We start from the raw sequence: 112037 nt of genomic DNA on the forward strand, positions 1-112037 counted from the left end.
ACGGAGCTTCGACATGGCGATTCTCACCGAAACCAAAGAGGGGCCGTTGGTCCTCAGCGTCGAGCAGGTCGAGGAGATCGGCCGCGAACTCGACGCCCTGCGCGCTCGCGTCACCGCCGATCTGGGCGATCGCGACCGCGAATACATCTACAAGATCATCAAGACCCAGCGCGGGCTGGAGATCGCCGGGCGCGGTCTGCTCTACCTGGGTTTCCTGCCGCCGTTCTGGCTGGCCGGCGTGGCCGCGCTGAGCGTGTCGAAAATCCTCGACAATATGGAGATCGGCCACAACGTCATGCACGGCCAGTGGGACTGGATGCGCGAGCCGACGCTGAATTCCCGTGCGTTCGAATGGGATACGGTCTGCCCGGGCGACCAGTGGCGGCACTCGCACAACTACATGCACCACACCTACACCAATATCCTCGATATGGACCGCGACATCGGTTACGGCATCCTGCGGGTGGACGAGGCGCAGAAGTGGAACATCCTGCGGCTGGGCAACCCGGCGTACGCCTTCATGCTCATGATGGCGTTCGAATGGGGCGTGATGGGCCACGACCTCGAGGTCGAGAACATCGTGCGCGGCAAGCGCAGCTGGTCCGATATCAAGGCGCTGGTCACCGGGCAGTGGAAGAAGGCGTCCAAGCAGGTCCTCAAGGATTACGTGGTGTTCCCGGCGCTGACCGGGCCGCTGTTCCTGTCGACGCTGGCCGCCAACTTCACGGCCAATATCGTCCGCAATATCTGGACGTTCTCCATCATCTTCTGCGGGCACTTCCCGACCGGCGTACAGACGTTCACCCAAGAGGAGACGGAGAACGAGACGCAGGGCGAGTGGTACGTGCGCCAGATGCTGGGCTCGGCCAATATCACCGGTAGCCAGCTGTTCCACATCATGTCCGGGAACCTCTCGCACCAGATCGAGCACCACCTGTTCCCCGACCTGCCGGCCAACCGCTACCCGGAGATCGCGCCCGAGGTCGAGGCGCTGTGCAAGAAGCACGGCCTGCCCTACAACACCGGCCGTTTCTCGAAGCAGATCGGCTCGGTCTGGGGCAAGCTGTTCAAGCTCGCGCTGCCGCCCGCACTCGTGAGGAATTCGCCCGCACCAGCTGTTATCGTGATGCGTCGGGGGATGGCTACCGAAGTGGGCGTGTAAATGATCGGAAAATTCGAAAGCAACAAGGATCTGATCCAGGAACTGACGTCGTCGGGCGCGAAGCACGTCGGCAATATCGCGAACATCATCACCGGCACCGTCGCCGAGGTGACGCGCGAGATCGGCGACTGGATCACCGACGCCATCGAGATGCGCGAGGCCGCGGCCGCCGCGGCGCAGGACGCCAGGGCGCAGCGCGCCGCGGATACCGGCGACGACGATCTCGATGACGACTTGGAAGCCCCTGTGGCACAGGACTTCTCGGCCCCGCGGGCGCGGCCCGCGGAGCCGGGCGAGGTCATCGACGCCGAAGTCGTCGACCCGCGCAAGTTCTGACTACCAGACCGGCAGGCGCCGGCGGTGCTGAGCCACCTCGGTGATCAGATCCTTGTAGCCGTCGGCGAGTTCGGCGAGCCGGTACCACTGCAGGTGGGCTTCACTGTCCACGCTGCGGTGCGGCTTGTCCTCGCTGACGCGATGGGGACGGGTGGGTCGTCGTGACCGCCCGTCCCCGGTGTTTTTCGGCGGGCGTGTCCCGGCCCCGGGCGTGGCGCCCAAAGCCTGTTGCGCCGCAACCCATTTCGCGGCCATTCGATCGATGACCGCCCCGAGCGTCTCGGTATGCAATGAGGCCCCCGCGCGATGCGGGATGTTCACCGCCACCCAATCGTCGATGCGCGCCACCAACTCGCCTCGCCGTTCGTCGATGTCCTCTACGAGTTGGCTGCAGGTCGCCACGCGGGTGGGCGTGGCGCCGGCGGCGTGCGCGGCCTGCAGGGCATTGGCCCTGCGTTCGTGGCATTGCACCAGTTCGTGGGCGGCTTCGAGCACGTCGCGGTCGCGACGGTCGGCGGTTACGGGTTCCCGGAAGGCGCGCAGCAGCGTCGATGGCGAGGGAAGTTCGGCCCCGAAACCAGCTCCGGTGTAGTCGGTTGCCATGTATTCCCACCCTTTGGCTGTGCTGAAGTGGATGCGCCAGGGCCGAGGGGGTTTCGGGGAGGGGCTCCCCTCGGCTCCGGCGCAGTACCGCATTCCGGAACGCACAGCCCACCAACCAAACGACACGGTGAAGAAACCGGGAAATCCGCGACGATGCGATGGGGAAGACTGTCCGATAATGCGGGACATATTCAGGAAAGCGCGATAGTCGAACGGGCGCAACCATCCGGCGCGTGATCGGCGAACCTGCCTGAAAATCGTTATACAGCATTACGACTCGGTCACACGGGTGCTGCGTTTGGTGGCGGATCGACACCTCTGACCGGGGCGGATGGGGCTGGTGGGACTCGGCGCCGGGATGGAGACCGCCGGGTCTACGCGCCAGTAAGTTACTGAGGCTTATGAATAGCTATCCATCCGGCGTGCCGGACGCGCGACGCGCCGTAGTCCGTTAGCCTCGATATTCGTGCCAGCCTATGCGTCATCACCCGAGCTGCGTTTCGGTTTCATGTTCGCACTGGAAGACCCGGAGCGAATCGCCGAAGTCGTGCGCAATCTGATCGTTCGCCGGACGGTGTCGGTATTCCGTCTGGCGCATCTGTCCGACGACAACGGACCGCCCGAACGCTACGTCGTGAACTGGGCGGCGCTGCCGCAGATCGCCGTCACCACCGCCGCGCCGGATCCCGACGAATTGCGTTCCAGCGGAACGATGCTGGTCAACGCGTTCCTGGGAGAAGACGGTGAGGTGAGTCTGTACTCGGCGGACGGGCCTGCGCCGCACTAGCTTCCGCTGGTGTGTCGCAGCACACACCGCCTCTTAGTTACCTCTCAGCTACTGGCAAGGGCTCCTTAAGGCTCCCTCGGCAGGGTGGGTCCAGTCGCCAACCGGAGATCCCGGCGGGCGGCGAAACCAACAGAGAGGTTGAAAAATGATTCCGGTCATCATCAATACTGGTAGCGCTGCCCTCGACGGCCTGTTCAGCACCGGTTCGGCGGCGCTGAGCGGCATTCTCAACACCTTGTGGACCGGCTCGTTCGGTCGTTAATCGCATTCTTGCGAAGGGTTTTCGGGCGAACCGCCCCGGGTGGGATTCCATCCGGGGCGGTTTTTCGTGCCCGAACCGGTCGCGCCCGGATCGGCTGCGGAGATCCGGGCTCAGCCGGCCAGCGCGGGGGCGCGGCGGGCGCGCAGGATCTGCTCCAGCAGCGCCACCAGCACCCGCTTGACCGATTCCCGGTCGCGGGCATCGCAATTCATCAGGTGCACGGTGGGCGCCAGGTCCAGCGCCTCGCGCACCTCGTCCAGTTCGAAGTCGCGGGCGGTGGCGAAGCGATTGACCGCCACCACGAACGGCGTGCGCCGCTGCTCGAAGAAGTCCAGCACCGGATAGCAGTCCTCGACCCGTTCGGTGTCGACCATGATGACCCCGCCCAGCGCGCCGTCGAGCAGGTCGTCCCAGAGGAATTCGAAGCGTTCCTGGCCGGGGGTGCCGAAGAGGTAGAGCACCAGGCTGGAATCGAGGGTGATGCGGCCGAAGTCCAGCGCCACCGTGGTGGTGGTCTTGCCGGTCGCCAGGCCGGGATCGTCGACGCCCATCGAGACGGTGGTCATGGCGGCTTCGGTGGCCAGCGGCTCGATTTCGGAGATGGCGCCGATGAGAGTGGTTTTGCCGACGCCGAATCCGCCACTGATCACGATCTTGACCGAGGAGGCCAGCGGCGCCGGCGCGGTATCTTCAGAGGGCCCGAACAAGGTCTCTAATCCTTTCCAGAGCGGCGACCGACAGTTGGTTCGGCTCGTTCACCGCGGCATGGCCCGCCGAGACCAGGTCGCTGACCAGCACCCGCGCCACGCCGACCGGAACCCGCAGGGCGGCACCGATTTCGGCGATGGAGTGCGGGCGCTGGCACAGGCGCACCACCCGCTCCAGTTCGAAGTGCAGGGGCGCGGACAGGGCGGCCGGGGTGGCGCGCACCAGGGTTTCCAGGCGCAGGCCGTCCACCAGGGGGGTGGTACGGCCGGAGGTCATCATGAACGGGCGGACCACCTGCTCGTCCACTTCGTCTGCGGCGGAGTGCTTCTCGTCGCGCACCGCGTCGCCGCGCACCACCGGGAAGGCGCCGGTCCAGCCGGTGGTGTGGTGCGGCGCGATCATGCGCGGATCCGGTAACCGGTGCGAATCGTTCATCGGGCCAGCGACTCTCGTAATTCGGTGATCAACGCCGGGGTGAGCAGCGCTCCGGCGCGATCGGCCAGCACCGCCATCTGGTAGCCGACCAGTCCGACATCGGCGTCGCTGTCGGCGATGACGCCGATACAGCTGCCGTTGGCCATGGCCGACACCAGCAGGAAGCCGCGCCCCATTTCGATCATGATGAGTCGCAGGCCGTCGAAAGCGTAACTGCGCGAAGCGCTTCGGCCCAGGCTGGTCAGGCCCGACACGATGGCCGCGAGCCGGTCGGCCCCCGTCCGGTCCAGCCCGTCGGACATGGCCATGAGCAGCCCGTCGGAGGACACCGCGACGGTGTCGCGCACGCCGGAGGTGGTGCGCACGAAGTCGGCCAGCAGCCAGTTGAAGGTGTGCGGGTCGGTGTCGGTGTAGTGGGTGGTCACCTGCGGTCCTCCTGTGGAATCGATCCGGGTACTGGCGGCACGTCCCGCTCACCGCGCTGATGCCCGGCCCGGAACCCGGCCAGCATGCCGCGCACCGCCTCCGGAGAGCGTTCGGCGATCGGCGCGACGGGCCGGGCGCCCGTTTCGGGCTGGGCGCCACCCGGAGTGGCGCCCGAATTCTCGCGAGTCTTGCGCTCCCGCTTGACGAGACCGTTTCGCGTGCGTTGCACGCCCGGAACGGATTTCGCAACACCGTTCGCCACGCCGTTGGTGACCGCCCGGATTTCCGCGTCACCGGGTACCCGGCGCGCGCCGCGAGCCGCATCGCCGCCTGCCGCGTCGCTCGGTGGAAACGGGTCGTGCCCGACCCGAGAGTCATCGGCCCACAGCGGGTTTCCGGTGGCACCCGGATGCGCGCGCCGTTCGGCCGCGCCGTTCGGGCCGCCGGGCGACCTGCCCCCGTCCGCACCGCCCGAGCGGATCACCCGGGGCTGCTGCCCGGTGCCCGGATGGTCGAAAGCGGACACCCGTGCGCGGCCAGAGGAACCCGGCTCGGTCGACTGGGCATCACCGGCCGGGCCGGACGACGGCACGCGGCCGTTCGTGGCGACGGTTCGATCCGTGGGACCGCGGCGTCCGTCGGGATCGTCGCCGACCGGATCGGGCAGGGCGACGAGCTTGATCGGGTTGTCGCTCACCGGGATCGGGTAGGAGCCGGTGACGTAGTCGGGGCGGGTGGCGGTGGCGGGTTCGACGAGTGCGCCGTTGGTGATGCCGGCCGGAGTCTGGTCGGCGGAGACGGCGGTGTCGAAGGGGTCGCCCAGGGCGAAGGGGTCGGCGGGGCCGGGAGCGACGGGCGCCGAGCGGTGGCGGCCGGTGGGGTCGGGAGCGGTGAGCGCGTCCTGGACCGGCGGGGCGGCAGCGTGTTTGGCGTCCACCGGGAAGGAAGGCGCGGGGGCGTTGGGATCGGCCAGCAGGTCTGCGGGGAGGGTCATGCGGGCGACCACGCCGCTGGTGGGGGAGACGGTGAGTTCCACTTCGATACCCAGGCGGCGGGCGAGGCGGCCGACCACGAAGTGACCGAGGAAGCGGGTGGGGGCGACCAGGAAGTCGGCTTCGCCGCGCAGGCGGGCATTGGCGGTGGCGAGCTGGTCCGGCGGCATGCCGACGCCGTGATCGACGACGGCGATCATGTAGCGGGGACCGATGCGGCGGCCGTAGATCTCGACCTCGAGGTCCGGCGGGGAGAAGGACAGGCCGTTCTCGATGAGTTCGGCCAGCATGTGGGCGAGTTCGCTGACCGAGGCGCCGGCGATGGAGATCTCGTCCACCCGGCGCAGCACCACCCGGCGATAGTCGTCGACCTCGGACAGGCCGGCCCGGATCACGTCGGTGAGCGGGATCGGTTTGGCCCAGCGGCGCGGCGCGGATTCGCCGACCAGCACCAGCAGGCTTTCGGCATTGCGGCGCATGCGGGTGGCCAGGTGGTCGAGCTCGAACAGGTTGGACAGCGCGTTGGGGTCGAGTTCCTCGCGTTCGAAGTCGCTGATCAAGCCGAGCTGGCGGCGCACCAGGTTCTGATTGCGGCGCGCCAGGTTGGCCATCGACTCGGTGGTGTTGCGGCGCAGGCGCGCCTGTGCCGAGGCCAGTTCGTAGGCGGTGGTCTGCACCCGGTCCAGCGCGTGCGCCACCGAGACGATCTCCTCGCCCGCGCTCTCGGCCGCGCGCACGGGTTCCGGTGCGGGCGGCTCGGTTCCGGAATCGGCGTGCCAGGCGGCGATGAGCTGCGGCAGCCGCTCTTCGGCGACCGCGTCGGCCTCCTCGGCGAGCGCGGCCAGTGGCCGCACGATGGCACGCACGGTCGCCACCACCAGCCCCACCTGCGCGGCCACCGCGAACAACGCGGCCAGCACGTACAGCGTCAGCACCATGGCCGCGTCGCCGCGCAGTTCGGCGGCGCGGTCGCGGATCTGGCTGCCCACCGACTGCTTCACGCCGCGTTCGGCATCGATGACGGAGGACATCTGCTTCCACCAGGCGCGCGGATCGACCGGTTCCAGCAGCGGCCCGCGCACCGAACCGATGGCCACCGCCTCCGATTCCGCCGCCCGCACCGAATCATCGCTGCGCATGGCCGAATACAGCTGGGACCGCTGCCCCGGCGTGGCATCGCGCTCGAAAGCGCTGATCGCCGCCTGTTTCCCGGCCCGGATGTCCAGGAACTGCACGTATTCGCCGCCGCCGAACTCGCCCGCCGCGAAGACGCCGTTGAGGAAGCCGCGTTCCTGCGCGGTGAACTCCTTGACCTCACCGAGCGCGTACAGCGTCTGCAGGCCGCGCCAGAGCGAATCGTCGTCGGCCTGCTGCGCGCCCGGCCGCGCCTGGTTCAGCGCCAGAATCGCATTGGTGTAGAACGAGAACGAGGTGCTGCGGTCGCTGCGCCGCGCGTCCACGTCGGCGCGGTTGGCGCTCACCCCGGACAGCCGCGACAGCGCCGTCCGCACCTGATCGGACCCGGGCGCTTCCTCGGCGAGCGCCCGATTGAGCTGCTGCAGTGCGGCGTCCACGGCGGCGCGCTGCGCGGTCACGCTGTCGCGCAGCGAATTGTCGCCGCCGAGCAGGCCGTTGGTGAGACCGCGCTCGCGCTGCACCTCGTGCACCAGATCCTGCGCCGCCAGCGCCAGGTCGACCGAATGCGCGGTGGCGCCGGTATCGCGATACTTCTGCACCTCGCCGGCGATGATCAGCCCGAGCAGGGCCAGCACCAATGTCACCGACACGATCAGAATTCGCCGCAACCGCGAGCGAATGGTGCGCGGCCGGACGAATTCGGTTGCCGGAGTGAGCCTTCTGTTACCTCGCGGCAACGATTTGGCCGGACGCAGACCCACACTCACTCCTGAAAATCGGCCGCCGCGTGCCCGGCTGCACGGGCGTGCGGAGAATCATCAGCAACGTCGCACAGCCGGCCGGGTGCCGCAATTCGAGCGATGGCACTGTGGTGCGCGGAACTCCGGGCCGTATGCGCTATGACAAATCTGCTCATAAATGTGTGAGATGCAGATGTGGTCTCCGCATCGTGGGGGAAACAATGGAGTGAACAACGGCTCACGCCGCTCGCGCGGGCGGCCGTGAAGTGACTTATTCGCGAACTTCGTTCGATTTCACCGCGGTTCATTCCGCCCGGTGGAATACCGGCCCGGCCGCCTCGTAGATCCGCCGCACCACATCCTCGATATCGGGTTCCTCGATGGACAGGTCGCGCACCTCCGCCCGGGCCGATACCGCGGCGAGCAATTGCGCGGCGGTGGTGATCTCGGTGTCGAAGGCCAGCCGCTGCCGCATGCCCGCGCCCTCGCTGCCGAGCAGTTTGGATCCGGGCAGATCGGTGAGATCCGGGGTGGGCTCGGCCAGGTCGACGGTGAGCACCCGGTGCGCGCCGACGGTGGCGGCCAGCCCTGCCAGCGAACCGTCGTAGGCGAGGCGCCCGTGATCGACCACCAGCACCCGCTCGCACAGCCGCTCGATATCGCCCATATCGTGCGTGGTGAGCAGCAGGGTGGTGCCGCGTTCGGCGCGCTCGTACCGCAGGAACTCGCGTAATCGCTGCTTGGACAACACATCCAGCCCGATGGTGGGTTCGTCCAGAATCACCAGTTCCGGCGAATGCAGCAGCGCCGCCGCCACTTCCGCGCGCATACGCTGCCCCAGCGACAGCTGCCGCACGGGCGTATCGAGGGTGCCGCTCATTTCCAGCTGCTCCACCAGCTCCCCGGTGCGGGTACGGGCGGCGGCCGGTTCGAGGCGGTGGATGGCGGCCAGGATCGAAAACGATTCGCGCAGCGGCAGATCCCACCACAGTTGCGAGCGCTGCCCGAACACCACGCCGATCCGCCCGGCCAGTTCGCGCCGCTGCCGCACCGGGTCCAAGCCGCAGGTGCGCAGCCGGCCGGTGGTCGGCACCAGGATCCCGGTGATCATCTTGATGGTGGTGGACTTGCCGGCGCCGTTCGCACCGATGTACCCCACCGCCGCCCCGCGCTCCACCCGGAAGCTCATGGCGTCCACCGCGATGATCTCCTCGCGTCGCCGCCGCCAGCGCCCGCTCTTGCGGTGCAGTACGAAAGTCCTTGTCAGCTCTTCGATCTCGATGATCGGTACGCTCACCCGCCGCCTCCTTGATAGTGCCTGGTGCCCAGCCGCCACATGCACAGCGCGACCGCCCACACCCACACCGCCGCGAGCGGCGCGGCCCAGGCCAGCCCGGCCGGCAGTCCGGGCGGTCCGGGCAGCCCGAGCAGGGCGATGGCGGGCAGGTAGGAGGTGAAGGCCACCGGAATGAGAAAGCCGAACACGAGTTTCATCGGGCCGGGAAAGACCGAGGCCGGCTGCATGGACGCGTAGGAGCCGCCGTAGGTGAAGGAATTGGTCAGTTCCGATCCGTCGATGAGGAAGAACTGCACCCCGGCGGCGGTGACGAAAAGCCCGGCGAAGATGGCGATTCCGGACAGCAGGGTGAGTCCGAAGAGCACGAGATGCGCGGGCGTCCAATCGATGTCGTTGCGGGCCACGCCGAATCCGAGCACGGTGGCGGCCACCGCGATGCGCGCGATCCGGCGCAGCGCCAGATCGCTGGTCATCAGTTGCAGCAGCAGCGGTTGCGGCCGCAGGTAGAAGGCGTCCAGACGACCTTCGCGAATATAGGTGGGCAGCGTGTCGGCGTGCCCGACGAGCATGTCGGCGATCGCGAAACTGGTATTGCTGAGGCCGAAAAGCAGGAGCATGCCGTGCAATTCGAGGCCGCCGAGCTGGGGCACGTTATCGAAGATCACCCACATTTCGCCGAATTCCACCAGCCCGATGAGAAAGGCGCTGAAGACGTCGGCGGCGAAGGACACCGGATAGGCGCGCTGGGCGCGCAGCCGGGAGCCGATGACCGCGCGGTAGGGCGCGAACGCGGAGGGGCGGGCGTCAGCCACCCTGCACCTCCAGTTTGCGGCGGCCGGCACGCAGCAGCAATTGACCGGCGGTGACCAGCACGACCATCCAGCAGCACTGCACGGCAAGCAGTTCCACGGCCGCCCGGCCGGTCGTGCGACCGGACAGCACATCGATGGGCCATTGCAGCATGGACGGGAACGGGGTGGCGTTGGCCAGCGTGCGCAACCAGTCCGGGAACAGGTGCACCGGCGCGAACAGCCCGGCCAGGAAGGTGCCGAGGATCATGTGCAGCGCGCGCAGGCCGCGCGTCTCGACCAGCCAGAAACCGCCCAGGCAGACGGTGAACATGGACAGGTAGGACAGCGCCATGGCCAGTGCCATGCTGATCGCGCCCAGCACGTAGGGGCCGGGCGTGGCGGGGAAGGCGAGGCCGAAGGTGAGTGCGCCGAGCGCGACGCTGGGCAGTGCGCGCGGGATGAGGGTGGCCCCCGCACGGCCGAGATAGTCCGCGAGCCCGGCCATCTGGATGTCGATGGGCCGCAGGAAGTCGATGGCGACGTCGCCGGTGCGGATGCGTTCCACGATATCGGGCACCACCCAGAAGGCGATGGCGCCGAGTAATCCTTGTGAGAGCCAGATGTAGGCCCCGATGGTGCCGCTGTCGTAACCGCCGAAGCCGTTGCCGGTGTGTACCGCCGCGGTCAGCACGGCGGCGCGCACGCAGCCGAAGACCAGGTTGGTGACCAGCCCGGCGAACATGGCCAACCGGTATGTCGATTGCCGGCGGAAGCCCGCCTTGACCAGCTGCCAGTAGACCCCCACCGCACTGCGCACAAGAGATTGACATTACGGGTGCGGCTCGTTCGCGGCAATCGGTAAGCTCGGATTCGCCGAAAACGGTCCGCGCTCCGGTCTGCCAGTGATAGAAACGTCAGCGTTTCACTTGCTGACCGCTAGGACCACCGATGACCATCGCAGAGACGACCGTTTTCGAGACGCTCGAATCCAATGTGCGTGGCTACTGCCGTTCCTGGCCCACCATCTTCGACACCGCCCGCGGCGCGTGGCTCACCAATGAGCACGGCAAGGATTACCTCGACTTCTTCGCGGGCGCGGGGGCGCTCAACTACGGCCACAACAATCCGGTGCTCAAGCGCGCGCTCATCGATTACATCGCGAGCGACGGCATCACACACGGGCTCGACATGTCCACCGTCGCCAAAGCCCGACTGCTGGAAACCATCCGCGAGGTGCTGCTGGCGCCGCGCGGCTTCGACTACAAGGTGCAGTTCCCGGGTCCGACCGGAGCCAATGCAGTGGAGGCGGCACTCAAGCTGGCGCGCAAGGTGACCGGGCGCACCACCATCCTGAACTTCACCAATGCCTTCCACGGCATGACCCTCGGCGCGCTGTCGGTCACCGGCAATGCCGCCAAGCGCGCGGGCGCGGGCGTGCCGCTGGTGCACGCCACCCCGATGCCCTACGACGGCTATCACGCCGCGGGCGACGATCTGTCCTGGATGCGCGCGGCCCTGGACGATTCGTCCTCCGGTGTGGACAAGCCCGCCGCGGTCATCGTGGAGACCGTGCAGGGTGAGGGCGGGGTCAATGTGGCGCGGGCCGAATGGCTGCGGCAGCTCGCCGAAATGTGTTCCACGCGTGGCATCCTGCTCATCGTCGACGACGTTCAGATGGGTTGCGGGCGCACCGGACCGTTCTTCTCCTTCGAGGTCGCCGGCATCACCCCCGATATCGTGGTGCTGTCCAAATCCATCGGCGGCTACGGTCTTCCGATGGCCCTGGTGCTCATGCGCCCGGAACTGGACCAGTGGGCCCCGGGCGAGCACAATGGCACCTTCCGCGGCAACAACGCCGCCTTCGTGACCGCCGAAGCGGCGCTGCGGCACTACTGGTCCGACGGCGAACTGGAAGCCGCCACCCTGGTCAAGGGCGAACGCATCCGCGCTCATCTGACCGCCCTCACCGAAACCTTCGACGGTCTCAGTGTGCGCGGCCGCGGCCTGGTGAACGGCCTGGTCTTCGCCGACGCCTCGCAGGCCGCCAAGGTCTGCCGGGTGGCCTTCGACAACGGCCTGCTGGTCGAAACCGCCGGCACCCGGGACGAAGTCGTGAAACTGATGCCGCCGCTGACCATCCGTGAGGACGAGATCACGCACGGCCTGGGCGTGCTCACCCAGGCCGTGGAGACCGTGCGCGAAAACTACTGAGTCGCAACCAGACTCGGCGTTCGCGCCCACAGACGTCGGCCGCCGCCCACACCGGTGGCCGACCGGAGCCGGGTTCCCAGCTGCGGAGGGAACCCGGCTCCACTTATCTATCCGAACCTGTTGTGGAACCAGGCCAGCAGCTGTGCGTCGCCGACCGGGGCCTTGGTGGGATCGTCGGCGCTGGAACCGCACACCTGGATCTCCATCCGCGCCTCGGTCCGCACCGCCATCAGGCAGGAGATCGAGACGGGCGCCTTGGCATTGCTGTTGTCGGTGTAGGTGAAGCAGAAATACCGGCCGACGGTGCTGCTGCCCTTCTTCCACTCGCTGTCGGATCCGCTACCGCCGCAGGCGCGTCCGGCCGATCGGCTCAGATCGGCCTGATAGTTGCTGGTGGCCGTGGCGGCGTCCGAATAACCGAACAGCGACGCGGTCGGCGTGCCACGCGGACCGCTGCACCGCACCGCCGAACCCTGGAATCCGATGCCGGGTTCGAAGTGGCGGCAGACGCTGGTCGTGAAACCGCCGCCGGATCGCGTGATCATGTCCCGTTCGGTGGCGGTGAAGGCGTCCGGATCCGCGCTGTTGCCACCGATCTGCGCGACGCCGTACTTCGCCCAGAAATCGCGGTCGGCGGTATTGCCGGGCCCGGCCCAGAAGTACATCGCCATGACCAGCTTCTCCTCATTGGTGATGATCAGACTGGGCTGCGGCGCATCGGGATACACCGTGGTGTCGGAATAGCAGCTCTGCCGGCCGACCTCCTTGCCGCCGATCAGCGACGGCCCATCCTTGCCCGCCGCCTCGCCCGGGCAGTTCGTGCCCTTCAGGGAATCGACGGTCTGGTCGTAGTAGTTGTGCAGCGCGGTAGCGGATTTGAACCGGATGAACTGGGCGAGCGGGGTGTCCACCGCGCCGTTCGGCGCGCAGGAGAAGCCCGCCACGGTGGTCGAATCGGGGTCGAGGTGAGCGCAATTGGCGCGCTTGTAGCCGATGTTGTTGATCATCGACAGCAGTTCGATATCCGCGCCGCGCAGCGCGGTCGCATCGGCCACCGCGTTACCGGAGCCGGTGCCCTGCCAGAACGCCCAGCCCGCGAATCCGGTCGAGGCCGCGAGCAGGGCGATCACGCCGAGCAGCGCGGCGAGCCGGCGGCGACTCCGGCGCGGGGGAGCCGGCGGCGCGGTCGCGGGCGGTTCCAGGCGTTCGGTCGCACCGGTCGGCCACGGACCCGAATGGTGGTTCCGCACACCCGGATTCGATTGCCCGCCCAGAGCCGCCCGCGCGGCCGCCGCCAGTTCTCCCGCGCTCTGATATCGATCGTGCGGATTCTTGGCCAGGCCGCGCGCGACGACGGCATCGAACGCCTCGGGCACGCCGGGCCGCAGACCGCTGGGCCGCGGCACCGGATCGAACAGGTGGGCGCGCATCAGCTGCACATTGCTGTCGCCGTGGAACGGCGGTGCGCCGGTGAGACATTGGAACAGCACACAGGTCAGCGCGTACACATCGGCGGCGGGGCTGAAGTCGCGGGCGCTGAATCGTTCGGGCGCCATATAGCGGAAGGATCCGACCGCGGTGCCGTCGCTGGTCAGCTGATCGTCCGTACTCGACTGCGCGAGACCGAAATCCACCAGGTAGGCGAAGCCGTCGCGGGCGATGAGGATGTTGTCCGGCTTCACATCCCGATGCAGCAGGCCCTCGGCGTGCGCGGCGTCCAGGGCGGATGCCAGCTGCTCGACCAGACCTACCGCGCGATCCGGGGCGGCGGGCCCGGCGCGTTCGAGGAGCGCGCGCAAGTCCTCGCCCTCGACCAGCCGCATATCGATGTACAGGTGGCCGTCGATCTCCCCGTAGTCGTGGATGGGGATCACGTGCGCTTCCCGAAGTCGCGCCGCCGCATGCGATTCCCGCTGGAAGCGCTGCCGGTACACCGGATCGTGGGCCAGGCGTTCGGGCAGCACCTTGAGCGCGACCACGCGATCCTTGACGGTGTCGTAGGCGCGGTACACCTCACCCATGCCGCCGCGGCCGATCAATCGGTCCAGGCGATACGGGCCGAATCGGGCGCCGACGGTGATGGATCGAGGCTGACTGGTCATGGAATCCCTGCTTTCCACCTGGCCGCGTGAAGGTTTTGGAACCACGCGCACAGTCCGCCTCGCTGCCGTCGGCCCCATCGTCGGAGATATCGAGCGGCGCGCTCGGGGTGTAAACGAGACAGGATTATTGGAAGTTGGTCCGGAACCAGGCCAGTAGCTCGGCGTCGGTCTTGGGACCCGCTTCGGGATAGTCGTGCTGGTGCGCGCAGATGACGTAGACCAGGCGCTGGTCGGTATGCATCGCGTGCAGGCACGGGCGCGCGCCGTTCTCGAAGGCGTTGTTGTTCGCGCAGAAGAGGCGGCCCAGGGCGGTGCCCGACTTACGCCATTCGGTGTCCTTCGCGGAACTGCCGTCACAGGCGTGGCCGGGCAGCTGGCTCAGATTGCTGTCGTAGAAGAGGCCGGCGGAACGGGCGGATTCGACGCCGAAGACAGCCACCAAGGACGGTCCGCCGGCGGGTGCCCCGCAGGCGACGAGCGCGTTGACCAGCGGACTCACCACGGCTTCGGTGTGTGCGCAGGTCGAGCGCGTGTACTTGCCGGTGCGGGCGAGCAGGTCGATGTCGGCCGGTTCGAAACTGTCCGGATCGTGGCGTTCGTCGGCGGCGACGAACTGCGCGTAGTTGTACTTGGCCACGTAGTCGCGCAGTGCCGTGTTCGCGGGTTTGGCGTAGGTGTAGACGGCCATGGTGAGCAGTGACTCGTCGGTGACCGCCAGCGCCGGTTGCGGGGCATCGGGATGCAGGCTGCGGTCGACGAAGCAGGCTTGGCGTCCGACGACCTTGCCTTTCACCGTGAGTGGGCCGTCCTTGCCCGCGGGCTGGTCCGGGCAGGCCGTGGCCTGCATCGTGCCCAGCACCGCGGTCGCGTAGACACTCTGCAGCGCCTCGATGCTGCGGAAGCGCCAGAACTGCCCGAGCGGCGCGTTGGTCGCGGCGTGGGCGGAACACCAGAACATCGACACGACCGTCGCGGGCGGTTGGGTGTGGTAGCACCGCGAGCGCCGATACGAGTATTCGGAAACCATGGGCAGCAGTTCGAGATCGGCGACGCTGAGTGCCGAGTCGTCGGCCAGCGCTGTGCCCGGCGCCGACTGCTGCCATTTCGCCCAGCCCGCGAATCCGGCGGAGGCGATCACCAGCAGTAGCACCGTCAGCAGCGTGGCGGCGCGCCGGGCGCGGCGGGCGAATCGTGGCTTGGAGGCCGGAACCGGTTTGTTCGCAACGGGTTCGGTCCTGCCGCCGAGCGCCGCCCGGGCCGCCGTCGCCAAGTCCCCGGCGCTCGCGTAGCGGTCACGCGGCTCCTTCGCGAGGCCGCGTTCGAGCACCGCGTCGAAAGCCGGTGGGACGCCGGGGCGGACGCCGCTGGCGTGCGGGATGGGGTCGAACAGGTGAGCCCGCATCAGATGCACGTTGGTGTCGCCCGGATACGGCCGGCTGCCGGTGAGGCATTCGAACAGCACACAGGCCAGGGCATAGACATCGGCGGCCGGGGTGTAATCGTGGGAACTGAACCGTTCGGGGGCCATATAGCGGAACGAGCCGACGGCGGCCCCGTCGGTGGTGAGCGAGGTGTCGGTGGCGGATTGGGCGATGCCGAAATCGACCAGGTAGGTGAACCCGTCCCGGGTCAGCAGGATATTGTCCGGCTTCACATCCCGGTGCATGAGACCGTCGGCGTGCGCGGCGTCCAGGGCGGCGGCCAGTTGCTCGATCAGCGTGACCGCGCGTTCGGGGGTCAGCGGCCCGACGCGCTCCAGCTGATCGCGCAGATTGTCGCCCTCGACCAATCGCATGTCGATGTAGAGGCGGCCGTCGATCTCCCCGTAGTCGTGAATGGGGATGACGTGCACCTGCCGCAGCCGCGCGGCCGCATGCGACTCGCGTTGAAAACGCTGCCGGTACAACGGATCCTGCGCCAGGCGCTCGGGCAGCACCTTGATCGCGACGACGCGGTCCTTGACGGTGTCGTAGGCCTGATAGACCTCGCCCATCCCGCCGCGCCCGATCAGCCGATCGAGGCGGTACGGGCCGAATTGCGAACCGACCGTGAGGGTTCGGCGCTGCTCGTTCATGTCGTGCTGCCTTTACCCGAGGCTTCGCTGGAACCAGTCGTCCAGTTCCCGCTCCGATTTGGGACCCAGATGCGGGTCCGCCGCTTGCAGGGTGCAGAAGATGCCCATCGTCCGGTACTCGTCGGGCAGGCTGATCAGGCACGGCCGTGCGGTCACCGGGTCCTGATAGCAGAAATAGCGTCCGACCTGATGGCCCTGCTGCCGCCAGATCCCGTCGGCGCGGTCGGCCCCGCCGCCGCACGGGTGACCGGTGAAATCAGCGAGGTTCTTCTGATACAGCTTGGTCGCCGCATTGCGGTCCCCGAACCCCAGGAACACCGGCTTCGGTGAGCCGTTGGCGGTGGCGCAGTAGATGGCCGCGTTCGCGCCGAACCCCACCGGTAGTCGCCCACGCAAGCAATTGGCCGGCCGCCAGTCCTTACCGAGATTGCCGAACAGCTCCCGGTCGGCCGCGGTGAAGTCGTCCGGATCGCGGGCCTCGTCGGCGCGGCGGTACTGCCAATAGTCCTGCCGCGCTTCCCAATCCCGCAGCGGCTGTTCGGAGATGTCGTTCCAATAGAAGATGGCCATGGCGGGGATCTCGACATTGGTGATCGCGAACGCCGGGCGGGGGCCGGGCCCCATCTTCTCGTTGAAATAGCAGGTGCGGCGGCCGATCTCGACGCCATTGCGCATCGACGGGGCGTCCAGGCCGGGCGGATCACCCGGGCAGGCACTGGCTTTCGTCAATCCGAGCAGCGCTTCGTAGTATTCGCGCATCTTGTCGGCGGTGTGGAAGCGCCAGAAACGCGCGGCGGGATTGGCGGCGTCGTAGTTCGCCGCGCAGGAGGTGATCGCCACCGAATCCGCGTCGGTGGCCTCGTGCACGCAGTTCGAGCGCTTGAAGCCGGGCCGCTCCACATAGGCCAGCAGGTCGATGTCATTGCGCTGCACCACATCCGGCAGCGGCAGCGCGTGCCCGGCGGCATCGGGGCGGGTGCTCGCCCAGCCGGCGAAGAGCACGGCGGTGAGCAGCAGGCCGCCCGCGCCGAGCAGGACCGCGATCCGTCGTCGTCCGGTCATCCTGTGCACCCCCTCGAACCCCGCTAGCCGAACGCCTTCTTGAAGTAGGCGAGTAGCTCGTCCTCGGTCGCCGGACCGTGCTCGGGGTGATCGGCGGGCATGGTGCACAGGTGGGCCAGCAGCCGCAGCCCGTCGTGCAGCGCGATCAGGCAGGTGGCCGGCGGGGTGGAGGTGGTGTCGGTGTAGCAGAAGAAGCGGCCGATGGGCCCGGACTTCTTGCGCCACACGTCATCCGGGCCCGTCCCGCCGCAGGCGTGGCCCGGGAACTGGGCCAGGTCGGCCTGGTAGAGCGAGTCGGCGGCGGCGCGGTCGGGGAAGCCGAACCAGGTTTTGACCGGGCGGCCGAGTTCGGTTCCGCAGGTGACGACGGCATTGGCCGGACCGGCGGGGACGTCGGAGTGGCGGCAGTTGCGCGTGCTGTAGTCGTCGCCCGCGTGCTCGAGCACATAGCGGTCCGCATCGGTGAACACGTCCGGGTCCTGCGCGGCCTCCGGGGTCCGGAACTGTCCCTGATCGTTCTTGGCGCGATAGTCGCGCAGCGCCTTCTGATCCTTGTCCCAGAAGTAGACGGCCATGGCCGACACCGTTTCATTGGTGAAGACCAGGCTGGGCTCCGGATTGTTCGGCGAGACGGCCGTATTGTCGAAACACGTGCGCCGCCCCACCACCTTGCCGTCCACCGACGACGGCGCGTCCACGCCCGCCGGATCGCCCGGGCAGGCGGCGGGATGCAGCCCGGCCAGTACCGCGATCTTGTACGACTCCTGCATGGCGGCCACCGAGCTGTAGCGCAGGAAACGGGCCCGCGGCGCGGACGAGGCCGCGTTCGCGGTACAGCTGAAGATGGCGACGGTGTCGGCGTCGGACTGTTCGTGCCAGCAGTTCCACCGCTTGTAACCGGTGCCGCTGGTGAGCGCCAGCAAATCGATATCGGCCCCGCGCAAAGCCGTGCCGTCGCCGCTCGCCACCCCGGTTTTGGTCTGCTGCGACCAGCCCCAGCCCGCGAAACCGACTGCCGCGCACACCAATACGATCACCCCCAGCATCGCGGTCAACCGGCGCGGCCGCCCGCGCCCCGGCCCCGGGGACCCGCCCGGGCCGTTCGGGGCGGATGATCCCGCGCCGTCCGGAACAGATAATGACGAGTCCGGTTCCCGTTGCCCAGCGTGCGGTCCGGCTGACGGACCGTTTCCGGCGGGGACCTGCCGGACCCGCGCGGTGGGTGCGGTGAGCGCGGCCGGCGCCACCGGCCCGGTGAGGACCGTGGCCGCGCTCGCCGCGGTGGGGACGTCGAGCAGGGAATCCGGCGGGGCCGCGGCGGGGTCCGGTTGTACGGAAGTGGTTGCGGCCGGGGCGGATTCGACGGCGAGCGGACGCGCGCCGGAGCCGTCGGTGGCGTGCCCGGTCCAGGTGCCGGGGCCGGGCGGGGCGCCGGTGAGGGCGGCGCGGGCGGCGGCGGCCAGTTCGCCGGCGCTCGGGTAGCGCTGCTCGGGGACCTTCGCCATACCGCGCGCGATCACCGGGTCGAAGGAGGCCGGGACGGTGGAGCGCACCAGGCTGGGGCGGGGGACCGGATCGAACAGGTGCGCCTTCATGATCTGCGCGTCGGTCTCGCCGGAGAACGGGCGGGTGCCGGTGAGGCATTCGAAGAGCACGCAGGCCAGCGCGTACACATCGGCTGCGGGGGTGAGGTCGCGGACGGTGAACCGTTCGGGGGCCATGTAGCGGAAGGAGCCGACGGCATTGCCGGTGCTGGTCAGGCTGACATCGGTGCTGGACTGGGCGATACCGAAGTCCACCAGGTAGGCGAAGCCGCCCTTGGTCAGCAGGATATTGTCCGGCTTCACATCGCGATGCAGCAGTCCGTCCGCATGCGCCGCGTCCAGCGCCGCCGCCACCTGCTCGATCAACGTCACGGTCCGTTCCGGCGATCCGGGCCCGGAATGATGCAGCAGCTCGCGCAGGCTCTCCCCGTCCACCAGCCGCATGTCGATATACAGCCGCCCCTCGATCTCCCCGTAATCGTGAATGGGGATGACATGCGCTTCCCGCAGCCGGGCGGCGGTCCGGGATTCCCGCTGGAACCGCTTGCGATACACCGGATCCTGCGCCAGGCGCTCCGGCAGCACCTTGATGGCCACGACCCGGTCCTTCACCGTGTCGTAAGCCTCGTACACCTCGCCCATGCCCCCGCGCCCGATCAGCCGCTCCAGCCGGTACGGCCCGAACCGCGATCCGACGGTGAGCGGGTGTTGCGGACTGGTCATGGTCGTCCTCGGCTCCTCGTCGCGGATCCATTGTGGCAGTCCAGGGATCCGGCGCAGCAAGAATCACACGGATTACAACCGGTGACCACCGGGTTTCCCGGCGGCAACATCGGATGAGGCGGTCGATGGGCTCTCGTACCGCCCTGGTCCCCGTCCCCCATGCCCGAGGTGCTGCCGTGTCTTCGATTGCCGTGCAGGCCAGGCCCATTGCGGCCGGGCCGCGCGTACCCCGCCTGCCCCGGCTCTCCGCCGGCTGGCTCCGGCTGATCAGCCCATTGATCCTGGTTGCCGTGTGGCAGCTGGCCGCCGCGACCGGACTGCTGTCCGAACGGCTGCTGGCCTCCCCGGTCACCGTGGTGCGGACCGCCGTGGAGCTGATCCAGGACGGCACCCTCGCCGACGCGCTGAGCGTGTCCTTGCAGCGCGCGCTGATCGGTTTCGTGATCGGTGCGGTGGTGGGCGTCGGCCTGGCGCTGGCCGCCGGGCTGAGCCGGGTGGGGGAGTACATCGTCGACCCGCCCATGCAGATGCTGCGGACGCTCCCGTTCTACGGTCTGATCCCGCTGTTCATCCTGTGGTTCGGCATCGGCGAGCTGCCCAAGATCGTGCTGGTCGCCTTCGGCGTCGCGATTCCGCTGTATCTGAACACCTTCGCCGGCATCCGCGGCGTGGACGGCAAACTGGCCGAACTCGCGCAGGTACAGCAGCTGGGACGGGTCGCACTGATCCGGCACATCGTGCTGCCGGGCGCGCTGCCGCAGACCCTGGTCGGCCTGCGGCAGTCCCTCGGCGTGGCCTGGCTGGCGCTGATCGTCGCCGAACAGGTGAACGCCGATGCGGGCCTGGGCTTCCTGATCAACGACGCCCGCGAATTCCTGCGCACCGACGTGATCGTGGTCGGCCTGCTCGTGTACAGCGTGCTGGGCCTGCTCACCGACGCCCTGGTCCGCCTGATCGAGAGGAGGGCGCTGGGATGGCGACGCGAGTTCGTGAGCTGACCAAGGATTTCGGCGACCGCCGGGTACTGCACGGCATCGACCTGGACATCCGCGACGGCGAGTTCGTGGCGCTGCTCGGGCGCAGCGGTTCCGGGAAGTCCACGCTGCTGCGGGCGCTGGCCGGATTGGACGGTGAGACCGGCGGCGAGCTGTCCGTCGCCGGGGAAGTGGCGGTCGCCTTCCAGGAGCCGCGGCTGGTGCCCTGGAAACGGGTGCGGGACAACATCACCCTGGGCCTGCGGCACGAAAACCCCAAGGACGCCGGCCGCGCCGCGCTGGCCGAGGTCGGGCTGAGCGAACGCGCCGACGCCTGGCCGCTCACCCTGTCCGGCGGTGAAGCGCAACGCGCCTCGCTGGCCCGGGCGCTGGTGCGGGAACCCGATCTGCTGCTGCTCGACGAGCCCTTCAGCGCGCTGGATGCCTTGACCCGCATCACCATTCACGCGCTGGTGCTGGAGCTGTGGGACAAGCACCGGCCCGGCGTACTGCTGGTCACCCACGATGTGGACGAGGCGCTGCTGCTCGCCGACCGGGCGCTGGTACTGGCCGACGGGCGCATCGCCCGCGAGCTGCCCATCGAACTGCCGCGCCCGCGCCGCCGCGAGGATCCCGAATTCCTGGCCCTGCGTACCACGCTGCTCACCGAACTCGGTGTGCCGCAAGATATCCCAGAAGGACACCGATGATCACCAGACGTCTGTTCGCCGCACTCGCGGTCACCGCGGCCCTCGTCACCGCGGCCTGCGGGACCGGCGATGACAACAGCAAGGGCGTGAACGCGGACGGCACGGTGGACCTGTCGCAGGTGACGGTGCGGGTCGGCGATCAGAAAGCCATTGCGCTGCAAGCCCTGCTGGAGGTTTCCGGCGAGGGCAAGAACCTGCCCTACAAGCTGGAATGGTCGCAGTTCACGGCCGGGCCGCCGATGCTGGAGGCGATCAATGCCGGCTCGGTGGATCTGGGCGGCGTGGGCAATGCGCCGCCGGTGTTCGCGGCGGCCGCCAAATCGCAGATCAAGATCGTCGCGTCGTATCGGGTCGGTTTGCAGGGGCAGGGCGTCGTGGTGCCCAAGGACTCCGCCATCAAGGATCCGAAAGACCTGCGCGGCAAGAAGATCGCCGTCACCAAGGGCAGCTCCGCGCACTACCACCTGCTGAGCGTGCTCACCAAGAACGGCCTGAGCTTCGCCGATATCCAGCCGCAGTACCTGCAGCCCGCCGATGCGCTGGCCGCGCTGTCCACCGGCCGGGTCGACGCCTGGGCGGTGTGGGATCCGTACGTCTCGCAGGCCGAGCACGACGGCAACCGGGTCGTCGTCAACGGCGAGGGCTACGTGTCCGGCGACAACTTCTACGTGGCCGGGACCAAGACGCTGGAGAACAAGGCCACCGCGGCCGCGGTCCGCGACCTGCTGACCCGCATCCAGCGCGCGCACTCCTGGATCAAGGCCAATCCGGAAGCCTGGGCGAAGGAATCCGCCGCCATCACCGGCATTCCCTACGACGTGACCCTGACCGCGGTGCAACGCGCGCAGTACCAGCATCATTCGCTCGACGACGCCACCATCGCGGGCGAGCAGCAGGTGGCCGACGCCTTCGCCGCCGCCGAGCTGATCCCGCGCAAGGTCGACATCAAGGAATTCGTCGACACCCGCTACAACGACCGCTTCAACTCCTGAGGACGATTCGAATGAGCCTGTCGTTTCATTGGTTCCTGCCCACCTCCGGTGACTCCCGCGGCCTGGTGGTCGGCGGGCACGGAACGCCCATGTCCGGGGATCGCCCGGCCTCGCTGCACTATCTGAACCAGATCGCGGCCGCCGCCGAGACCAACGGTTTCGAAGCCGTGCTCACCCCCACCGGCACCTGGTGCGAGGACGCCTGGCTCACCACGGCCATGCTGGTCGAGACCACCGAGACGCTGAAGTTCCTGGTGGCGCTGCGGCCCGGGCTGCTGAGCCCGACCCTCGCCGCGCAGATGGCGGGCACCTTCCAGCGGCATTCCAAGGGACGCTTGCTGATCAATGTGGTGACCGGCGGCGAACCGGCCGACCAGGCCGCCTACGGCGACTTCGAGGACAAGGAGACCCGGTACGCGCGCACCGGTGAATTCCTGCACGTGGTGAAGTCGCTGTGGAACTCGCGCGAGCCGATCTCCTTCGCGGGCGACCACATTCGCGTCGAGAACGCGCTGCTGAGCAATCACCCGGACCCGGTCCCGCCGGTGTTCTTCGGCGGCTCCTCCGGTCCCGCCGGCCCGGTCGCGGCCCGCTACGCCGACGCCTACCTCACCTGGGGCGAACCGGTGCTCGCGGTGAGCCGGAAACTGGACTGGATTCGCGGGCTGGCCGTCGATAACGGCCGGAAGCTGCAGTACGGCTTGCGGATTCACGTGATCTCCCGCGATACCTCGGAAGAGGCGTGGGCGGTCGCCGACAAACTCCTCGCCGGCATCGACCCCGCCGATATCGAACGGGTGCAGGCCAGCCTCGCGCGCAGCGAATCCGAGGGCCAGCGCCGCATGCGCGAACTGCACAACGGCGACACCTCGCGCCTGGAGATCGCCCCCAACCTGTGGGCGGGCGTGGGCCTGGTGCGCGGCGGCGCGGGCACCGCGCTGGTGGGCTCGCACGAGGAAGTGGCCGAACGGCTCATCGAGTACTCGAAGGTCGGCATCAGCCAGTTCGTGCTCTCGGGCTACCCGCACCTCGAGGAGGCGTACTGGTTCGGCGAAGGCGTACTGCCGATCCTGGAACGCAAGGGCTTGTGGAAGCATCCCTCGCGCCGCGCCGAACCGGCCGCGACGATCCCGTTCGCGGGCGTCTCCAGCAGCTGACCGGTTTGCCCTGAGCAGGGTCATACCCTGTTCAGGGCATAACCGCCGCCGCCCCCGCGGTGATAGCAATGATTCAACCCCGATCCGGGGTGTTTTCGAATCATGCTGGGGGAAGCGTGAATACAAGCATCCGGCCGCCCATGCTCTCGGGCGGCCTGCCGCTGCTCGGGCACCTGCGCGAACTCGCCGCGCATCCGGAAGCGCTGGTGTGGCGCGGGCACCGTGAACAGGGCCTGGTGTACCGGATCAAACCGGGACCCGCCGAGGCCGTCGTCGCGCTGGGAAACGCCAACTGCGAGTTGTTCTTTCACGACAGGAATCTCTCCACCGAGGCGGCGTACCCGTTCTTCCGGACCATGTTCGCGCCCGATTTCTTCAGCCTGGCCGACGATGCCGCCTACCGGGAGCAGAAGAACATCATCCTGCCGCGATTCAGCGGGCGGCAGCACGAGGGCTATGCCGCGGTCATGACCGGCGAGACCGCGAAGTTCGCCGAACGGCTCGGTGCTACCGGGGAATTCGAGCTGGCCGAGGAGTTCGGGCGGCTCGTCATGAACATCGCGGCGCGGGCCTTCCTGGGCGACCGCTTCGCCACCGAGATCGGCGGCGACTTCTTCGGGCGCTTCCGCTGGTTCTCCAAGCAGATGACCTTCGCGCCGCGCTTCGTGCCGACCGCCGGGCGGATCCTCGGAGCACGGGCGGGCAGGAGCCTGAAGGCGGACCTCACCGAGATGCTGGTCGTCCGCCGCCGGACCCCGCTCCCCGAGCCCGATTTTCTGCAAACTCTGGCCGGCGCAACCTATTCCGATGGCACACCGGTCCCGGACGACGTGCTGGTGAACCTGGTGCTGCTCCTGGTGTGGGCGGGGCACGAATCCACCACCGGGCATCTGTCGTGGGCATTGCTCGATCTGCTGCGGCATCCGGAGGTGCTGGCGCGGGCCCGGGTCGAAGCCGATGCGGTGCTGGGCGCGGGGCCGATCGATCTCGACGGCGTGTCCCGGTTGCGGGTGATCGACGCGTGCGTGCACGAGACCGAACGCCGGTATCCCATCGCGCCGGTGCTGATCCGCAATGCGGTCGCCGATATGGAGATCGGCGGGTACGCGGTTCCGGCGGGCACCCAGGTGTTCACTTCGCCGGCGGTGAATCACCGGCTGCCGGAGGAACATTCCGATCCCGACGGCTACCGGCCCGATCGCTATCTCGGTGCCGACGCCAAACAGGAACGCGCGAAGCTGATGGGTTTCGGCGGCGGGCTGCACAAATGCCTGGGCACCCGGTTCGCCAAACTGGAGATGACGATCATTCTGGCCGAACTGCTGCGGCGCTACGACCTGGAGCTCACCACCGGCACGCCGCGACCGGATCTGCGGGCGAAATCGCGGTGGCCCGCCGCGCCCTGCACCATCGCCTACCGGGTGCGCCGACCGGCTTCGGTATAAGCCGAAAGTGTTAGGCAGCCGTGTGCTCGAGGTGGATGGCCGCGAGCGCGTGGAACGGCAGAGTCGAGTCCGATGAAGGTGGCGCATCCGGCGGCACCGGCGAGGACGAGGCGGATTCCATGATTCAGGCGCGTGGGCTCGGTAAGCGGTACGGCGACGTGCCGGCGGTCGACAATCTTTCCTTCGATGTCGCGCCGGGGGTGGTGACCGGGTTCCTCGGGCCCAACGGCGCGGGCAAATCGACCACCATGCGGCTCATGCTCGGGCTGGATCACGGCAGCGGGCGGACCACCTTCGACGGGCGGCCCTACGCCGAACTCGCCGATCCGGCCCGCACGGTCGGGGTGATGCTGGACGCGCGGGCCGTGCACCCCAAGCGCACGGCGCGCGGGCACCTGCGCATGGTGGCGGCCGGCGCGGGCATCGAGCGGCGCCGGGTGGAGGAGGTGCTGGAGCAGGTCGGGTTGAGCAGCGCCGGCGATCAGCGGGCGGGCGGTTTCAGCCTCGGCATGCAACAGCGGCTCGGCCTGGCGGTGGCGCTGCTCGGCGATCCGGCCACCCTGATCCTGGACGAACCCGCCAACGGACTCGATCCGGAAGGCGTGCGCTGGTTGCGAGATCTGCTGAAACAGCTTGCCCGGCAAGGCCGTACCGTCTTCGTCTCCTCGCATCTGCTCAACGAGATGGCGCACCTGGCGGATGCGCTGGTGGTCATCGGCGGCGGGCGGCTGCTGGCGGCGGAATCGGTGCGGCAGTTCGTGGACCGCAATTCCGCGGCGCGGGTGATCGCCCGGTCCGACCGGCCCGAGGTGCTCGCGGACCTGCTGCGGCGCAACGGTTTCCGCGCGCACGTCCAGCAGGATCGGGCGGTCGTGGTGGACGGGGACGATCGGCAGGCCGTCGCCGCGCTGGCCATGAACGCGGGCGTGCTGGTCACCGAGCTGACCCAGGTCCAGACCAGCCTCGAGGACGCCTTCTTCCACGCCACCGCCGATGCCGCGCGCTTCCGCGGGCACGTCGCCGCCTGACCACAGACAAGGAAAACACTCATGTACAACGCGATTCGCTACGAACTGATCCGGCTCGCCTCCATTCGATCCACCTGGGTACTGCTGGCGGGCGGGCTCGGCCTGCAGGCGCTCATCGCCGTCGTGTCCGCGAGCCGGACCGCCGCCACCCCCGACGAGCAGTTCACCGCCTCGGTCTCCGGACTGGCGCTGATGATGGTGATGCTGTTCGCCACCGCCGTCGCCGTCAATGCCTTCGGACACGAATACCGCTACGGCACCATCACCACCACCATGCTCACCCTGCGCCGCCCGAGCCGGGTGCTGGCGGCCAAGGCGTTGACCACCGGTGCGGTCGCGGCGCTGTACGGCGTCGCGGCGGCCGGTATCGCCGTCGTCGCGCAGGGCGCACGGTCCACGCTGCCCACCGAAACCGCGCATATCGCACAGGCTTTCGCGGCGCTGCCGGTATACATGTGCCTGGCCGCGCTGGCCGGACTGGGCGTCGCCGCCATCACCCGCAATGCGACTTTCGCCATGGTGGCCGCCATCGGCCTGCCGACGGTGCTGGAATCCGCGGGCGTGCTGGCCGGGCTGAGCCCGAAGCTCATGCCCTTCCTGTCGGCGGGTCAGCTGGCGCTGCCGGGGGCCGGGAACCCCGTGCTGCTCGCGCTGCCGCTGCTGACCCTGGTCGCGGGACTGCTGGGATTGAGCGGCGCGCTGCTGGCCCGGCGCGACGTGTGATCGAGGTATCCCGTCATTAGCTGATGGCTCGCCCGGGCTTTGCCCGCGTGCCGTGAAGTGTGAGGAATTCGCAGTGACTAGGGTTGCCGGAGTGGGCAGGCGGCGATGGATCGGAGTGCTGATCCGCGACGTGCTGCCCGCTCTGCTGTTCGGGTTCGTCGGGCTGCACGATGTGCAGACCTCCGCCATCGGCCTGCTGCCCGCCGCGGCCGGACCGCCGGTCGCCTGGGTGGTCGGCGCGGCCCTGCTGTTCCGGCGCTATCTGCCCCTGCCCGTGCTCGCCGCCACCGTGCTCGGCGAAATGCTGGTCGGCACCACCTTCCCGCTGCTGCTGGCGATCTTCACCGTCGCCGATCGCTACGGCAACCGCCGCCAGACCTGGTGGTCGGCGCTGTGCGTCCTGATCGCCGGCGTGGTGCCCTGGGGTTTGCAGAACATCTGGCCCGAGTTCTTCAATCGCGGCATCATCGTCACCCTGACGATCGCCGTCCCCCTGTTGCTGGGCCTGTGGACCAACCAGCGCGCCGCCACCCTGGCCGCCCTGCGCGAACGCGCCGAACAGGCCGAACGCGAACGCGACCTGCGCACCAGCGCCGCCGTCGAATCCGAACGCCGCCGCATAGCCCGCGAACTGCACGACATCGTCGCCCACCGCATCTCCCAGATCACCGTCCTGGCCGGCGCCCTCGAAGTCTCCGCCGAAGGCAAACCCGCCGACATCGCCGCCACCATCCGCACCACCGGCGTCACCGCCCTCACCGAAATGCGAGAACTCCTCGGCGTCCTCCGCGATACCCCCGCCGAACCGGCAAACGACACCGAGGTTTCCGGCCCTGTGGTGCGCGATACCGACGGCTCGGCCACCGCCGCACCGGCCGGGCCGAGACGGCTCGCATCCACCCTGCGGCAGTTCCTGGGCCGGAATCTCACCGTCGGAGGGCGACCCCGGCCGCTGGCCGATCTCGACGGCGGTGCGCTGGAAACTGCCGCACCGGAACAGAACTCGGGCAGCCGAGCCGACGCCGTCCCGGAGCCGGGCAGCCGGTCCACTGACGACGGCCTGGGGACGGGCGCAAGTGAAATGTCCGCGTCGTTCGGCAAGCCGTCGCAGGTGATCGGCCAGGCGCGATCGAAGAGCGATGAGCGGGTTCCGCTGCGGCCCGCGCCGACGCTGGCCGCGGTCGCTGAACTGGTGGCCGACGCGGTCGAGGCGGGGCAGCGGATCGAAATGTCCGCGCCCGCAGCGCTGCCGGAGGTGCCGGGTGCGGTCGGCCGGGCGGTGTATCGGTTGATTCAGGAGGCGCTGACCAATGCGGCCAAGCATGCGGCGGGGTCGGTGGTGCGGGTGGAACTCACGGACCGGACGGACGGCTCGCTCGCCGTCGACGTCCGGAACGGGCCCGGTGATCGCACCGCCATCGCCGCGCACGGATCCGGTTTCGGCCTGGTCGGGATGCGGGAGCGGGTCGAACTCGCCGGGGGGACCATGCATTCCGGTGCGCTGCCCGACGGTGGCTTCGCCGTGCACGCCACATTTCCGGCCGGGGCGGGCGATGCATGAGCGGATCTCGGAGCGTTGCCGGAAACCGGGCGGTGGTCCGCATCTCGCAGGCTGCCAGGCGGCGGACGGGCGAGCGGCCGATGACCGGGCAGATCTCGATGCGCTGTCCGATACCGGAGCTGCGGGGCCGCTCGCGTCGGAGGCCGGGTGGCGGTGGGGCGAGCGTGGGTGAGTGGCCGGTGGAAAGCAATGGTGTGGAGGAGGTTTCGTGATCCGGGTGGTGTTGCTCGATGACGAGGAGTTGGTGCGGACCGGGATCGCCATGATTCTGGAGGCCGGGGGCGGGATCGAGGTGGTGGCGCAGGATGCCGACGGGCGGGGGATCGTGGAGTTGGTGCAGAAGTATCGGCCGGATGTGGTGGTGACCGATATTCGGATGCCGCAGGTGGACGGGCTGGAGGTGACGCGGCGGGTGCGGGCGCTGGCGGAGCCGCCGGCGGTGGTGGTGCTGACCACGTTCGGGCTCGACGAATACGTCTATGCCGCATTGGAAGCGGGGGCTGCGGGGTTCCTGTTGAAGGACACGCCGCCGCGGGAGCTGGCGCGCGGGGTGGAGATCGTGGCGAGCGGGGAGGCGATCCTCGCGCCGTCGATCACCAAGCGGATGCTGACGGCATTCGCGCAGGGCGCCGGTGCGCAGCAGCCGGAAGCGCTGGGGCGGCTGGAACAGCTCACCGAGCGGGAGCGGGAGGTCGCGCTCGCGGTGGCGACCGGCGCGGGGAACGCCGAGATCGCCCGGACCCTGTTCATGAGCGAATCGACCGTCAAGGTCCACATCAGCCGGATCATCGCCAAACTCGGACTGGAGAACCGGACCCAGATCGCGATCCTGGTCCACCGCGCCGGACTGGCCTGAACCCGATTCGCTGAGTGTTCACCGAATGGACTCGGAGCCGTCTCCGGCCGCTCCTAGGGTGCGGCCATGGGTTCCGAACTACGAGCGCGCGTCACGACCGTCGACGAATTGCTGGACCTGCTGGCCGACTGCGAAGACGTCTGGGACATGCCCGACCGCAGCGGTGATCCGGTGGACATCCTCGACCACGACCGCCAATGCGCCGAACTGCTGCGCCACGACTTCCCCGACGACGAGGAACTCCAGGTGGCCGGGCTGGTGCACGATATCGGCCACCTGCTGGTGCCGGGCGACGACGCCGGGCACGGGCGGCACGGCGCGGAAGCGGTGCGCGGCCTGCTCGGTGACCGCGTCGCCCGCCTGACCGAACTGCACGTGACCGCGAAACGTTATCTGGCCGCCACGGATTCGGCGCACGCCGCCGCCCTCTCGCCGTCCAGTCAGCGCACCCTCGTCGCCCAGGGCGGTCCCATGACCCCCGACGAGGTCGCCGCCTTCGAAGCCGACCCCGACTTCCGCGCCGCCATCGAACTGCGCCGCGCCGACGACGCGGGCAAGGTCGTCGGCCTTACGGTGCACCCCCTCACCTGGTGGCGGCCGGTCATCGAACGCGTCGCCGCACGCTGAGGCATAGAATCACCCTATGCCTCTATCTCCGCGGGTTCCTGATCTGGCGGCCCTGGATCTGCTGCTGTCGGTGATCGAGCTCGGGAGTCTGGGCCGGGCGGCCAAGGAGCACGGCATCAGTCAGCCCTCGGCCAGCTCGCGGATCAGGTACCTGGAGCAGCTGGTCGGCATGCCGGTGCTGGAGCGCACCACGCTCGGCTCACGGCCCACCCCGGCGGGCGCGCTGATCGCGGAATGGGCCCGCGAGGTGGTCGATGCCGCGACCCGGCTGGACGTCGGTATCGATACGCTGCGGGCGCAACGCGATTCGCAATTGCGGGTGGCCGCCAGCCAGACCGTGGCCGAGTACCTGTTCCCGAAATGGCTGGTGGCGCTGCGGGTCCGGATGCCCGACACCGCCGTCGCGCTGGAATCGGGCAATTCCGCCGAGGTGGCGCGGGCGGTGCTGGAGGGCCGCGCCGGCATCGGTTTCGTGGAGAGCCCGCAGATCCCGCGCGAACTGGAAAGCCATGTGGTGGAACGCGACAGCCTGGTCGTGGTGGTCGCGCCCGGGCATCCCTGGGCCCGGCACGGCAAGATCACCGTGGAGGAACTGGCCGAGACGCCCCTCATCTATCGCGAGCGCGGCTCCGGCACCCGGACCTCCTTCGAGCGCGCCATGACCCGCGCCCTGCCCGGCTGGGAGCCGACGGTGGTACTGGAACTGTCCTCCACCACCGCCATCAAGACCGCCGTCGCGGACGGGCTGGCCCCGGCCGTGCTCAGCTCGCTGGCCGTGGCGGGCGAACTGGCCGCCGCCACCCTGGTCTCGCCCGATGTGGTCGGCCTCGACCTGGACCGGGAACTGCGCGCCGTCTGGCAGCGCGGTCAGCGCCCGGTGGGTCCGGCCCGCGACCTGTACACCATCGCCCGCCGTCCGGCCTGAGCCCGGCAAGACTGTCCGAGACACCCATTGACACGGTGAGCGGCATCATCAAGGCCCGGCAGATCACCACCGTCACCACCGTGCTGAAACCGCGCGGCCCGGCCCCCCCATTCCGCTTACGGCGCGGCCGTTCTCGGCGGCCAGGCCACCCTGGACGGTATTCGCGCGGCCTAGAACTTCGCGCCGTTCGGCAAGAACGTCCCGGGCATCCCGATGTACCTGTACCACGCGCAGAACGACGAGTTCATTCCGAACACCGGCACCGATCGGGTCGTGGAAGATTATTGCCGGGATCCGAACGCCCGCATCACCTATACCCGGGAATTGCTGGCCGAGCACCTTTCCGGCATTGTCGGCTGGCTTCCGGACGGCTACCAATTCCTCTTCGACCGGATGAACGGGGTGCCGGTGGCGAAGGGGTGCGCGATCACCAGTCCCTTTAGTACGCTGACCGATGGTGACTTCGCCGCCCTGCTGGGCGTGAAATGGCCGCTGATCGCCACGCTGCTGACCGGTTATCCGCTCGGTGCCCGGGTGATACGGATGGGGCTGCTGTTTCGTTATGCAACTCGAAGGCTCAACTGCGCCAACGCCTCCCGCGTAAGCGTCCCAGGGGTTATGGTTTCGTTATGGTGCGAACCGCCGTTGCCGCCGCGGATGCGGACGAGCCCGAGCGTGGGCCGTCCGTTCGGCGGCCTCAGCTAGAGGTTGTTCCCGGGGGGCCCGAAATCGAAGAGCCGCAGCCCCATTCGTTCGGCGCGAACCCGCTCAGCGGGGCCGATATCGATCTGCTGCCGGCCGGCGCCCGGCACCGGATCGCCGCGTTCATCCATCTCCAGCTGGCAACACTGGAGGAAATGCCCGAGCCGGAGTTGCCCGCCTTCCCCGACCATCTGGACTAGCCCGCCGGGCTTGTGCACATAGTCGGCGAAAGTGCCCGTTTCCTGGCATTTTGCCGGATGGACGGGTCGCCGCGCCGCCTGGCAGGGTGCTTGCATGTCAGCCGCCCGCGCTTCGGCAGTGCTCCTCGTTCTCTTCGCCTGCGCCGCATCCCCGGCCGGACTCGCCACGGCGGAACCGGATTCGGCGACCTGGTATGTCAGCGCCGCCGCCCCCGTAGGCGGGACCGGGAGCGCCGAGTCTCCCTTCGATTCCCTCGCTCGCGCCGAATCGGCTTCGCGGGACGGGGACACCATCGTGGTGGTGCCGGTGGCGGTGGACGTGCCCGCGCTGGACGGAGGTATCACGCTCAAGCCGCGGCAGAAGCTGGTCGGGGACGGTCCGGCGGTGGTGGGGGCCGCCGGTAATGCGGCGCTGCCGCGGATCGCGAACTCCACCGGAGCCCGGGATGGGGACGCGGTGCGGCTGGCGCCCGGCGCGGAAGTGCGCAATCTGGTCATATCGGGTGCGCGGCGGGGTGGGATCTACGGATCTGATGCCGCGAATGTCGTGATTGCCGGAAATGATGTGAGCGGTACCAATACTCAGTGTTCCGACGGGTTCATGATCGGGCCGTTCACGCTGCCGGCCAGCCTGCCGCTGGGTACGGCGGTGCCGGCCTTGCCCGAATTCATCACCCTGAACAATGGGTGGGCGGCCATCATGACCGACTTCTCCGCCGCTGCCGGGAACGTGCGCATCGAGGGGAATGCCGTGCACGACACCGCGTGCGGTGACGGCATCGATGTGCGGGCGCACGGCACCAGCCGGGTGACAGCGGCCTTGACCGGGAATTCGGTGCGCACCATCAACCTCGGCCTGATCAAGCTGTCCGTACTGGCGGTGGGGCTGCAAGCCGCCGACTCCGCCCAGCTCACCGCCGAGCTGACCGGGAATTCGCAGACCGAGATCGCCTCGCCCGCCAGCTCGCTGCTGAACAAGGTGGCCGACAGCGAGGGGCTGTTCCTCAATGCGCTCGGGCAGGCGACCATGGATGTGACTGTGACCCGCAATGAATTTCACGGCGGGTACGGCAATTTCTCGGCCAACGGTCTGGAATATGTCACCACCAACGGCAGCCCGAACAGCCGGGTCAAGGTCTCCGACAGCACATTCGACACCGTCGCCGGTGACATCATCGAGAACTACAACCTGACCACCGGTGGGGCGCGGCAGGCGCTCACTTTGGAACGCGTCCGCGCCCATCACTCCGAATTCCCCGGCGCACTCCTCAATTCCGTGGTGCCCGCGAATCTCGGCACCTGCCTGGTCACCACCAATTTCGGCCGCACCGCGAAAACCGCGCTCACCGTGACCGATTCCGACCTGGGCGATTGCAGCGCCGACGCCGTCGGCCTCATCGCCTACACCCCGTCCGGTTCCGGCCCGGCCACCGCGGAACTCACCTTCGACATTCGCGACACCACGATTTCCGGCGCCGCCGCTCACGGGCTCAACATCATCAATGTCGGCGACACCGCCCGCCTCACCGGCAGCGTGGCCCGGACCGCCATCGCCGCCACCACCGGCCCGCTCATCCGCACCGCCAGCTCCGGCGGGCAAATAGCCGCCGCCATGCTCGATTTCAAAGACATCACCCTGGACGGCGCAACCCAGCCCTGCCTTCCGGCAACCCACCCGAAACTGGATACGGCCGGTATCGCCACCCACTGCAACCCCTGAATCGGGAAGCAGGTTCGAGGTGCTTCGATCGGGTACCGACGTCCGCCACCCTGTGGCAGGCGTCCGGCCTAGGTCTGGCGTAGCGGGTCGTACTCCGCGGCTTCCAGGCCGAAGGTCCAGGCGACGCCTTCCTTGGCGGTGTTCGTGGTCGGCGGGACGCGTAGCCAGTAGGTATTGAAGGTGCCGTCGGGTTCGGCGGTGGAGTTGACGACCTCGACCATGACGACGTCTTCGTCACCGGGAAGCGGTATCCGCCAGAGGATTCCGGTCTCGTCGCGATGGACCGGTTCGGCATTGGATTCGGACAGGTATCGGTCGTAGCCGAAGTGTTCCAGCATGACGCGGCGCAGCTCGGCATTGTCCTCGGCGCGAATGCGTTCCGGGCTGAGGGATTCCAGCTCCGCCAGGAAGTCGGTGGGCACCGGCATTCCGTGCCAGGCGAGTAGCGCGAACCCGTCGGCGTACTGCAGCGCCGGGCCGGTCACCCCGTGCAGGCGGCCCGCCTCGTCACGCAGCAGCAGCTCCGGGCGTTCGCAGAACACCACCGCGTTCTCGAAGGGCCACCACCAGTGCGCGTTTCGCGCCACTCCCGCCAGACCGGCGAGTGCGGCACTCTCGTCGAACACCGCCAGCCAGGCCGCGTCGTGCTGCCCGAGCACCGCGTCCAGCAGCACCCCGCGCACCTCGCTCGCGGTGGCGACGTAGTCCTTGCGTGCGTCGTGGTCGATCTCCAGCTCGATATCGGCCTCGGCCAGCACATCCGGATCCGGACCCACCAGCTGCTCCACCACCGCCCCGCGAATCCGGTCCGTCAGCGCCCGCGTCGTATCCCACAGCTGCGCCCCGGTCGAATTCCACCGCTCGGCCCACCCCGCCGCCCCCAATTCCGCGTACACCCGCTGCCTTTCGGCAGCCCACACCCGAGTCCGCACCGCATCCCGAACCGACCGCCCCGGCTCATCCAGCTCCCGCACGGCCGCCACCGCCGCCAAAGGCGACTCGACCCAGACATATCGCGTGGGAGCCGCCAGCCCCGCCGCCGCATATGCCAGACGCCCCGCGGCCTCCGCCGCCGCCCGATCCGCCGGTCCGGTGGCAGCCGCGACCGCGCGCCACTCTTCGGTAGTGCTCATGGAAATCCCGTCCGTGACAGATGAATTCGAAAGGAAGGTACCGGCCGTCGCACCGACGGGCCAGCCGGCTCCGGACCGTCTACGACGCGGCCCCGGTCCGCCCGGGTGACCTGACCCGGGCCGGCCCGGTTAACCGGCCAGGTTTCATCCAGCGACCCAGTCTGGCCTGTCGGCCGATTCGACCCTGGCGGCCCGGACGGTCGTGGTGGTCGATCCGGCGGTGCGACAGTTGATTCGGCTCATTGCATGGACCACCGGTCCTGGTGCGGCCGTCGGTTCCCGCGGAAGCCGATGGGGATTTGCACCGCGCTCCATCCTCACCGCTCGCAGCGCTCCGACGGATTGTGCGGGAGCCGGTCAGTCGGCGACGATGCGGACCGCGCCGGGGAGGTATTCGCGTTGGCGGACTACGCGGTACCAGCCTTTGGGGAGGACGATGGGGGCGTGCTCCTCGTGGACCAGGCGGCCGCCTTCGGGTAGTTCGACGAGGGCGGTAGCGGAAGTGCCGGAGCGGATGAGGCGGCCGGGGGCGGCGAGGGCGTGGGCGTGGCCGGTGACCTCGCCGAGGGCGAGCACCATGCGGCCGCGGGCGTCACGCGCCTCGCCGCGGGCCTGCACCGCCGCGGCGGGCACGGATTCGGCCGGGATGGGCACGATCAAGACATCGCCCTGTCGGTACATCGGACATTCCTCCTCGCCGTCGCCCCGTGCGCCGGCTCGATATCGAAAGTACCGCTGGGGTATGACAATTCACGCCGACGAGCACCGGTCACCGTGCTTCCCGCGCGGCTGACGTCATCTGTGGCGGCGAGGCCGGCCGGGACGCGAATCCGGTCGCTCGGCCCGGCGGTCCGGCGGGTGCCCGTGGCGGCCTGCCACTCCCTCGGTCCGCCGCCCACTCGGCGTTCGCACCCGCGCGGCGGGGTTGTCGGCGGGGCTTGGTAGAAACGAGCCCGGCACAACAGATCGCCCACAGTCTTGGTGTACGGAGCCCGCGATATGACAATTTCCGACCATCTGCAGGATTTCCACGGCCTGCCCGTCTTCGAGTTCCCCGACGCCGCACCGAAAGCCGGGCTACCGGCGGCCGGGCAGGTGGCGTGGCGGGTGAGCATCGCGCCGTGGGATGCCAAGGAGACCTGGCCGGAAGCCTTCGCGCGGTTCGCCGACACCGTCGACACCGCGGCGGTGCGGGCACTGGTGGTCGGGTCGTACGGGGAGTCCGACACCACCTCCGCGGACGTGATCGAGGCGCTGGTGGCGGCGAAGCACAAACTGCCCGCCCTGCGCGCGATCTTCCTGGGGGACATCACCTACGAGGAGAACGAGATCTCCTGGATCCACCAGTCGGAGGTGAAACCGCTGCTGGACGCCTTCCCGAAACTCACCGAGTTTGGTGTGCGCGGCGGCGCGGATCTGGGCTTCTCGCGCCTCACCCACCCCGCGCTACGGAAGCTGACCGTCCAAACCGGCGGCCTGGGCGCGGAGGTGGTGCGCGGTATCGGCGCGAGCGAACTGCCCGCCCTCGAACACCTGGACCTGTGGCTCGGCGTCTCCTGGTACGGCGGCGACACCAGCATCGCCGACCTGGAACCCCTGCTCAGCGGCGCCCGACTACCGCGCCTGCGCCATCTCGCCCTGCGCAACAGCGAGATTCAGGACGAGATCGCCGCCGCCATCGCCAGCGCCCCCGTGGTAGCGGGCCTGACCTCCCTCGACCTGTCCATGGGCACCCTCGGCAACGCCGGCGCGGAAGCCCTGCTGTCCGGCCAGCCCCTCACCCACCTCACCTCCCTGGACCTGCACCACCACTTCATCGGCGCCGCCATGCAACAGCGCCTACGCGACGCCCTGGAACCCAGCGGCGTGATCGTCGACCTCTCGGACGCCGAAACCGAAGAGGACGAAGACGATCCCGCCGATCGCCGCTACACCGCCGTCTCGGAGTGAACGAAAGACACCCGGCCCCAATCGCATCCGATCTGCCGGACCCGGTCGACGGCCCGGTTCCATCGAGCTGTGCCGAGTCGGGCGATCGCCGGTCACCCGGGTCGGGTCGACCGCTGTCGTCAGTGGGCGGCCGGGAGCCGAGGATGGCGATCGTGGGGATTCCGGAGAACCGGCGCGTGACGCTGTTCCAGGCAGCCCTGGGGCGAGTCGGCTTACCGGCGGCGCGGGTGGTGTCCTGGCGTGAAGTGCTTACCGGCAGTGCCGGATTCCGGTCCGGCGAACTGGTGCGGCTGGATTCACCGGGGGAGGACCCGCAGGTCGAGTGGATGCTGCGTGCGGTCGAGGATCCGACGCGGGTGGAGGGCAGCGCGCGGTGGTATCGGCGCTTTGTCGCCGCGGCGCGAACGGTGGCCGATGCGGCCGCGGCGAGTGGTGCGACGCTGCTCGATGATCCGGCGGACCTGGCGGTGTTGTTCGACAAGCGTCTTTGCCACGCAGTGCTGCGGAACGCCGATGTCGCCGTGCCCTTCTCGCCGACCTCAGGGAACGTCGAGCCCGTGCGGGACTGGCAGGACGTCCGCGAGCGCATGGCCGCTGGTGGGCTGACGCGCGCCTTCGTCAAGCTCGCGCACGGATCCTCGGCTTCCGGGGTGCTGGCCGTGGAGACCGCGAGTCGCGGGCGGGTGCAGGCCACCACCTCGGTGCAGCGCGATGGACAAGGGCGGCTGTTCAATTCGCTCCGGGTACGGCGCTACACCACCGAAGCCGAGGTGGCCGCGATCGTCGACGCGCTCGCGCCGGACGGCTTGCATATCGAGCGGTGGTTGCCCAAGGCGTCGCAGGATGGCCGGAGCGCGGATTTGCGCGTGGTGGTGGTCGCCGGTCGCGCGACCCATGCCGTGGTGCGCACCAGCCCGTCGCCGCTGACGAACCTGCATTTGGGCGGTGCGCGTGGCGATCTCGCCGCCGCTCGCACAGCCATCGACAATGCGGGCGGCGACTGGTCCAAGGTGCTGGAGTTGTGTGAGCGCGCCGCCGCCTGCTTCCCCCGGTTCTCACGCGTCGGCGTGGACCTGCTGCCCGGCGTCGGCTGGCGGCGCTTCGCTATCGGCGAGGTCAACGCCTTCGGTGATCTGCTGCCCGGCTTGCGCGGGCTGGACGGCAGTGGCGCGGAATCCGGTGACACCTACGACGCCCAGGTCACGGCCCTGACGAGCGGGCGAATGCGCCCCTCGGCCGCGGTGCCCGCCGCATCGCCCAGATCACCGTCCTGGCCGGCACCCGCCATGTTGCCGCCGACGGCCACCCGGCCGGGCGTCGAATCCGCCCGCCCGGCAACCGGAAACGAGCCGTATGCCCGCACATGACCACCACCTCGCCGACCCGGATATGAACGAGGTGGTCGGCCGCGACGATCTGCTGTTCGTCACCCTCGACACCCTGCGCTACGACGTGGCCGCCGAACTGCTGGCGGCGGGACGCCTGCCGAACCTGGCCCGCCACCTGCCCGCGAGCGGCTGGGAGAAACGCCATGCGCCGGGCAGTTTCACCTATGCCTCGCATCAGGCCATGTTCGCCGGATTCCTGCCCACCCCTGCGACGCCCGGCCCGCATCCCCGCCTGTTCGCCTCGCGCTTCGCCGGCAGCGAGACCACCGCGGGCCACACCTTCGTCTACGACACACCCGATTTCGTCCAGGCCCTGGCGGCGGCGGGCTATCGCACGGTCTGCATCGGGGGAGTGGGGTTCTTCAACAAGCAGGCCGCCCTCGGCTCGGTACTGCCCGGCCTGTTCCAGGAAAGCCATTGGGAGCATGAGTTTTCCGTGGCCTCGCCGACCTCCTTCGAAGCGCAGGTCGCCCGCGCCGAGCAGATCGTCGCGGAACTGCCCGCCCAGCGCCGGCTGCTGCTGTTCGTGAACGTCTCGGCCCTGCACCAGCCCAATTGGTTCCACCTACCCGGCGCGACCCGGGACGCCGGCGACACCCGCGAAACCCACGCCGCCGCACTGGAATACGTGGACCGCCACCTCGGCCGCCTGTTCGCCGCCGCGAGCAGCCGCCGCCGCTGCTTCGCCATCGTCTGCTCCGATCACGGCACCACCTACGGCGACGACGGTTTCACCGGCCATCGCCTCGGACACGAAGCCGTCTGGACCGTCCCGTACGCCCAGTTCTTCCTCGAGGGCCCCGCATGAACACGCTCACCCGCCCCCGCCCATATCGCAACTACGTCTACGGCTACCCGCACAAGACGGCCTACCGGCCGCTCGCCCCGCAGCGCCCGCTGTTGCGCGAGCTGTGGGCGGCCGAACCCAAGGACGCCCTGTCGCTGTACGCGCACATCCCGTTCTGCGAATACCGCTGCGGCTTCTGCAATCTCTTCACCCGCGTGGGCGCGCCGGGCGAACTCACCACTCGCTACCTCGATGCCCTGGAACGCCAGGCGCTGGCCGTGCGGGAAGCCCTGGGCGACGGCCCGGTCCGCTTCGCCGCCGCGGCGTTCGGCGGCGGCACCCCCACCTATCTGACGGCCGCCGAACTGGAGCGGCTCTGCGATATCGCCGAACTGCGCATGGGCGCGAACCTGCGGGGCATCCCGCTGTCCGTGGAGACCTCACCGACCACCGCGACCGCGGACCGCCTGACCGTACTGGCCGAGCGCGGCGCCACCCGGGTGAGCATCGGCGTCCAGAGTTTCGTCGATGCCGAGGCCCGCTCGGCGGTCCGTCCGCAGCGCCGCGCCGAGGTCGAGGCCGCGCTGGAACGCATTCGGGCCGTGGACATCCCGATCCTGAACATCGACCTGATCTACGGCATCGACGGCCAGACCGAGCGGACCTGGCGCACCTCCCTGGACGCGGCGCTGGCCTGGCGGCCCGAGGAGCTGTACCTGTATCCGCTGTACGTCCGGCCCCTCACCGGGCTCGGAAAACAAGGTGCGGACGCCGACGCCGAGTGGGACGAGCAACGGCTGCGCCTGTACGCGGCGGGCCGGGATCACCTGCTGGCCAACGGTTACGAGCAACGCTCCATGCGCATGTTCCGTCGCGCCGACGCTCCTGCCGAGGGACCTGAAGACTATGCCTGCCAGACCGACGGCATGATCGGTCTCGGCTGCGGGGCGCGGTCTTACACGGCGGGACTGCACTACTCGTTCGACTACGCGGTGGAAACCCGCGAGGTGCGCGGAATCATCGATACCTACACCGGCACAACGGATTTCAGCCGAGCCGAAGTCGGATTCCGGATGGACGCCGACGAGACCCGCCGCCGCCACCTCCTGCAATCCCTGCTGCAAGCCGACGGCATGGAACTCGCCTCCTACCGGGACCGCTTCGGCGCACACCCCGACGCCCATTTCCTCACGGAGCTACGGGAATTCGCCGACCTGGGCTGGCTGGAGTCCGGACCGGATCGCCTGCGTCTCACCCCCGAGGGCCTGGCCTACTCCGACGCGCTCGGCCCGCGCCTGTTCTCCCCGGCCGTGCACGCCGCCATGACCGCCTACGAACCGAAGTGACCGCCATGGACCTGACCATTCTCTACCGCGGCCCGCTCGCGTCGTGCGACTACGACTGCCCCTACTGCCCTTTCGCCAAGCGCCGCGACAGCCGCGAGCAATTGCGCGCCGACCGCGCCGCCCTGGAACGCTTCGCCGCCTGGGTGGCCGAGCAGCGCGGTGACCGCCTGTCGATCCTGTTCACGCCGTGGGGCGAGGGCCTGGTGCGCTCCTGGTACCGGCGCACCCTCATCGAACTCTCGCACCTGCCGAATGTGCGCCGGGTCGCCATCCAGACCAACCTGAGCTGCCGCACCGACTGGCTGTCCTCCGCCAACCCGCGCACCCTGGCGCTGTGGTGCACCTACCATCCGGGACAGACGCCCTACGACCGGTTCAGCGCCAAATGCGCGGACCTGAGCCGGCGCGGCATCCGCTACAGCGTGGGCATCGTCGGCTTCCCGGAGCACCTCCCGGCCGCGCACCGGTTGCGCGCGGACCTACCCGAGCACATCTACCTGTGGGTGAACGCGCCCGAGGGACATGAGCTTTCGGACGCCGACGCTGCGGCCTGGCAGGCGATCGACCCGCTCTTCGCGTACAGCCTGCACCCGCACCCATCGGCCGGAATGCCCTGCCGCACCGGCGAATCGGTCATCTCGGTGGACGGCGACGGCACCGTGCGCCGCTGCCATTTCGTCCGCACCGAACTGGGCAACCTCTACGACGGCAGCTATCGCACCGCGCTGGCCCCGCGCGCCTGCCCGAACACCGTGTGCGACTGCCACATCGGCTACGTGCACCTGGAAACGCTGCCGCTCTACGACGTCTTCGCGGGCGGCGTACTGGAGCGGATCCCCGCTCAGTTGATGCCGGTGGCCACCTTGACCACGACCTTGTCGCCCGTGACCTCCTGAACCGACACGCTCATGCCATCGGCCGACTGGGTGTTCCCGACCGGCACCGACACCTGCTGCCCGCCGACCTTCATGGTGACCGTATCCCCGTTCACCGCAACCAGTTCCGCGTCCACCCCGAGCACGGTGGCCTTGGCGCTCACCCCGCGATCGAAGGTGATGGTGCAGCCGCTCACCTGGCATTCGGTCTTGGAGCCATTGCCTTCGGCGGTACAGGCGGCCGCGCCGAGCGCCGCCAGGGCGGTGAATCCGGCGAGCGCGAGAGACCTTCTGATCAGCATGCGGCCAGCCTACCGAGCCGGCCGCACCGACCGGTTCGTCTCAATCCTGCGCCGGATCCGGCAGCGTCCAGCGCTCGTCCCGGCGCGGGCGCAGATACAGCAGGTAGTACAGGAAACCCGCCGCCATCGCCCCGGCCGCGAACAGCATCGGCTGCCAGGAATCCCGCACCGCGCTGTAGGCCGCGTAGACCATGGCGGCGATCAGCAGCAGCGGCGGCCACGGCCACCACGGCATGCGATAGCCGGGCGCGTCCGCGGGCCGCACCCGGCGAATCCGCAAGGCCGCCAGTGCCACCACCAGATAGACCAGCACCAGCCCGGCCCCGGTGGCGATGATCAGCAGCCGCAACGGCAGCAGTGCGGCGGCGACGGCGGCCAGCGCCCCGACCACCAGCGTGGCGATCACCGGTGTGCGCAGGCGCGGATGCACCGACCCCAGCGCCCGATCGACGGGATCGGGCCAGCTGCGATCGCGTGCGGAGGCGAACACCAGGCGCGAGATCTGCAGGATGATCGCGATCACCGCGTTCACGATGGCGATCGCGATGCCCACGCTCACCGCGGTGTTCACCGCCGACCCGCCGCGCTCGGTCAGGAAGTAGTTCAGCGGCGCGTCGCTGTGCAGCAGCTCGGACAGGCCGGGCGCGCCGAGCACCACCGCCGCCAGCGGCAGCATCTCGATGGCCACGGTGGCGGCCAGGCAGATCATGATCACCCGTCCGATGGTGCGCGAGGCCTGCTTGGTCTCCTCGGCGTAGTACACGGCCGCCCCGTAACCGTTGTAGGCGAACAACGCCACCGGGATCATGCTCGCCAGCGTCGCCATCCCCACGCTCTCCAGCCCGTCCGCGCCGGCGGTGCGCGGCTGGAAGAAGGTCTCCGGCCCGCGCTCCAGATGCCCGAAGCCGAGCGCGATCAGCACGACGATGGCCGAAACCTCCACGCACAGAAAGATTCCCGTCACCCAGGCATTGGTCTTGATGTTCAGGGTGGCGACCACCGTGGTGACCGCGATGACGCCCACCCCGACCCATTCGCCCGACAGGCTCGGAATCGCCACGCTCAGATAGTCGCCGGTGCCCAGCGCGATCACCGCGATGATCAGCACCCCGTTCACCAACGTGAGCAGGAACAACGCGAAGCCGGTGGGGCGGCCGAGCAGCCGTGCCGCCCAGGTGTATTCGCCGCCGGTGATCGGATACGCCGCCGCCAGTTCGGCATAGCAGAGCCCGACGAACACCGAGACCACCGCGGCCAGCGCGAGCGTCAGCACCGAAGCGCCGCCGACCGCCAGCAGGATCGCCGGCACGATGATGAACACGCTGGACGCGGGCGTCACGGCGGAGAGGGTGATGAGGATGTTCTCGCTCATGCCGAGCGCGCGGGCGAGCTGCTGCGGGTAGCGGGCGAGGTGGGTCTGGTCGGGTTCGGGGGACAGCGGTGCGGGAGTGGCCATGACGCAGCCTTTCTTTGACTTCAAATCAAAGAATGCGCGATGTCGCCAGGACAAGAGCTACGGAATGCCGTAACAATGACTTAACTGTTAGTCAACAAGGGGATCCGATGGCCAGGAAGAAAGACCAGGAGCAGGCGCGCCGCGCCATCCTGAGCGCCGCGCTGTCCGCCGTCGCCGACCCCGGTGTGGACCGGCTGCGCATCCGGGAGATCGCCGGGGTCGCGGGCGTCTCCCCGGCCACCGTGCACTACTACTTCGACGACCTGGCCAACCTGCTGCACGAGGTGCACCGCTTCGCCAGCGACCGCTTCTTCGGCGCCCGCCTGGACCTGGTGAGCGAGATCCCGGACGCCCGCGCCAAGATCGCCGCGCTGATCCGGGCCGGCCTGCCCGAATCCGCCGACGACACCCTGGTGATCGCGCTCTACCGGCTGGCCTCCTACCATGCCGTCTCCGCCCAGCACGGCGACCTGATCACCGCCCTGTTCAATCAGCAGGTGGCGGTGTACGCCAGCGCACTGGAAGTGGGAATCGCGCAGGGGCACTTCCGGATCGACGGATCCGTCCTGGACGTGGCGCGGAATCTGGTGGCCCTGGAAGACGCCTACGGACTGCACATCGTGAGCCGCAACCGATCCCTGAACCCGGCCCGCGCCGCCGCGCTCATCTGTTCCTACGCGCGCACCGCCACCGGCTGCGCCGAGCTCACCGTCGACAGCGAGGAGACCCGGAAATGACCGAACGCCAATCGTTCTCGCCCGACGGCCGGCCCCGGGCGCGGGCGCTCGGCATCGCGCCCAGCGGCCGGCCCGGACCGTGGAACGCCATCACCGATGTGCCCGGCGTCGAAGTGGGTTACCGCACACTGATTTCCGGCGACGGCGAGCTGCGGGTGGGGGAGGGGCCGGTGCGCACCGGGGTCACCGCCATCCTGCCGCGCGGGCGGGAAGGGCTGGGGCGGCCGTGCACGGCGGGCTGGTACTCGCTCAACGGCAATGGCGAGATGACCGGGACCGCCTGGATCGACGAGGTCGGCCAATTGTCCTTGCCCGTAACCATTTCCAATACCCATGCCATCGGCGCCTGCCACACCGGCGTGGTGCAGTGGATCAATCGCCAGCCCGCGCAGCTGGCCCGGGAATGGCTGCTGCCGGTCTGCGCCGAGACCTGGGACGGCTACCTCAACGACATCAACGGCGGGCACGTCACCCCCGAGATCGTGTGCGCGGCGCTGGACGCGGCGGAATCGGCGCCGTTGCGCGAGGGTTCCATCGGCGGCGGCACCGGCATGAACTGCTACGCCTTCAAAGGCGGCAGCGGCACCGCCTCGCGCCGCCTGGAACTGTGCGGCCACTCCTACACCCTCGGGGTGTTCGTGCAGGCCAACTTCGGTTCCCGCGCCGAACTCACCATCGCGGGGCAACGCGTGGGCGCCGCGCTGGACGTGGAGAATCCCATGGAAGCGCGCCCGACCCCCAGCACGCCCGCACCGCCCGCCGGCGCCGGTTCGGTCATCGTGATCATCGCCACCGACGCGCCCGTCGACGCGCTGCAGTGCAAGGCGATGGCGCGCCGGGTGCCGCTCGGGCTGGCCCGCACCGGCACCACCGGCAGCCTGTTCTCCGGCGATCTGTTCCTGGCCTTCTCCACCGCGGGAGATCGCTTGCCGGACACCGGTTTTCCCACCGGCTATCCGTCGCGCTCCGAACTGGTCACCAGTACGCGCCTGCCGTGGAATCGGATGGACGCCGTCTACACCGCGGTGGTGGAGGCCGTGGAGGAGTCGGTGCTCAACGCCCTGATCGTGAACGACGACATGACCGGACGTGACGGACATCGCTCCCCGGCGCTCCCGCACGACCGGTTGCGCCGCCTGCTGCGCCGCCCCTGATTCCTCTGTCGTACCCGTATGACATGCTCACCTGCGGATAGATATCGCCGTTCCCGAGGAAGGAACCCTCCCATGTGCATGCGCATCACCTGTCCGACCTGCGGCAAGCCCGGCTACGAGGGCTGCGGCAGCCATGTCGAGGACGTCCTCGGCGATGTGCCCGCCGCGCAGCGCTGCTCCTGCCCGCGCTGAAATCGCTGTTCGCGACCGCCGGTCACTCCGTCTGAGCCCAGGCGGCGACCGGCAGCGACAGATACACCCCGAAGTCGTCCAGCCCGGTCTCGGCTTCGATCCATTCGCACAGCAGGTCGACGCGCTGCTGACGATCGAGCGCCCGGCTCTCGAAGTACTTCGAGCGGATCTCGATCACCACGTCGAGGCCGCTCCGGTCGAACGGACCGAGCGGCCGGAAGCGTATCTCCACGTCACCCGGCTGCAGGTCCCCGTCATAGGGTTCCTCCGGGCATTCCACCGCCAGCGAAATCAGATGCGGCAGCTTCTCACCCAGTTCCCGCAGGACGGATTCCGCGACGCGCGGTGCGTAGGTCACTTCGACTAGTGGCACGGTTCCCACCCTAGCCGCGCCCCGAACCGCCGCCGCGTCGTGAGTCGAGCGGGGGCGTTCGCCCACCTAGACTCGATCCGTGCTGCCGGAAGAGCTTCCAGACGATGATCAGCGGTCGGAATTGCCCGCCGCCGCGGCACGATTGGGCACGGAGTTCGCCGCCGTCTTCGATACCGCCACCATCGATCGCATTCTCGAATCCTCTTACGACCAGCTGGGTTCGGTGACCACCCTCAGCGGCGAACGCCCCGCGCTGGCCGAACGATTCGCCCGCGAACGCTTGATCGCCGCCGCCAAGGCCGAGGGCAAACCGATCCAGACCGGGCCCGCGGTGCTGTTCGTGTGCACCCACAATGCCGGGCGCTCGCAGATGGCGCAGGGCTTCTTCAACCATCTGGTCGGTGACTCCGCGTTCGGCTGGTCCGGCGGTTCCGCGCCGAATGTGCTGGTCAATCCGCTGGTGGTGACCGCGATGGCCGAACGCGGCATCGATATCACCGCCGAATTCCCCAAACCGTGGACCGACGAATTCGTGCGCGCCGCCGACGTGGTCGTCGATATGGGTTGCGGTGACACCGATCCGCTGGTCTCCGGCCACCGCTTCGAACAGTGGCCGCTGCCCGATCCGGCGGGCCAGACCATGGAGGAGATCCGCGCCATCCGCGACGAGATCGAGATCCGCGTGCACCGGCTGGCCATCAACCTCGGGCTGGTGAGCACCCCCGCGCTCGACGCCTGAGACCGGATCAGGCGGCCAGGCCCAGGCCCATGGCCACCGCGACCGGGACCAGGTAGAGCAGCGGGAACGGGATGGTCTTGAAGGAGCGGGCGCGAATATTGGTGATCACCGCGCCCAGGAAGTACAGGATCAGCCCGATGGCGGCGGCGATGCCGATCACCGGGAGGAACAGCCCGGCGATCAGGCCGATTGCGCCGGCGCCCTTGAGCAGACCCAGTGGCGTCCACCAGGATTCGGGCACCCCGTACTGCACCAGGGGAGCGGTGACGAATTCCGCGCGCTGCAGCAGCGAGAAGGCCGAGAAGCCGACCCAGGCGGCCGCGACGACGGTGACGATGATGTAGGCGATGTGCATTGTTCTTCCTTCGTGTCGGGGTGACACGAAAACCTTCACATCGCGGGGGAATCGGAAGTAGTGCCTGCGGCACCGGTTGCGGATGCGGCATCACCGGCCGGAACCGTGCATTCTGCATACGGTTCGACGGGCACCACCGCGGTGAGCACGAACTCGTCCGGATCGGCGACGGCGGTGAAACGCCCACCGGCATCGGAGACCCGGGCGCGCATATTGCGCAGGCCCTGCCCGTCGGAGGTGCGCGTGCGCGGGCCGTCATTGCGAATCAGCAAGTGCAGTTCGTCATTCCGGCGGTGGCATTCGATATCGACGTAGCCGGCGTCGCTGTGCCGGAGAATATTGGTGATCGCCTCGCGGGCCACGGGGGACAGCACGGCGGCGCAGGCGTCCGGTAGTTCGTCGTCGCAGTCCAGGTCCACCACGATGCCGTGTTCCCGCAAAAGCTTGGCGGCGACCGACAATTCGTCCGCCAGCGACGCCCGCACGGTATCGGCGGCCAGCGCTCGCGCCTCCCGCTGGGCATCGGTGGCGATGCGCAGCGATTCGTCGATCTCGGCCGCCGCCCGCCGCGTGTCGAAATCGACCAGCTCGACGATCAGATCGCTCTTGAGCGCCAGCACCGACAGCGTCAGACCCAGCAGATCGTGAATATTGCGCGCCACCCGCAGCCGCTCGACCTGCAAAGTCGTCCGGACCAGCTGTGCGCGTGACCGATTCAGCTGATCGGACAGCAGCCAGAACTGCGCCAGGCCGAATTGCGCCAGCGTCGCCTCCAGCACCGGCAGCACCCAGCCCGCCTGAATGCCCGGCGGCGCTTCGGGTTCGGAGCAGAGCGCGCGCAGCACGATCAGCCCGATCAGTTCGGCCGCCAGCCGGCCGCCGCGCTGGGTCAGCAGCACCGGAATCGCCAGGAAGGGCAGCCAGCCGCACCACGACGACTCCAGCCACGGCAGCGGCAGCAGCACGATAGCCGCCTGCGCCACCAGGATTCGGCTCGCCAGCCGGGGCCGGTACAACTGCGCCACCAGCGATCCGGTGAGCGCCACTCCGGCGGCGGCGACCGGCAGCCGATGCGCCGGGGCGCTCTCGATGGTCTGGGTGATGGTCCACGCGGCCAGCCCGATCACCATGGCGGCCATGGCCAGGCGGGGCGCGAGCCGGCTCACCGGTTCGGGATCGCGGGGCGCGCCGTCCTGCTCGCCGTGCACCGCCGCCGTCGCCCGCACCGTCTCGATCATGCGCCGGGTGGCGGCGGCGGTGCGCCGCATGGCTTCCCGCGCCCGTTCGGGCCGTTCGCCGAGTTCCCGCCGGGCGGTCCGCAGCAGGACCCGGACCCCGCTGAGCTCATCGCCCAGCGCCGCGTGCAACTGTCCGGCAACTCGTAATCGCTCCTGGGTCAGGGCGGCCCGGGCCAGTTCGTCCTTGGTCGCGCGCAGCCGGTCGACCAGCTCCGGCAGGCGCAGCAGGCTGTAGGTCACCACGCCGATCGCCGCCGTCGCCACCGCGGCATAGCCGAACAGGATGGGTTCGCGCCGCCAGTCACCGTGCAGGAAGCCGGAACCGGCGACGATCACGGTGAACGCCCACCAGCGCGCGCGGGCGGGCAGGCAGCGCAGGGCCGACGCGGCCAGCAGGCCATCGAGATTGGTCGCGGCATCGCCGAACGCCACGGGCAGGTAGACCAGCAGCGCCTGCACCGGAAATACCCAGCGGCGGCTACGAACCCGCAATTGCGCCAGCGCCAGCAATCCGGCCGCCGCGGCGCAACAGCCGACGGCCACCATGCTCGCCCCGCCCACGAGCACGGACAGGGTGAAACTGACCAGGAAGAGATACCCGGTCGATCTTGGTAGTGGCGACACGCCGATGATTGCATAGTGCGGACGGCATCGGGAGCAACTCGAAACCCGATCCGGTTAGGAGCGACACACATGATCCGGGTTCTCGTCGCCGAGGACATGCGGCTGCTGCGTGACACCCTGGTGGCCTCGCTGGAGCTGGAGGCCGACCTCGAGGTGGTGGCCACCCTCGAGCGCGGGGAGGAAATCGTGGCGACGGCCATCGCCGAGCGCGCCGACCTGGCCATTCTCGATATCGACCTGCCCGGGCAGGACGGTCTCACCGCGGCCGCCGAACTGGCGCAACGCTTCCCGTCGTGCCGGGTGCTGATCCTCACCGCGCTCGCCACGCCGGGGCAGCTGCGCCGGGCCATGCAGATCGGCGTGCACGGGTTCATTCTCAAGGACAGCGCCCGCCAGGAGCTGCTGCACGCGGTGCGCACCGTGGCCGGGGGCGGTCAGATTCTCGATTCGTCGCTGGCCTCCACGGCGCTGCGCGCGCCACGGAACCCGTTGACCGAACGCGAGATCGAGGTGCTGCGCAAATGCGCGGACGGGGCGGACCCGAAGGAGATCGCCGGCCAGCTGCACCTGTCCTACGGGACGGTTCGCAACTATCTGGCGGCCGCGGTCACGAAACTGCAGGCGCGCAATCGAATCGACGCGGTCCGGGTGGCGACCGACGCGGGCTGGTTGTAGCCCGCGCCGGCGGCGCACTCAGTAGGTGTGGCTGTAGCTGATCATCGAGCTGTAATCGTCGTCGTCGACGTCGGTGGTGGATCGGGTCACGCCCTGGGCGATGCTGGCCAGGATCCCCAGCACCAGGATCACCCACAGCAGGATCTTCCCGGCCTGGGAGACCAGCAGCGGGCGGGTGGGGGAAGCGGGCACGTATCCGGGCGGGAGGGCGGCTCCGGCCTCGGGCGCCGCGCCGTCGCCGAACACCTGCTTCAGGTAGGTCGGGGTGAGCATGTACCAGTAGGCCGAGGTGCGCACCTGATTGCGCAGCACCACCGTGGTGGCCTGGAACAGCGCGGCGGGCATGCGGCCGGTGATCAGCACGATCAGCCAGACGATGAACGAGATGACCATCCACCCGGAGGCGAACCAGCTGGTCAGAATGAGAATCGGCAGCGCCAGGAAGAAGCGGAACAGCACCGCCAGCCGGTTCAGGGGCGTCGCGTTCGGGAACCACGCGCGCACCGGGTAATCCGGCCCCGTCTCCAGGGTGAACGGCGGATACGCGTCCACCAGCAGCATCATGTAGCCGGAGACCCGCACGTTGTAGGCCACGTACGAGCGCAGGAAATCACCTGCCCACTGCGGCAGCGCGCCGGTGAACAGCGCCCCGAACCAGCCGATGATCGCCACCACCGCGGCGGCGATCCCCAGCGCCCACAGCACGATCAGCTGCGGAATGGCCAGGATCAGGCGCAGCAGCACGGTCCAGCGGCGTTGCTGCTGCGGCGGAAAGACATCCAGTTCGACGACAGGTTCCGGAATCGGCTGGTAGGCCGTGGCATTGTCCATGACGACACCCTCGCTTCTGAGGCCGGTGAATCAGACGGATCGGTCATGCCCGTGCCGCCAGGGTCGCATACCGGCCGTCCGCTCACCCCGCGATTCCGACGCGTGTTCGCAACCGTGATCGGTACTCCCCGCGCCAGCGGGCGAAACCGGACAGCACCAGCACGAAGAACACGCCGTACACCGCGCCCGAGGCGTACAGCCCCGACTTGAAAGCCAGCGGCACGCCGACCAGATCCACCAGCATCCAGATGATCCAGAAGTCCACCAGCGCCCGGCTCTGCGCGAAGGTCGCGATGGCGCTGCCGACGAAGATATAGGCATTGGCCCAGGGCGACCACGCGATGTGCAGCCACGGAATCCGCATGAACGCCTCGGCCATCAGCACCGTGCCCACCGCCATCGCGAGCAGCAGGGTCCAGCGTTCGCGTGCGGTGGCCGGGCGCACCGCCAGCTCCACCTGCCCGCGGGTGCCGCGCGTCCAGGCCAGCCAGCCGTAGCCGGCCAATGCCAGGAACAGGATCTGCTTGAGCGCATTGCCCGGCGCGTGCGCGTCCAGCGAAGCCGCCAGCAGCAGTGCGGCCCCGGCGATCTGCACCGGCCAGGTCCACACCGTCTTGCGCATGGCCAGCCATACCACCGCCAGCGACAGCAGATTGCCGATCGCGTCGGTCCACAGCACGTGCTCGCCGAACACCTCGAAACCGGCGTTCATCCTCCGGCACCTCCTCCACACTCCTGCACAGCAACGCAGCGGACCACCGGATCCGTCCCGAGGCATCATCGCCGACGCGCGCGCCGGCTCCGGCATCGAGGTTGCCCGCCGCGTCATCCGTGACGGATGAGGACGCGGCGGCGGTAGCGGAGTTGGGTCGCGGGCATGCGAAACATGTTGGCACCCCTCGCGCTGGCCCAGTTCATCTGCAGCTTCGCCGGCTCCAGCATGAACGTGATGATCACCGACATCAGCGCCGACCTGCACACCACGGTCGCCGGGGTGCAGCTGGCCATCACCGTGTTCCTGGTGGTGATGGCGGCGCTGATGATTCCCGGCGGGGCGCTGACCGAACGCTGGGGGCGGGTGCGCTGTTTCCGGCTCGGGCTGTTCGTCTATGCGGCAGGGGCGTTGACGAGTGCGGCCGCGCCCGGGCTGGGCATGCTGATCTTCGGCAATTCGATCCTGGAGGGCGTCGGCACCGCGCTGCTCATCCCGCCGGTATACATCCTGGCCACCCTCATGTTCACCGATACCGCCGCGCGCGCCGGAGCTTTCGGGCTGATCACCGGCATGGGCGGGGTCGGGGCGGCGGCCGGGCCGCTGATCGGCGGGCTGATCTCGACGACGGTGTCCTGGCGCGCGGTGTTCCTCTTCCAGACGGTCATCGTGGTGGCGATCGCGGTCTGGAGCCGCGGTCTGGAGGACCCATTGCCCGCCGACGCCCGCCACCCGTTCGACATGGTCGGCACCGTGCTGTCGGCGACCGGCATGATCAGCCTGGTATTGGGAATCATGCAGGCGGACAACAGCCTTGCCGCGACCATGGTGCTGATGGGCGCCGGGCTGGCGCTGCTCGGCCTGTGCCTGCTGCACCTGCGCGCCCGCGAACGCTCCGGCGGCCCGGCGCTGCTGCCGCTCGCGCTCTTCCGCAACCGCACCTCGAATCTGGCGCTGGTCATTCAGGGTCTGCAATGGCTGCTGCTCATGGGCATCTCGTTCGTGGTGGCCACTTTCCTGCAGGTCGTCCGCGGCTACAACGCCATCGAAACCGGCCTGATCACCACCGCGGCCACCGCCGGAATCCTGTTGAGCTCCTTGGTCGCCGCCCGCCTGGCCCGCAATCACCCCGCGCGCACGCTCATCCGGTCGGGCTTCAGCCAGACCATTCTCGGACTGGTGACGCTCGTCGCGCTGGTCCGAATCTGGTCCTCCCCGTGGGCTTTCACGCCCGGCCTGCTGATCATCGGTCTGGGTGTGGGCGTCATGCTGACCCCCGCCGTCAATGTCGTGCAGTCCGCGTTCCCCGAGAATCAGCAGGGTGAGATCTCGGGCCTGTCGCGCGCTGTCTCCAATCTCGGTTCCGCCCTGGGCACCAGCATCGCCGGCACCATTCTGGTCGCCGGTCTGACCGCCCCCGACCGGGCCGGTGTGCTGGCCCTGACGGTCCTGGCCGGCCTCGCCCTCACCGGGCTGCTGACCGCGCTTGCGCTGCCCGCATCTTCCGCACCTGCCACGAACTGATCTGTCCCGGCCGATATTCCCCGGCAACCAACGGGTTATGGCCGTGCCGTCCGGCGCGCTGCTCCTTGCGGAATTCGCGGAAGTACTCGAACCGGATCATGAGCAGGCCCGCGAGCAGCAGTGCCGCCGTCACGATCGCCCCCAGCACCGCCCAACCCCGGAATCCCGACGCCGCCGCCGTGATGGTCAATCCGGCTGTTCCGACGGCGAGCAGGCATAAAACCAGGGCGGGAACTTCCCCTTCGTCCTCGATGGCGTCGCCAGGATGGGGATGCCAATGCTCTCCATTCGGTTTCACCGCTGTCACCCTGACCATGTTCTTCCTCCTCCGAAATGCGAAGCGATCTCCTCTGCTTTTCAGCATGCGCCCGGAGGCATGGCTACGCGCCAGTAATCTCGCGTTTTATCCGGAATCGGGCGTCCGAGCGGCCGGTATCGAGTACTTTCGCAACACGTTCCAGTTTGGGCTGAAGGGCTGGTCATGGCGGCGACGGACTACATCATCATCGGTTCGGGGAGCGCCGGGGCCATCATCGCCCGCCGGCTGGCCGATACCGGGGCGCGCGTCACGCTGCTGGAGGCGGGCGGCCGCGACAACTCCCGGCTGGTGCGCAAACCCGGAATGATCGGCCCGATGCACAGCGTGCCGCAATTGAAGAAGCGCATCGATTGGGGCCATTACACCGTCGAACAGAAGCACGCCCTGGGCCGGAGGATTCCGCAGACGCACGGCCGGGTGGTCGGTGGTTCCAGTTCGGTCAACGGCATGGTGTTCGTGCGCGGCAACCGGCGCAATTTCGACGACTGGGCCGCGGCGGGCAATACCGGCTGGGCATATGAGGATGTGCTGCCGAGTTTCAAGAAACTCGAATCGTTCGAGGACGGCGCCAGTGCATTCCGTGGCGGCTCCGGCCCGATCAAGGTGACCCGCGCGCGCGACCTGACGCCCGCCTCCGAATCGTTCATCCGGGCGCTCACCGAAACCGCCGGTATCGCACGCAATCCCGACTACAACGGGGCCGAGCAAGAAGGCGTTTCGCTCTTCCAGCAGAGCAACAGCAATGGCCTGCGATTCAGCACGTCCGTCGGCTATCTCGACGATCGACCGAAAAACCTTGCCGTGTTGCCGAATACCCGCGCACTGCGCGTAATCGTGGAGAACGGGCGCGCCGCCGGCGTCGAATACACCACCGGGCGCGGCGTCGAGGTGTTGCGCGCCGAACGCGAAGTGATCGTCAGCGCTGGCGCTTTCGGCTCCGCCCAGCTGCTCATGCTCTCGGGTCTCGGCCCCGCCGACCATCTGCGCGCGTTCGGCATCGATGTCGTGGCCGATCTCCCCGTGGGCGACAACCTGCACGACCACCTGTTCGTGCCCATGAGTTTCGCCATGCCGACCGCCGTGCACCGCTCGTCGGCGGGCTACTTCGCCGGCGCGCTGCTGCGAGAGTCCCTGCGCAACAACAGCACCTGGCTGGCCCGCACCGTCTTCGAAGCGGTCGCGTTCCTGCGCACCCCCTACGCCACCGGCGCTCCCGACCTGCAGCTCCACGTCCTGCCCTGGAGCTACCCCGGACCCAATCAGGACGCGCCCATCCGCCATACGCCCGACCCGCGCCGATCCCTCACCGTGCTGGTCACCATGATCTACCCGCAAAGCCGCGGCACCCTGCGCCTGACCTCGGCCGACCCCACCGCGCCACCCGCCATCGACCCGAATTACCTCGCCGAACCCCGCGACCTCGACACCCTCGTCCACGGCATGGAACTGATCCGGGAGGTCATGGCCGCCGAATCCATCCGCACCGCCGTCGACACCGAAATCTCGCCCGGCCCCGCCTATTCCACGCGTGCCGCCCTGGCCGCCGAAGTCCCCAATCGCGCCACCACCGTCTACCACCCCGTCGGCACCTGCCGCATGGGCGTGGACGAACACGCGGTCGTCGACCCCACCCTCCGCGTGCGCGGCGTCGAAGGACTGCGCGTCGCCGATGCCTCGATCATGCCCAGCATCGTCGGCGGCAATACCAATGCCGCCACCATGATGATCGGCGAGCACGCGGCCGCTCTGATCACCGGCTGAACGCATTCCACTCGACCGCTTTCCTCGAGTGCCCCCGCCAGCAGGGGCCACGAAATCAGGGTCTATGACCCGACCCCTCGCCTCAATACCGTGATCCCCGCTGCCACCCGGCAGTTGATCAGTTTGAAAAGACTTAACGCAGAAGGAATTTCGATGATGAAGAAGTCATTTGCGGTGGCCGTGCTGGCCGGAACGCTGACCCTGGCCCCGCTCGCCACCGCTCAAGCGGCCCCCGAATCGGCCGCTCCCGAATCCGCCACCCCCGTCGCCGGCTGCGTCGAATATCCCATCGGCGCCCCGGGCGGCTGCGACTTCTTCCAGAACGTCCTGCAAATCCTGAGCACCGGCTCGGCGACCCTCAGCGCCGGCACCAAGGCATCCTGACTTCGTACGGTCCGGATAAACTGAGTTTTCTGTTGCTGATTTCTGCCACAGGGCCGCTGTGCCCGTGAATCGGATCGGAGCAGGAAATGAAGCGGTACGGAATTCTCCTGGCAGTCGCGGTATCGCTGTTCGGCGGGCTGGCGGTTTCGGCCGTCCCCGCCACCGCTCTTCCCCCGGGCGTCACCTGTGCCGGGCCGACCTGTTTCAACGACACCGACGAGCCGCAGACCGTGTTCGCCACCGAGGTCTGTCCCATGGGCCCGCAATTCTCGGTCTCCACGACCGTCCCGCCGCACGGCACCGGCTTGCTGCCCGCCTTCGCCTGCCCGAACGGTCAACAGCCGCAAGGTTATCTCTACAACTGAACCCTGGGGCGCCCCCGAGTTCCCTGGATGGACAGGGCGGGCGAATTACCGCCATGATCTTCCCGATACTGGTGCCAGGCTCAGGGGTTGATCGCATGTCGTCGTCGGTAAAGTCCGCGCTGGCAATAACCGTTCCGATTGTCGCGATGCTCGTAATCGCCGGCGCCGGAACCGCACACGCGTCCGGCGATCTCTACGGAGCGATCGCCGAGCAGACCGACGCCGGCTTCCTGGGCGCATCGGGAATCGGCGTCGCCGTCGACTACCCCACCCAGGAAGCCGCCGACCAGGCCGCCCTCATCTCCTGCGAACGCCAGAACCCCCGCTGCTTCGTAGTAACCCGAATCCACAACGAGTGCGCCGCCGCAGCCGAATTCGACATCCGCTCAGACCTACTGAACACCGTCCGCCCCGCCTACACCTTCGGCAAGGGCCCCACCCCCGCCGCAGCGGAAACCGCCGCCATCGACCAAGCGAACCGCATAGCGAACGACAACCCCATCGCCCCCCTCACCCTGTCCCACGTGGTGAACCCCCCATTCATCCTGGACACCATCTGCACCTCGAACATCGGGTGAGCCCCACCGGCCCCCGGCCGAAAGTCCTTAGGGTGTTTGAGCGCCGCGGGCCCTGGGTACAGGTGTAACTGCGCGCTTTGGCGCAGGTCACCCATGAAAAGTGCCCCCGGCAGGAATCGAACCTGCGACCTAGGGATTAGAAGGCCCTTGCTCTATCCAACTGAGCTACGGAGGCATTGCGGGCATCGCCGGGGCGATGCGGCCACCAAACACATTGACCGATATCGATCTCCGTGTCCAGCGGGTTAAGTATAGCGAGCGTCCAGATCGGGTAATGGTGTGCGTGTAGCAACCGTTCGGCGCGTCGGGGCGGTTGTGCGGACTCGGGGACGGGAAACCCCAGGGGAGTCCGGACGGGTGTGGAGAACTACCCTGGGTCGTATGTCGTCACCGCAGGAACCGTCCGCAGGCACTGGTGTACAGGTGAACCGGGCGGGGACTGGGGGGACGTTCGCGGGGGTGGCCGCGGTCAGTACGGCTGTGACGGCTGTGGTGGCTGCGCTGGTGGTGGGGTTGTCGGCTTCGCAGGCGCTCAGTTTGCTGGGGATTCCGGATCCTGGGCCTTTGACCACGTACGGGTTGCCGGCGGTGCGGGCTGTTGCTGATCTCGCTGCCGCCTTGACGGTGGGGTCGTTGTTGTTCGCGGCGTTCTTCGTGCCACCGCAGGCCGACGGGCTGCTGGATGTGGGCGGGTTCCGGGCGTTGCGGCGGGCGGGGAACCTGGCGCTGGTGTGGGCGGGGGCCTCGGCGTTGCTGGTGCCGCTGACTTTGTCGGATACCACCGGGCAACCTTTCCTGGATTCGCTGCGGCCGGAGTCGGTGTGGCGGGCCGCGGACCAGGTCGATGTGGCGGGGTCCTGGCGCACGACCGTGTTCTTCGTACTGGTGCTGGCGGTGGGATGCCGGCTGGCGCTGCGGTGGGGATGGACGCCGGTGCTGCTGTGGCTGTCGGTGCTGTCACTGCTGCCGGTGGCGTTGACGGGGCATTCGTCCTCGGGCGGGGCACACGACATCGCCACCAATAGCCTCATCCTGCATCTGCTTTCGGCCTGCGCCTGGGTGGGCGGGCTGTTCGCGGTGCTCGCCTACGCATTGCGGGAAGGCAAGTACACGGCCCTGGCCGCGCGCCGGTTCTCGACGGTGGCCACGGTCTCGTTCGTGGTGATCGCCATCAGCGGTGTGATCAACGCGTGGGTGCGGGTGCCGTTCGACGATCTGTTCAGTACTACCTATGGGCGATTGGTGCTGGCCAAGACGGCCGCGCTGGTGGTGCTCGGCATCATCGGGTTCGCCCAGCGGAAGCGCGCCCTGCCGGATCTGGAGAAGGATCCGAGCAATCGCGGGGCGCTGATCCGGTTCGCGGGCGTCGAGGCGCTGGTCTTCGCGGCGACCGTGGGACTCGCCGTTGGCCTCGGCCGCACCCCGCCGCCGGAGCTACGCAAGGTCCCCAGCCCGGCCGAGGTCGAGATCGGTTACAACCTGGCGGGCCCGCCGACCGTCGGCCGCATCCTGTTCGACTGGCGCTTCGATCTGATCTTCGGCACGCTCGCCATCGTGGCGGCCATCCTCTACCTGCGCGGCGTAGCCCGGCTGCGGGCGCGCGGCGATGCGTGGCCGGTCGGCCGGACCATCGCCTGGATGTCGGGTTGCGTGGTGCTGCTGCTGGCCACCAGTTCCGGCATCGGCCGCTACGCCCCGGCCATGTTCAGCGTGCACATGGCCCAGCACATGATGCTGTCCATGCTCGCCCCGATCCTGTTCGCGCTCGGCGGCCCGGTACTGCTGGCGCTGCGGGCGATCGCGCCCGCCGGCAAGGGCCAGCCCCCGGGCCCGCGCGAATGGATTCTGGCCGCCGTGCACAATCCGGTGTCGCGCTTCATGACTCAGCCCGTGGTCGCCTCGGTGTTCTTCGTGGCCGGGTTCTACGCCCTGTACCTGGGCGGCATCTTCGACAAGTACGTCGGCTCGCACGGCGCCCACCTGTTGATGAACGTGCACTTCCTGGCGAGCGGATACCTCTTCTACTGGGTGGTCATCGGCATCGACCCCAAGCCCCGGCAGGTGGAGCCGCTGACCAAGCTGGGCATGGTGTTCGGTTCTCTGCCCTTCCACGCCTTCTTCGGCATCGCCCTGATGAGCATGAATACCGTGCTGGGTGGCTGGTTCTATCGAGGGCTGGGCCTGGGCTGGAACAGCGATCTGCTCGATGATCAGCACACCGGCGGTAGTCTCGCCTGGGCCAGTGGTGAAATTCCACTGGTGGTGGTGATGCTGGCGTTGCTCATCCAGTGGTCGCGCAGTGACAATCGGCTGGCCACCAGGTTGGATCGCGCCGCGGACCGGGACGACGACGCGGAACTGACCGCGTACAACGCCATGTTCGCCGAGCTCGCACGGCGCGACCGAGGAGTGCGTAAGTGAGTGATGTCGCCGTGGCGACCCGAAAACCCAAGCGGCTGTACCGATCCGACGTGCGCCAGGCCCGGCGGCTGCTGCGCGGGCAGATTCGCAAGACGCCGGTCTTCCACACCGATATCCAGGGCCCGCGCGGCCCGGTGCCGGTCACGCTGAAGCTGGAGCACCTGCAGCACGGCGGCACGTTCAAGGTGCGCGGCGCCCTGAACGCGCTGTTGCAGGCGGGCAGAACGGTCGACGGCGTGGTCATCGCCTCCAGCGGCAATGCCGGGATCGCCGCCGCCATGGCGAGCGCGCTGCGCGGGCTGTCGTGCACGGTGGTGGTGCCGGAATCCGCGCCGCACACCAAGGTCGCGGCCATGTGGTCGCACGGCGCCGAAGTGCTCTGGCACGGAACGACTTACGCCGAGGCGCACAAATTCGCCTGCCAGCTGGCCGCCGAGCGCGGGGCCATGCAGCTGCACGCCTTCGATCAGCCCGCGATCGTGGCCGGTGCGGGCGTGGTCGGGCTGGAGATCGAGGAGCAGGTGCGGGGCCGGCCGCCGGTGCTGGTCGCCGTCGGCGGCGGCGGGCTGTTCGCCGGGATCGCGGTGGCGCTGGGCTTGCGCGGCCGGGTGATCGGGGTGGAGCCGCAGGGGGCGCAGACGCTGCACGCGGCGCTGGCCGCCGGTCATCCGGTGGATGTGGACGTCTCCAGCGTGGCCTCGGATGCACTGGGCGCCAACCGGATCGGCGATATCGCGATGGAGGTCGCGCAACGGTATTCGGTGCGGTCGCTGCTGGTGTCCGACGATGCCATCGTGATGGCACGGGAGTACCTGTGGCGCGAGTTCCGGATCGTGGTGGAGCCCGCGGGCGCGACGGCGGTGGCGGCGATCCAGAGCGGGGCCTACGTGCCGGCGCCGGGGGAGCGGCCGGTGGTGGTGCTGTGCGGAGCCAATACCGATCTGGCGACGCTGTAATCATCCACAGGCCGCGAGTTGTCCCCACTCGCCGGAGACGGGCTGTCGGCGGCAGCGTGGCCGCGCGACCCTCGTCTCATGTATGAAATCCAAGCAGCCATCGTGGGAAACGTTGTCACGGAACCGGTTCGGCGCCAGCTGCCGTCGGGGGAGGAGATCCTGGCCTTCCGCCTGGCGAATACCAGTCGACGTTTCGACCAGACATCCGGACAATGGGTCGACGCGGGCACCATGTATCTGACGGTCAGCTGCCGGCGGCGGCTCATCGACGGCGTGGAGTCCTCGGTGCACCGGGGTGATCCGGTTATCGCCTACGGCTCGCTGAGATCCAGCGAATACACCACCCGGGACGGGGTCGAACGCAACGATCTCGAGATGCGCGCCACAGCGGTCGGCCCCGACCTGGGTCGATGCACAGCTGCGGTGCAGCGCAAACACTTCGGTCGCGCCGAGCGCCCGGACCCTGTTCAACCCCCCGCGGCGGATGCGGACACTGCCGCAGAACCCGCAACGACACACAGTTAGGCTTGCCGATATGGCTGAGTTCATCTACCAGATGGTGAAGGTTCGAAAGGCGCATGGCGACAAGGTCGTGCTCGACAATGTGACCTTGAATTTCCTTCCCGGCGCCAAGATCGGCGTTGTCGGTCCGAACGGCGCCGGTAAGTCGAGCGTACTGAAGATCATGGCGGGACTGGACCAGCCGAACAACGGTGATGCCTGGCTGGCGCCCGGCGCGACGGTCGGCATCCTGCAGCAGGAACCGCCGCTGAACGAAGAGAAGACCGTCCGCGGCAATGTCGAGGAGGGCCTCGGCGAGGTCAAGGTCAAGCTGGATCGGTACAACGAGGTCGCCGAGCTCATGGGCGTCGAGTACACCGACGAGCTCATGGAGGAGATGGGCCAGCTCCAGGAGTACCTGGACCACGCCGACGCCTGGGATATCGACTCCCAGCTCGAGCAGGCCATGGACGCGCTGCGCTGCCCGCCGCCGGACGAGCCGGTCACCAACCTCTCCGGTGGTGAGCGCCGCCGCGTCGCGCTGTGCAAGCTGCTGCTGAGCAAGCCCGACCTGCTGCTGCTCGACGAGCCCACCAACCACCTCGACGCCGAATCGGTGCTGTGGCTCGAGCAGTTCCTCGCCTCCTACCCGGGCGCGGTCCTGGCCGTCACCCACGACCGGTACTTCCTCGACAATGTCGCGGAGTGGATCCTCGAGCTCGACCGCGGCCGCACCTTTCCCTACGAGGGCAACTACTCCACCTACCTGGAGAAGAAGGCCGAGCGCCTCGAGGTGCAGGGCAAGAAGGACCAGAAGCTGCAGAAGCGCCTCAAGGAGGAGCTGGCCTGGGTCCGCTCCGGCGCCAAGGCGCGGCAGGCCAAGAACAAGGCGCGTCTGGGCCGCTACGAGGAAATGGCCGCCGAGGCCGAGAAGATGCGCAAGTTGGACTTCGAGGAGATCCAGATCCCGGCCGGTCCGCGCCTGGGCAATGTGGTCGTCGAGGTCGAGAACCTGGACAAGGGCTTCGGCGACCGCATCCTGATCAAAGATCTGTCGTTCACCCTGCCGCGCAACGGCATCGTCGGCGTCATCGGCCCGAACGGTGTCGGTAAGTCGACGCTGTTCAAGACCATCGTCGGCCTGGAGAACCCGGACAGCGGCAATGTCCGCGTCGGCGACACGGTCAAGCTGAGCTACGTCGACCAGAACCGCGCCGGCATCGACCCGAACAAGAATGTCTGGCAGGTGGTTTCCGACGGTCTGGACTTCATCCAGGTCGGCAATGTGGAAATGCCTTCCCGCGCTTATGTTTCGGCGTTCGGTTTCAAGGGCCCGGATCAGCAGAAGCCGGCCGGGGTGCTCTCCGGTGGTGAGCGCAACCGCCTGAACCTGGCGCTGACCCTCAAGCAGGGCGGCAATCTGATCCTGCTCGACGAGCCCACCAACGACCTCGACGTGGAGACCCTGAGCTCGCTCGAGAACGCCCTGGAGAACTTCGCGGGCTGCTCGGTGGTCATCTCCCACGACCGCTGGTTCCTGGACCGCACCTGCACGCACATCCTGGCGTGGGAGGGCACCGAGGACAATCCGGCCGCGTGGTTCTGGTTCGAGGGCAACTTCGAGGCCTACGAGGCCAACAAGATCGAGCGCCTGGGTCCGGAAGCGGCTCGCCCGCACCGGGTTACCCACCGCAAGCTCACCCGCGGCTAGGCGGAAATCGGCCGTTACTCTCGCGTAGAAATGACGCGGGGGACGCGGTGATAGATCATCTACCCGCCGGGGTTGCCGATCGTTGGATCGGGCCCCGGCGGGAGTTCACCCTCCGCTCGGCAGCCGTTCGGCCGCGGCGGGAAAACTGGGCTCCCGCGGGAACGGCGGCAGTCGTTCCCGGCTTGCCCGAAAAGCCGTTTGCTGGGGGCTCGCCGTTTGCCCGAACCGGTCTCGGCTGGTAGTCAGGAAAACGGCTATCCAATAGCGAACTCAACGGTTTCGCGAACGCAAGACTGCGCGAAAACCGTTTTGGTGCAAGGTTTGTCGTACGTCACCTGGCGATTCCGCATGGGTGCGGCGTCCGCCGTACCGTCCGGTTTGTCCGGTGTGTGCGACGCGGCGCGGCATTGAGAGGAATTCAGCCCGGGGCCTCCGGCGCCCAGCTACTCTCGGACCGGCGTCACTTTGTTACGGAACCGAATCCGAGGGAGCTGGCGAAATGACGGTCTCGTCCGAATTGTCCAACGCGGCCTGGGCTGCGAGTTTGCCCGCGTCCTTGCGGGGCAATCTCGTGTCGCTCGAAGAGGCCTATTTCCGACACGTCGACGCCGGCGACGCGGACTGCGCTATCCCGGCGACTTCCACCCAGATCTTCCGCTGCCATGTGGATCTCGCGCTGCGCCGCCAACCCGGCACCGCGAACGTGCAGGTGTACCACGCCGATGACGACGCCGGTCTGGGCGTCGCCGTGCAGATGGTCACCGACGACATGCCGCTGCTGGTCGAATCGGTCACCTCCTCGCTGGCCCGCATGGGCGTCAGCGTGAGCGAGATCGTGCACCCCATCTTCGAAGTGACCCGCGATTCCGACGGCATGCTGGACACCGCCCTCCCGCACGAGGTGGACGGCAACGGCGCCACCGGCCTGCGTGAATCGTGGATGCACGTGCAGCTGCACCCCGCCACCAGCGCCGAGCAACTGCGCCGGATCGAGTCCGCGCTGCCCGATGTGCTCACCGACGTGCGCCGCGTCATCGAGGACACCGAGGCCATGCGCGCCGCCCAGGACCGGGTCGCCGGCGAACTGGGCAAGGCCGCGAGCTCGGGGGTATCCCCGTTCTCCGCAACCGATCTCAAGGATGTCGCACAGCTGCTGGGCTGGCTGTCCGACGGTAATTTCACCGTGCTCGGCTACGCCTGCTACGAGCGCACCGACGTCGGTGGCCAGGCCAAATCCACCATCGTGCCGTCGAGCAGCCTCGGCGTGCTGCGCCCCAATGTCGGCACCGACTTCCGGGTCCCCGACAACAGCGGCGACCAGCCGCTGCTCATGCTGACCCAGGGGCTGGTGCCCGCCACCGTGCACCGCGCCGTCTACCCGTACTTCGTCGGCGTCGCCGAAATCGACGACACCGGTGCGGTTTTGGGCGAGCACCTGTTCATCGGCGTCTTCACCGTCAACGCACTGCACGAGAACGTCCTGGACATCCCGGTCATCGAGCGCCGGGTGCGCTCCATCATCGAGACCAGCGGGTTCGACCTGGACTCCTTCTCCGGTCAGGAGATGCTCGAGGTCATCCAGTCCTTCCCGCGCACCGAACTGTTCTCCTCCGACGAGGAGACGCTGCGCCGCACCGCCAGCGCGGTCCTGAATGTCGGTATGCGCCGCCAGGTTCGGCTGTTCATGCGCATGGACGGCTACGGCCGCTTCGTGGCCTGCATGGTGTACCTGCCGCGCGACCGCTACACCACCCGGGTGCGCCTGGAAATGCAGGACATCCTGATGAGGGAGGTGGGCGGTGACTCGATCGACTACTCGGCCCGGGTCTCCGAAAGCGACTTGGCCAGCGTCTATTTCACCGTCCGCCTGCCCGACCAGGGCGGCGCGGCCGATACCTCCGAGGCCAACCGGCTGCGCATCCAGCACCTGCTGGCCGAGGCCAGCCGCACCTGGGACGACCACCTGCGCGACGCCGTCGCCACCTCCACCGTGCTCGATCCGGCGGTGGTGCAGCGCTATGCCGAAGCCCTTCCCGAAAGCTACAAGGAGGATTTCGGATCCAGCCGGGCCATGGCCGATATCGTGCGGCTGCAGGGCCTGCCGGAAGGCGGCATCGACCAATACCTGTACCGCCGGGCCGATTCCGAGCCGGGTTCATGGCGGTTCACCCTCTACATCGGCGGCACCGGCATTTCGCTGAGCCAGGTGCTGCCGGTGCTGCAGAGCCTGGGCGTCGAGGTCATCGACGAACGCCCGCACCAGCTGGATTTCGATCACGGTCCCGAGCAGTGGATCTACGATTTCGGCCTGCTGGCCCGGCCGGAGCTGCTGCGCAGTTCGCTGGACCACAATATGGACGCCGAGCTGGTGGAGTCCTCGCAGCGCCTGGACGCGCTCGACGACCACGTGCGCGGCATGCGGCAGCGCTTCACCGAGGCCTTCGAAGCGCTCTGGTTCGGCCGCGCCGAAGCCGACGGGCTCAACGAGCTGGTGCTGCGCGCCGGGCTGAACTGGCGCTCGGTGTCCATCCTGCGCGCCTACGCGAAGTACCTGCAGCAGGCCGGATTCCCGTACAGCCAGGCCAATATCACCCGCGTGCTGCTCGCCTATCCGGAAGCGGCGAGCATGTTCGTGGACCTGTTCACGGCACTGTTCGACCCGGACTCCGCCAATGCCGAGCACGCCCGCGATCTGGAAGGCGCGGTGCGGCATCGCATCGACGAAGTGGTCAGCCTGGACGCCGACCGCATCCTGCGCGCCATCCTCGGGCTGATCAAGGCCACGCTGCGCACCAACTACTACGTCACCGACGCGGAGGGCCAGCCGCGGGATTACCTGTCGTTCAAGGTGGAACCGCAGGAGATCGCCGAATTGCCCAAGCCGCGGCCGCAGTTCGAGATCTTCGTGTATTCGCCGCGGGTCGAGGGTGTGCATTTGCGGTTCGGTCCGGTCGCGCGTGGCGGGTTGCGGTGGTCGGACCGTTTGGAGGACTTCAGGACCGAGATCCTGGGCCTGGTGAAGGCGCAGGCGGTGAAGAACGCGGTGATCGTGCCGGTGGGTGCGAAGGGCGGGTTCGTGGTCAAGCAGCCGCCGGCCGCGACCGCGGATCCGGTGGCGGATCGCCAAGCGCTGCAGGCCGAGGGCATCGCTTGCTATCGCACGTTCATTTCCGGGTTGTTGGATGTGACCGACAATGTGGATCGGGCGACGGGTGCGGTGGTGCCGCCGGCGCGGGTGCTGCGTCGCGACTCCGATGACACGTATTTGGTGGTGGCGGCGGACAAGGGGACGGCGACGTTCTCCGATATCGCCAATGATGTTGCCCAGTCCTATGGTTTCTGGCTCGGTGACGCGTTCGCCTCGGGTGGTTCGGCCGGCTATGACCACAAGGCGATGGGTATCACCGCCCGTGGTGCGTGGGAGTCGGTGAAGCGGCATTTCGCCGAGATGGACATCGATACTCAGACCCAGGACTTCACGGTGGTGGGTGTGGGTGACATGTCCGGTGACGTGTTCGGTAACGGCATGCTGCTCTCACGCCACATTCGTCTGGTCGCGGCGTTCGACCATCGGCATATTTTCCTGGATCCGACTCCGGACGCGGCGACGTCTTTCGCGGAGCGGGAGCGGATGTTCGCGTTGCCGCGTTCGTCGTGGGCCGATTACGACCGGTCGCTGATCAGCGCGGGTGGTGGGGTGTTCGATCGGACCGTGAAGTCGGTGCCGATCAGCGAGCAGGCCCGGGAGGCTTTGGGATTGGCCGCGGAGGTGACCTCGTTGTCGCCGCCGGAGCTGATCAAGGCGATCTTGAAGTCGCCGGTGCAGTTGTTGTGGAACGGCGGTATCGGCACCTACATCAAGGCCTCGACCGAGACCAATGCCGAGGTGGGCGACAAGTCCAACGACGCGGTGCGGGTAAACGGAAACGAGTTGCGGGTCAAGGTGATCGGCGAGGGTGGCAACCTGGGTGCGACCGCGCACGGGCGGATCGAGTTCTGCCGGTACGGCGGCAAGATGAACACCGACGCCCTGGACAACTCGGCGGGCGTGGACTGCTCGGACCACGAGGTCAATATCAAGGTCCTCCTGGACGGTGTGGTCTCGAGCGGTGAGCTGGCCGAGGCGGACCGCAATCCGCTGCTGGCCTCCATGACCGACGAGGTCGCGGATCTCGTCCTGCGCGACAATGTCTCGCAGAACTACCTGATGGGCATGTCCCGCGCCGAATCCCCGCGCATGCTCAATGTGCACGCCCGCGTCATCGAGGACCTCGAGGAGCGCCGCGGCCTGGACCGCGAACTGGAAGCGCTGCCCGGCGAAATCGAGATGAAGGCGCGCCAGGAACAGGGCACCGGCCTCACCTCGCCCGAACTGTCCAATCTCATGGCGCACGTGAAGCTTTCGCTCAAGGCCGACCTGCTCGCCGGAGACCTGCCCGATACCGCGTACTTCGCGGCGCGGCTGCCGCAGTACTTCCCGACACCGCTGCGCTCACGGTTCGGCGCGGCCATCAAGAAGCACCGGCTGCGCCGCGAGATCACCACCACCATGCTGGTCAACGAAGTGGTGGACCTGGGCGGCATCACCTACGCGCACCGGCTCAACGAGGAGATCGGGGCGACGGCCTCGGACGCGGTGCGGGCCTTCACCGCCGCCACCCAGATCTTCGACCTGCATTCGGTGTGGGATCGGATTCGCGCCGCCGACATCTCCACCGGCATGAAGGACGCGCTCGAGCTCGAGACCAAGCGGACCCTCGATCGGGCCTCGCGCTGGCTGCTCAACAACCGGCCGCAGCCCATCGCGGTCGGCGCGGAGATCCATCGCTACTCCCAGGGCGTGCGCAATCTCGGCCCCAAGGTGCCGGGCTGGCTGCGCGGGCACCACGTGGATCTGCTCAACGAGCAGTCGCGGACCCTGGTCGGACAGGGCGCGCCGAGCGAGCTGGCCACCGAGGTGCACGGGCTGCTCAACCTCTTTCCGCTGCTCGATGTGATCGATATCGCGGACATCACCGATCGCAAGGGTGAGGAGGTGGGTGCGCTCTACTACGCGCTCAACGACCATCTCAAGATCGATTGGCTGTTGCAGGCGGTCAGCCACCTGGAACGCGGTGACCGCTGGCATGCGCTGGCCCGGCTCGCGCTGCGCGACGATATGTACGGTTCGCTGCGCTCGCTCACCCTCGATGTGCTCTCCGCCGGAGACCCGGAGGAGACGGCCGAGGAGAAAATTGCATACTGGGAGTCGAAAAATCAGTCCCGCCTGGGTCGTGCACGCAGCGCCCTCTCGGAACTGTTCGAGTCCGGAACCCACGACCTGGCCACGCTGTCGGTTGCGGCGCGGCAGGTGCGCAGCATGGTGAGTGGGGTGGGTGCGCAATCGGAGGTACCGCGTTGACGAGTGTCGGTTCGCTGAACGGCCATGGAAAAGCTGAACTGGTGGAACTGGGGGAGACCCCGGTGCTGCCCAAGCGCTTCCACACCAAGGTCGAGGTGCGCTGGTCCGATATGGATGCTTTCCAGCACATCAACCATGCCCGCATGGTGACCCTGCTGGAGGAAGCCCGCATTCCGTGGCTGTTCACCGACGACCGGCCGACCGTGCGCCTGCGGTCCGGCTGCGTGCTCGCCGACCTGCACGTGCAGTACAAGGGTCAGCTGCGGCACGAGGACTCGCCGCTGGACGTGTCCATGTGGATCGAGCGGTTGCGCGCCGTGGACTTCACCGTCGCCTACGAGGTCCGCGCCGCCGGCGCGGACCCGGCCTCCCCGGCCGCGGTGCTCGCCTCGACCCAGCTGGCCGCCTTCGACATCGACACCCAGCGTCTGCGCCGCCTCACCACCGAAGAACGCGACTACCTGTCGCTGTGGCTGGCCGACTGAGCCGAGCCCGCCACCCGTGAGCGATCTGACCCTGCACGTTCCCGACCCCGCGGAACGTGAGAACCTGGCGACCTTCCTCTCGCACGCCATCCGCCTGGACCCGGCTGCGGTGGTCCGCCTGCGCCGTCGCGGCGTGAACTACGTATCCGCCTGGGCCACCACCGGTTTCGAGGCCCTGGCGGTGCGCACCGTGGTGGCCGTACTCGGCACCGACGATGTGACGGTCGGCGCCGACACCGTGCTGGCGGGCCTGCACGCTCCCGGCTCCGGAAGCGCCTTCGGTCTCGGCTATGCCATGGATTCGGCCTGGCGCACCGCGCTGCCCCCGGAAACCGGCTTCGTCCACGTCGACGACGTCCCCGCCCGCATGCTGGTCGAATTGGCCGAGCGGGGCGCGGAATTGGCGCAGGAGCACGGTTCCTCGCACGGCCCGCCCGCCGCCCTGCTGGATCAGACGGTGCTCACCGTCTCCAGTGGCAGCGAAGAGGTGGAGGTGCCGATGCGGGTCGTCTTCGCCTTGGCCGCAATGGATTTCATCCCGCACGGCGGCGAGAAGACCGACTCGCGCCGTATCTCCGCCGACGAGATAGTCCGGGTTCGCGCTGCCCGCACCTGGTTACGCCTGGACGCCCGCTACGGCTCGGTGGCCCGCCGTCGCGGCTCCGCCCTGCCGCTGCTCACCAGCTGACGAACGCCACCTGCCGGGCATCGGAATCTCGATGCCCGGCATAGTTCTTTCGATTGGCCGGACCCCTTCTGCCGCAGTACGTTCGGTGGCATGACCAGTCTCGGCATCACCACCGAATGGATCGAACTGGACGTCGACGGCACCCCCGTGCGCGCCTACGTCGCCCGCCCCAGCGTCGCCGGCGCTTACCCCGGAGTCATTGCGGCACACGAGATCTACGGCCAGCACCCCACCATGCGCGCCACCGCCGACCGGCTCGCCGCCCTCGGCGCGATCGTCATCCTGCCCGACCTGTTCCACCGCGCCGAACCCGGCGCGGATCTCGCCTTCACCCCCGAAGACCGCGAACGCGGCCTCGCCCTGCTCCGCACCCTGACCCGGGACGGGGTCCGCGCCGATTTCGCTGCCGCCGCAGCCGAATTGACCCGCCGCGGCGCCACCGCTACCCACATCATCGGCTTCAGTGCCGGTGGCCACGCCGCCTACTACGCCGCCACCCAGTTCCCGGTAGCGTCCGTCACCGCCTTCTACCCCGGCTGGCTGACCAACACCGACATCCAGCTCTCCACGCCCGAACCCACCATCGAACTGAGCTCCGGCATCACCGGCCGCGTGCTGCTGTTCTTCGGCGGCGCGGACGGACTTATCGACGGTCCGGCCCGCGACGGCATCGCGAAGATCCTGGACGAGAACAATATCGACCACGAGATCGTCGTCTACGACACCGCGCCCCACGCCTTCCTCAACCCCGGCCGCGACACCTACCGCGAGGAGTTCGCCGAGGATGCCTGGACCCGCCTGGCGGACCAGCTGACCCGCTGAAGCGGATCGGTCAGGACAGGCCGAAGTAGCGCAATCCCGCGGTGGTGACGGCCGCTGCCAGCAGGACGACCAGGATCGGAGCCCGCCGCCAGGCCAGGACGGCGGCCACGAGCACGCCCGCGGGCAGGGCGATGCCGACCGGACTGTGATTGGACGGCACCAGCGTGGTGACCACCAGCGCGGTCAACAGCACAACCGAGGCGATCTCCATCAGCCGGACCGCCCGCGGCGACACCTTCACCCGATTGCGCAGCACCGGACCCGCGAAGCGAAAAGCGAACGTGCCCACAGCGAGTGCGAACGCACCCAGGAGCAGTGCCTTCGTCATGGGCGCACGCCGTTCGATTCGGCGAACGCTCGCCGCGAAGTTCCAGCCGGGCTCGGCGCCGTGTCGTTCGAACTCGGCGTGGCTTCGTCCGTGACCGACGCCGCCGCGTTTTCCGCCGGTGCGGGCGCGGCGCGGTGCGCGACCAGTAGGACGGCGGTCAGCGCGAGCAGGACCGGCAGGCCCGCACCCAGGAACGGGGTGGAGACGGCCGCGACGACGGCTCCGGCGAGAGCCGCTGTGCGGGTGAGGGGTTCGCGTAGGGCGGGAAGCACCAGGGTGATCAGGACCGCCGGGAAGATCGCGTCCAGGCCGAAAGCGTTGGGGTTGGGCACGATCGACCCGAGCACCGCGCCGAGGGCCGCGCCCAGCGGCCAGGCGGCCAGGACGGCCAGGCCGCAGAGCCAGTAGGCGGCGCGGCGGCGATCGCGGTCGGGCTGGGCCATGGCCATGGCGACGGATTCGTCGTTCATGACGTGGGTGGCGACCAGCCGCCGCCAGCCGGTGCCGACCACATCGGGCACGGACAGGCCGTAGGGGAGATGGCGGGCATTGACCAGCAGGCCCGCCAGCACGGCGGCGACCAGGCTGCCGCCGCCGGTGAGGATGCCGATGAAGACGAATTCCGAACCGCCGGCCACGACGGCGGTGCTGAGCAGCACGGGCAGCCACACGGGGAAGCCCGCGGTGACGGCCGTCGCGCCGTAGGAAATGCCGATCATGGCGACCGCTAGGCAGATCGCCGCGATTCCCGTGAGTACACTCCGATCGAGTGTTCGCCATATCGAACGCATGACTCATATAATGAACACATTGGGGCGGGTTCGTCAAAGACCTTCGTCTTCGGCCCGGTACGCTGTGAAGCCGTTATGACCGAGCACGAAAGCCCTGCGCCCGCGCCGCCGCAACAGGCGATAGCCGCTGCCCTGCGCCGGGAACGCGCCAATGCCGGGCTGTCGCTGACCGAGGTCGCCCGCCGCGCCGGGATCGCGAAATCCACACTGTCGCAATTGGAATCGGGCTCCGGTAATCCGAGCATCGAAACCTTGTGGGCGCTGTGCGTGGCGCTGGACGTGCCCTTCTCACGGCTGCTGGATCCGCCGAGTCCGCAGGTCCAGGTGATCCGTGCCGGTGAGGGCGCGGCGCTGGCGTCCGCCCAGGCAGAGTATCGAATCACACTCCTGGCGGCGGCACCGGCCACCGCCCGCCGCGATGTCTACCGGCTCACCGCCGAACCGGGCCATCCGCGCGACTCCGAGCCGCACGCCCGCGGCGTCGTCGAGCACGTCGTACTCTGCGCGGGCCGCGCCAAGGTCGGCCCCACCGACGCACCCGTCGAACTCTCGCCCGGCGACTACATCTGCTACCCCGGGGACATGCCGCACATCTTCGACGCCCTGGAACCGGGCACCTGGGCGGTACTGGTCAGCGAATACAGCTGATCACGCCGCGCCCTCGCCGAGGTATTGCAGCCAGGTCGGGTCCAGTTCGGAGCTGGAGGACAGCAGCCGCCAGTGCGGGCCCTTGGGGGCGACCATCGGGTGATGGATGGCCCAGCCGAGCTCGCTCAGCAACTTGTCGGCCTTGCGGTGATTGCACGGCGCGCACGAGGCCACGCAGTTCTCCCACGAGTGCGCGCCGCCGCGGCTGCGCGGGATCACGTGGTCGATGGTCTCGGCCTTGCCGCCGCAGTAGGCGCAGCGATATCGGTCGCGATGCATGAGCGCCGCACGGGTCATCGGCACGCGGGCGCGGTAGGGGACACGCACGTAGGTACGTAGTCGGATGACCGAGGGCAAGGCCACCGAGGTGCCGGCCGAATGCACCACCGGGCCTTCGGGATTGTCGTGCACCGTATCGGCCTTGTCGCAGATCAGCAGCACGATGGCGCGGCGCGCGGACAGGGCGGTGAGCGGCTCGTAGGTGGCGTTCAGCAGCAGGACGCGACGCTTGGCCCACGAGGGCACGCTGGGAGTTTCGGGCGGATGAGCCGGGCCCGGATGAGAATGCTCGGGATGGGTACCCGAGTGATGATCGGGACGAGAATGCTCGGACAAGATGTGCAGCGGAGTAGCCCCCGACCCACGATTGTGGACGTCGGCGGGCTGGAGTTGTCGATGTGTCCGCGCTTCGCGAGCGCCGTGCCGCTGCTTCATGGGCCATACCCCGAATTCGTATTCGTCCGATTGTGTGGTATCTCGGCAGACTGCCACCCAGTTGACCATGGATATCACCAGATTGCACGGTGATTTCGCACATTGCACAGCACATTCGGGTGAACACGACATGACAATCCCGCCTCTCCGCGTATTCAGCGGGCGGCTGGGAGCCGTTAACCGTCCATAACCCGTGCCTGCGAGGGTGCCGAGCCGATTCTGGGCGTGCCCGGGGAGGTACCCTCTCGTCGCGAAATCAGCTGTCGCGTTCGGCGGCAGGGGGCGTGTCGAGCCGGGGTTCACGGGCGCGGGCAGAATGGGCGTGTGACTTCGGGTGAGCAGGAGACGGCTACATCGTTCTACGCGGCGGTGGGTGGTGCGGCGACGTTCGATCGGATCGTGGCGGCCTTCTATCGCGAGGTGAAGGACGACGAGGTGCTGCGGCCGCTGTATCCGGAGGAGGATCTGGGTCCGGCCGAGCGGCGCTTGCGGATGTTCCTCGAGCAGTACTGGGGCGGCCCGCGGACCTACGGCGAGGAGCGCGGGCATCCGCGGCTGCGCATGCGGCATCACCCGTTCAAGGTCGGCCCGATCGAGCGTGACGCCTGGTTGCGCGCCATGCACATCGCGGTGGCGGAGATCGAACCCGAGGTGCTCGACGACGCGCATCGCAAGCAGTTGCTCGATTACTTCGAGATGGCCGCGAATTCGCTCATGAACTCGCCCTTCTGAATTCGTTTCGCAGAAGTCCTAGCAGCCCAGAGGGTTTCCGTTTTCCCAGCTCGGCTACTGATGATTTGCTGAATCTGGACAACTGTCGCGGAGGTGCACGCACAGGTCGGTCTGCTTTGGCACCATTACGGCTGTGACTGAGATTTCCGCCGGGTCGGGGACCGTATCGGCGCAGCCCGCGCCGTGGTGGCGAAACGCCGTGTTCTATCAGGTGTACCCGCGTTCCTTCGCCGATTCCGATGGCGACGGCGTCGGCGATCTGGGTGGATTGCGCGAGAAGCTGGGCTATCTGGAACTGCTCGGCGTGGATGCCCTGTGGATCTGCCCGGTCATGCGCTCGCCGATGGCGGACGGCGGCTACGACGTGTCCGATCCGCGCGATATCGACCCGCTCTTCGGTGGTCTGGCCGCCCTGGACGAGGTCATCGCGGAGGCGCACGACCGGCAGATCCGGGTCACCATGGACCTGGTGCCGAACCACACCAGCGATCAGCACGTGTGGTTCCGGCAGGCCCTGGCCGCCGCGCCCGGCAGTCCGGAGCGCGCCCGCTACATCTTCCGCGACGGCCGCGGCCCGGACGGCGCGCAGCCGCCGAACAACTGGCCCAGCATCTTCGGCGGCCCGGCCTGGACTCGCGTCACCGAGGCCGACGGCAGACCGGGGCAGTGGTATCTGCACATCTTCGCGCCCGAGCAGCCCGATCTGAACTGGGAGAACCCCGAAGTCGCACTCGATTTCGAGCAGACCATGCGGTTCTGGCTGGATCGCGGGATCGACGGTTTCCGCATCGATGTCGCGCACGGCATGGCCAAACCCGAGGGCCTGCCCGATATGACCACCATCGACACCCGCATGCTGGTGCACGACGACAACGACCCGCGCTTCAACAATCCGGGCGTGCACGAGATCCACCGCCGCCTGCGCAAAGTGATGGACGAGTACCCGAACGCGGTGTCCATCGGCGAGGTCTGGGTGGACGACAATGTCCGCTTCGGCGAATACCTGCGCGCCGACGAACTGCACATGGCGTTCAACTTCCGGCTCGCCGAGACCGCCTTCGACGCCACGAGGATCCGGGCGGCCGTGGACAATTCGCTGCACGCGGTGGCCGAGGTCGGGGCCAGTCCCACCTGGACGCTGTCCAATCACGATATCGAGCGCGAGGTCACCCGCTACGGCGGCGGCGCGGCGGGGCAGGCGCGGGCCCGGGCCATGGCGCTGCTGGAGCTGGCGCTGCCCGGGGCCGTATTCGTCTACAACGGTGCGGAATTGGGTCTGCCGAACGTGGACGACCTACCCGAGGCGGTGCTGCAGGATCCGACCTGGGAGCGGTCCGGGCACACCGAACGCGGCCGCGACGGCTGCCGGGTGCCGCTGCCGTGGGAGGGCGCGCAACCGCCGTTCGGTTTCACCACCGGGAATCCGTGGCTGCCGATCCCGGCGCAGTGGGCGCAGGTCACCGTGGAACAGCAGCTCGAGCGCCTCGACTCGATGCTGTCGCTGTATCGCATGGCCATCGAATTGCGGGCGACCAGACCGGAATTCGCGGGTCCGGGGCTGGAGTGGTACGGCTCGCCGGCGGGCTGCCTGGCCTTCCGGCGTGCGGGCGGGCTGCTGTGCGTGCTGAACGCGACCGATGCCCCGATCCTGTTGCCCGCGGGCGAGGTGTTGCTGGCGAGCGCGCCGATTAGCGCGAGAAAACTTCCGGCTAACTCCACGGCCTGGCTGATCTGAAACGTTTGGTAACGACACGTGATCACAGTCCGCTACCGGTCGTCGTAGACGCTCGCCCATCGATTACCGTTGAGCCGTGAGCATTCTCCAGACAGTGCTGATCTATGTCGGCATCCCGCTTGCGATCTATCTGGTGATCGCCGGGTTGTCGTTCCTCGGCAAGCCGCTGCCCGGCAAGAAGCCGGCCCATTTCTCCCTCGGTCAGAAGTGGACCGAGCCGCCGGTGCTGTGGAGCGCAACCGACGAGGTGACCGGTGCCGGTCACCACGGAGCTGACTCGTCGCATGGCAACCATGCGGCTATCGAATCCGCCGCGGCGGACCTGATCGGAGGCCGGGCAAGTGGCAAGTTCTAATTGGCCCGCGGTGAACGCCGCCGACCTACCGCACGGCTACGCCATCACCACCAGCGGGCGCGTGTCCGGTGTGCACGAGGCCGGCGATATCTTCGCCGAGGTTCCGTTCACCGATCGCGAGCGGCTGATCATGGACAATGCGCTCACCGAGGCGACCCGCGCCACCAAGGTGCGGTTCAACATCTACATCGGTGATCTGGGCGCGGACACCGGCGCCGGCGCGGACGCGCTGTTCCCGGCCACCCCGGAGGCCGAGCGTTCGGTGCTCATCGCCGTGGACCCCAATGCCAAGGCCGTCGAGGTGCGTTCCGGCAGCGATGTCGCCGAGCGCGCCAACGACCGGGTCTGCCAGCTCGGCGCCACCGCCGCCCTCAGCTCCTTCCGTCAGGGTGAGCTGATCGACGGACTGGTTTCCGCCGTGCGCGTGATGGCCGCGGCCATCGGCCGGGTCTAGTTCGCCCGGAACCCTCGGGGACTTTCGGGGGCAGTCGCCCCCGTGCCCTTTGCTGTCTTCCACCCCTTCCGGTTCGCCGGGAGGGGTGCGTCGTTTTCGCGTTCGGCTTGTACGCCCAGAGCGTAAGAGCGCGCGGGTGCGGACCGCCCGACTTAGGCTCGGAAGATGTCCGAGCACCCGCGACTTCAGGCCCTGCCCGGCGGACGCGTGGATGCCGCGCGCGCACCGAGACTGGAAGCGGTCCCCGAGCCGATCCGGCGCGAGGAACCCACCTCGTCCGGGACCGCCGAGCCCCGCCGCGCCTTGCGCCGGGTGCCGCCGTCGCGCACCGTGCGCGAGCCGCTGTGGCGGGAGGTGCTCGGTGAGCGCTTGCGGTCGCTGCGGCAGGAGCACGGCGAGAAGCTGGCCGAAACGGCTGCGCGCGCGGGGATCTCGCCGCAGTACCTGTCCGAGGTGGAGCGCGGACGCAAGGAACCCTCGAGCGAGATGATCGCCGCGCTGGCCGGTGCGCTCGGCACCGATCTGGGTGGGCTCATCGAGCAGGTCGCCGGTGAACTGCGGCGTCAGCGGATGGCCGCTTCGCTCAGCGTGGCCGTTCCGCGCCTCGAGGGCATGCCGGTGCTGCTGGCTTTGGCGGCCTGACGGTATCGCCGTAGTGCCGCAACAGCCTCGGCGATTCGAGGGCTGTTGCGGCGGCGGCTGTTTCGGTCAGTCGCGGGGGCCGAGGACCTGGTCCACCAGGCCGTAGCTCAGGGCGGTTTCGGCGGTGAAGACGCGGTCGCGGTCGGTGTCGCGGCGGAGCGTTTCGGGGGACTGGCCGGTGTGTTTGGTCAGGATGGCTTCGATTTCCGCGCGCATGCGGACGATTTCATCGGCCACCAGGATCAGGTCCGGGATGGTGCCCTGGCCGCGAGTCGCGGGCTGGTGCAGGACGATTCGGGCGTGCGGGAGCATCGAGCGGCGGCCTTTCGCGCCCCCGGCGAGCAGCACCGCGCCCACCGCGATCGCCTGGCCCACGCAGGTCGTCACGACGGGCGACGAGATGTGCTGCATGGTGTCGTAGATGGCCAGCATGGCCGACAGGTCGCCGCCCTCGCAGTTGATGTAGAGGTTGATCTCCTGGCCCGCCCCCTCGGCGTCGAGGTGCAGGAGCTGGGCGATCAGCGCGTTCGCCACCCCGGAGTCGATGGGTGTGCCCAGGTAGACGATGCGCTCGGTGAGCAGATGCGAATAGACGTCCATGATGCGTTCGCCGCGCGGCGAGGAGGCGATCACATTGGGGATGGTGTAGCTGGTCATGAGATACCTACCTTGTGACGCTGGGGAACGACCTGGCGGAAGTCGTCGACGATGCCGTCGATGAAGCCGTATTCGCGGGCCTGCTCGGCGGTGAACCAGCGATCGTGCAGCGAATCCTCGTAGATCTGGTCGAAGGGCTGCCCGGTGTCGGCGGCGATCAGGCCCAGCACGGTCTGCACGGTGTAGCGCAGATCGTCGGCCTGCACCTCGACCTCGACCGCGCTGCCGCCGATGCCCGCCGAACCCTGATGCATGAGGACGCGGGCGTGCGGCAGGGCGAAACGGCGGCCGGGGGTGCCGGAGGAGAGCAGGAATTGCCCGGCGCTGCAGGCCAATCCGAGGGCGAGGGTGGAGACTTCGCAGGGGATCAGCCGCATTACGTCGCGAATGGCGAGCATGGCGGGGACCGAGCCGCCGGGGGAGTGGATCCACAGCGAGATCGGGGTTTCGGAATCCTCCGCGGCGAGGGTGAGCAGCTGCGTCATGAGCAGCGTGCCGTTGTCGTCGTCCAGGCCGCCGTCCAGTACCAGGACGCGGCGACCGAAGAGCTGTTCTCTGGTGCGCCAGTTGAACATCGGCGTCTGCTTCTCTGTCATGCACCCACCGTGCACGACCGGAGCCCCGAATCTCGCGCCACGCTGCTCACAGCAGATCCGCTCACAGCAGCGTGAGGAAAACCGCTGATAGGTGGCCGGTTTGGGGGAAACGCGCGCCGGCTATGCGGCGTGCAGGAATCGACGTGGTGGCCGACGGACAGGCATCGGGCCGTTCCGTAACGACCGGCCCGATGCGGGTCTCAGCGTACTCGCCCGCCAATGCGCGCAGGCCCCCTTCCAGTGGTCCGGAAGGGAGCCTGCGGGACTTGCTGTTACGCCTGGTCGAAGGCGCGGGCGCGCAGGGAGCGCTCGATGCCCGCCTTGCCCTCGACGACGAGGCGGCGCAGGGCCGGCGGATGGTCGCCGGCGAGGAACTTGTCGGCGACGGCGACGGCTTCCTCGGTGACGGCCCAGTGCGGGTAGAGGCCGACCACGACGGTCTGGGCGACCTCGCTGGAGCGGCGCTCCCAGACGTCGGCCACTTCGGCGAAGTAGCGTTCGACGTAGGGGGTGAGCAGTTCGGCCTGGCCGACCGGCGCGAATCCGGTGACGATGGCGCGGGTGGTGATGTTGGCGACCGAATCGTCCTCCATCACGGTGGCCCAGGCGCTTGCCTTGACCTCGGCCTGCGGGCGGGCGGTGGCCGCGGCGGCGGCCTGACGGCGACCGGCGGCGGTGTTGTCCCGCTCCAATTCGGCGTCGATCAAGGGCGATTCGACACCGTCGGAGTCGATCGATCCCGCCGCGGCGAGGGCCTGCGTGACCCGCCAGCGCAGATCGGTGTCCACGGTCAGCCCCGCCAGCCCCACGCCCTGCGGATCGCCGGCCAGCAGCTGCTTCAGCACCTGCACGTGCTGTTCCGAGAGCAGCGCCCCGGTGAGCGCGTTGACGAACGCCAGCTGATGATCCGAGCCCGGCCCGGCGGCGCGTGCCAGCTCCAGGAGCCGGTCCGCGAACTCCGGCCAGCCGGTCGCCGCCGCCCAAGCCGGATCGGCGTAGGCGGACAGCGCGGTGTGCGCCTGCATCAGCAGTCGTTGCACCACACCGATTTCGGTTTCCGCGCCCACCCCGCGCTGCACCAGCGCCACGAAGTCACGGGCCTTCATCTCGGCCTGCCGGGTCATCTCCCAGGCCGCCGACCAGCACAGCGTGCGCGGCAGCGGTTCGGCGATATCGGCGATGCGGGCCACCACGGTGTCGAGCGAGTCGGCGTCCAGCCGCAGTGAGCAGTAGGTGAGGTCGTCGTCGTTGACCAGCACCAGCTTGCCGCGCGAAACACCCACCAGCGCGGGCACTTCGGTGCGCTCGGCGGCATCGACGTCCAGCTCGACGCGCTCGGTGCGCACCAGCTTGCCGTCCTGCTCGTCGTACACGCCGACGGCGATCCGGTGCACGCGCCGCTCACCCGCACCCGGTTCCGCCCCGCCCTGCACCACGGTGAACGAGGTGAACTTGCCGTCGGCGTCGACGGTGAACTCGGGCCGCAGAATGTTCAGGCCGGTGGTCTTGAGCCACTGCGCGCCCCAGTCCGACAGATCGCGCCCGGACGCCTTCTCCAGCGCGCCCACCAGATCGTCGAAAGTGGCGTTGCCATAAGCGTGTTCGGTGAAGTAGTCGCGCAGCCCGGCCAGGAACGGCTCCAGCCCCACGTACGCCACCAACTGCTTCAGCACCGAAGCGCCCTTGGCATAGGTGATGCCGTCGAAGTTCACCTCGACCGCCGCCAGATCCGGGATGTCCGCCGCGATCGGATGGGTGGAGGGCAGCTGATCCTGCCGGTACGCCCAGGACTTCTCGACATTGGCGAACGTGGTCCAGGCGTTCTCGTATTCGGTGGCGCCGACCTGGCACAGCACCGAGGCGAAGGTGGCGAAGGACTCGTTCAGCCACAGGTCGTCCCACCACTTCATGGTGACCAGGTCGCCGAACCACATGTGCGCCATCTCGTGCAGCACGGTCTCGCAGCGGCGCTCATAGGACGCCCGAGTCACCTTGGAGCGGAACACATAATCTTCGAGGAAGGTGACCGCGCCCGCGTTCTCCATTGCGCCCGCGTTGAATTCGGGCACGAACAGCTGGTCGTACTTGCCGAACGCGTACGGCACACCGAAATTGGTGTGATAGAAGCCGAAGCCCTGCTTGGTCTCGGTGAAAAGCCGTTCGGCGTCCATGAATTCGGCCAGCGAGGCGCGGCAGTAGATGCCGAGCGGGATCTCGCCGTGCGAATCGGCGTAGGTGTCGGTCCATTTCGCGTACGGCCCGGCGATCATGGCGACCAGGTAGGTGCTCATGCGCGGGGTGGTGGCGAAGGTGTGGCGGATGGTCGCGCCGACCTGGTGGGTGTCGATCACCGCACCGTTGGAGATGACCTCCCAGTCCTCCGGCGCGGTGGCGATGATGTCGTAGGTGGCCTTCAGATCCGGCTGATCGAAGCAGGCGAACATGCGCTTGCAGTCGGCGGTCTCGAACTGCGAGTACAGGTAGACCTTGTTGTCGGTCGGGTCGATGAAGCGGTGCAGGCCCTCACCGGTGTTGGAGTACTCGCAGTCGGCGTCGACCACCAGTTCGTTGCTGGCGGCCAGATTCGGCAGCGTGATGCCCTGCGACTCGTCGTAATCGCTGACGTCCAGCGCCACGCCGTTGAGCACCGCGGACCGCACGCCCGCACCCACCAGATCGATGAAGGTCTGCGCACCCGGGGTGGCGGTGAAGGTGACCGTCGAGCGCGAGTGGAAGGTACCGGTCGTCACCGCGTCGGGGCCGGTGGGCTGGCCGGTCAGATCCAATTCGACCCGGTAGTTCTCCACCTGGACCGTCGCGGCGCGTTGGATCGCCTGCTCGCGGGTGAGATTCGGTGCTGACAAGGGGGCTCCTTAACTCTCGGAGAACTGCTGCCGTGCGACTTGCCCAGCTTGCCACGTCGGCCGGGTTGGCGGGTGCGGGCCGGTTCGAGCAGGTCGGTAGGGTGTGCGTGGCAGCCAGTCGCGCGATCGCGCCCAGTTCGAGGAGGACCGTTGAAGCACATCCACGCCGGTAAGGTGCGCGATCTCTACGAGGACGGCGATTCGCTGATCCTGGTCGCGTCCGATCGGGTGTCGGTGTACGACGTGGTGCTGCCGACGCCCATCCCGGACAAGGGAGCGATGCTCACCCAGCTCTCGAACTGGTGGTTCGAGTACTTCTCCGATGTGCCCAACCACATCCTGTCCACCACCGATGTGCCCGCCGAGTTCGCGGGACGCGGGGTGCGGGTGAAGCCGCTGAAGATGGTGAAGGTCGAGTGCATCGCGCGCGGGTACCTGACCGGTGGCGGGCTGAAGGAGTACGAGCGGACCGGATCGGTGTCCGGGGTCGCCTTGCCGCCCGGACTGGTCGAAGGGTCCAAGCTGCCCGAGCCCATCTTCACGCCCACCACCAAAGCCGATGCGGGGCACGACGAGCCCATCACCTTCGAGGATGTGGTGAACCAGGAGGGGAAGGAGATCGCCGAGCAGCTGCGCGATCTGACCCTCCAGGTGTACACCCGGGGTGCGAAGCACGCCGCCGCGCGCGGGGTGATCATCGCCGACACCAAGGTCGAATTCGGTTGGGACGGTGACGTTCTCACCCTCGGTGACGAAGTCCTGACCTCCGACTCCTCCCGCTTCTGGCCCGCCGACCAGTACGAGCCGGGCCGCGTCCAGCCCTCCTTCGACAAGCAGTTCGTCCGCGACTGGTCGACCTCGACCGGCTGGAACAAGGAATACCCCGGCCCCGAGATCCCCGCCGACGTGGTCGCCGCGACCCGCGCCAAGTACGCCCAGGCCTACGAGCTCATCACCGGAAAGGCCTGGTAGAGCCAACTCTCGGGACTCTCAGGGGTTTCACCCCTGAAACCCCTTGGGAGGGGGAGCCTGAGACTCCCTGGGGGGACAAGCGCGGAACCTCTCGGCGGGGAGGTTCCGGCTCCAGGGTTTCATCGGTCGGAGAGTCAGGCGGGGACCTGGTCTGCGGCCAGGAATTCGGTGACGAAGGCTTCGGCCTTGGCTTCCAGGGCCGAGTATTGGGCTTCGCGTTCGGCGCCGGCGGTTACGGGGTCGAAGAGGAGTTGGCCGTTGGCGTCCAGGCGCTGGCGGCGTTCCTCGGCGTCGGGGAGGAGACCGACGGCGGAGTGGGAGAAGCCGCAGTAGTAGGCGATGCCGAGGTTGAGGGAACCTTCCAAGGTTTGCTGCATTACTTCGACGATGACGTCGTCGGCGGCCGCGCCGGCGAGGCCGAGCCAGAGCATGCGTTTGCCGGCCAGGCGGGGTTTGCTGCGGCCGTAGGCGAAGCCGTAGTTCCAGACGCGATCGATCCAGCCCTTGAGCAGGGCGGGCAGGTGCAGCCAGTAGACGGGGAAGACGGCGATCACGATGTCGGCGGCCAGGATTCGGCGCATGTGCGCTTCGGTTTCCTCGGAGTAGCGCTTCTCGCGATTGCCCCAGTCCGGCTGGTCCTCGGTGTTCATTCGCGCGTCGAAGCCCTCGGCGCGCAGATCCAGCAGGTCGACGGTGTAGCCCTCGCGCTCGAGCTGGGCGACGGTGCGGCGGGCGAGGTGGGCGGTCAGGGAATCGGCGCGGTGGTGTGCGACGACGACCAGCGCGGTACGGGCGTGTTCGCTGTCGATGCCGTTGTGCGACAAGATGTTTCCTCCTGATCGGGAATGTGCTGCTTACCTGCGCCTCCCATTCAAGCCATCACGACGTGGACGATCCATGGATGAAACTCTCTGATCGATAGGAATTCGTCTACGCTCGATGGGGTGGACCCCCTGAGCAATCTGTTGAGCGGCATCCGGGCCGAGGGCTCGGTGGTCGCGCACGCCGAACTGGCCGCGCCGTGGACCATCCGCTTCGGCGACCGCGCACCATTGACCATGATCACCGTATTGCGCGGCGGCGGGACCCTGCTGCTGGCCGATGGCAGTGAAACCCCTTTGCGGACAGGCGATACCGCCATCGTGCGCGGACCGGAGCTGTTCCATCTCGCCGATCGGCCCGAGTCGATCGGCGGACCGCACACCGAGTACGAGATCGCCTGCTTCACACCGGAAGTGAACGCGAGCTGCGGCGCGGAACTGAGCGGCATCAGCTGGGGCGCCGATTCCGACGGCACCACCGCGCTGATCGTCGGCGCGTATCAGACCTGCACCCGCCGGCACGAACGCCTGTTGCGCGCTCTCCCAGCGGTTCTCGTCATCTCCGAGGACCTGGAATCCTGCGCCTGGATGGAAGCCGCGGTGGTGGACGCCGTCGCCCACAGCGCCGGTTCGCAGGCCATGATGGACCGCCTGCTGGATTGGGGCCTGGTCTGCACCCTGCGCACCTGGTTCGCCCAGGCCGAAGCCGCCGCCCCGACCTGGTATCGCGGACTCTCCGACCCGGTGGTGGCGCCGGCGCTGGAAGCCATCCACGGCCGCCCGGGCGTCGCCTGGACGGTGGCCGCGCTGGCCGCCCAATCCGGGGTCTCCCGAGCGCTTTTCGCCAAACGCTTCACCGCCGTCATGGGTGAACCGCCGCTGGCGTACCTGACGGCCTGCCGCATGGACGAGGCCGAGGATCTGCTCATCGACGCGGGGCTGACGGTCGCCCAGATCGCCAGATCACTGGGCTATGCCGACGCTTTCGGCTTCAGCGCCGCCTTCAAACGGCACAAGGGCATGAGCCCCACCGCTTTCCGTGCGGCGGTGGCCTGAGGGGTTCTCCGGGGTGGCGGCCTTCCACTCGGCATCGGGCCGGGACGCCATAGCGCCCCGGCCCCGAACCCGGCTAGTTGCCGAACTTCTTCTTCACCCTGTCGACGGCGTCGCCGACCGCGTCCTTCACATCGGCCGCGGCGTCCTTCAGACCGGCGGCCAGCTGATCGGCCTTCCCCTCGGCCCGCAGATCGTCGTCGCCGGTGAAATCGCCGACGGCCTCCTTGGCCTTGCCGCCCAGCTCCTCGGCCCGGTTGCTGATCTTGTCACTCAGAGACATCGGAACCTCCGTGTCGTCGGATGCGTGCCCGGTGGTTTCGAGCACGTTCAGTTGGACACCCAGAACCAAGGAATGTCACTCAGCTACTTCTGAGACAACGATCACAGATAATGCAGCGTGAGGATTCGCGTCCGCTCGGGTCTAACCCACGAACGGATAGGAGGCGGGGTGACTGGTACCGATGCCGGAGTCGAGGTGGAACTCGACGACGCCACCCTGGTCAGCCGGGCCCGCGACGGCGATATTCGGAGCTATGAACAGCTAGTTCTGCGCTATCAGGGCGCCATGTTCCGGTTGTCGGCGAAGATGCTGGCCGACCGGGCCGAGGCCGAGGATGTGGTGCAGGACGTGTTCCTGACCGCGTGGCGGCGGCTGGGGCAGCTGCAGGACGAGTCCGCGTTCGCCGCCTGGCTGTACCGGACCACCACCAATCGCTGCCTGAACGTGCTGCGCAAACGGCAACCGGCGGCGGAGGTCGATCCCGACACCACGGCATCGCCGCGGCGGGACCTGCATCCCGAGCACGCGACGCAGGTGCACGGCCAGATGGAGGCGCTGACGGCGGCACTGCAGCGGCTCACCCCGGAACAGCGGGCGTGCTGGCTGCTGCGCGAGGTGCACGGCCGCTCCTACGAAGAGATCGGCGAGATCGTCGGCGCGAACGTCACCGCGGTACGCGGGCGGATCGCACGGGCTCGCCTCCAGCTGGCGGAGGAGATGAAGCCGTGGCGATGATCGATGCGAACGACGTGGACGAGGACTACCGGCTGCCTTGCGGGCGCGGTATGGAACAGGTCTGGCGGCGGCTGGACGCCGTTCAGGCCGGGCACTCCGACGCGCACGAGGCCCGCTGTGTGCACTGCGGTGCGGCACGCGAGAGCCTGCTCGCCCTGCGCACCGCCACCGAGGAACTCATCGCCGAACCCGATCCCGCGCCCCCGGACCTGTTCGGCCGCATCATGTCCGCCGTGCGCGCCGAACTGCGTCGCGGGCAGACCCTGATCCTGCCCACCGAGCATCCGGGCACCGTGGCGATGAGCGAGCAGGCGGTCGCGGTGGTGCTGCGCTTCGCGGCCGACACCGTGCCCGGCGTGCGCGCCCGCGACTGCAAGGTGCGCAGCGTCGGCACCGGCCCCGACGGCGAGAACATCGTGCAGGTGAGCATGGCCCTCGCGGTGCGGATGCGCGGCGGCAGCCTGGAGGGCATCGTGCCGCTGGTGCGGCAGCGGGTGGCGACCGCGCTGGCGGCGCGCACCGGCCTGCTGCTCGGCCGCCTCGATGTCACCATCGCCGACGTCTACGAGGAGCGGGAGCGGTGACGGCGGTGAATTCCGGCAGCGAGATCGTCGTCTCGGACGCGGTGATCGCCGGGGTGGCCGCGCATGCCGCCGCGGCCGTACCGGGCGTCACCCGGCTCGAACCCGGCCTGCGCGGGCTGCTGAGCGGCTGGTCGCGGGCCGGGAAACAGCTGCTGGGCGCGGCGGAATCGGCCGGGAGCCAAGGTGTGCGGGTGGGCCGGACGGGCGCGGGCCGGATCGCCGTGCAGGTGGACGTGTCCCTGGGCGGCGACTGCCGGGCCGCCGTGGTGGGGGCGGCCGTCCAGCGGGCCGTGCTGGACGCCGTGCTGGAACAGACCGGGGTCACCGTCGGCGAGGTGTCGGTGACCGTGCTCGATATCGAACCGGGGGCGCTGTGACCGCGAAAGCGGAACTGATCGAAGCGGTACTGGACGCGATCGAGGAGGTGGAGGGTTTGCGCGCGGCAACGCCGTTCGGGCTCGGGGCCGTGGCCAGGCTGCCCCGGGGCGGCCGGGCCTACGCGGTGGATCTGGACCCGGCGGCCGTCGAAATCCGTTTGGTGGCAACCAGCTTGCCGTTGCGGCCGCTGCTGGATCAGCTCACCGCGGCTGTCCGGTCTCGGCTGCACGGCACCGAATGGGCGAAGGCGACGGTGCGCCTGGTCGTCACCGAACTCGACGCCGCCGCGCTCGGTGACGATTCGGTTACCTAGATCACGTGGATGCGGCGTGAGGATTTCCCGCTCGCCGTGTCGAAGGAAGACAGGCATCGATTCCCTGTAGGACAACGAAATCAGGAGGATGACATGACCGGAACCAGCACCGAGAAGTCGACCGGCAAGACCGCCGCCGCCACCCCGGACGCCGAATCCCGCAACGGCGCGGCGAACTCCAGCGCCCTGGTCACCGATCAGGGCACCACCACGATCGCCGACATCGTGGTGCAGAAGATCGCCGGCCTGGCCGCCCGCGAGGTGCGCGGCGTGCACGCGCTCGGCGGCGGCGCGGCCCGGGCGTTCGGCGCGATCCGCGACCGCATTCCGGGCGCTTCGGCCAGTGTGGGGCAGGGCGTTTCGGTCGAGGTGGGCGAGAAGCAGGCCGCCGTCGATCTGGAACTGGTCGTCGAATACGGCGTGGCCATCGCGGAATTGGCGAAGGCGGTGCGCCGCAATGTCATCAATGCCATCGAGCAGATGACCGCGCTCGAGGTCGTCGAGGTCAATATCAATATCAACGACGTCTACATCCCCGAGGACGACGACGACACCGAGCCCGCCGCCAATCGCGTGCAATAGCCGTCCCCTTCAGCCGAGGAGTCGCAGATGAACGCCACAACGATCTGCCTGGGTACCGGACTCGCGCTCGGATTCGCCATGGCCTTCGGCGGATTCGGCGCCTTCGCCGTCGTATTGGTGTTCGCCGGACTGGGCCTGCTGGTCGGCCGCTGGCTCGACGGCGCGGTCGACCTGGCCGGGCTGCTGCGGTCGGTACAGGACCGGAGCCGGCGATGACCGCCCCGGCGCTGGAACTGCCCGGCGTCACCACCGTCAGCGCGCGGGCGGTGCGCCGGATCGCGGCGCGCGCCGCCGCCGAGGTGGACGGGGTGCGGCCGCGAGTGACCGCGGACGCCGAGGTCACCGCCGATACGGCCGCGCTGCGGCTGCGGCTCCCGGTCCGGTATCCGCTGCCGGTGGCGCGGGTGACCGAATCCTGCCGCACGCATCTGATCGAGCGGGTGGGTGAGCTGACCGGCCTGACGGTGACCGGGGTGGATATCGCCGTCACCGCCATGGAGCTCGAATCCGCTGCGCCCGCACTCGAATCGTCCTCGCCCGCAATGGAATCGCCGCGCCGGAGGGTGCTGTGATCCGGCGGTCGCGGCGCGCGGGCGTCGCCACGGTGGTGGCGCTGGCACTGGTCGCGCTGTGCGTGGCGGTGATCGTATCGCTCGCCCAAAGACTCTCGGGCAACCGGGAATTCGTGTCCTACGACAGCCTCGCGGCGCGCCTGCACGGCACCGAATGGGGTGATCCGCTGGTATTCGGCGTGGGCGCGGCGGTCGCCCTGCTCGGGCTGGCGCTGCTGGTCGCGGCGGTGCTGCCCGGGCGCGCCGTGGTGGTGCCGCTGCGTCCCCTGGACGGCGATGCCGCCGGGATCGAGCGCCGCAGCCTGCGTTCGGCGCTGCGCCGCTCGGCCGACGCGGTCCCGGGCGTGAGTGCGGCGCGAATCAAGTTGCGCGGCAAAGCCGTCAGCGTTTCCGCCGCATCCGACCGGACCGATGTGCGGGAGCTGCCCGATACCGTGCACCGGGCCGTGACCGCAGCATTCGAGCGCATCGGCACGGACACCGCGCCCGCGGTGCGCACCCGGGTGCGACCGGCCCGAAGGAGTTCGAAATGATCACCGTGAATCGCCCGGCGCGCCTCAATCGGACCCTGCTGGCGGTGCTCGGCCTGCTGCTGCTCGCGGCGGGCGGCTACGTGATGGCGGCGCAGCGCGGCTGGCTGAGCTGGGTGGACCGCTCGGCCGCCCTGACCCCCGGGGACGCACCCCCGCCGCGCTGGGTGTTCTACGCGACCATCACCGCCGCGGTGGTGCTGGGCCTGCTGTGCCTGCGCTGGCTGAGCGCACAACTGTTCCGCCTGCCCAGCGCCGTGGAATGGCAACTCGCGGACGAGAATTCGGCCGGCAGCACGGTGCTGTCGTCCAAGACGGCGGCCGCGGCGGTGGCCGCCGATATCGAATCCTTCGACCGGGTGGATTCCGCGGCGGCCTGGCTGTCGGGTCCGGGACGCGCCCCGGAACTGCACCTCATCGTCACCGTCGAACCCGACGCGGACCTCACCGAACTGCGCCGCCGCATCCTCGGCGAAGCGGTGCCGCGGCTGCGGGAAGCCCTGGAAGTGGGCGTGATTCCGGTGACCATGGAACTGCGCCTGACCGGCGACCGCGCCCGGGTGCGGTGACGGCCGGTCAGGATGCGGACCGCAACCGGGCCGCGCGCAAGGTGAGGTAGTCGCGCTCGGGAACCGAGGTGGTGCGGCGGGCGGCGGCGGAATAGGCGGCGATGGCTTCCTCGTGCTCGCCCGACATCTCGAACAGGTGCCCGCGCACCGCATCCAGCCGATGATTGCCCGCCAGCGCCTCGCTCAGGGTGTCGGTGAGGTCCAGCCCCGCCTGCGGACCGTGCACCATGGCCGTGGCCACCGCCCGGTTCAGCGTGACCATCGGATTGGCCGATTGCCGCTCCAAGGCGTTGTACAGCAACAGGATTCGCGGCCAATCGGTGTCCTCCGGCCGCAGCGCCTGTGCGTGCAGCACCGCGATGGCGGCCTGGATCTGATACGGCCCGATGAGCCCGTGCGAGACCGACGCGGTGGCCAGCCGCACCCCTTCGATGATCATGGTCCGGTCCCACAGGCCGCGATCCTGTTCCTCCAGGGGAATCAGCTCCCCGTGTGCCCCCGTCCGCGCCGCCCGCCGCGCGTCGGTGAGCAGCAGCAGCGCCAGCAATCCGGTGACCTCCGGATCCTCGGGCAGCGCGGCGAACAGGATGCGCGCCAGCCGGATCGCCTCGGCAGACAGATCCGCCCGCCGCAGTTCCGCGCCGCCGCTTGAAGTATGCCCCTCGGTGAACATCAGATACAGCACGTGCAGCACCGGGGCCAGCCGCGAATTCCAGTCCCCGCCATCGCCATTGGAGGAAGGCGTCCCGAACGGCCGCTCCAGCCCCGCGATCCGCTTCTTGGCGCGCGTAATGCGCTGCGCCATGGTCGCTTCCGGCAGCAGGAAGGCATTCGCGATCTCACCCGTGGTGAGCCCGCCCACCGCCCGCAACGTCAACGCGATGGCGCTCGCGGGCGACAGCGCCGGATGACAGCACAGGAAGAACAGCTCCAGGGTGTCGTCCAGCCCCGGCTCGTTCCCGGGCACCCCGACGCCCGGCGCGGTCCGCACCTCCCGGACCGCGTCCGCCGCTTCGCGATTGCGCCGTGCGATCTCCGCCCGCACCGTGTCGACCATCCGCCGCACCGCCACCTGGATCAGCCAGCCGCGCGGATTCTCCGGCATCCCATCGGCAGGCCATTGCGTGGCGGCGGCCAGCAAGGCCTCCTGCACCGCGTCCTCGGCGCTGTCGAAATCCCCGTACCGCCGCACCAGCACGCCGAGGACCTGCGGCGCGAGTTCCCGTAGCAGGTCCTCGGTTTCGTAGGAGAGCGGCATTACGCGTCGGGGGCGGGCGCGCTCATGATCGGCCGCACTTCGATGCGCTCCCCGATCGGCTTGCCGCCGGGACCGGGCGCGGCCGAGGCCCGCGCGGCGATCTCGTAGGCCCGCTCCGGGCTGTCCACGTCCACGATCCAATACCCGGCCAGGAATTCCTTGGTCTCGGGGAACGGGCCGTCGGTGACGATCGGCGCGGATCGCCCGTCCGACACCACGATCCGGGCCTCGTCCTTGCCGGCCAGGCCCTGCGCGTCGACCAGTTCGCCGGAGCGGGCCAGCTCGGCGCCCAGCACCCGCTGGAAATCGATGTGCGCGGCGATGTCCTCCGGGCTCCAGTCCTGAATGGGGGTGTCGCAGAACTCGGTGGGGGCGTAGGTCTTGATCAGCATGAATTTCATGGCGGGTTCCTAGGTTCGGTGCACCCGGCGGGCGCGCTCACAGACAGGTCGGAGCCTCGTCGACGGATTCGACGTAGTTTCGCAGCCGCGCGCGTGACCCTCGTCACAGCCCGGCTACAGCGGTGTGCCCGGGTCGCCCAATCGTTCCGCATCCACCGGCTGCCCGCTCAGGATGAGCTCCTTGATCCGGTCGCCCACATCCCACACATTCACGTTCATCCCGGCCAGCACCCGGTTCCCGCCGTCCAGATAGAACGCCACGAACTCGCGTCCGGCCACGTCGCCGCGCGTCACCACCCGGGTCTGCTGCTTGGGCGCGACATAGCCGGTGTACTCCATCCCGAGGTCGTATTGATCGGTGAAGAAGTACGGCAGCCGGTCGTACACCGCCGGTTTGCCCAGCATGGTCAGCGCCGCCACGGCCGGCTGATTGAGTGCGTTGGCCCAGTGCTCCACCCGGATGCGCTGCCCCAGCACTGGATGCTGCTGATCGGCCACATCGCCGATGGCGACGATATCCGGATCGCTGGTGGCCAGGCTCTCGTCGACCAGGATGCCGCCCCCGGTCGCCAGCCCGGCGTCCACCGCGAGTTCGATATTCGGCCGCGCGCCCACCGCCACCAGCACCGCATCCGCCTCCAGCCGGGTGTCGTCGGCCAGCCGCACCCCGGTGGCGCGGCCGTCGGCGACGGTGATCTCCGCGACCTTGGACCCGCCCCGGAAGTCGACGCCGTGCGCGAGGTGCAGGTCCGCGAACACCCGGCCCATCTCCGGTCCGAGCACGTTCAGCAGCGGCAGCTCCTCGGTTTCCAGCACCGTGACCTCGACCCCGGCATTACGGGCGGCCGCGGTCACCTCCAGCCCGATCCAGCCGCCGCCGATCACGATCAGCCGCCGCGCCGTGGCGAACACGGCCAGCAGCGCATCGGAATCCTCGATATTGCGCAGCGTGTACACCCCTTGCGCATCGGTGCCCGGCACCGGCAGTTTCCGCGGCCGCGAACCGGTGGCCAGCGCCAGCTTGTCGTAGGGCAGCGTCGTACCGTCCGGCAGCGCAATGGTTTTGGTGCTGCGATCCAATCCCGTCACCATGGTCCCGGGCAGCACCTCGATATGGTGATCGCGATACCACTGCGCCGGATCGACGGTGAAATCGCTCAGCGACTTCTTGCCCAGCAGATGCTCTTTGGACAGCGGCGGCCGCTCGTAGGGCAGATGGTCCTCCGCGCCGACGAGGGTGACGGTGCCGTCGAAATCATTGGCGCGCAAGGCTTCCGCGAGCTTGGCGGCCGCCAGCCCACCTCCCGCGATGACGAACCTGGATGCCGTGGTCATAGCCGAGCCTCCCTGCGCCGCGCGCGGCGGCGGTCGACGTCGAGGTGATGAATCCGACCCTAGCGCGCGTCGCGTCCGGCCAGGCGGAAATATCGGGTAGAAGGTGCGTTGTTGCGCTAACCGGACGGCTGTGTCCGGCCGCCGCCGACTTTCGAAAGGAATCTCCGTGAGCGACACCCAGAAGGACCGGGTCGATTTCTGGTTCGATCCGCTGTGCCCGTGGTGCTGGATCACTTCCCGCTGGATCCTCGAGGTCGAGCAGGTGCGCGATATCGACGTGAACTTCCACGTCATGAGCCTGGCCGTGCTCAACGAGGGCCGCGACGACCTGCCCGAGCAGTACCGCGAACTGATGAAGACGGCGTGGGGCCCGGTGCGCGTCGCCATCGCCGCCGCGCAGCAGCACGGGGACAAGGTGCTCGCGCCGCTGTACACCGCGCTCGGCACCCGGCTGCACAATCGCCGCGCCGAGTACGAGGCGTCGGCGGGCGAGAACCTGCTGTCCGTGGTGATCGCCGAGTCGCTGGCCGAGGCCGGGCTGCCCGCCGAGCTGGCCGCGGCCGCCGACAGCACCGAATACGACGAGGCGCTGCGGGTTTCGCATCACGCCGGGATGGACAAGGTCGGCAAGGACGTCGGCACCCCGACCATCCACGTCAACGGCGTGGCGTTCTTCGGGCCGGTGCTCTCGCGCATCCCGCGCGGGGACGATGCGGGCAAGGTGTGGGACGGCGTCGTCGCCCTCGCCTCCTACCCGCACTTCTTCGAGCTCAAGCGCACCCGCCACGAAGACCCGGAATTCGACTGATCGAGGCGAGCGTCAGGCGGTAGGACCGCCGGGGTACGGCGGGTAACCGAGCTGCGGTTGCCCGCCGGTCTGCGGATACGGCATCCCCGGTGGCATCCCGCCCGCCACCGGATATGCCGGCGGATCCGGCCGCCAGAACATGCGGCCGTGCGCGCTGCGGTCGCGCAGCGCCCACATGCGCCAGGTCAGCACCGGATGGCTGGACATCGCATTGGTGATCCAGATGAAGAAGCCCTTCTCCTGGGCGGCGCGATCGGCCATCTCGTCGAAGCCGACCAGTGCGTTGAGGTATTTGCCCGCGGCCAAGGTCTGCATGGCCCCCGCCGCCCCGGTGTGCCGGTTGCAATAGCCGTGATTGTCGGCCGTGTACTCCTGGGCGCGGATCAGCGAACTGCCGATGATCGGCAGGAACGGCGCCAGGAACATGCCGAGCTGCCGCCAGTAAGACACGTGCCCGGCCGCGATGTGCCCGACCTCGTGGCCGATGATGAACGCCAGCGCGTCGGGATCGCGTGCGGCCCCGCCGATTTCGAACAGATCGCTGTACACCGCCACGTACCGCCGGAACCCGTGCCCGGAGGCGAAGGCATTGATCGCGCCGTTGCCGAGCACCACGTAGGCGTCGGGGACCTGCGTCATGCCGAAGCGCGCCGCGGCCTCCTGGACCATGCGGTAGCCCTCGGGGAACTGGGTCGGCGACATCTTCACCGCGTTCACCCGCTGGCCGGCGTAGTTCAGGCCACGACCCAGGTACACCACCAGCGGCGCGAGAATGATCAGCAGCGCGTACGAGTCGCGAGATCCGAACGCCACCAACAGGATCGAGATGAGCCAGGAGACCACGGTCAGCATGATCACCACGATCAGCAGCGGGATCTCCCAGCTGTGCCGGGCGGGCAGGCCGAACGGCGACAGGCCGCGGGTGTGCTGGAACGGCGGCACCACGGGCGGGGTGTAGCCGGGTTGCGGAGCCCAGCCCGGCGGGCCCACGCGCGGATCCCAGCCGCTCATGCCGGTGACGGGGTTCCAAGCCGGTCGCTGCGGCTGATCCTCGGACGTCATGGTCAAGACTCTATTCAGTTGTCCCGGACAGTAGTCGCCGACGGGTGCTCAGCCTGCGGTCGCGATGGGTTGTGGCGGGCGCGGGCGCCAGAAGACATTGCCGTGGCGGGTGCGGTCGCGCAGCGCCCACATGCGCCAGGTGTGCACCGGATGGCTGGACTGGGCGTTGGTGAGCCAGACGAACAGGCCCTTCTCTTCGGCTGCGCGGTCGGCCATTTCGTCGTAACCGACCAGTGCGTTCAGGTATTTGCCGGCGGCCAATGTGGTCATGGCGCCGCCCGCGCCGGTGTAGCAGAAGCAGTAGCCGTGATTGTCGGCGGTGTACTCCTGGGCGCGGCTCAGGCCCGGTCCGATCAAGGGGATGAACGACATCAGGATGGTGCCGAACTGCCGCCAGTACGAGGCGTGCCCGGCGGCGATATGGCCGACCTCGTGGCCGATGACGAAGGCCAGCGCCTCGGGTTGCCGTGCGCGGCCGCCGATTTCGAACATATCGCTGTAGACCACCACGTAGCGGCGGAAGCCGTGGCCGGAGGCGAAGGCATTGATCTGGCCGTTGCCGAGCACCACGTAGGCGTCCGGGGCGTGCTTCATCCCGAACCGGGCCGCCGCCTCCTGCACCATGCGATAGCCCTCCGGGAACTGCGTGGGCGACATGCGCACCCCGAACAGGCGCAGGCTCGCGAAGGTGGAGCCGCGGCGGTACCAGATGATCAGCGGCGCGAAGGCGAGCAAGGCCAGGTACAGGTTGTCGGTGCCCCTGACCAGCTCGAAAACCGCGTACGGGTAGGCGAATACGGTGATCAGCGCGACGATCACCAGCAGCGGAATCTCCCACGCGTGCCGCGCGGGCAGGCCGAACGCCGACAGCCCCTTGGTGCGCGGCGTCGGGGGCAGCGGCGGCGGGATCGGCGTGGGCCGGGTCTCCTCGATGGCTGTCCCACCCCAGCCCGGCGGGCCGCTGGCCGGATTCCAGCCGGTGAAACTTGCGGTGTGGTCGAACGGCATGGCGCACCTTCGATTCGGATGCCGGGATGGAGTGGGGGTGCGGGCTGTGACGGGACATACGCGCGCACTCTGTTATTCGTGAGAGGAATCAGTCGGCGTTAATGCCCGCGCGCAGGCGGTGGGCGGGCTCCTGCAAGAATCGCTGCCATGCGCGTATACCTGGGTGCCGACCATGCCGGCTTCGAACTGAAGAACCTCGTCAAGGCCCACCTCGAGGGCCAGGGCCACGATGTCACCGACTGCGGCGCTCTCGAGTACGACGCCCTCGACGACTACCCGGCCTTCTGCATCGAGGCAGCCCGCCGCACCGTCGCCGACCCGGGTTCGCTGGGTCTGGTCTTCGGCGGCTCCGGCAACGGCGAGCAGATCGCCGCCAACAAGGTCCCCGGCGCCCGCTGCGCCCTGGCTTGGAGCACCGAGACCGCCAAGCTGGCCCGCGAGCACAACAACGCGCAGCTCATCGGCATCGGCGGCCGTATGCACTCGACCGAGGAAGCCCTCGCCATCGTCGACGCCTTCATTTCGACCGCCTGGTCCGAGGAGCCGCGCCACCAGCGCCGCATCGACATCCTCGCCGACTACGAGAAGTCCGGCGAAGCCCCCGCCGTTCCGGCGTACTGACCTGTGCCCGAAGGGCATACGCTGCACCGCCTGGCGAAGCTGCACCACAAGCACTTCGCCGGCGGGCAGGTCCGCGTCTCCAGCCCACAGGGCCGCTTCGCCGAAGGCGCCGCCCTGATCGACGGCCAGGTCCTGACCCGCGCCGAAGCCTGGGGCAAACACCTGCTCCACCACTACGATTCGGGCTTGGTCGTCCACGTCCACCTGGGCCTCTACGGCAAGTTCTACGAATCCGAAGTCCCCATGGCCGCCCCCGTCGGCGAAGTCCGCATGCGCATGATCGGCGCCGGCCGCAACGACGAGCCCTACGGCACCGACCTGCGCGGCCCGAACGCCTGCGAGATCCTCCTCGAACCCGAAGTGGACGCCCTCACCGCCCGCCTCGGCCCCGACCCCCTGCGCCCCGACGCCGACCCCGACCGCGCCTGGGACCGCATCCGCCGCTCCCGCCGCACCATCGGCGCCCTCCTCATGGACCAGAAGATCCTGGCCGGCGTAGGCAACGTCTACCGCGCCGAACTCCTTTTCCGCCACGGCATCTCACCCGACCGCCCCGGCACCGATTTGTCCCACGAAGAATGGGACGCCATGTGGACCGACCTGGTCGCCCTCATGAAAATCGGCGTCCGCCGCGGCAAGATGCACGTCGTCCGCCCCGAACACGACCACGGCGCACCGTCTTACGCCGCCGACCGCCCGCGCACCTACGTCTACCGCCGCGTCGGCGAGCCCTGCCGCCTGTGCGGCACCACGGTCCTGCACTCGGTCCTCGAAGGCCGAAACCTCTTCTGGTGCCCCACCTGTCAGCCGCGCTGAGCCGATTCGAGCTGCCGCCCGAACCGGTCAGAGTTCCTCGCTGACCAGTTCCGGCGATCCGGCGCGGGTGCGCGGGCGGCGGGCCAGCACGCGCCACAGGCCGAAGACGAGCAGGGCTATCGCGGCGATGATGTAGATGTCGCCCGGGATGTATTGCCACCAGGACCAATCGCGTTCGCGGTTGTTGCCGTTGGGGACTATGCCGGGGCCGATGAGGAAGAGCAGGGCGAAGACGGTGATCAGGGTGGCGGTGGCGGTGGAGCGGTTGCGGGTGGCCCAAGCGGTGGCGGCTACCAGGCCGGGGGCGGCCCAGACCCAGTGGTGGGTCCAGGAGACGGGGGAGATGAGGAGCAGGACGGCGGCGTTCACGAAGAGGGCGGCTACCGAGAGGGTTGAGACCGAGCCGTTTTCGATGGCGGCGGGGGTGTCGCGTTCGGTGGCGAAGAGGTGGTGCATGAGGGCGGCGCCGGCGCAGACGGCGGCCAAGGCGAGGACCAGCCAGACGGCGGTGGCGACCGAGTCGGGGAGGCCGAGGCGGAAGATCAGGCCCTTGATGGACTGGTTGCCGACGTAGTCGGGGGAGCCGATGCGGCGGGTGTCGGTGACGGCGTGGAACCAGTAGTCGCGGGATTCGGTGGGGAACAGGACGAATCCGCCCGCCACCACGGCGGCGGCGGTGCCCGCGGAGGTGGCCGCCGCCTTCCAATCGCGGCGGATCAGGAAGTACAGGATGAACGCGGCGGGGGTGAGTTTGGTGACGGCGGCGATGCCGACCAGCAGGCCCCTCGGCCAGCGTGGCTTCTCGGTCAGGCAGTCCAGGGCGACGGCGGCCATCAGGACCATATTGATCTGGCCGAACCACAGGCTGATCCGCACCGGCTCGATGGCCAGCAGCACCACCCCGGCACCCATGGTCACCATGAGTTTCGTACGCGGGTCCAGGTCGGGGCGCACCCGGGACAGCACCAGCCAGATGGTCACCCCGAGGCAGGCCAGCGAACTCGCGGTCAACAGCTGCTGGGCCAGCCACATGGGCATCATGGCCAGCGGCGTCATGAGGATCGCGGCCGACGGGGGATAGGTGAACGGCAGGTCCGTATGACCCGCCACCGGCAGCGTCGGGCCGTACAGCGCGGTGTCGTTGTAGAGCCACGACCGGGTGTCCACGCGATAAACCTGCAGGTCCAGGAACCCGTGGAACCTGGCGATGAGTAGCGTGATCGCGACCGAGAGCGCAGCGGCGAGCGCGAACGGCAGGCGCGGCAGGCTTCGTGGTTCGTCAGTTTTCAGTTTGTGCAGCAAGCTGCGCTGCCCCGCCCGCGTCGTGATCATCAAGCAGACCCTAACCTTTCGGGACCCGTGCGGGTTGTCCGGATTCCGTTGCGCGAGTGGCTAATCAACGGCTAACACCAAGGGTCTCGGGTACCGCACGCCCGCCCCAGCGCGCCAGCCGGCCGTGCGGCGGCGTGAACCACAGCGCGTTGAAGGTGAACCAGACCGCCGCCAGCGCGCCCAGCACCGCGATCCCGGCCGGGATCGGATGGTCCGCCATCGTCACCGCCAGGAACCGGTACGACAGCAGCAGCCCGCCGAAGACCAGCACGCCCAGCGCCACGACGCGCACCCGGTAGCGATCCCAGCCGCGTTCGGGTTCGCGCAGCGCCGACTCGACGGTCATGGCCAGCACCGCGCCCGCCACCAGATCGGCGCCGTAGTGGTAGCCGAAGCCGAGCGTCGCGAGCAGCGTGCAGATCAGCCAGAAGGTCCCGGCCCAGCGCAGCCAGCGCGGGCCGGTGCGGGAATGGATGAACAGCGCTGTCGCCCAAGCGGTGTGCATGGAGGGCATGCAGTTGCGGGCGGTCTCGGCGTCGAACCGCATCGAACTCGGGACGGACAGGGCCGGGAGCGCGTCCGGCCAGTCGCCGACCTGCAGTCCGTGCCCGAGCGGTCCGTACGCGAAGACCGGGCCGACCACCGGGAACAGCACGTAAAACAGCGGCCCGATCACGCCCAGCAGCAGGAAGGTACGCAGCAGATTGTGGCGCGGCCACGGGCTCGTGGTGACATGCCGCAGCTGCCACGCCGCCACCACGACGGCCGCCGCCGGCAGTTGGATGTAGACCACGTGCAGCACGTTCGAGGGGATCGGGCCCAGCGCCTCTAGGATCCGCCCGACCACCCACGCGGGTTCGCCCAGCGCGCGGTCGGCCAGCTGCACGTACTGGTCGAGCACCTGCGGCCCGTCGACGATGCTGACCATCAGCCAGGTGTCGGCGAGTTTCGAGGCCATGATGAGCAGTACGCCGAAAGCGATGGCGCGCAGGGCGGTCCGGCGTTGCTCGCCTCGCCAGCGCGCCACGGTGACGAGCAGTCCGGTGAGCGCCAGCGTGGGCCCGGTGCCGATCGACACGTGCCATCCGCAGACCGTCTGGATGCCGAGCATCAGCAGATCCAGCACCGCCGCGGCGGACAGGCTGATCACCCGCGCCCGTTTGGGCACCCCGACGCACGCCAGCGCCAGCCCCGCCCACGAGACGAAGGCCGACTGCGGATTGCCGAGGAAGTCGTCGAGCAGGCTGTGCAGCGGCCCGAGCATGTCGTGCGAGGAAGCCCACACCTGTGCGGCCACCAGCAGCGCCGTCGCCACGATCAGCCCGGCGGCCGGTACGAGCCGGTTACCGGCCCTGCTGGACAACGACGAGCCGGATACGTTCACCTCGTGGTCGACCAGCACCGTAAATCGATAACACATGGGAAACGGAGGCACAACTTCCGGTTACCGAAAGGTGTGGGTCGACCGACCAGATCGTGGCCGGTCAGCGGTTGCCGGCGGTCCGCCCGATCGCGCGCTGGACGTATGCCAGCGCCTCCGGGGGGAACAATTCGCGGGGCAGTACCCGCCCGCCGAAGTCGCCCGTGAACAACACCGTGTGCTTATGGGCCACGAGCCGCCGGATATCGCTGTACCGGAAGGGCACGGTCTCGATCGCGGTGGTCAGCTCCAGGCCGTCATCGAGATAGCGGACCTGGAGCACCGCACCGGGATTCGCGTAGCGCAGCGCCCTGGGGGAGCCCTTGCGCATTTCCAGCAGCGTGTGGACCGCGAAGATCATCAACACCGCGACGAACAGCACCACCGCCACGGTCACGGTGAAGGACGGATCGGCCCAGATGAGGGAACCGCCCGGCTCGGACAAACTTCCGATCAGGGATTTCACGAAGAACACGGCCAGCAGGACGCCCGTGACGCCCGCGGCGATCACCACCGGCTGCGGTCCGAACCATCGCTTGCGATGCTCGGCCCGGGTGATCCACAGCGCCGTCTTGGGCCCCGCCACACAACGCACGACCATGGCCCCGGCCTCGTCGCGCCACATCGCCGATTGTCCCGCATCCACGATGCCTCCCCCGGTCTCGCCGCTGCGGCGTACTCTACGCTGCGGCAACGACTTTCGAAGCCGGGGAAAATGGGGTCAGAAACCGCCGCTGTCGAAGCCGTCGAACCCGCCGAAGTCGCCGAGGTCACTGCCGCCGAGGTCCGGACCGGGATCGGCGTAGCCGGCGTCGACCGCGCCCGGATCGGCCGCACCGGCGTCGTATCCGCCGTTGTCGTATCCGCCGTCGTAGTCGCCGCCCGCGTCCAGGCCGTCCTGATAACCGTCCCCGTAGCCGCTCTCGAACGCGGCGGCGTCGTACCCCACACCCGCCATACCGCCGAACAGCGCATCGAACAGCAGGACGGAGCCGACACCCCACGCGCCCGCCACCAGCGCGGTCTTCCACCACGGTTCGGAGTACCAACCGGCCGGCACCGGACGTCCCGCGACGCGCCCGCCGGGGTAGTAGTTCGGCGTCGCCGGCGACGGGATGGGTGAGGCTTCGATGCGGCGGCCGTCGTAATCGACCACGCGCTCCTCCGTGACCTTGCCCGCACTGCGCTGCCCGTCGAGTTCGGGGACCGCCGGCCCGGGATCCATGCCCATGGCCGCGCGGGCGGCGCGCACGTAGTAAAGCCCTTCCAGCGCGGTCTCTTTCGCGAGCCGGGCCTGCGCCACGGTCTGCGCCTGATCGATCTGCGAACCGGCGGCGGTGAAGCGCTCGGCGGCATCGGCGAGCGCCTGCTTGGACGGATTGTCGGAGCCGGTGAGGTTGTAGACCTGTCCGCCGAGTCGTTCGATGGCGCGGCGCGCATCGGCTTTGGCATCGGCGAGCTGGGAATTGGTGCGGGCGCGCTGGGCCGCGCCGACCGCGACGACACCGAGCAGCACGACCACCAGGACGATGAGCACTACGACAACCGTTCCCATGCGTCCCACCCTACGCAGCCCGATTTGCCGCAGGCTTGCCAATCGCTGTGAGTTGCCGGGCTATCCGGCGACCGCGGCGAACCGGGACCTCGGTCCGCCTGAGTCGACCTCCTCGGCGTCGAGTTCCGACACCGCGAACTGGCGTTTGCCCGCTGTTTTCGCCGAATACATGGCCCGGTCCGCGCTGCGCAGCAGGTCCGCGAAGTCGAGATCGCGTCCCGGCGGGCAGAAGGCGGTGCCCACGCTGGCCGAGGCCGGCACCGGTCCGGCGGCGGTCGGCACCGGTTCGCACAGCGCCGCCAGCACCCGCATGGCCAGCTCGCCCAGGCTGTTGCGCCGGGCGGGCAGCGCCACCACGAATTCGTCACCGCCGTAGCGCGCGATGACCGTCTCGGGCGGGCAGGTGGCGCGCAGCCGCTGGGCGATGGTGACCAGCACCTCGTCCCCGACCGCGTGCCCGAAGCCGTCGTTGATCTGCTTGAAGTCGTCCAGATCGATGAGCAGCAGGCCCACGCCGCGCATCGGATCGGTCGACATCACCCGGACCCGCTCCTGCAACAGCGAGCGATTGGCCAGATCGGTGAGGGCGTCGTGGGTGGCCTCGTGCTTGAGCCGGGTCTGCAGCGCGGCGATCTCCTGCACGCGCACCGACACCGCCTCCGACAGGCTGCGTTCCTGCTGGGCCAGCGCCCGCTGCTGCAGCGCCTCGGCATAACTGTCGATGGCCTGGCTGGCGATCAACGGCCACCGGGTGGCGATCAGCGATCCGGGATCGCCGGGCGTGAGCCCCAGCAGCGCGCGGCTGGCGGGCGCGAGCATGCGGGTGCGGTCGAACGGCGACTCGGCCAGCCGCCGCCCGATGCTGCGGGCCGCGGGCACCGGAAACGGTTCGGACCCGGCCAATTCCAGCAGTTCGTCGATGACGCGGGTGAAGATGCGTTCCACGTCATCTGGGGGAAGGGCGGGCCCGGCGCCCACCGCGGCGCCGCTGCCGCCCGGGTGCACCGAACGCACCCATTCCCTGATGGTCGCCGCGACCAGCGCGGCCGTGCGAATGTCGAGTCGGATGGGCATACGCGCTCACCCGACGAACGGGATGTCGGAACCGGCGCCGGCGCCGGTCGCACACTGCGGGTCGATCTCACTGCTACGCGGTCGGTCACACCATGTCTGGCGCACGCTCACCGCCCCCTTTCCGATACCCCCGTCGGACAAAAAGGATCCTAGCAAGCCACCCGACATCGAAAACCCCTGTTTCAGAACAGGTTCCCGGCGTCTCGCGAATGGCGATCGGATGTCTCATCGCTCGCGACGCCCCCGCGTTACACACCCCCTCCGCGAGTCTTTCGCGACTCGCCGGACACCCACCCCCCGACATGCCCGACGTGCGCGAACGCGCCCTGATTCGCTTTCCAGGAGTGAGGTTCGGTACAGTGCTCAACGCATACCGCATCGGCTTCCGATGCGCGGCGAATGCGGGCGTAGTTCAATGGTAGAACCTCAGCCTTCCAAGCTGATGGTGCGGGTTCGATTCCCGTCGCCCGCTCTTTCCCGTCTATCGGGGAGCGTCGGCACTGCCGCACGTAGACCGGGGTGTAGCGCAGCTTGGTAGCGCATCCGCTTTGGGAGCGGAGGGTCGCAGGTTCAAATCCTGTCACCCCGACCATCTTTCGACTCTTCCCGATCGAGCTTGTCCAGGGCTTCGTCGAGTTCCCGGCCGATTTCGTCGAGGCCGGTGATGAGCAGGTCCAGGTGTTGGTTCACCTCGGCGAACTCGTCGGTGAAATCCATGAATCCGAGGGCTTCGGCGCGGAGGAGTTCACGCTGCCGGGCGAGTTCTGCCAATTGCGGATCGGATTCGGGTTCGGTCATCGGCCGAGGGTACGCCGGGCGGGGGTTCGGGCCAAGCCTGGTTTGCCCAGCAGTTGCGATGCGTAGTTGCGGGCGGTTTTCTCGCGGGCGCGATACGCGGGCGGCAATCTGCTTGCTGCTCAGATCTTTTCCGGTACCGGACATCGCCCAGCACGACCTGATCGTGATGCCGGACGCCGCAATCGGTAGCGGGGACGCACCTGCCAGGGCGGCCTGAGCCGAGGGCGGCCCTGGCAGGTGCGTCCGACCAGGTCTCTACTTCGGCTGTTCGGCCGCAGACGGCTGCGCTTGTGCTTGTGCCGGTTCGGTTTTCGGCTTGTCGGCCCACTTGGTGGTGCCGTCGGCCGCGTTCATGGTGGTGAGCAGGTCGATGCCGGCGGCGATGAGGGTGGGGCCGCCGACGGCGATGCTGCCGATGATGCCGCCCACGCTGGCGCCGGTGGCCAGGCCGCCGATGCAACCCGCCACCAGGGTGGCGATGCAGCCGATGGTGGCGCCGAGCGCGGTGCCGACGAAGGTGCCGATGGAGGTGCCCAGGCTGAACTGGAGGGTGAAGTCGTTCAGGGCGCGCTGGTTCTCCACTTGGGAGGCAACGGGTTTCACCACCAGCGGCTGGGAGATGGCGAGCGCGGCCGGCTTCTCCGGCGTGAGCGCCAGCACGGTGTCGTTCTGTTCCAGCCGCGAGGCGACCGGGATACCGACCGTGCCGACGTGGAAGACCAGGGGCAGGCTCAGCAGGGTGTGGCCGGCGCCGTCCTTGACGTCGGCGACCTGCACCACGTCGGCCGGGTCCACGGCCGCGCCGTCCGCGCCGACGGTCACGCCGTCGCGTTCGCCGAGTCGTTGGTCGCTGCCCGCGGCGATATCGCTCGCGAGCGCCTTGGTGAGAGTGAAGGTGCCGCCCTTGAGCGTGGTGACGACCGTCTTGTCGACGAGCTTCGTCGAATAGGCGATGCGCTCGGGTGTCGCGTCCCCCGGAGCAGCGGGCTGGGCATTCGCCAGGCCGGTAGCCGCGGTCAGTGCGCCGATCACCAGCGTGGCTGCCGCGGTGGCGCTGCGGAACTCCATGCGGTATCCAATCCGTCATCAGGTGTGGGCAGATCCAACCGCTGGAGCTTAATGGAACGCGCGGGGGCCGATTCCCTTTCGGTCCCCCAGGATCCGCCGGAAATTATCGGGCGTTTATCGATAAATGATCCCGCCCTGTGGTTTGCCGAAGCGTCGCCAACTCTAGCGTCCGGAGTGTGCGCGCGTAACCCGAACGCGGCAGACTGCCGGGAATGAGTCTCAGGTACAGCGCGGGCGTACTGCTGTTTCGCCGATCCCCCGACTTGGAAGTACTGCTCGGCCACATGGGCGGACCGCTCTGGGCGAAGAAGGACGCCTCGGCCTGGTCCATCCCGAAAGGCGAATACGATCCGGCGGACGACGGCCTGCAAGCCGCCGCCCGCCGCGAATTCACCGAGGAACTGGGCCTGCCCGTCCCCGACGGCGACTGGATTCCGCTCGGCAATGTGCAATACGGGAGCGGAAGCAGCCGTAAGGAAGTCACCATCTGGGCCGTCGAAGGCGACCTCGATCCCGCGGACGTGGTCCCCGGCACCTTCGACATGGAATGGCCGCCCCGCTCCGGGCGAATTGCCCAATTCCCCGAAATAGACCGAGCCGAATGGTTCACGCCTGAGATCGCCCACGAAAAGCTGGGCAAAGGCCAGCGCCCCTTCCTGGACCGTCTCGTCCAGCATCTGAACGACTGAAACCGGGAACCGGCCCTCGTCTCAGAGGCGGGGGTCTACGGGTTCCGTCTCCAGCGCGAGAACCGCGAAGACGGCTTCGTGGACTCGCCAGAGCGGTTCCGCGTCGACGAAACGGTCCAGGGATTCCAGGCCCAGGGCGTATTCGCGCAGCGCGAGGGAGCGCTTGCCGCCGAGGCCGCGCTGACGCAGGCGGGTGAGGTTCTCCGGGCGCAGGTATTCCGGGCCGTAGATGATCCGGAGGTATTCCGGGCCACGGCATTTCACGCCCGGCTGGACGGGGCGGCCGCTGCGGGTGCCGGTTCCGGTGACAAGGGAACCGACCGGTTTGACGACCATGCCTTCGCCGCCCGCCGCGGTGAGTGATTCCCACCAAGCGGTTGCTACGGCTTCGCTGTCGGCATCCGCGAGGTCGACCAGCACACGCCGGGTGGGCGTGAAGAGATCGGGGTCGGCGGCTACCAACCGGTCGATCTGTTCGAGGTGCCAGTTGTGTTCGCGGACGGCGTAATTCGCGCCCTGCCCGGCCAGCAGCTGGAAGGGGGCGAGCCGTACGCCGTCCAAACCCTCGGTCGGCCAGCAGTAATGGCCGTACGCGGTGGTGAAGGCGTCCGCGTCGGCGCGCCGGGCCGCGGTGCGGGCGGCGAGATCGGCTACCTCCAGGCCCCTTTCGGCGGCTGCGGCCAGTGCGTTCGCGGCCGCGCCGAGGGAGGCTCGCGCCGCCGCGCCGACCGCCGCGTACTGGGTGCGCAGCAGCCCGAGCGCCTTGGCCGACCACGGCATCAGCTCGGTGTCGAGAACCAGCCAGTCGGTGCCGAGTTCATCGAACAGCCCGGCCTTTTCGATGGCCGTGCGGACGCGCGCCAGCAGCGTTTCGGTCTGCGCCGGGGCATCGAAGAACGGACGGCCGGTACGGGTGTACACCGCGCCCGTGCTGCCGTCGTCCATGCCGAAGCGATCCCGCGCCGCGTCGGCCGAGCGCGAAACAACCACCACCGCACGCGAACCCATGTGCTTCTCCTCGCACACCACGGTGCCCACGCCCTCGGAGCGGTAGTACTCGAACGCCTGCTCGGGATATTCGAGATACCCGTCGCGCTGCGAGGTCGCGCATGGCGACATGGTCGGCGGGAGGTACACCAGCCAGCGCGGATCCACCGCGAAGCGGCTCATCACCTCGAGCGCCGCGCTCGCCGCGTCCTCCTGCACGCTCACCCGGCCCAGGTGGCGGGTCTCCACCACTCGGCGGCCGGTCACGTCGTCCAGATCGAGCACGCCCGGATCCCGGTGCACCACACCGGTTCCCGGCACCAGCGTGGCCGGCTGCAACGGCCGGGTCGGCTCGTACCAGACCTGCTCGGCCGGCACCGAGACCGGTTCCCGCTCCGGATAGCGCAGCGCCGACAGCTGCCCGCCGAACACCACGCCGGTGTCCAGGCACAGCGTGTTGTTCACCCACACCAGGTTGGTCATCGGCGTGTGGCCGTAGAGCACCAGCGCCTTGCCGCGATAGTCGTTGGCCCACGGGTAGCGCACCGGCAGGCCGTATTCGTCGGTCTCGCCGGTGGATTCGCCGTACATGGCGAATTCGCGCACCCGGCCGGACGCGCGGCCGTGGTACTGCTCCTTCAGACCCGCGTGCGCGACGACCAGCTGACCGCCGTCGAGCACGTAGTGGCTGACCAGCGAGCGCATGAACTCGTGCGCGGTCTTGCGGAAGTCGGCGTCCTCGCGCTCGAACTGTGCGAGGGATTCCGCCAGGCCGTGCGCCACCTTCACCTTGCGGCCGTCCAGCGCGCGCACCAGCTTGAATTCGTGATTGCCGGTGACGCACAGGGCGTTTCCGGTGTTCACCATCCCCATGACCAGGCGCAGCACGCCCGGGGTGTCCGGCCCGCGATCCACCAGATCGCCGACGAACACGGCGGTCCGGCCCTGCGGGTGCCGTGCGTTCACCGCACGCCCGTCGCCGTCGCGTTCCACCGCGTACCCGAGTTCGCCCAGCAGCGTCTCGAGCTCGGACCGGCAGCCGTGCACATCGCCGATCACATCGAATGGCCCGGTGAGATCGCTCTTGTCGTTCCACAACCGCTCGTCCACGATGGTCGCGGCCTCGATCTCCTCGAGCCCGCGCAGCACGTGCACCTTCCGGAAGCCCTCGCGCTCCAGGAATTTCAGGCTGCGCCGCAGATCCCGCTGCTGGCGGGTCACCACGTGCGCGCCCAGGTGAGCGCGTTCGGCACGCGCCGCATTGCGCTCGATGCACACCTGATCCGGCACATCGAGGACGATCGCCACCGGCAGCACATCGTGCGCCCGCGCCAGGTCGATCAGCGCCTGCCGCGCCTTCGGCTGCACATTGGTGGCGTCCACCACCGTCCGCAGACCGCGCCGCAGCCGCACCCCCGCCACATGATGCAGCAGGTCGAACGCGTCCGGCGTGGCGCTCTGATCGTTCTCGTCATCGCTGACGATCCCGCGATACCCGTCCGAGGACAGCACCGCCGTGGACCGGAAGTGCTTGTGCGCGAACGTCGACTTCCCCGACCCGCTGCTGCCGATCAACACGACCAGCGACAACACCGGAATGGACAGCTCAGCCATTACGCGGCCCCCTTCTCATCGCTGTCGTTCCCCTGCTCACTACCTTTGCCGAACACCGCCAACTGCGTAGGCGCGCCCAGTTTTTCGTCGATCGCCCCGACCGGCTCGAACCGCACGCGGTACCCGTACGTCGCAGCCACCCGATGCGCCCACTCCGCGAATTCCGCACGGCTCCACTCGAACCGGTGATCCGCATGCCGGAACGTCCCCGGCGCCAGACCTTCGTACAGCGCGTTGTACTCGCCATTCGGCGTCGTCACGATCACCGCTCCCGGTGCGGCCGAACCGAATACAGCGTGCTCGAGCGCACTCAACCGCGACTGATCCACATGCTCGATCACCTCCATCAGCACGGCCGCATCGAACCCCCGCAACGAGGCATCGGTATACGTCAGCGCCCCCTGCCGCAACGTCACCCGCCGCGACTGCCACTCCGGCAACCGCCGCAGCCGCCGCTGCGCGATATGCAACGCCCGCATGGAAACATCGACGCCGACGATCTCCGCGAATGTCCGATCCGCCACCAGCTCTCGCAACAGCGCACCCTCACCGCACCCGAGATCGAGCACCCGCGCCGCCCCGGTCGACCGCAACGCCGCGACCACCGCCGCCTTCCGCAACACCGCCAGCGACGGCTGCCGCTGGCCGTCGCCCGTGGCCGGAGCGCTCACGCCGTTCTCGGTAGCTGGGACGACAACCGGAAGGGCGGACCCGGTGGCCACGGTGGACTCGTCCGCGCCTGACACCGCAATGGCCGACGTCCGGTCGGCGAGTCTCGGACCGGCGCCGGATCTGCCGGTCTCGGGAGCCGAATCCGCCGCTCCGGATGTGGATTCCGCGTCGGACGAGTCGGTCGGCGAGAGGAGCCGGTCACCGGTGGGCCGCTCGGACCCGGCCACCGTCTCGGCGGGGGCGGTCCGGGGCGTATTCCAGGTGACCGCCGGATCGTGCGAGTCGTCAACGGCCGGAAGCGATTCCGGGTAGGAATGCCGCGCGGGACCCGCCGCCGGAGCAGCTCCGTTCCGCGCGATCGCGGCGGGGGCAGCGCCGGGTGCTGTTTCCGCCGAGGTCTCGTCGTCGAGGTAATCGATCTCGACCGCGCCCAGTTCTTCCGGGTCGGTGTCGTCCAGCTCGGCCAGGCGGGCAAGTGCCGTGCGGACGAGGGAGTGGCGGCGGGTCAGGTAGCGGCGGGTGATCCATTCGCGTTCCGGGTGCGTGGACAGCCAGGTTTCGCCGACTCGGAGCAGTTTGTCGATCTCGGTTTCGTCCAGGAAGTAGTGCTTGCTGCCGTCGAGGACGGGAAGCAGGACGTACAGGTGGGAGAGGGCGTCCGACAGTCGCAGGGTGCCGGTGAGTTCCATTGCCACGTAATGGGAGTCGCCCCATTCGGGGAAGGCCGGGTCCAAGGGCAGGGGAGTGGCGGTGACCTGCCAGCCGAGCGGCGCGAAGACGCGTTCGGCGGACTCGGGGCCGCCCTTGCACGGGACGGCCGGGAGTTCGATGCGCAGGGGAAGCGCGGTCTCCGCCAGTTCGGGGCGCTGCTTGCAGCGGCCGTGCAGGGCGCTGCCGAACACCGTGGAGATGGCCACCGCCAGCAGCGAGGACGCCGCGTAGGGGCGGTCGTTCACGTACTGGCCGAGGCTGAATTCCTGGTGGCCCTTGGACTTTCCGCGCACCAGGCGAACCGGATCGATTTCCAGCAGGAGGGCGGCGGTGCAGCGGTCGGCGCCGGCTTCCGGGTAGAAGACCTGGGCGACGCCGTAGGACTGCTCGAACTGCTGCATGCGCGCGGGATTCTTGTGCAGCAGAAAGCCCAGGTCGCTCGCCTCCCAGGCGGCGTCCTCCGGTCGCGTACAAGAAATCGTCAACAGCATCATGAGATGCTCGCGTACGGTCGCGCGCGGCCGCAACCAATTTGCGTCTCGGTCGGTACGGCCGCCGCCGCGGTGCCCGGCGTGCCGCGCGGTGCCTCGGAGTTCCGGGATCTGTTCGCGCCGAAGCGATTTCGGCCGCGGCATCGGTCCGGGCGCACCTCGCCCGGCGGTGCGTGCGGCGCGCCCGGAGCGCCGAATCAACCTCGGCGCGGCGCGAACGTGATCCGGCGTGTAGGTTTCGGCGCGGCGTCGCAAACCTGACCGGCGCCGCACATCGGCGGACAGGAGCTGGAATGCGCTTGGCGGGGAAGATCGGGGCCGCGCTCGCGGCCGGACTGATGCTGGCGGGCTGCGGGAGCAGCAGCGACGACGGCGACAAGTCCTCGACGTTCACCGTCGCGCTCCCGCAGGCCGATGGCAAGGAGTGCTCGATCAAGGTCGACGGCGCGTTCGGCGAGGCGCCCAAGATCACGATCCCGGACAACTGCACGCCGCCCACCGAGCTGTTCACCAAGGATCTGGTGACCGGCACCGGTCCGGGCGCGGCGGCCGGGCAACCGCTGAAGATGAACTACACGCTCGTCACCTGGTCGGACAAGAAGAAGCTGGACAGCTCCTTCGACCGCGGCACCCCGTTCACGCTGACGCTGGGCGGCGGCCAGGTCATCAAGGGCTGGGATCAGGGCCTGGTCGGCGTGCAGCAGGGCACCCGCCGCCTGCTCGTCATCCCGCCGAACCTCGGCTACGGCCAGGGCGGCAACGGCATCAAGCCCAACGAGACCCTCGTCTTCGTCACCGACGCCGTCAAGGTCGGTTAGCGACCCTCGAACCGGGCGGTACCAGGGCAGCCGGGAGGAATCCGGCTGCCGCGCCCCCCGCTGTCGTGACCGGTTACACGGTCTCCCGACCCGTCAACTAACCTGGTCGGGATGCGTTCGGGGGGAACCTAGACGTCAACCATGAACAACGAACAAGGAGCATGTCCGTGAAGAGCACCGTCGAGCAGCTGAGCCCGACCCGGGTCCGGATCAATGTCGAGGTGCCCTTCGAGGAGCTCAAGCCGGACTTCGACCGCGCGTACAAGGCGCTCGCTCAGCAGGTCCGTATCCCCGGCTTCCGTCCGGGCAAGGCCCCGGCCAAGCTCCTCGAGGCCCGTGTCGGCCGTGGCGCGGTGCTGGAGCAGGTCGTCAACGACGTGCTGCCGAAGCGCTACAGCGAGGCCGTCATCTCGACCGAGCTGAAGGTCATCGGCCAGCCGGAGATCGAGATCACCAAGATCGAAGACGGCGACGAGCTGGCGTTCACCGCCGAGGTCGACGTCCGCCCGGAGATCACCCTGCCGGACTTCTCGTCCATCGCCGTCACCGTCGACCCGATCGAGGTCACCGACGCCGACATCGACGAGCAGCTCACCTCGCTGCAGCAGCGCTTCGGCACCCTGAAGCCGGTCGAGCGCGCCATCGCCAGCGGTGACTTCGTCTCCATCGACCTGTCCGCCACCGTCGACGGTGAAGAGGTCGCCGAGGCCTCCACCACCGGCCTGTCCCACGAGGTCGGCTCCGGCCAGCTCATCGAGGGCCTGGACGAGACCCTGATCGGCCTCAAGGAAGGCGAGTCCAAGGACTTCACCTCCAAGCTGGTCGCCGGCGAGCACGCCGACAAGGACGCCGTCATCACCGTGACCGTGCAGTCGGTCAAGGAGCGCGAGCTGCCCGAGGCCGATGACGAATTCGCCCAGCTGGCAAGCGAATTCGACACCATCGACGAGCTGAAGACCGACCTCAAGACCCGCGTCGAGCGCGCCAAGAAGGTGCAGCAGGCCGGCGAGATCCGCGACAAGGTGCTCGAGGCCCTCATCGAGGCCACCGACATCCCGCTCCCGGAGAAGGTCGTCCAGGCCGAGATCGACGCCGTGCTGCACGACGCCGTCCACGGCTTCGACCACGACGAGGCCAAGCTGGCCGAGGCGCTCGAGGCGCAGGGCTCCTCCCGCGAGGAGTTCGACAAGGACACCAAGGAAGCCGCGGAGAAGTCGGTCAAGACCCAGCTGCTGCTGGACACCGTCGCCGAGGCCGAGGGCACCCAGGTCGGCCAGGACGAGCTGATGGAACGCATCATCTTCCAGGCCCAGCGCTACGGCATGTCGCCGGATCAGTTCATCCAGCAGATCCAGCAGGCCGGCCAGCTCGGCGCCGTCTTCGCCGACGTGCGTCGCGGTAAGGCCCTCGCGGGCGTCGTCGTGGCGGCCACCGTCACCGACACCGCCGGCAACACCGTGGACACCACCGAGATGTTCGGCAACCCGGCCGAAGAGGCCGAAGAGGTGTCCGCCGAAGAGCTCGCCACCGTTGCCGACGCGACCGAAGCCGCCGAGGCCGAGGCCAAGTAAGTAGGCGGGCCACGACCCACTTTCAAAGGCAGGACCGCCGCGCCCGCGTCACGCGGGCGCGGCGGGATCGCACTCGGGGGTTCGGGGGCGGAGCCCCTGACAGCCTTTCCGAGAGGTGGGTAGTAGGTTTGCGCTGTGAGCGAAGCAGGACGGTACCGGGAGTTCGGTGCCGTCCTGTTTCGTTAGGGTTTGTGTCAGCGAATCAGTAGGGGCTTGTTAACCGAGCCGTTGAGAGAGGGCAGGTATCTGTGACAATCCATCGAGCAGGGGTGCAGATGGCATCCGCGACTGCTGGTCTGAACCTCAGTGATTCGGTGTACGAGCGCCTGCTGAGCTCGCGCATCATCTTCCTGGGCACTCAGGTTGACGACGACATCGCGAACAAGCTGTGTGCCCAGATCCTCCTGCTGTCGGCCGAGGATCCGACCAAGGACATCTCGCTCTACATCAACTCGCCCGGCGGTTCGGTGACCGCGGGCATGGCGATCTACGACACCATGCAGCTGTCGGAGTGCGACGTCGCCACCTACGGCATGGGCCTGTGCGCCTCCATGGGCCAGTTCCTGCTCGCCGCCGGCACCAAGGGCAAGCGCTACGCCCTGCCGCACGCGCGCATCATGATGCACCAGCCGTCCGCCGGCCTCGGTGGCTCCGCCGCCGACATCGCGATCCAGGCCGAGCAGTTCGCCTACACCAAGCGCGAACTCAACGAGCTGCAGGCGCAGCACACCGGCAAGTCCATCGAGCAGGTGACCGCCGATGCCGACCGCGACCGCTGGTTCACGGCCAAGGAGGCGCTGGAGTACGGCTTCATCGACAAGGTGATCACCCACGCGCGTCAGGCCAACGGCGCCGCCTAGTCCCGCAGCCCATCTCACAGAATCTTTGGAGACGCATATGTCGAACATGATCGACCCCCGGGCCGCGGGCATCACCTTCGCCGCCGCGGGTGGCAGCGTGCCGCCGCAGGCCCGCTACATCCTGCCGACCTTCACCGAGCAGACCACGCTCGGCATCAAGACCACCGACCCGTACAACAAGCTGTTCGAGGAGCGCATCATCTTCCTCGGCGCGACGGTGGACGACACCTCGGCCAACGACATCATGGCGCAGCTGCTGGTGCTGGAGTCCCAGGACCCGGACCGCGACATCACCATGTACATCAACTCGCCCGGTGGCTCGTTCACCGCGCTGATGGCCATCTACGACACCATGCAGTACGTGCGGGCCGACGTGTCCACCGTGTGCCTGGGTCAGGCCGCCTCCGCCGCCGCGGTGCTCCTCGCGGCCGGCACCCCCGGCAAGCGGGCCTGCCTCCCGAACGCCCGCGTGCTCATCCACCAGCCCTCCACCTCCGGTGGCATCCAGGGCCAGGTCTCGGATCTGGAGATCCAGGCCGCGGAGATCGAGCGCATGCGTCGTCTCATGGAGACCACCCTGGCCCGCCACACGGGCAAGGACGCGGACACGATCCGCAAGGACACCGACCGGGACAAGATCCTGACCGCCGAAGAGGCGAAGGAATACGGGATCGTGGACCAGGTGTTCGGATACCGCAAGCTCAGCGCTCAGAAATGAGATCGGCGGGTGGTGGAGTCGCGTAAGGCTCCATCACCCGGCAGCGGTGAGTCCACGCACATGTCCGGCGAGAAACGTGCCCAAGTTATCGACCTCGGTCGCGAATAACGGGTACGGTCACTCTAGGGACCTTTGCTCGTGGTTGTCGGCTCTGCCGTTCGGTTCTAGATTGGCCGAATCGCCGCACCACCTTTCACCGGGTGGCGGTATTACGCTTTACAGATGGCAGTTCGCCCACAGCCGGGACAGACGGTTGCACGCGGACAAGGAAGTAGGGACCCAGGAGATGGCGCGCATCGGTGATGGCGGCGATCTGCTCAAGTGCTCGTTCTGCGGAAAGAGCCAGAAGCAGGTCAAGAAGCTCATTGCGGGACCGGGGGTGTACATCTGCGACGAGTGCATCGACCTGTGCAACGAGATCATCGAGGAAGAGCTCGCCGAATCCAGCGAGGTCAAGCTCGACGAACTGCCGAAGCCCGCGGAAATCCGCGACTTCCTCGAGCAGTACGTGATCGGCCAGGATTCTGCGAAGCGCACGCTCGCGGTGGCGGTCTACAACCACTACAAGCGAATTCAGGCCGGTGACAAGGGCCGCGACTCCCGGGGCGAACCGGTCGAGTTGATGAAGTCGAACATTCTCATGCTCGGGCCGACCGGCTGCGGCAAGACGTATCTGGCGCAGACCCTCGCCAAGATGCTGAACGTGCCGTTCGCCATCGCGGACGCCACGGCGCTGACCGAGGCCGGCTATGTCGGTGAGGATGTGGAGAACATCCTGCTGAAGCTGATCCAGGCCGCGGACTACGACGTCAAGCGGGCCGAGACCGGCATCATCTACATCGACGAGGTCGACAAGATCGCCCGCAAGTCGGAGAACCCGTCCATCACCCGCGACGTGTCGGGCGAGGGCGTGCAGCAGGCGCTGCTGAAGATCCTCGAGGGCACGCAGGCTTCGGTGCCGCCGCAGGGTGGACGCAAGCACCCGCATCAGGAATTCATCCAGATCGACACCACGAATGTGCTTTTCATCGTGGCGGGCGCGTTCGCGGGCCTGGAGAAGATCGTTCAGGATCGAGTCGGCAAGCGCGGCATCGGTTTCGGCGCGGAAGTCCGCTCCAAGGCCGAGATCGACACCGCGGATCACTTCGCGGACGTCATGCCGGAGGACTTGATCAAGTTCGGTTTGATTCCGGAGTTCATCGGCCGTCTGCCGATCGTGGCTTCGGTGACCAACCTGGACAAGGAATCTCTCGTCCGGATTCTGGCCGAGCCGAAGAACGCACTCGTGAAGCAGTATGTGCGCCTGTTCGAAATGGACGGCGTGGATCTGGAATTCACCGAGGACGCGCTCGAAGCCGTTGCGGATCAGGCGATCCTGCGCGGGACCGGGGCGCGTGGTCTGCGGGCCATCATGGAGGAAGTCCTCCTGCCGGTCATGTACGACATCCCCAGCCGCGATGATGTGGCGAAGGTGGTCGTCACCGCCGACACCGTGAACGACAATGTGCTGCCGACCATCGTGCCGCGCAAGCGTCAGTCCGGCCCGGAACGCCGCGAGAAGTCGGCGTAATCAGAGCTACCGAAAGCGGCCCCGCGAATATCGCGGGGCCGCTTTCGTTTTCGCGACCGGGGCGGGACTAGAGTTCCGCGACCTCTTTGGTGAGATCGCCGCGCAGAATCTCAGCGCCTGACCAGTCCGCGCTCTCCAGGGCGCTTGACGCCACGTACTTGGGCTGACCATCCCCCGTGCGCGAAACCCCCGTCCGGATCTTCCTCCGGTCCGCCCGGCGCCTGGTAGACGCCGTCGAGCGTGACGAACTGCGTAACCGAAAGCTCCATGTAGTTCTTCTCCTCTGCTCCGTGCCGTCGTGGTGCGCCGGAGCAGATTCCGGAGTGCTCGGTGATCGCCTTTGATCCCCACGGTTCGCCATTGAACCGGTACTCCGATACTCCGAAAATCGGCGTTCGCGCTACACCTGTTACGACGGTGCGGGGCCGGAGAACTCATCGGTTCCAGGGGCGAATCGGAAGGAAATTCAGCGCTGTTGCCGGCCGAACCGGAAGGTGACCGGTTTCGGTTCCGGGACCTGGCGGCGCTCCTTCGGGGCGACCAGCAGACAGGCCAGGCCGAGCGCCGGAAGCGCCAGGGCCGCAATCAGACTGAGGGTGAATTCGGCGGCGCCGAGCTCCGCGGGTCGATGCAGGGCGTGGTACAGCAGGTGCGGTACGCCGAACACCACCCAGCCCAGTCCGGCGATCCGGCCCAGCAGGCTGTCGCGCATATACAGCGCGGCCCCCGTCATGACGCCCATGGCCAGGAAGAACGCGCCGACGTCCCCGGCCAGATGATGGTTGTAGGGCCCGTCCACCCGCACCCAGTGCATCCCGACACCCGGGAAGGAGTTGTAGAACGATTCCGGGGCGACCACCGCCCACAGGCCGATGATCACCGCCTGTGCCGCGAGAATGCCGAGCATGATCTGCAGCGCCAGCCAGCGCCGCCGATTCACCTCGAGGCGCATCCGCACCCGAACCCCGTCACCGGTGCCGTGCAATGAGATTCGCATCGGCCCCTCCCGCCGTCGAACCAATGGTGATGACACCGTAATTCGCGCGGCGGGAGGCGGACAAGGGGCTAGCCCTCGAC

Annotated in this window: 111 protein-coding genes and 3 tRNA genes (1 of these 114 cut by a window edge); 67 read left to right on the forward strand and 47 right to left on the reverse strand. The window is 68.5% G+C overall.

Annotated elements, in window-relative coordinates; translation table 11 throughout:
• The first annotated feature begins 13 nt into the window (after nt 1-13).
• The gene (locus LTV02_RS37700) at nt 14-1162 is read left to right on the forward strand and encodes a fatty acid desaturase family protein (protein WP_233036270.1); all 1149 of its coding nucleotides are present in this window, start codon (nt 14-16) and stop codon (nt 1160-1162) included.
• Nucleotides 1163-1498 (forward strand): hypothetical protein, encoded by a 336-nt coding sequence (locus LTV02_RS37705; RefSeq protein ID WP_233036271.1) that lies wholly within the window; start codon nt 1163-1165, stop codon nt 1496-1498.
• Here the strand turns inward: LTV02_RS37705 and LTV02_RS37710 are convergent, their stop codons facing one another.
• On the reverse strand, nt 1499-2101 hold the full coding sequence (locus LTV02_RS37710; RefSeq protein ID WP_067714752.1) for a DUF4254 domain-containing protein: 603 nt from the start codon (nt 2099-2101) through the stop codon (nt 1499-1501).
• A 466-nt stretch (nt 2102-2567) separates the two neighbouring features.
• Here LTV02_RS37710 and LTV02_RS37715 point away from each other — a divergent pair, with 466 nt between their 5' ends.
• Nucleotides 2568-2888, forward strand: coding sequence for a hypothetical protein (locus tag LTV02_RS37715; RefSeq protein ID WP_233036272.1), 321 nt, complete (start codon nt 2568-2570; stop codon nt 2886-2888).
• A gap of 372 nt (nt 2889-3260) precedes the next feature.
• On the opposite strand, the gene LTV02_RS37720 is transcribed toward LTV02_RS37715, so the two are convergent.
• From LTV02_RS37720 to LTV02_RS37750, 7 genes are all read right to left on the reverse strand, one after another.
• Complete coding sequence (locus LTV02_RS37720; protein ID WP_233041888.1) at nt 3261-3821, reverse strand: GTP-binding protein; 561 nt, start codon at nt 3819-3821, stop codon at nt 3261-3263.
• Between the two features lie 19 nt (nt 3822-3840).
• A complete protein-coding gene (locus LTV02_RS37725; protein ID WP_233036273.1) occupies nt 3841-4293 on the reverse strand; it encodes a DUF742 domain-containing protein in 453 nt (150 codons plus the stop codon).
• Nucleotides 4290-4718, reverse strand: coding sequence for a roadblock/LC7 domain-containing protein (locus tag LTV02_RS37730; RefSeq protein ID WP_067714740.1), 429 nt, complete (start codon nt 4716-4718; stop codon nt 4290-4292). Before LTV02_RS37730 ends, LTV02_RS37725 begins: the two co-directional genes overlap by 4 nt.
• Nucleotides 4715-7498, reverse strand: coding sequence for a sensor histidine kinase (locus LTV02_RS39425; RefSeq protein ID WP_269821591.1), 2784 nt, complete (start codon nt 7496-7498; stop codon nt 4715-4717). The genes LTV02_RS37730 and LTV02_RS39425 overlap by 4 nt, the downstream gene beginning before the upstream one ends.
• Nucleotides 7499-7892: 394 nt before the next feature.
• Nucleotides 7893-8885: an ABC transporter ATP-binding protein gene (locus LTV02_RS37740; RefSeq protein ID WP_408639318.1), complete on the reverse strand. Its 993-nt coding sequence runs from the start codon at nt 8883-8885 to the stop codon at nt 7893-7895.
• Entirely contained in the window at nt 8882-9697 is an 816-nt protein-coding gene (locus tag LTV02_RS37745; protein ID WP_233036274.1) for an ABC transporter permease, read from the reverse strand. The genes LTV02_RS37740 and LTV02_RS37745 overlap by 4 nt, the downstream gene beginning before the upstream one ends.
• Nucleotides 9690-10493 (reverse strand): ABC transporter permease, encoded by an 804-nt coding sequence (locus tag LTV02_RS37750; protein WP_233036275.1) that lies wholly within the window; start codon nt 10491-10493, stop codon nt 9690-9692. Before LTV02_RS37750 ends, LTV02_RS37745 begins: the two co-directional genes overlap by 8 nt.
• A gap of 131 nt (nt 10494-10624) precedes the next feature.
• Here LTV02_RS37750 and ectB point away from each other — a divergent pair, with 131 nt between their 5' ends.
• Entirely contained in the window at nt 10625-11887 is a 1263-nt protein-coding gene (ectB, locus tag LTV02_RS37755) for a diaminobutyrate--2-oxoglutarate transaminase (protein ID WP_233036276.1), read from the forward strand.
• A 107-nt stretch (nt 11888-11994) separates the two neighbouring features.
• On the opposite strand, the gene LTV02_RS39430 is transcribed toward ectB, so the two are convergent.
• From LTV02_RS39430 to LTV02_RS37775, 4 genes are all read right to left on the reverse strand, one after another.
• Nucleotides 11995-13989, reverse strand: coding sequence for a serine/threonine-protein kinase (locus LTV02_RS39430; RefSeq protein ID WP_269821592.1), 1995 nt, complete (start codon nt 13987-13989; stop codon nt 11995-11997).
• A 124-nt stretch (nt 13990-14113) separates the two neighbouring features.
• Entirely contained in the window at nt 14114-16063 is a 1950-nt protein-coding gene (locus tag LTV02_RS39435) for a serine/threonine-protein kinase (RefSeq protein WP_269821593.1), read from the reverse strand.
• A 12-nt stretch (nt 16064-16075) separates the two neighbouring features.
• On the reverse strand, nt 16076-17125 hold the full coding sequence (locus tag LTV02_RS37770; RefSeq protein WP_233036277.1) for a hypothetical protein: 1050 nt from the start codon (nt 17123-17125) through the stop codon (nt 16076-16078).
• A 23-nt stretch (nt 17126-17148) separates the two neighbouring features.
• Nucleotides 17149-19392 carry a serine/threonine-protein kinase gene (locus LTV02_RS37775; RefSeq protein ID WP_233036278.1) on the reverse strand — a complete coding sequence of 748 codons (2244 nt, stop codon included), beginning with the start codon at nt 19390-19392 and terminating at the stop codon, nt 17149-17151.
• Nucleotides 19393-19568: 176 nt separating this feature from the next.
• Between LTV02_RS37775 and LTV02_RS37780 the strand changes: the two genes are divergently transcribed.
• The 13 genes from LTV02_RS37780 to LTV02_RS37840 all read left to right on the forward strand — a co-directional run bounded on the left by LTV02_RS37780 (nt 19569) and on the right by LTV02_RS37840 (nt 33012).
• Nucleotides 19569-20390 (forward strand): ABC transporter permease, encoded by an 822-nt coding sequence (locus tag LTV02_RS37780; RefSeq protein WP_233036279.1) that lies wholly within the window; start codon nt 19569-19571, stop codon nt 20388-20390.
• A complete protein-coding gene (locus LTV02_RS37785) occupies nt 20366-21076 on the forward strand; it encodes an ABC transporter ATP-binding protein (protein ID WP_233036280.1) in 711 nt (236 codons plus the stop codon). Before LTV02_RS37780 ends, LTV02_RS37785 begins: the two co-directional genes overlap by 25 nt.
• A complete protein-coding gene (locus tag LTV02_RS37790) occupies nt 21073-22068 on the forward strand; it encodes an ABC transporter substrate-binding protein (protein ID WP_233036281.1) in 996 nt (331 codons plus the stop codon). Before LTV02_RS37785 ends, LTV02_RS37790 begins: the two co-directional genes overlap by 4 nt.
• A gap of 11 nt (nt 22069-22079) precedes the next feature.
• Nucleotides 22080-23225 carry an LLM class flavin-dependent oxidoreductase gene (locus LTV02_RS37795; protein WP_233036282.1) on the forward strand — a complete coding sequence of 382 codons (1146 nt, stop codon included), beginning with the start codon at nt 22080-22082 and terminating at the stop codon, nt 23223-23225.
• 116 nt (nt 23226-23341) lie between these two features.
• Nucleotides 23342-24670, forward strand: a complete 1329-nt coding sequence (locus tag LTV02_RS37800) for a cytochrome P450 (RefSeq protein ID WP_233036283.1) — start codon at nt 23342-23344, stop codon at nt 24668-24670.
• A gap of 35 nt (nt 24671-24705) precedes the next feature.
• Nucleotides 24706-25698, forward strand: coding sequence for an ATP-binding cassette domain-containing protein (locus tag LTV02_RS37805; protein WP_332909550.1), 993 nt, complete (start codon nt 24706-24708; stop codon nt 25696-25698).
• Between the two features lie 21 nt (nt 25699-25719).
• On the forward strand, nt 25720-26421 hold the full coding sequence (locus LTV02_RS37810; protein WP_233036284.1) for an ABC transporter permease: 702 nt from the start codon (nt 25720-25722) through the stop codon (nt 26419-26421).
• A gap of 91 nt (nt 26422-26512) precedes the next feature.
• The gene (locus tag LTV02_RS37815; protein ID WP_233036285.1) at nt 26513-27982 is read left to right on the forward strand and encodes a sensor histidine kinase; all 1470 of its coding nucleotides are present in this window, start codon (nt 26513-26515) and stop codon (nt 27980-27982) included.
• A gap of 208 nt (nt 27983-28190) precedes the next feature.
• Nucleotides 28191-28838, forward strand: coding sequence for a response regulator (locus LTV02_RS37820; protein ID WP_084535097.1), 648 nt, complete (start codon nt 28191-28193; stop codon nt 28836-28838).
• A gap of 66 nt (nt 28839-28904) precedes the next feature.
• Complete coding sequence (locus LTV02_RS37825; RefSeq protein WP_233036286.1) at nt 28905-29465, forward strand: HD domain-containing protein; 561 nt, start codon at nt 28905-28907, stop codon at nt 29463-29465.
• A gap of 16 nt (nt 29466-29481) precedes the next feature.
• Nucleotides 29482-30390: a LysR family transcriptional regulator gene (locus LTV02_RS37830; RefSeq protein WP_067714691.1), complete on the forward strand. Its 909-nt coding sequence runs from the start codon at nt 29482-29484 to the stop codon at nt 30388-30390.
• Nucleotides 30391-30603: 213 nt separating this feature from the next.
• The gene (locus LTV02_RS37835) at nt 30604-31095 is read left to right on the forward strand and encodes a lipase family protein (protein ID WP_233036287.1); all 492 of its coding nucleotides are present in this window, start codon (nt 30604-30606) and stop codon (nt 31093-31095) included.
• Between the two features lie 291 nt (nt 31096-31386).
• On the forward strand, nt 31387-33012 hold the full coding sequence (locus tag LTV02_RS37840; RefSeq protein ID WP_233036288.1) for a hypothetical protein: 1626 nt from the start codon (nt 31387-31389) through the stop codon (nt 33010-33012).
• Between the two features lie 68 nt (nt 33013-33080).
• Here the strand turns inward: LTV02_RS37840 and LTV02_RS37845 are convergent, their stop codons facing one another.
• Nucleotides 33081-34145 (reverse strand): DUF6745 domain-containing protein, encoded by a 1065-nt coding sequence (locus tag LTV02_RS37845; protein WP_233036289.1) that lies wholly within the window; start codon nt 34143-34145, stop codon nt 33081-33083.
• A gap of 357 nt (nt 34146-34502) precedes the next feature.
• Nucleotides 34503-34826: a hypothetical protein gene (locus tag LTV02_RS37850; RefSeq protein WP_233036290.1), complete on the reverse strand. Its 324-nt coding sequence runs from the start codon at nt 34824-34826 to the stop codon at nt 34503-34505.
• A 318-nt stretch (nt 34827-35144) separates the two neighbouring features.
• On the opposite strand from LTV02_RS37850, the gene LTV02_RS37855 reads away from it, so the two are divergent.
• The 5 genes from LTV02_RS37855 to LTV02_RS37875 all read left to right on the forward strand — a co-directional run bounded on the left by LTV02_RS37855 (nt 35145) and on the right by LTV02_RS37875 (nt 40512).
• Nucleotides 35145-36095 (forward strand): STM4015 family protein, encoded by a 951-nt coding sequence (locus LTV02_RS37855; protein WP_233036291.1) that lies wholly within the window; start codon nt 35145-35147, stop codon nt 36093-36095.
• A gap of 143 nt (nt 36096-36238) precedes the next feature.
• The gene (locus LTV02_RS37860; protein WP_233036292.1) at nt 36239-37462 is read left to right on the forward strand and encodes an STM4014 family protein; all 1224 of its coding nucleotides are present in this window, start codon (nt 36239-36241) and stop codon (nt 37460-37462) included.
• Nucleotides 37449-38291 (forward strand): STM4013/SEN3800 family hydrolase, encoded by an 843-nt coding sequence (locus tag LTV02_RS37865; protein ID WP_233036293.1) that lies wholly within the window; start codon nt 37449-37451, stop codon nt 38289-38291. The genes LTV02_RS37860 and LTV02_RS37865 overlap by 14 nt, the downstream gene beginning before the upstream one ends.
• On the forward strand, nt 38288-39616 hold the full coding sequence (locus tag LTV02_RS37870; RefSeq protein ID WP_233036294.1) for an STM4012 family radical SAM protein: 1329 nt from the start codon (nt 38288-38290) through the stop codon (nt 39614-39616). The genes LTV02_RS37865 and LTV02_RS37870 overlap by 4 nt, the downstream gene beginning before the upstream one ends.
• A 5-nt stretch (nt 39617-39621) precedes the next feature.
• Nucleotides 39622-40512, forward strand: coding sequence for an STM4011 family radical SAM protein (locus LTV02_RS37875; protein WP_233036295.1), 891 nt, complete (start codon nt 39622-39624; stop codon nt 40510-40512).
• Here the strand turns inward: LTV02_RS37875 and LTV02_RS37880 are convergent.
• Complete coding sequence (locus LTV02_RS37880; protein WP_233036296.1) at nt 40458-40793, reverse strand: hypothetical protein; 336 nt, start codon at nt 40791-40793, stop codon at nt 40458-40460. The two genes, LTV02_RS37875 and LTV02_RS37880, sit on opposite strands and share 55 nt — an antisense overlap.
• 40 nt (nt 40794-40833) lie before the next feature.
• Nucleotides 40834-42249, reverse strand: coding sequence for an APC family permease (locus tag LTV02_RS37885; RefSeq protein ID WP_233036297.1), 1416 nt, complete (start codon nt 42247-42249; stop codon nt 40834-40836).
• A gap of 107 nt (nt 42250-42356) precedes the next feature.
• On the opposite strand from LTV02_RS37885, the gene LTV02_RS37890 reads away from it, so the two are divergent.
• The gene (locus tag LTV02_RS37890; protein ID WP_067714660.1) at nt 42357-42986 is read left to right on the forward strand and encodes a TetR/AcrR family transcriptional regulator; all 630 of its coding nucleotides are present in this window, start codon (nt 42357-42359) and stop codon (nt 42984-42986) included.
• Nucleotides 42983-44140, forward strand: coding sequence for a DmpA family aminopeptidase (locus tag LTV02_RS37895; RefSeq protein ID WP_233036298.1), 1158 nt, complete (start codon nt 42983-42985; stop codon nt 44138-44140). The genes LTV02_RS37890 and LTV02_RS37895 overlap by 4 nt, the downstream gene beginning before the upstream one ends.
• Before the next feature lie 214 nt (nt 44141-44354).
• Here the strand turns inward: LTV02_RS37895 and LTV02_RS37900 are convergent, their stop codons facing one another.
• On the reverse strand, nt 44355-44705 hold the full coding sequence (locus LTV02_RS37900) for a hypothetical protein (protein ID WP_067715524.1): 351 nt from the start codon (nt 44703-44705) through the stop codon (nt 44355-44357).
• Between the two features lie 79 nt (nt 44706-44784).
• Between LTV02_RS37900 and LTV02_RS37905 the strand changes: the two genes are divergently transcribed.
• Complete coding sequence (locus LTV02_RS37905; protein WP_233036299.1) at nt 44785-45444, forward strand: arsenate reductase ArsC; 660 nt, start codon at nt 44785-44787, stop codon at nt 45442-45444.
• A gap of 7 nt (nt 45445-45451) precedes the next feature.
• Here LTV02_RS37905 and LTV02_RS37910 read toward each other — a convergent pair whose 3' ends face one another.
• Both LTV02_RS37910 and LTV02_RS37915 read right to left on the reverse strand, forming a co-directional pair.
• The gene (locus tag LTV02_RS37910) at nt 45452-45799 is read right to left on the reverse strand and encodes a DoxX family protein (RefSeq protein WP_067714650.1); all 348 of its coding nucleotides are present in this window, start codon (nt 45797-45799) and stop codon (nt 45452-45454) included.
• A 35-nt stretch (nt 45800-45834) separates the two neighbouring features.
• Nucleotides 45835-47661 carry a histidine kinase gene (locus LTV02_RS37915; protein WP_233036300.1) on the reverse strand — a complete coding sequence of 609 codons (1827 nt, stop codon included), beginning with the start codon at nt 47659-47661 and terminating at the stop codon, nt 45835-45837.
• A gap of 69 nt (nt 47662-47730) precedes the next feature.
• Here LTV02_RS37915 and LTV02_RS37920 point away from each other — a divergent pair, with 69 nt between their 5' ends.
• Nucleotides 47731-48336 (forward strand): response regulator transcription factor, encoded by a 606-nt coding sequence (locus LTV02_RS37920; RefSeq protein ID WP_233036301.1) that lies wholly within the window; start codon nt 47731-47733, stop codon nt 48334-48336.
• 18 nt (nt 48337-48354) lie between these two features.
• Here LTV02_RS37920 and LTV02_RS37925 read toward each other — a convergent pair whose 3' ends face one another.
• Nucleotides 48355-49167: a DUF4389 domain-containing protein gene (locus LTV02_RS37925; protein ID WP_233036302.1), complete on the reverse strand. Its 813-nt coding sequence runs from the start codon at nt 49165-49167 to the stop codon at nt 48355-48357.
• 82 nt (nt 49168-49249) lie between these two features.
• Complete coding sequence (pnuC, locus tag LTV02_RS37930) at nt 49250-49879, reverse strand: nicotinamide riboside transporter PnuC (RefSeq protein ID WP_233036303.1); 630 nt, start codon at nt 49877-49879, stop codon at nt 49250-49252.
• Nucleotides 49880-50044: 165 nt separating this feature from the next.
• On the opposite strand from pnuC, the gene LTV02_RS37935 reads away from it, so the two are divergent.
• Nucleotides 50045-51403, forward strand: a complete 1359-nt coding sequence (locus tag LTV02_RS37935; protein WP_233036304.1) for an MFS transporter — start codon at nt 50045-50047, stop codon at nt 51401-51403.
• On the opposite strand, the gene LTV02_RS37940 is transcribed toward LTV02_RS37935, so the two are convergent.
• Nucleotides 51345-51701 carry a hypothetical protein gene (locus LTV02_RS37940; RefSeq protein ID WP_233036305.1) on the reverse strand — a complete coding sequence of 119 codons (357 nt, stop codon included), beginning with the start codon at nt 51699-51701 and terminating at the stop codon, nt 51345-51347. The two genes, LTV02_RS37935 and LTV02_RS37940, sit on opposite strands and share 59 nt — an antisense overlap.
• A 183-nt stretch (nt 51702-51884) precedes the next feature.
• On the opposite strand from LTV02_RS37940, the gene LTV02_RS37945 reads away from it, so the two are divergent.
• The 4 genes from LTV02_RS37945 (at nt 51885) to LTV02_RS37960 (ending at nt 54810) form a co-directional block, all read left to right on the forward strand.
• On the forward strand, nt 51885-53483 hold the full coding sequence (locus tag LTV02_RS37945) for a GMC family oxidoreductase (RefSeq protein WP_233036306.1): 1599 nt from the start codon (nt 51885-51887) through the stop codon (nt 53481-53483).
• A 156-nt stretch (nt 53484-53639) separates the two neighbouring features.
• Nucleotides 53640-53867 (forward strand): hypothetical protein, encoded by a 228-nt coding sequence (locus LTV02_RS37950; RefSeq protein WP_233036307.1) that lies wholly within the window; start codon nt 53640-53642, stop codon nt 53865-53867.
• A gap of 86 nt (nt 53868-53953) precedes the next feature.
• The gene (locus LTV02_RS37955; protein ID WP_233036308.1) at nt 53954-54232 is read left to right on the forward strand and encodes a hypothetical protein; all 279 of its coding nucleotides are present in this window, start codon (nt 53954-53956) and stop codon (nt 54230-54232) included.
• A gap of 146 nt (nt 54233-54378) precedes the next feature.
• Entirely contained in the window at nt 54379-54810 is a 432-nt protein-coding gene (locus tag LTV02_RS37960; RefSeq protein ID WP_233036309.1) for a DUF4189 domain-containing protein, read from the forward strand.
• Between the two features lie 101 nt (nt 54811-54911).
• Here LTV02_RS37960 and LTV02_RS37965 read toward each other — a convergent pair.
• A tRNA-Arg gene (locus LTV02_RS37965) sits at nt 54912-54985 on the reverse strand.
• Between the two features lie 206 nt (nt 54986-55191).
• On the opposite strand from LTV02_RS37965, the gene LTV02_RS37970 reads away from it, so the two are divergent.
• The 8 genes from LTV02_RS37970 to LTV02_RS38005 all read left to right on the forward strand — a co-directional run bounded on the left by LTV02_RS37970 (nt 55192) and on the right by LTV02_RS38005 (nt 67795).
• Complete coding sequence (locus LTV02_RS37970; RefSeq protein ID WP_233036310.1) at nt 55192-57231, forward strand: cytochrome c oxidase assembly protein; 2040 nt, start codon at nt 55192-55194, stop codon at nt 57229-57231.
• Nucleotides 57228-58187, forward strand: coding sequence for a threonine/serine dehydratase (locus LTV02_RS37975; protein WP_233036311.1), 960 nt, complete (start codon nt 57228-57230; stop codon nt 58185-58187). Before LTV02_RS37970 ends, LTV02_RS37975 begins: the two co-directional genes overlap by 4 nt.
• An 18-nt stretch (nt 58188-58205) precedes the next feature.
• Nucleotides 58206-58712 carry a single-stranded DNA-binding protein gene (locus LTV02_RS37980; protein ID WP_233036312.1) on the forward strand — a complete coding sequence of 169 codons (507 nt, stop codon included), beginning with the start codon at nt 58206-58208 and terminating at the stop codon, nt 58710-58712.
• Between the two features lie 10 nt (nt 58713-58722).
• A complete protein-coding gene (gene ettA, locus LTV02_RS37985) occupies nt 58723-60399 on the forward strand; it encodes an energy-dependent translational throttle protein EttA (RefSeq protein WP_067721627.1) in 1677 nt (558 codons plus the stop codon).
• A gap of 499 nt (nt 60400-60898) precedes the next feature.
• Nucleotides 60899-65800 carry an NAD-glutamate dehydrogenase gene (locus LTV02_RS37990; protein WP_233036313.1) on the forward strand — a complete coding sequence of 1634 codons (4902 nt, stop codon included), beginning with the start codon at nt 60899-60901 and terminating at the stop codon, nt 65798-65800.
• Nucleotides 65801-65910: 110 nt separating this feature from the next.
• Complete coding sequence (locus tag LTV02_RS37995; protein WP_084535997.1) at nt 65911-66285, forward strand: acyl-CoA thioesterase; 375 nt, start codon at nt 65911-65913, stop codon at nt 66283-66285.
• A 16-nt stretch (nt 66286-66301) separates the two neighbouring features.
• Nucleotides 66302-66973: a hypothetical protein gene (locus LTV02_RS38000; protein ID WP_233036314.1), complete on the forward strand. Its 672-nt coding sequence runs from the start codon at nt 66302-66304 to the stop codon at nt 66971-66973.
• Between the two features lie 90 nt (nt 66974-67063).
• On the forward strand, nt 67064-67795 hold the full coding sequence (locus tag LTV02_RS38005; RefSeq protein WP_233036315.1) for a dienelactone hydrolase family protein: 732 nt from the start codon (nt 67064-67066) through the stop codon (nt 67793-67795).
• Nucleotides 67796-67805: 10 nt separating this feature from the next.
• On the opposite strand, the gene LTV02_RS38010 is transcribed toward LTV02_RS38005, so the two are convergent.
• Nucleotides 67806-68123 (reverse strand): AzlD domain-containing protein, encoded by a 318-nt coding sequence (locus tag LTV02_RS38010; protein ID WP_233036316.1) that lies wholly within the window; start codon nt 68121-68123, stop codon nt 67806-67808.
• Complete coding sequence (locus LTV02_RS38015; protein WP_332909551.1) at nt 68120-68842, reverse strand: AzlC family ABC transporter permease; 723 nt, start codon at nt 68840-68842, stop codon at nt 68120-68122. The genes LTV02_RS38010 and LTV02_RS38015 overlap by 4 nt, the downstream gene beginning before the upstream one ends.
• A gap of 147 nt (nt 68843-68989) precedes the next feature.
• Here LTV02_RS38015 and LTV02_RS38020 point away from each other — a divergent pair, with 147 nt between their 5' ends.
• Nucleotides 68990-69562, forward strand: coding sequence for a helix-turn-helix domain-containing protein (locus tag LTV02_RS38020; RefSeq protein WP_233036318.1), 573 nt, complete (start codon nt 68990-68992; stop codon nt 69560-69562).
• Here the strand turns inward: LTV02_RS38020 and LTV02_RS38025 are convergent, their stop codons facing one another.
• On the reverse strand, nt 69563-70276 hold the full coding sequence (locus LTV02_RS38025) for an HNH endonuclease (protein ID WP_233036319.1): 714 nt from the start codon (nt 70274-70276) through the stop codon (nt 69563-69565). It abuts the gene before it with no gap.
• A 324-nt stretch (nt 70277-70600) separates the two neighbouring features.
• Here LTV02_RS38025 and LTV02_RS38030 point away from each other — a divergent pair, with 324 nt between their 5' ends.
• The 5 genes from LTV02_RS38030 (at nt 70601) to LTV02_RS38050 (ending at nt 74194) form a co-directional block, all read left to right on the forward strand.
• Nucleotides 70601-71008: a globin gene (locus tag LTV02_RS38030; protein WP_233036320.1), complete on the forward strand. Its 408-nt coding sequence runs from the start codon at nt 70601-70603 to the stop codon at nt 71006-71008.
• A gap of 142 nt (nt 71009-71150) precedes the next feature.
• Nucleotides 71151-72743 carry a glycoside hydrolase family 13 protein gene (locus tag LTV02_RS38035; protein ID WP_408639450.1) on the forward strand — a complete coding sequence of 531 codons (1593 nt, stop codon included), beginning with the start codon at nt 71151-71153 and terminating at the stop codon, nt 72741-72743.
• 76 nt (nt 72744-72819) lie between these two features.
• On the forward strand, nt 72820-73098 hold the full coding sequence (gene ctaJ / locus LTV02_RS38040) for an aa3-type cytochrome oxidase subunit CtaJ (protein WP_067721620.1): 279 nt from the start codon (nt 72820-72822) through the stop codon (nt 73096-73098).
• Complete coding sequence (locus LTV02_RS38045; RefSeq protein WP_067721619.1) at nt 73085-73552, forward strand: DUF5130 domain-containing protein; 468 nt, start codon at nt 73085-73087, stop codon at nt 73550-73552. The genes ctaJ and LTV02_RS38045 overlap by 14 nt, the downstream gene beginning before the upstream one ends.
• Nucleotides 73553-73717: 165 nt before the next feature.
• A complete protein-coding gene (locus tag LTV02_RS38050; RefSeq protein ID WP_084535982.1) occupies nt 73718-74194 on the forward strand; it encodes a helix-turn-helix domain-containing protein in 477 nt (158 codons plus the stop codon).
• Between the two features lie 66 nt (nt 74195-74260).
• Here LTV02_RS38050 and LTV02_RS38055 read toward each other — a convergent pair whose 3' ends face one another.
• The 3 genes from LTV02_RS38055 to pepN form a co-directional block, all read right to left on the reverse strand.
• On the reverse strand, nt 74261-74851 hold the full coding sequence (locus LTV02_RS38055) for a ClpP family protease (RefSeq protein WP_067721618.1): 591 nt from the start codon (nt 74849-74851) through the stop codon (nt 74261-74263).
• Nucleotides 74848-75447 carry a ClpP family protease gene (locus LTV02_RS38060; protein WP_233036322.1) on the reverse strand — a complete coding sequence of 200 codons (600 nt, stop codon included), beginning with the start codon at nt 75445-75447 and terminating at the stop codon, nt 74848-74850. The genes LTV02_RS38055 and LTV02_RS38060 overlap by 4 nt, the downstream gene beginning before the upstream one ends.
• A gap of 272 nt (nt 75448-75719) precedes the next feature.
• Nucleotides 75720-78311 (reverse strand): aminopeptidase N, encoded by a 2592-nt coding sequence (gene pepN, locus LTV02_RS38065; protein WP_233036323.1) that lies wholly within the window; start codon nt 78309-78311, stop codon nt 75720-75722.
• A 150-nt stretch (nt 78312-78461) separates the two neighbouring features.
• Between pepN and LTV02_RS38070 the strand changes: the two genes are divergently transcribed.
• Nucleotides 78462-79283, forward strand: coding sequence for a phosphoribosylaminoimidazolesuccinocarboxamide synthase (locus tag LTV02_RS38070; protein WP_233036324.1), 822 nt, complete (start codon nt 78462-78464; stop codon nt 79281-79283).
• Between the two features lie 134 nt (nt 79284-79417).
• Here the strand turns inward: LTV02_RS38070 and LTV02_RS38075 are convergent, their stop codons facing one another.
• On the reverse strand, nt 79418-80107 hold the full coding sequence (locus tag LTV02_RS38075) for an NAD(P)H oxidoreductase (protein WP_233036325.1): 690 nt from the start codon (nt 80105-80107) through the stop codon (nt 79418-79420).
• Between the two features lie 120 nt (nt 80108-80227).
• On the opposite strand from LTV02_RS38075, the gene LTV02_RS38080 reads away from it, so the two are divergent.
• Nucleotides 80228-81160 (forward strand): AraC family transcriptional regulator, encoded by a 933-nt coding sequence (locus LTV02_RS38080; protein ID WP_233036326.1) that lies wholly within the window; start codon nt 80228-80230, stop codon nt 81158-81160.
• A gap of 73 nt (nt 81161-81233) precedes the next feature.
• Here the strand turns inward: LTV02_RS38080 and LTV02_RS38085 are convergent, their stop codons facing one another.
• Nucleotides 81234-81440, reverse strand: a complete 207-nt coding sequence (locus LTV02_RS38085) for a CsbD family protein (protein ID WP_233036327.1) — start codon at nt 81438-81440, stop codon at nt 81234-81236.
• A gap of 168 nt (nt 81441-81608) precedes the next feature.
• Here LTV02_RS38085 and LTV02_RS38090 point away from each other — a divergent pair, with 168 nt between their 5' ends.
• The 9 genes from LTV02_RS38090 to LTV02_RS38130 all read left to right on the forward strand — a co-directional run bounded on the left by LTV02_RS38090 (nt 81609) and on the right by LTV02_RS38130 (nt 85703).
• Nucleotides 81609-82175 (forward strand): RNA polymerase sigma factor, encoded by a 567-nt coding sequence (locus LTV02_RS38090; protein WP_233036328.1) that lies wholly within the window; start codon nt 81609-81611, stop codon nt 82173-82175.
• A complete protein-coding gene (locus LTV02_RS38095; protein ID WP_067721646.1) occupies nt 82172-82759 on the forward strand; it encodes a hypothetical protein in 588 nt (195 codons plus the stop codon). Before LTV02_RS38090 ends, LTV02_RS38095 begins: the two co-directional genes overlap by 4 nt.
• Entirely contained in the window at nt 82756-83136 is a 381-nt protein-coding gene (locus LTV02_RS38100; RefSeq protein WP_084535978.1) for an Asp23/Gls24 family envelope stress response protein, read from the forward strand. The genes LTV02_RS38095 and LTV02_RS38100 overlap by 4 nt, the downstream gene beginning before the upstream one ends.
• Nucleotides 83133-83450, forward strand: coding sequence for a hypothetical protein (locus tag LTV02_RS38105; protein ID WP_233036329.1), 318 nt, complete (start codon nt 83133-83135; stop codon nt 83448-83450). Before LTV02_RS38100 ends, LTV02_RS38105 begins: the two co-directional genes overlap by 4 nt.
• Nucleotides 83451-83543: 93 nt before the next feature.
• Nucleotides 83544-84032 carry an Asp23/Gls24 family envelope stress response protein gene (locus tag LTV02_RS38110; protein ID WP_233036330.1) on the forward strand — a complete coding sequence of 163 codons (489 nt, stop codon included), beginning with the start codon at nt 83544-83546 and terminating at the stop codon, nt 84030-84032.
• Between the two features lie 27 nt (nt 84033-84059).
• On the forward strand, nt 84060-84248 hold the full coding sequence (locus tag LTV02_RS38115; RefSeq protein WP_067721610.1) for a hypothetical protein: 189 nt from the start codon (nt 84060-84062) through the stop codon (nt 84246-84248).
• Entirely contained in the window at nt 84245-84604 is a 360-nt protein-coding gene (locus LTV02_RS38120) for an Asp23/Gls24 family envelope stress response protein (protein WP_233036331.1), read from the forward strand. The genes LTV02_RS38115 and LTV02_RS38120 overlap by 4 nt, the downstream gene beginning before the upstream one ends.
• The gene (locus tag LTV02_RS38125) at nt 84601-85137 is read left to right on the forward strand and encodes a DUF6286 domain-containing protein (RefSeq protein ID WP_233036332.1); all 537 of its coding nucleotides are present in this window, start codon (nt 84601-84603) and stop codon (nt 85135-85137) included. Before LTV02_RS38120 ends, LTV02_RS38125 begins: the two co-directional genes overlap by 4 nt.
• Entirely contained in the window at nt 85134-85703 is a 570-nt protein-coding gene (locus LTV02_RS38130) for an alkaline shock response membrane anchor protein AmaP (protein WP_233036333.1), read from the forward strand. The genes LTV02_RS38125 and LTV02_RS38130 overlap by 4 nt, the downstream gene beginning before the upstream one ends.
• A gap of 7 nt (nt 85704-85710) precedes the next feature.
• On the opposite strand, the gene LTV02_RS38135 is transcribed toward LTV02_RS38130, so the two are convergent.
• The 3 genes from LTV02_RS38135 to LTV02_RS38145 form a co-directional block, all read right to left on the reverse strand.
• Nucleotides 85711-86961, reverse strand: coding sequence for an RNA polymerase sigma factor (locus tag LTV02_RS38135; RefSeq protein ID WP_233036334.1), 1251 nt, complete (start codon nt 86959-86961; stop codon nt 85711-85713).
• Complete coding sequence (locus LTV02_RS38140; RefSeq protein WP_067721605.1) at nt 86961-87362, reverse strand: YciI family protein; 402 nt, start codon at nt 87360-87362, stop codon at nt 86961-86963. Before LTV02_RS38140 ends, LTV02_RS38135 begins: the two co-directional genes overlap by 1 nt.
• A 114-nt stretch (nt 87363-87476) precedes the next feature.
• On the reverse strand, nt 87477-88697 hold the full coding sequence (locus LTV02_RS38145; protein ID WP_233036335.1) for an NAD(P)/FAD-dependent oxidoreductase: 1221 nt from the start codon (nt 88695-88697) through the stop codon (nt 87477-87479).
• 166 nt (nt 88698-88863) lie between these two features.
• On the opposite strand from LTV02_RS38145, the gene LTV02_RS38150 reads away from it, so the two are divergent.
• Nucleotides 88864-89505 (forward strand): mycothiol-dependent nitroreductase Rv2466c family protein, encoded by a 642-nt coding sequence (locus LTV02_RS38150; protein ID WP_233036336.1) that lies wholly within the window; start codon nt 88864-88866, stop codon nt 89503-89505.
• A 12-nt stretch (nt 89506-89517) separates the two neighbouring features.
• Here LTV02_RS38150 and LTV02_RS38155 read toward each other — a convergent pair whose 3' ends face one another.
• Together LTV02_RS38155 and LTV02_RS38160 are read right to left on the reverse strand one after the other, a co-directional pair.
• The gene (locus LTV02_RS38155; protein WP_408639451.1) at nt 89518-90516 is read right to left on the reverse strand and encodes a M48 family metallopeptidase; all 999 of its coding nucleotides are present in this window, start codon (nt 90514-90516) and stop codon (nt 89518-89520) included.
• Between the two features lie 99 nt (nt 90517-90615).
• On the reverse strand, nt 90616-91575 hold the full coding sequence (locus LTV02_RS38160) for a M48 family metallopeptidase (protein ID WP_233036338.1): 960 nt from the start codon (nt 91573-91575) through the stop codon (nt 90616-90618).
• Nucleotides 91576-91722: 147 nt separating this feature from the next.
• Between LTV02_RS38160 and LTV02_RS38165 the strand changes: the two genes are divergently transcribed.
• The gene (locus tag LTV02_RS38165; RefSeq protein WP_233036339.1) at nt 91723-92196 is read left to right on the forward strand and encodes a ribose-5-phosphate isomerase; all 474 of its coding nucleotides are present in this window, start codon (nt 91723-91725) and stop codon (nt 92194-92196) included.
• Nucleotides 92197-92199: 3 nt separating this feature from the next.
• Nucleotides 92200-93012 (forward strand): Fpg/Nei family DNA glycosylase, encoded by an 813-nt coding sequence (locus tag LTV02_RS38170; RefSeq protein ID WP_233036340.1) that lies wholly within the window; start codon nt 92200-92202, stop codon nt 93010-93012.
• Nucleotides 93013-93039: 27 nt separating this feature from the next.
• Here LTV02_RS38170 and LTV02_RS38175 read toward each other — a convergent pair whose 3' ends face one another.
• The 5 genes from LTV02_RS38175 to LTV02_RS38195 form a co-directional block, all read right to left on the reverse strand.
• The gene (locus LTV02_RS38175; RefSeq protein WP_233036341.1) at nt 93040-94344 is read right to left on the reverse strand and encodes a glycosyltransferase 87 family protein; all 1305 of its coding nucleotides are present in this window, start codon (nt 94342-94344) and stop codon (nt 93040-93042) included.
• Between the two features lie 64 nt (nt 94345-94408).
• Nucleotides 94409-95743, reverse strand: a complete 1335-nt coding sequence (locus LTV02_RS38180; RefSeq protein WP_408639452.1) for a phosphatase PAP2 family protein — start codon at nt 95741-95743, stop codon at nt 94409-94411.
• An 85-nt stretch (nt 95744-95828) separates the two neighbouring features.
• Nucleotides 95829-96410, reverse strand: coding sequence for a YcxB family protein (locus LTV02_RS38185; RefSeq protein WP_233036343.1), 582 nt, complete (start codon nt 96408-96410; stop codon nt 95829-95831).
• A 75-nt stretch (nt 96411-96485) separates the two neighbouring features.
• Nucleotides 96486-97319 (reverse strand): DUF1542 domain-containing protein, encoded by an 834-nt coding sequence (locus tag LTV02_RS38190; protein ID WP_233036344.1) that lies wholly within the window; start codon nt 97317-97319, stop codon nt 96486-96488.
• Nucleotides 97320-97379: 60 nt separating this feature from the next.
• A complete protein-coding gene (locus tag LTV02_RS38195; RefSeq protein ID WP_233036345.1) occupies nt 97380-98393 on the reverse strand; it encodes a GGDEF domain-containing protein in 1014 nt (337 codons plus the stop codon).
• Between the two features lie 401 nt (nt 98394-98794).
• Here LTV02_RS38195 and LTV02_RS38200 point away from each other — a divergent pair.
• Nucleotides 98795-98865: transfer RNA gene (locus LTV02_RS38200), tRNA-Gly, on the forward strand.
• A gap of 43 nt (nt 98866-98908) precedes the next feature.
• Nucleotides 98909-98985: transfer RNA gene (locus tag LTV02_RS38205), tRNA-Pro, on the forward strand.
• Here LTV02_RS38205 and LTV02_RS38210 read toward each other — a convergent pair.
• Together LTV02_RS38210 and LTV02_RS38215 are read right to left on the reverse strand one after the other, a co-directional pair.
• Nucleotides 98964-99191 (reverse strand): hypothetical protein, encoded by a 228-nt coding sequence (locus LTV02_RS38210; protein WP_084535970.1) that lies wholly within the window; start codon nt 99189-99191, stop codon nt 98964-98966. The genes LTV02_RS38205 and LTV02_RS38210 overlap by 22 nt on opposite strands.
• 255 nt (nt 99192-99446) lie before the next feature.
• The gene (locus LTV02_RS38215) at nt 99447-100259 is read right to left on the reverse strand and encodes a hypothetical protein (protein WP_067721598.1); all 813 of its coding nucleotides are present in this window, start codon (nt 100257-100259) and stop codon (nt 99447-99449) included.
• 212 nt (nt 100260-100471) lie between these two features.
• On the opposite strand from LTV02_RS38215, the gene LTV02_RS38220 reads away from it, so the two are divergent.
• Nucleotides 100472-100948 carry an NUDIX domain-containing protein gene (locus tag LTV02_RS38220; RefSeq protein ID WP_233036346.1) on the forward strand — a complete coding sequence of 159 codons (477 nt, stop codon included), beginning with the start codon at nt 100472-100474 and terminating at the stop codon, nt 100946-100948.
• Between the two features lie 21 nt (nt 100949-100969).
• On the opposite strand, the gene LTV02_RS38225 is transcribed toward LTV02_RS38220, so the two are convergent.
• Together LTV02_RS38225 and LTV02_RS38230 are read right to left on the reverse strand one after the other, a co-directional pair.
• A complete protein-coding gene (locus LTV02_RS38225) occupies nt 100970-103549 on the reverse strand; it encodes a polynucleotide kinase-phosphatase (protein ID WP_233036347.1) in 2580 nt (859 codons plus the stop codon).
• Nucleotides 103549-105423 (reverse strand): 3' terminal RNA ribose 2'-O-methyltransferase Hen1, encoded by a 1875-nt coding sequence (locus tag LTV02_RS38230; protein ID WP_233036348.1) that lies wholly within the window; start codon nt 105421-105423, stop codon nt 103549-103551. The genes LTV02_RS38225 and LTV02_RS38230 overlap by 1 nt, the downstream gene beginning before the upstream one ends.
• A gap of 293 nt (nt 105424-105716) precedes the next feature.
• Here LTV02_RS38230 and LTV02_RS38235 point away from each other — a divergent pair, with 293 nt between their 5' ends.
• The 5 genes from LTV02_RS38235 to clpX all read left to right on the forward strand — a co-directional run bounded on the left by LTV02_RS38235 (nt 105717) and on the right by clpX (nt 110960).
• Nucleotides 105717-106241, forward strand: coding sequence for an FKBP-type peptidyl-prolyl cis-trans isomerase (locus LTV02_RS38235; RefSeq protein ID WP_067721595.1), 525 nt, complete (start codon nt 105717-105719; stop codon nt 106239-106241).
• 167 nt (nt 106242-106408) lie between these two features.
• Nucleotides 106409-107812, forward strand: a complete 1404-nt coding sequence (tig, locus tag LTV02_RS38240; protein WP_233036349.1) for a trigger factor — start codon at nt 106409-106411, stop codon at nt 107810-107812.
• 275 nt (nt 107813-108087) lie between these two features.
• Entirely contained in the window at nt 108088-108672 is a 585-nt protein-coding gene (locus tag LTV02_RS38245; RefSeq protein WP_067721594.1) for an ATP-dependent Clp protease proteolytic subunit, read from the forward strand.
• A gap of 37 nt (nt 108673-108709) precedes the next feature.
• Nucleotides 108710-109390, forward strand: coding sequence for an ATP-dependent Clp protease proteolytic subunit (locus LTV02_RS38250; protein ID WP_067721593.1), 681 nt, complete (start codon nt 108710-108712; stop codon nt 109388-109390).
• A 286-nt stretch (nt 109391-109676) separates the two neighbouring features.
• Entirely contained in the window at nt 109677-110960 is a 1284-nt protein-coding gene (gene clpX, locus LTV02_RS38255; protein ID WP_067721592.1) for an ATP-dependent Clp protease ATP-binding subunit ClpX, read from the forward strand.
• Nucleotides 110961-111426: 466 nt separating this feature from the next.
• Here clpX and LTV02_RS38260 read toward each other — a convergent pair whose 3' ends face one another.
• Both LTV02_RS38260 and LTV02_RS38265 read right to left on the reverse strand, forming a co-directional pair.
• Nucleotides 111427-111957: a hypothetical protein gene (locus tag LTV02_RS38260; protein WP_233036350.1), complete on the reverse strand. Its 531-nt coding sequence runs from the start codon at nt 111955-111957 to the stop codon at nt 111427-111429.
• A 68-nt stretch (nt 111958-112025) separates the two neighbouring features.
• On the reverse strand, nt 112026-112037 hold the end of the coding sequence (locus LTV02_RS38265) for a nuclear transport factor 2 family protein (protein WP_067721589.1). The gene runs 366 nt beyond the window's last position; only the last 12 of its 378 coding nucleotides appear in the window; its start codon lies beyond the right edge, outside the window — the gene reads right to left on this strand; it ends in the stop codon at nt 112026-112028.

Origin of the sequence: Nocardia yamanashiensis (assembly GCF_021183565.1) — a bacterium.
Taxonomy (GTDB): domain Bacteria; phylum Actinomycetota; class Actinomycetes; order Mycobacteriales; family Mycobacteriaceae; genus Nocardia; species Nocardia yamanashiensis.

Excerpts from the sequence above, each read along its gene's own strand:
- LTV02_RS37860 (WP_233036292.1), top strand. The coding sequence starts at position 36,239 with ATGGCGATCGTGGGGATTCCGGAGAACCGGCGCGTGACGCTGTTCCAG.
- LTV02_RS38055 (WP_067721618.1), bottom strand. The coding sequence starts at position 74,851 with ATGACCAGCTACACCATCCCCAATGTGATCGCCTCCTCGCCGCGCGGC.
- LTV02_RS38245 (WP_067721594.1), top strand. The coding sequence starts at position 108,088 with ATGGCATCCGCGACTGCTGGTCTGAACCTCAGTGATTCGGTGTACGAG.
- LTV02_RS37770 (WP_233036277.1), bottom strand. The coding sequence starts at position 17,125 with ATGACCGGACGACGACGGATCGCGGTCCTGCTCGGCGCGGGCGGCCTG.
- LTV02_RS37825 (WP_233036286.1), top strand. The coding sequence starts at position 28,905 with ATGGGTTCCGAACTACGAGCGCGCGTCACGACCGTCGACGAATTGCTG.
- LTV02_RS38020 (WP_233036318.1), top strand. The coding sequence starts at position 68,990 with ATGACCGAGCACGAAAGCCCTGCGCCCGCGCCGCCGCAACAGGCGATA.
- LTV02_RS38250 (WP_067721593.1), top strand. The coding sequence starts at position 108,710 with ATGTCGAACATGATCGACCCCCGGGCCGCGGGCATCACCTTCGCCGCC.
- LTV02_RS37725 (WP_233036273.1), bottom strand. The coding sequence starts at position 4,293 with ATGAACGATTCGCACCGGTTACCGGATCCGCGCATGATCGCGCCGCAC.
- LTV02_RS38155 (WP_408639451.1), bottom strand. The coding sequence starts at position 90,516 with ATGAGCGGCTGGGATCCGCGCGTGGGCCCGCCGGGCTGGGCTCCGCAA.
- LTV02_RS37850 (WP_233036290.1), bottom strand. The coding sequence starts at position 34,826 with ATGTACCGACAGGGCGATGTCTTGATCGTGCCCATCCCGGCCGAATCC.
- LTV02_RS39435 (WP_269821593.1), bottom strand. The coding sequence starts at position 16,063 with ATGAACGAGCAGCGCCGAACCCTCACGGTCGGTTCGCAATTCGGCCCG.
- LTV02_RS37805 (WP_332909550.1), top strand. The coding sequence starts at position 24,706 with ATGGCCGCGAGCGCGTGGAACGGCAGAGTCGAGTCCGATGAAGGTGGC.
- LTV02_RS38160 (WP_233036338.1), bottom strand. The coding sequence starts at position 91,575 with ATGCCGTTCGACCACACCGCAAGTTTCACCGGCTGGAATCCGGCCAGC.
- LTV02_RS38195 (WP_233036345.1), bottom strand. The coding sequence starts at position 98,393 with ATGCCCATCCGACTCGACATTCGCACGGCCGCGCTGGTCGCGGCGACC.
- LTV02_RS37910 (WP_067714650.1), bottom strand. The coding sequence starts at position 45,799 with ATGCACATCGCCTACATCATCGTCACCGTCGTCGCGGCCGCCTGGGTC.
- LTV02_RS38215 (WP_067721598.1), bottom strand. The coding sequence starts at position 100,259 with ATGGAGTTCCGCAGCGCCACCGCGGCAGCCACGCTGGTGATCGGCGCA.
- LTV02_RS38175 (WP_233036341.1), bottom strand. The coding sequence starts at position 94,344 with ATGATCACGACGCGGGCGGGGCAGCGCAGCTTGCTGCACAAACTGAAA.
- LTV02_RS37785 (WP_233036280.1), top strand. The coding sequence starts at position 20,366 with ATGGCGACGCGAGTTCGTGAGCTGACCAAGGATTTCGGCGACCGCCGG.
- LTV02_RS37935 (WP_233036304.1), top strand. The coding sequence starts at position 50,045 with ATGCGAAACATGTTGGCACCCCTCGCGCTGGCCCAGTTCATCTGCAGC.
- LTV02_RS38165 (WP_233036339.1), top strand. The coding sequence starts at position 91,723 with ATGCGCGTATACCTGGGTGCCGACCATGCCGGCTTCGAACTGAAGAAC.
- LTV02_RS37790 (WP_233036281.1), top strand. The coding sequence starts at position 21,073 with ATGATCACCAGACGTCTGTTCGCCGCACTCGCGGTCACCGCGGCCCTC.
- LTV02_RS37810 (WP_233036284.1), top strand. The coding sequence starts at position 25,720 with ATGTACAACGCGATTCGCTACGAACTGATCCGGCTCGCCTCCATTCGA.
- LTV02_RS38210 (WP_084535970.1), bottom strand. The coding sequence starts at position 99,191 with ATGACCGAACCCGAATCCGATCCGCAATTGGCAGAACTCGCCCGGCAG.
- LTV02_RS37710 (WP_067714752.1), bottom strand. The coding sequence starts at position 2,101 with ATGGCAACCGACTACACCGGAGCTGGTTTCGGGGCCGAACTTCCCTCG.
- LTV02_RS38260 (WP_233036350.1), bottom strand. The coding sequence starts at position 111,957 with ATGCGAATCTCATTGCACGGCACCGGTGACGGGGTTCGGGTGCGGATG.
- LTV02_RS37990 (WP_233036313.1), top strand. The coding sequence starts at position 60,899 with ATGACGGTCTCGTCCGAATTGTCCAACGCGGCCTGGGCTGCGAGTTTG.
- LTV02_RS38050 (WP_084535982.1), top strand. The coding sequence starts at position 73,718 with ATGTCCGAGCACCCGCGACTTCAGGCCCTGCCCGGCGGACGCGTGGAT.
- LTV02_RS38135 (WP_233036334.1), bottom strand. The coding sequence starts at position 86,961 with ATGCCGCTCTCCTACGAAACCGAGGACCTGCTACGGGAACTCGCGCCG.
- LTV02_RS37700 (WP_233036270.1), top strand. The coding sequence starts at position 14 with ATGGCGATTCTCACCGAAACCAAAGAGGGGCCGTTGGTCCTCAGCGTC.
- LTV02_RS37895 (WP_233036298.1), top strand. The coding sequence starts at position 42,983 with ATGACCGAACGCCAATCGTTCTCGCCCGACGGCCGGCCCCGGGCGCGG.
- LTV02_RS37950 (WP_233036307.1), top strand. The coding sequence starts at position 53,640 with ATGAAGAAGTCATTTGCGGTGGCCGTGCTGGCCGGAACGCTGACCCTG.
- LTV02_RS38110 (WP_233036330.1), top strand. The coding sequence starts at position 83,544 with ATGACCGGAACCAGCACCGAGAAGTCGACCGGCAAGACCGCCGCCGCC.
- LTV02_RS37855 (WP_233036291.1), top strand. The coding sequence starts at position 35,145 with ATGACAATTTCCGACCATCTGCAGGATTTCCACGGCCTGCCCGTCTTC.
- clpX (WP_067721592.1), top strand. The coding sequence starts at position 109,677 with ATGGCGCGCATCGGTGATGGCGGCGATCTGCTCAAGTGCTCGTTCTGC.
- LTV02_RS38230 (WP_233036348.1), bottom strand. The coding sequence starts at position 105,423 with ATGCTGTTGACGATTTCTTGTACGCGACCGGAGGACGCCGCCTGGGAG.
- LTV02_RS38085 (WP_233036327.1), bottom strand. The coding sequence starts at position 81,440 with ATGTCTCTGAGTGACAAGATCAGCAACCGGGCCGAGGAGCTGGGCGGC.
- LTV02_RS38235 (WP_067721595.1), top strand. The coding sequence starts at position 105,717 with ATGCGCTTGGCGGGGAAGATCGGGGCCGCGCTCGCGGCCGGACTGATG.
- LTV02_RS37830 (WP_067714691.1), top strand. The coding sequence starts at position 29,482 with ATGCCTCTATCTCCGCGGGTTCCTGATCTGGCGGCCCTGGATCTGCTG.
- LTV02_RS38140 (WP_067721605.1), bottom strand. The coding sequence starts at position 87,362 with ATGAAATTCATGCTGATCAAGACCTACGCCCCCACCGAGTTCTGCGAC.
- LTV02_RS37840 (WP_233036288.1), top strand. The coding sequence starts at position 31,387 with ATGTCAGCCGCCCGCGCTTCGGCAGTGCTCCTCGTTCTCTTCGCCTGC.
- LTV02_RS37870 (WP_233036294.1), top strand. The coding sequence starts at position 38,288 with ATGAACACGCTCACCCGCCCCCGCCCATATCGCAACTACGTCTACGGC.
- LTV02_RS37875 (WP_233036295.1), top strand. The coding sequence starts at position 39,622 with ATGGACCTGACCATTCTCTACCGCGGCCCGCTCGCGTCGTGCGACTAC.
- LTV02_RS38060 (WP_233036322.1), bottom strand. The coding sequence starts at position 75,447 with ATGACAGAGAAGCAGACGCCGATGTTCAACTGGCGCACCAGAGAACAG.
- LTV02_RS38095 (WP_067721646.1), top strand. The coding sequence starts at position 82,172 with ATGATCGATGCGAACGACGTGGACGAGGACTACCGGCTGCCTTGCGGG.
- pnuC (WP_233036303.1), bottom strand. The coding sequence starts at position 49,879 with ATGAACGCCGGTTTCGAGGTGTTCGGCGAGCACGTGCTGTGGACCGAC.
- LTV02_RS37845 (WP_233036289.1), bottom strand. The coding sequence starts at position 34,145 with ATGAGCACTACCGAAGAGTGGCGCGCGGTCGCGGCTGCCACCGGACCG.
- LTV02_RS37835 (WP_233036287.1), top strand. The coding sequence starts at position 30,604 with ATGTACCTGTACCACGCGCAGAACGACGAGTTCATTCCGAACACCGGC.
- LTV02_RS38130 (WP_233036333.1), top strand. The coding sequence starts at position 85,134 with ATGATCACCGTGAATCGCCCGGCGCGCCTCAATCGGACCCTGCTGGCG.
- LTV02_RS37995 (WP_084535997.1), top strand. The coding sequence starts at position 65,911 with ATGGATGCTTTCCAGCACATCAACCATGCCCGCATGGTGACCCTGCTG.
- LTV02_RS38220 (WP_233036346.1), top strand. The coding sequence starts at position 100,472 with ATGAGTCTCAGGTACAGCGCGGGCGTACTGCTGTTTCGCCGATCCCCC.
- LTV02_RS38190 (WP_233036344.1), bottom strand. The coding sequence starts at position 97,319 with ATGGGAACGGTTGTCGTAGTGCTCATCGTCCTGGTGGTCGTGCTGCTC.
- LTV02_RS37955 (WP_233036308.1), top strand. The coding sequence starts at position 53,954 with ATGAAGCGGTACGGAATTCTCCTGGCAGTCGCGGTATCGCTGTTCGGC.
- ectB (WP_233036276.1), top strand. The coding sequence starts at position 10,625 with ATGACCATCGCAGAGACGACCGTTTTCGAGACGCTCGAATCCAATGTG.
- LTV02_RS37880 (WP_233036296.1), bottom strand. The coding sequence starts at position 40,793 with ATGCTGATCAGAAGGTCTCTCGCGCTCGCCGGATTCACCGCCCTGGCG.
- LTV02_RS38145 (WP_233036335.1), bottom strand. The coding sequence starts at position 88,697 with ATGACCACGGCATCCAGGTTCGTCATCGCGGGAGGTGGGCTGGCGGCC.
- ettA (WP_067721627.1), top strand. The coding sequence starts at position 58,723 with ATGGCTGAGTTCATCTACCAGATGGTGAAGGTTCGAAAGGCGCATGGC.
- LTV02_RS37960 (WP_233036309.1), top strand. The coding sequence starts at position 54,379 with ATGCTCGTAATCGCCGGCGCCGGAACCGCACACGCGTCCGGCGATCTC.
- LTV02_RS37925 (WP_233036302.1), bottom strand. The coding sequence starts at position 49,167 with ATGGACAATGCCACGGCCTACCAGCCGATTCCGGAACCTGTCGTCGAA.
- LTV02_RS37705 (WP_233036271.1), top strand. The coding sequence starts at position 1,163 with ATGATCGGAAAATTCGAAAGCAACAAGGATCTGATCCAGGAACTGACG.
- LTV02_RS38225 (WP_233036347.1), bottom strand. The coding sequence starts at position 103,549 with ATGGCTGAGCTGTCCATTCCGGTGTTGTCGCTGGTCGTGTTGATCGGC.
- LTV02_RS38005 (WP_233036315.1), top strand. The coding sequence starts at position 67,064 with ATGACCAGTCTCGGCATCACCACCGAATGGATCGAACTGGACGTCGAC.
- LTV02_RS37970 (WP_233036310.1), top strand. The coding sequence starts at position 55,192 with ATGTCGTCACCGCAGGAACCGTCCGCAGGCACTGGTGTACAGGTGAAC.
- LTV02_RS37885 (WP_233036297.1), bottom strand. The coding sequence starts at position 42,249 with ATGGCCACTCCCGCACCGCTGTCCCCCGAACCCGACCAGACCCACCTC.
- LTV02_RS37945 (WP_233036306.1), top strand. The coding sequence starts at position 51,885 with ATGGCGGCGACGGACTACATCATCATCGGTTCGGGGAGCGCCGGGGCC.
- LTV02_RS37775 (WP_233036278.1), bottom strand. The coding sequence starts at position 19,392 with ATGACCAGTCCGCAACACCCGCTCACCGTCGGATCGCGGTTCGGGCCG.
- LTV02_RS37795 (WP_233036282.1), top strand. The coding sequence starts at position 22,080 with ATGAGCCTGTCGTTTCATTGGTTCCTGCCCACCTCCGGTGACTCCCGC.
- LTV02_RS38115 (WP_067721610.1), top strand. The coding sequence starts at position 84,060 with ATGAACGCCACAACGATCTGCCTGGGTACCGGACTCGCGCTCGGATTC.
- LTV02_RS37890 (WP_067714660.1), top strand. The coding sequence starts at position 42,357 with ATGGCCAGGAAGAAAGACCAGGAGCAGGCGCGCCGCGCCATCCTGAGC.
- LTV02_RS38120 (WP_233036331.1), top strand. The coding sequence starts at position 84,245 with ATGACCGCCCCGGCGCTGGAACTGCCCGGCGTCACCACCGTCAGCGCG.
- LTV02_RS37920 (WP_233036301.1), top strand. The coding sequence starts at position 47,731 with ATGATCCGGGTTCTCGTCGCCGAGGACATGCGGCTGCTGCGTGACACC.
- LTV02_RS38025 (WP_233036319.1), bottom strand. The coding sequence starts at position 70,276 with ATGAAGCAGCGGCACGGCGCTCGCGAAGCGCGGACACATCGACAACTC.
- LTV02_RS37865 (WP_233036293.1), top strand. The coding sequence starts at position 37,449 with ATGCCCGCACATGACCACCACCTCGCCGACCCGGATATGAACGAGGTG.
- LTV02_RS38015 (WP_332909551.1), bottom strand. The coding sequence starts at position 68,842 with ATGATCGGCATTTCCTACGGCGCGACGGCCGTCACCGCGGGCTTCCCC.
- LTV02_RS39430 (WP_269821592.1), bottom strand. The coding sequence starts at position 13,989 with ATGACCAGTCAGCCTCGATCCATCACCGTCGGCGCCCGATTCGGCCCG.
- LTV02_RS38010 (WP_233036316.1), bottom strand. The coding sequence starts at position 68,123 with ATGACGAAGGCACTGCTCCTGGGTGCGTTCGCACTCGCTGTGGGCACG.